Annotated in this window: 110 protein-coding genes, 1 tRNA gene and 1 other RNA gene (2 of these 112 cut by a window edge); 44 read left to right on the plus strand and 68 right to left on the minus strand. The window is 70.4% G+C overall.

Translation table 11 applies throughout. The features are described 5' to 3' along the window. From EDF46_RS03200 to EDF46_RS03235, 8 genes are all read right to left on the minus strand, one after another. Positions 1–312 carry the 5' end (the start) of a zinc-ribbon domain-containing protein gene (locus EDF46_RS03200; protein ID WP_370454042.1) on the minus strand. The gene continues 1,707 nt to the left of window position 1, outside the view, so 312 of the gene's 2,019 nt are visible here — the first part of the coding sequence; its start codon is at positions 310–312; its stop codon lies beyond the left edge, outside the window. A 15-nt stretch (positions 313–327) separates the two neighbouring features. Next, on the minus strand, positions 328–2,700 hold the full coding sequence (locus EDF46_RS03205; protein ID WP_123504813.1) for a transglutaminaseTgpA domain-containing protein: 2,373 nt from the start codon (positions 2,698–2,700) through the stop codon (positions 328–330). Then, positions 2,697–4,199: a DUF58 domain-containing protein gene (locus tag EDF46_RS03210; RefSeq protein ID WP_233579781.1), complete on the minus strand. Its 1,503-nt coding sequence runs from the start codon at positions 4,197–4,199 to the stop codon at positions 2,697–2,699. Before EDF46_RS03210 ends, EDF46_RS03205 begins: the two co-directional genes overlap by 4 nt. Positions 4,200–4,230: 31 nt before the next feature. After that, entirely contained in the window at positions 4,231–5,202 is a 972-nt protein-coding gene (locus tag EDF46_RS03215; RefSeq protein ID WP_123504814.1) for a MoxR family ATPase, read from the minus strand. A 40-nt stretch (positions 5,203–5,242) separates the two neighbouring features. Further along, positions 5,243–11,086, minus strand: coding sequence for an Ig-like domain-containing protein (locus tag EDF46_RS18875; protein ID WP_123504815.1), 5,844 nt, complete (start codon positions 11,084–11,086; stop codon positions 5,243–5,245). Then, complete coding sequence (locus EDF46_RS03225) at positions 11,083–12,519, minus strand: serine/threonine-protein kinase (protein ID WP_123504816.1); 1,437 nt, start codon at positions 12,517–12,519, stop codon at positions 11,083–11,085. Before EDF46_RS03225 ends, EDF46_RS18875 begins: the two co-directional genes overlap by 4 nt. 187 nt (positions 12,520–12,706) lie before the next feature. Next, entirely contained in the window at positions 12,707–13,537 is an 831-nt protein-coding gene (locus tag EDF46_RS03230) for a PP2C family serine/threonine-protein phosphatase (protein ID WP_123504817.1), read from the minus strand. Further along, the gene (locus tag EDF46_RS03235; RefSeq protein WP_233579782.1) at positions 13,534–13,926 is read right to left on the minus strand and encodes an FHA domain-containing protein; all 393 of its coding nucleotides are present in this window, start codon (positions 13,924–13,926) and stop codon (positions 13,534–13,536) included. The genes EDF46_RS03230 and EDF46_RS03235 overlap by 4 nt, the downstream gene beginning before the upstream one ends. 167 nt (positions 13,927–14,093) lie before the next feature. Between EDF46_RS03235 and EDF46_RS03240 the strand changes: the two genes are divergently transcribed. After that, on the plus strand, positions 14,094–14,624 hold the full coding sequence (locus EDF46_RS03240; RefSeq protein ID WP_123504819.1) for a methylated-DNA--[protein]-cysteine S-methyltransferase: 531 nt from the start codon (positions 14,094–14,096) through the stop codon (positions 14,622–14,624). Positions 14,625–14,686: 62 nt separating this feature from the next. Here the strand turns inward: EDF46_RS03240 and EDF46_RS03245 are convergent, their stop codons facing one another. From EDF46_RS03245 to argS, 21 genes are all read right to left on the minus strand, one after another. After that, entirely contained in the window at positions 14,687–15,451 is a 765-nt protein-coding gene (locus tag EDF46_RS03245; RefSeq protein WP_370454043.1) for a YaaA family protein, read from the minus strand. A 90-nt stretch (positions 15,452–15,541) separates the two neighbouring features. Beyond that, positions 15,542–15,802, minus strand: a complete 261-nt coding sequence (locus EDF46_RS03250) for a F0F1 ATP synthase subunit epsilon (RefSeq protein WP_123504820.1) — start codon at positions 15,800–15,802, stop codon at positions 15,542–15,544. A gap of 2 nt (positions 15,803–15,804) precedes the next feature. Continuing rightward, positions 15,805–17,265 (minus strand): F0F1 ATP synthase subunit beta, encoded by a 1,461-nt coding sequence (gene atpD / locus EDF46_RS03255; protein WP_123504821.1) that lies wholly within the window; start codon positions 17,263–17,265, stop codon positions 15,805–15,807. 27 nt (positions 17,266–17,292) lie between these two features. Then, positions 17,293–18,198, minus strand: coding sequence for a F0F1 ATP synthase subunit gamma (locus EDF46_RS03260; protein WP_123504822.1), 906 nt, complete (start codon positions 18,196–18,198; stop codon positions 17,293–17,295). A 42-nt stretch (positions 18,199–18,240) separates the two neighbouring features. Continuing rightward, complete coding sequence (gene atpA, locus EDF46_RS03265; RefSeq protein ID WP_123504823.1) at positions 18,241–19,875, minus strand: F0F1 ATP synthase subunit alpha; 1,635 nt, start codon at positions 19,873–19,875, stop codon at positions 18,241–18,243. Positions 19,876–19,979: 104 nt separating this feature from the next. Further along, a complete protein-coding gene (locus EDF46_RS03270) occupies positions 19,980–20,774 on the minus strand; it encodes a F0F1 ATP synthase subunit delta (protein WP_123504824.1) in 795 nt (264 codons plus the stop codon). A gap of 2 nt (positions 20,775–20,776) precedes the next feature. Beyond that, on the minus strand, positions 20,777–21,334 hold the full coding sequence (locus tag EDF46_RS03275) for a F0F1 ATP synthase subunit B (protein ID WP_123504825.1): 558 nt from the start codon (positions 21,332–21,334) through the stop codon (positions 20,777–20,779). Between the two features lie 13 nt (positions 21,335–21,347). Next, on the minus strand, positions 21,348–21,581 hold the full coding sequence (gene atpE / locus EDF46_RS03280) for an ATP synthase F0 subunit C (protein WP_123504826.1): 234 nt from the start codon (positions 21,579–21,581) through the stop codon (positions 21,348–21,350). Positions 21,582–21,629: 48 nt separating this feature from the next. Continuing rightward, a complete protein-coding gene (atpB, locus tag EDF46_RS03285; RefSeq protein WP_370454044.1) occupies positions 21,630–22,427 on the minus strand; it encodes a F0F1 ATP synthase subunit A in 798 nt (265 codons plus the stop codon). Positions 22,428–22,665: 238 nt separating this feature from the next. After that, a complete protein-coding gene (locus EDF46_RS03290) occupies positions 22,666–23,136 on the minus strand; it encodes a hypothetical protein (RefSeq protein ID WP_123504828.1) in 471 nt (156 codons plus the stop codon). Beyond that, positions 23,133–24,569 (minus strand): MraY family glycosyltransferase, encoded by a 1,437-nt coding sequence (locus EDF46_RS03295; RefSeq protein WP_123504829.1) that lies wholly within the window; start codon positions 24,567–24,569, stop codon positions 23,133–23,135. Before EDF46_RS03295 ends, EDF46_RS03290 begins: the two co-directional genes overlap by 4 nt. 38 nt (positions 24,570–24,607) lie before the next feature. Beyond that, positions 24,608–25,285, minus strand: coding sequence for an L-threonylcarbamoyladenylate synthase (locus EDF46_RS03300; RefSeq protein ID WP_123504830.1), 678 nt, complete (start codon positions 25,283–25,285; stop codon positions 24,608–24,610). 73 nt (positions 25,286–25,358) lie between these two features. Beyond that, positions 25,359–26,216, minus strand: coding sequence for a peptide chain release factor N(5)-glutamine methyltransferase (prmC, locus tag EDF46_RS03305; protein ID WP_123504831.1), 858 nt, complete (start codon positions 26,214–26,216; stop codon positions 25,359–25,361). Then, positions 26,213–27,295 (minus strand): peptide chain release factor 1, encoded by a 1,083-nt coding sequence (prfA, locus tag EDF46_RS03310; protein WP_123504832.1) that lies wholly within the window; start codon positions 27,293–27,295, stop codon positions 26,213–26,215. The genes prmC and prfA overlap by 4 nt, the downstream gene beginning before the upstream one ends. Positions 27,296–27,297: 2 nt before the next feature. Next, entirely contained in the window at positions 27,298–29,655 is a 2,358-nt protein-coding gene (gene rho / locus EDF46_RS03315) for a transcription termination factor Rho (RefSeq protein WP_233579786.1), read from the minus strand. A gap of 198 nt (positions 29,656–29,853) precedes the next feature. Further along, the gene (gene thrB / locus EDF46_RS03320) at positions 29,854–30,816 is read right to left on the minus strand and encodes a homoserine kinase (RefSeq protein WP_123504834.1); all 963 of its coding nucleotides are present in this window, start codon (positions 30,814–30,816) and stop codon (positions 29,854–29,856) included. Then, positions 30,813–31,895 (minus strand): threonine synthase, encoded by a 1,083-nt coding sequence (gene thrC / locus EDF46_RS03325; RefSeq protein WP_123504835.1) that lies wholly within the window; start codon positions 31,893–31,895, stop codon positions 30,813–30,815. Before thrC ends, thrB begins: the two co-directional genes overlap by 4 nt. Next, the gene (locus tag EDF46_RS03330; RefSeq protein WP_123504836.1) at positions 31,895–33,223 is read right to left on the minus strand and encodes a homoserine dehydrogenase; all 1,329 of its coding nucleotides are present in this window, start codon (positions 33,221–33,223) and stop codon (positions 31,895–31,897) included. The genes thrC and EDF46_RS03330 overlap by 1 nt, the downstream gene beginning before the upstream one ends. A gap of 14 nt (positions 33,224–33,237) precedes the next feature. After that, the gene (lysA, locus tag EDF46_RS03335; protein WP_123504837.1) at positions 33,238–34,683 is read right to left on the minus strand and encodes a diaminopimelate decarboxylase; all 1,446 of its coding nucleotides are present in this window, start codon (positions 34,681–34,683) and stop codon (positions 33,238–33,240) included. Beyond that, complete coding sequence (locus EDF46_RS03340; RefSeq protein WP_123504838.1) at positions 34,680–35,483, minus strand: DUF2993 domain-containing protein; 804 nt, start codon at positions 35,481–35,483, stop codon at positions 34,680–34,682. The genes lysA and EDF46_RS03340 overlap by 4 nt, the downstream gene beginning before the upstream one ends. A gap of 3 nt (positions 35,484–35,486) precedes the next feature. Then, positions 35,487–37,163 (minus strand): arginine--tRNA ligase, encoded by a 1,677-nt coding sequence (argS, locus tag EDF46_RS03345; protein WP_123504839.1) that lies wholly within the window; start codon positions 37,161–37,163, stop codon positions 35,487–35,489. A gap of 73 nt (positions 37,164–37,236) precedes the next feature. Between argS and EDF46_RS03350 the strand changes: the two genes are divergently transcribed. Further along, positions 37,237–37,881, plus strand: a complete 645-nt coding sequence (locus tag EDF46_RS03350; protein ID WP_123504840.1) for a hypothetical protein — start codon at positions 37,237–37,239, stop codon at positions 37,879–37,881. Positions 37,882–37,947: 66 nt separating this feature from the next. On the opposite strand, the gene EDF46_RS03355 is transcribed toward EDF46_RS03350, so the two are convergent. The 3 genes from EDF46_RS03355 to EDF46_RS03365 all read right to left on the minus strand — a co-directional run bounded on the left by EDF46_RS03355 (position 37,948) and on the right by EDF46_RS03365 (position 39,627). Then, a complete protein-coding gene (locus tag EDF46_RS03355; protein WP_123504841.1) occupies positions 37,948–38,685 on the minus strand; it encodes a gamma-glutamyl-gamma-aminobutyrate hydrolase family protein in 738 nt (245 codons plus the stop codon). A gap of 71 nt (positions 38,686–38,756) precedes the next feature. After that, complete coding sequence (locus tag EDF46_RS03360) at positions 38,757–39,413, minus strand: pyridoxal 5'-phosphate synthase (protein ID WP_123504842.1); 657 nt, start codon at positions 39,411–39,413, stop codon at positions 38,757–38,759. Between the two features lie 142 nt (positions 39,414–39,555). Beyond that, positions 39,556–39,627, minus strand: a tRNA-Arg gene (locus tag EDF46_RS03365). Between the two features lie 75 nt (positions 39,628–39,702). Here EDF46_RS03365 and EDF46_RS03370 point away from each other — a divergent pair. Further along, positions 39,703–40,023: a hypothetical protein gene (locus tag EDF46_RS03370; RefSeq protein ID WP_148061127.1), complete on the plus strand. Its 321-nt coding sequence runs from the start codon at positions 39,703–39,705 to the stop codon at positions 40,021–40,023. A 9-nt stretch (positions 40,024–40,032) separates the two neighbouring features. On the opposite strand, the gene EDF46_RS03375 is transcribed toward EDF46_RS03370, so the two are convergent. Continuing rightward, a complete protein-coding gene (locus tag EDF46_RS03375; protein WP_123504844.1) occupies positions 40,033–40,491 on the minus strand; it encodes a DUF1990 family protein in 459 nt (152 codons plus the stop codon). A 122-nt stretch (positions 40,492–40,613) separates the two neighbouring features. Next, positions 40,614–42,341 carry a glucose-6-phosphate isomerase gene (gene pgi / locus EDF46_RS03380; protein WP_123504845.1) on the minus strand — a complete coding sequence of 576 codons (1,728 nt, stop codon included), beginning with the start codon at positions 42,339–42,341 and terminating at the stop codon, positions 40,614–40,616. A gap of 220 nt (positions 42,342–42,561) precedes the next feature. Between pgi and EDF46_RS03385 the strand changes: the two genes are divergently transcribed. The 3 genes from EDF46_RS03385 (at position 42,562) to EDF46_RS03400 (ending at position 45,516) form a co-directional block, all read left to right on the plus strand. Then, positions 42,562–42,963: a hypothetical protein gene (locus EDF46_RS03385; protein ID WP_123504846.1), complete on the plus strand. Its 402-nt coding sequence runs from the start codon at positions 42,562–42,564 to the stop codon at positions 42,961–42,963. Positions 42,964–43,087: 124 nt separating this feature from the next. Next, a complete protein-coding gene (locus tag EDF46_RS03395) occupies positions 43,088–44,257 on the plus strand; it encodes a patatin-like phospholipase family protein (protein ID WP_158614139.1) in 1,170 nt (389 codons plus the stop codon). Next, positions 44,257–45,516 carry a DUF3376 domain-containing protein gene (locus EDF46_RS03400; RefSeq protein ID WP_123504849.1) on the plus strand — a complete coding sequence of 420 codons (1,260 nt, stop codon included), beginning with the start codon at positions 44,257–44,259 and terminating at the stop codon, positions 45,514–45,516. Before EDF46_RS03395 ends, EDF46_RS03400 begins: the two co-directional genes overlap by 1 nt. 42 nt (positions 45,517–45,558) lie before the next feature. On the opposite strand, the gene EDF46_RS03405 is transcribed toward EDF46_RS03400, so the two are convergent. Together EDF46_RS03405 and EDF46_RS03410 are read right to left on the minus strand one after the other, a co-directional pair. After that, positions 45,559–45,774 carry a hypothetical protein gene (locus EDF46_RS03405; protein WP_148061128.1) on the minus strand — a complete coding sequence of 72 codons (216 nt, stop codon included), beginning with the start codon at positions 45,772–45,774 and terminating at the stop codon, positions 45,559–45,561. Between the two features lie 163 nt (positions 45,775–45,937). Beyond that, positions 45,938–46,804: a DMT family transporter gene (locus EDF46_RS03410; protein WP_123505177.1), complete on the minus strand. Its 867-nt coding sequence runs from the start codon at positions 46,802–46,804 to the stop codon at positions 45,938–45,940. Between the two features lie 108 nt (positions 46,805–46,912). Here EDF46_RS03410 and EDF46_RS18515 point away from each other — a divergent pair, with 108 nt between their 5' ends. The 4 genes from EDF46_RS18515 (at position 46,913) to EDF46_RS03435 (ending at position 51,557) form a co-directional block, all read left to right on the plus strand. After that, positions 46,913–48,913, plus strand: a complete 2,001-nt coding sequence (locus EDF46_RS18515) for a YgcG family protein (protein WP_199738178.1) — start codon at positions 46,913–46,915, stop codon at positions 48,911–48,913. 48 nt (positions 48,914–48,961) lie between these two features. Next, positions 48,962–49,720, plus strand: coding sequence for a PspA/IM30 family protein (locus EDF46_RS03425; RefSeq protein WP_123504851.1), 759 nt, complete (start codon positions 48,962–48,964; stop codon positions 49,718–49,720). 43 nt (positions 49,721–49,763) lie between these two features. Next, positions 49,764–50,591, plus strand: coding sequence for an arginase family protein (locus EDF46_RS03430; protein WP_370454045.1), 828 nt, complete (start codon positions 49,764–49,766; stop codon positions 50,589–50,591). A 111-nt stretch (positions 50,592–50,702) separates the two neighbouring features. Then, complete coding sequence (locus EDF46_RS03435) at positions 50,703–51,557, plus strand: crotonase/enoyl-CoA hydratase family protein (RefSeq protein WP_123504853.1); 855 nt, start codon at positions 50,703–50,705, stop codon at positions 51,555–51,557. Positions 51,558–51,614: 57 nt separating this feature from the next. Here EDF46_RS03435 and EDF46_RS03440 read toward each other — a convergent pair whose 3' ends face one another. Beyond that, on the minus strand, positions 51,615–51,788 hold the full coding sequence (locus tag EDF46_RS03440; protein ID WP_123504854.1) for a CsbD family protein: 174 nt from the start codon (positions 51,786–51,788) through the stop codon (positions 51,615–51,617). 127 nt (positions 51,789–51,915) lie between these two features. Between EDF46_RS03440 and EDF46_RS03445 the strand changes: the two genes are divergently transcribed. The 9 genes from EDF46_RS03445 (at position 51,916) to EDF46_RS03485 (ending at position 60,683) form a co-directional block, all read left to right on the plus strand. After that, entirely contained in the window at positions 51,916–53,322 is a 1,407-nt protein-coding gene (locus EDF46_RS03445) for an NAD(P)/FAD-dependent oxidoreductase (RefSeq protein WP_123504855.1), read from the plus strand. Then, positions 53,319–53,675, plus strand: coding sequence for a Fe-S oxidoreductase (locus EDF46_RS03450; RefSeq protein ID WP_199738179.1), 357 nt, complete (start codon positions 53,319–53,321; stop codon positions 53,673–53,675). The genes EDF46_RS03445 and EDF46_RS03450 overlap by 4 nt, the downstream gene beginning before the upstream one ends. Then, positions 53,672–54,499 carry an SDR family NAD(P)-dependent oxidoreductase gene (locus EDF46_RS03455; protein WP_123504857.1) on the plus strand — a complete coding sequence of 276 codons (828 nt, stop codon included), beginning with the start codon at positions 53,672–53,674 and terminating at the stop codon, positions 54,497–54,499. Before EDF46_RS03450 ends, EDF46_RS03455 begins: the two co-directional genes overlap by 4 nt. A gap of 208 nt (positions 54,500–54,707) precedes the next feature. Next, entirely contained in the window at positions 54,708–55,625 is a 918-nt protein-coding gene (locus EDF46_RS03460) for a siderophore-interacting protein (protein WP_123504858.1), read from the plus strand. A 14-nt stretch (positions 55,626–55,639) separates the two neighbouring features. Beyond that, positions 55,640–56,662, plus strand: coding sequence for an iron-siderophore ABC transporter substrate-binding protein (locus EDF46_RS03465; protein ID WP_123504859.1), 1,023 nt, complete (start codon positions 55,640–55,642; stop codon positions 56,660–56,662). Between the two features lie 35 nt (positions 56,663–56,697). After that, the gene (locus tag EDF46_RS03470; protein WP_123504860.1) at positions 56,698–57,747 is read left to right on the plus strand and encodes an iron-siderophore ABC transporter substrate-binding protein; all 1,050 of its coding nucleotides are present in this window, start codon (positions 56,698–56,700) and stop codon (positions 57,745–57,747) included. After that, positions 57,740–58,801, plus strand: coding sequence for an iron ABC transporter permease (locus EDF46_RS03475; RefSeq protein WP_123504861.1), 1,062 nt, complete (start codon positions 57,740–57,742; stop codon positions 58,799–58,801). The genes EDF46_RS03470 and EDF46_RS03475 overlap by 8 nt, the downstream gene beginning before the upstream one ends. Continuing rightward, on the plus strand, positions 58,798–59,889 hold the full coding sequence (locus EDF46_RS03480; RefSeq protein WP_123504862.1) for an iron chelate uptake ABC transporter family permease subunit: 1,092 nt from the start codon (positions 58,798–58,800) through the stop codon (positions 59,887–59,889). Before EDF46_RS03475 ends, EDF46_RS03480 begins: the two co-directional genes overlap by 4 nt. Beyond that, a complete protein-coding gene (locus tag EDF46_RS03485) occupies positions 59,889–60,683 on the plus strand; it encodes an ABC transporter ATP-binding protein (protein ID WP_123504863.1) in 795 nt (264 codons plus the stop codon). The genes EDF46_RS03480 and EDF46_RS03485 overlap by 1 nt, the downstream gene beginning before the upstream one ends. 120 nt (positions 60,684–60,803) lie before the next feature. On the opposite strand, the gene EDF46_RS03490 is transcribed toward EDF46_RS03485, so the two are convergent. Beyond that, on the minus strand, positions 60,804–61,226 hold the full coding sequence (locus tag EDF46_RS03490) for an SIP domain-containing protein (RefSeq protein ID WP_123504864.1): 423 nt from the start codon (positions 61,224–61,226) through the stop codon (positions 60,804–60,806). Between the two features lie 241 nt (positions 61,227–61,467). On the opposite strand from EDF46_RS03490, the gene EDF46_RS03495 reads away from it, so the two are divergent. From EDF46_RS03495 to EDF46_RS03515, 5 genes are read left to right on the plus strand one after another with little or no spacing between them, the layout of a single operon-like run. Continuing rightward, on the plus strand, positions 61,468–62,988 hold the full coding sequence (locus EDF46_RS03495) for an ABC transporter substrate-binding protein (protein WP_123504865.1): 1,521 nt from the start codon (positions 61,468–61,470) through the stop codon (positions 62,986–62,988). Further along, the gene (locus EDF46_RS03500; RefSeq protein WP_123504866.1) at positions 62,989–63,942 is read left to right on the plus strand and encodes an ABC transporter permease; all 954 of its coding nucleotides are present in this window, start codon (positions 62,989–62,991) and stop codon (positions 63,940–63,942) included. Continuing rightward, a complete protein-coding gene (locus EDF46_RS03505) occupies positions 63,939–64,802 on the plus strand; it encodes an ABC transporter permease (RefSeq protein ID WP_123504867.1) in 864 nt (287 codons plus the stop codon). The genes EDF46_RS03500 and EDF46_RS03505 overlap by 4 nt, the downstream gene beginning before the upstream one ends. Then, positions 64,799–65,593, plus strand: a complete 795-nt coding sequence (locus tag EDF46_RS03510) for an ABC transporter ATP-binding protein (RefSeq protein WP_123504868.1) — start codon at positions 64,799–64,801, stop codon at positions 65,591–65,593. Before EDF46_RS03505 ends, EDF46_RS03510 begins: the two co-directional genes overlap by 4 nt. Next, a complete protein-coding gene (locus EDF46_RS03515; protein ID WP_123505178.1) occupies positions 65,590–66,372 on the plus strand; it encodes an ABC transporter ATP-binding protein in 783 nt (260 codons plus the stop codon). Before EDF46_RS03510 ends, EDF46_RS03515 begins: the two co-directional genes overlap by 4 nt. 21 nt (positions 66,373–66,393) lie before the next feature. On the opposite strand, the gene EDF46_RS03520 is transcribed toward EDF46_RS03515, so the two are convergent. After that, complete coding sequence (locus EDF46_RS03520; protein WP_123504869.1) at positions 66,394–67,821, minus strand: amidase; 1,428 nt, start codon at positions 67,819–67,821, stop codon at positions 66,394–66,396. Between the two features lie 189 nt (positions 67,822–68,010). On the opposite strand from EDF46_RS03520, the gene EDF46_RS03525 reads away from it, so the two are divergent. Continuing rightward, positions 68,011–68,505: a DinB family protein gene (locus tag EDF46_RS03525; RefSeq protein ID WP_123504870.1), complete on the plus strand. Its 495-nt coding sequence runs from the start codon at positions 68,011–68,013 to the stop codon at positions 68,503–68,505. A gap of 2 nt (positions 68,506–68,507) precedes the next feature. Next, on the plus strand, positions 68,508–68,837 hold the full coding sequence (locus tag EDF46_RS03530) for a multidrug efflux SMR transporter (protein ID WP_123505179.1): 330 nt from the start codon (positions 68,508–68,510) through the stop codon (positions 68,835–68,837). 30 nt (positions 68,838–68,867) lie between these two features. Here the strand turns inward: EDF46_RS03530 and EDF46_RS03535 are convergent, their stop codons facing one another. Then, on the minus strand, positions 68,868–69,164 hold the full coding sequence (locus tag EDF46_RS03535; protein WP_123504871.1) for a DUF4193 family protein: 297 nt from the start codon (positions 69,162–69,164) through the stop codon (positions 68,868–68,870). 197 nt (positions 69,165–69,361) lie between these two features. Between EDF46_RS03535 and EDF46_RS03540 the strand changes: the two genes are divergently transcribed. Then, a complete protein-coding gene (locus tag EDF46_RS03540; RefSeq protein ID WP_123504872.1) occupies positions 69,362–69,739 on the plus strand; it encodes a hypothetical protein in 378 nt (125 codons plus the stop codon). Positions 69,740–69,992: 253 nt separating this feature from the next. Here EDF46_RS03540 and EDF46_RS03545 read toward each other — a convergent pair whose 3' ends face one another. Then, positions 69,993–70,223 (minus strand): hypothetical protein, encoded by a 231-nt coding sequence (locus tag EDF46_RS03545; protein WP_123504873.1) that lies wholly within the window; start codon positions 70,221–70,223, stop codon positions 69,993–69,995. Positions 70,224–70,299: 76 nt separating this feature from the next. Beyond that, positions 70,300–70,455, minus strand: coding sequence for a hypothetical protein (locus EDF46_RS18255; protein WP_158614140.1), 156 nt, complete (start codon positions 70,453–70,455; stop codon positions 70,300–70,302). Between the two features lie 236 nt (positions 70,456–70,691). On the opposite strand from EDF46_RS18255, the gene EDF46_RS03550 reads away from it, so the two are divergent. Beyond that, the gene (locus EDF46_RS03550; RefSeq protein ID WP_123504874.1) at positions 70,692–71,210 is read left to right on the plus strand and encodes a MarR family winged helix-turn-helix transcriptional regulator; all 519 of its coding nucleotides are present in this window, start codon (positions 70,692–70,694) and stop codon (positions 71,208–71,210) included. Between the two features lie 33 nt (positions 71,211–71,243). On the opposite strand, the gene EDF46_RS03555 is transcribed toward EDF46_RS03550, so the two are convergent. The 7 genes from EDF46_RS03555 to EDF46_RS03585 all read right to left on the minus strand — a co-directional run bounded on the left by EDF46_RS03555 (position 71,244) and on the right by EDF46_RS03585 (position 76,835). After that, positions 71,244–71,735, minus strand: coding sequence for a hypothetical protein (locus tag EDF46_RS03555; protein ID WP_123504875.1), 492 nt, complete (start codon positions 71,733–71,735; stop codon positions 71,244–71,246). Positions 71,736–71,744: 9 nt separating this feature from the next. Continuing rightward, positions 71,745–72,338 (minus strand): GNAT family N-acetyltransferase, encoded by a 594-nt coding sequence (locus tag EDF46_RS03560; RefSeq protein WP_123504876.1) that lies wholly within the window; start codon positions 72,336–72,338, stop codon positions 71,745–71,747. 75 nt (positions 72,339–72,413) lie between these two features. Continuing rightward, positions 72,414–73,094: a uracil-DNA glycosylase gene (locus EDF46_RS03565; RefSeq protein ID WP_123504877.1), complete on the minus strand. Its 681-nt coding sequence runs from the start codon at positions 73,092–73,094 to the stop codon at positions 72,414–72,416. A 59-nt stretch (positions 73,095–73,153) separates the two neighbouring features. After that, on the minus strand, positions 73,154–73,900 hold the full coding sequence (locus EDF46_RS03570; protein WP_233579788.1) for a Type 1 glutamine amidotransferase-like domain-containing protein: 747 nt from the start codon (positions 73,898–73,900) through the stop codon (positions 73,154–73,156). Further along, positions 73,897–74,451: a phosphoribosyltransferase gene (locus tag EDF46_RS03575; RefSeq protein WP_123504878.1), complete on the minus strand. Its 555-nt coding sequence runs from the start codon at positions 74,449–74,451 to the stop codon at positions 73,897–73,899. The genes EDF46_RS03570 and EDF46_RS03575 overlap by 4 nt, the downstream gene beginning before the upstream one ends. Positions 74,452–74,546: 95 nt before the next feature. After that, positions 74,547–75,209, minus strand: coding sequence for an alpha-ketoglutarate-dependent dioxygenase AlkB (locus EDF46_RS03580; protein WP_123504879.1), 663 nt, complete (start codon positions 75,207–75,209; stop codon positions 74,547–74,549). 48 nt (positions 75,210–75,257) lie between these two features. After that, positions 75,258–76,835, minus strand: a complete 1,578-nt coding sequence (locus tag EDF46_RS03585; protein ID WP_123504880.1) for an FAD-binding oxidoreductase — start codon at positions 76,833–76,835, stop codon at positions 75,258–75,260. 65 nt (positions 76,836–76,900) lie between these two features. On the opposite strand from EDF46_RS03585, the gene EDF46_RS03590 reads away from it, so the two are divergent. Next, complete coding sequence (locus EDF46_RS03590; protein ID WP_123504881.1) at positions 76,901–77,692, plus strand: transglutaminase family protein; 792 nt, start codon at positions 76,901–76,903, stop codon at positions 77,690–77,692. 22 nt (positions 77,693–77,714) lie between these two features. Here the strand turns inward: EDF46_RS03590 and EDF46_RS03595 are convergent, their stop codons facing one another. Further along, positions 77,715–78,482: an SDR family oxidoreductase gene (locus EDF46_RS03595; RefSeq protein WP_123504882.1), complete on the minus strand. Its 768-nt coding sequence runs from the start codon at positions 78,480–78,482 to the stop codon at positions 77,715–77,717. Positions 78,483–78,773: 291 nt separating this feature from the next. On the opposite strand from EDF46_RS03595, the gene EDF46_RS03600 reads away from it, so the two are divergent. The 5 genes from EDF46_RS03600 (at position 78,774) to EDF46_RS03620 (ending at position 84,811) form a co-directional block, all read left to right on the plus strand. After that, positions 78,774–80,093: a bifunctional o-acetylhomoserine/o-acetylserine sulfhydrylase gene (locus tag EDF46_RS03600; RefSeq protein WP_123504883.1), complete on the plus strand. Its 1,320-nt coding sequence runs from the start codon at positions 78,774–78,776 to the stop codon at positions 80,091–80,093. A 76-nt stretch (positions 80,094–80,169) separates the two neighbouring features. After that, complete coding sequence (locus EDF46_RS03605) at positions 80,170–81,375, plus strand: homoserine O-acetyltransferase (protein ID WP_123504884.1); 1,206 nt, start codon at positions 80,170–80,172, stop codon at positions 81,373–81,375. Positions 81,376–81,556: 181 nt separating this feature from the next. Then, positions 81,557–82,708: a sensor histidine kinase gene (locus tag EDF46_RS03610; protein WP_123504885.1), complete on the plus strand. Its 1,152-nt coding sequence runs from the start codon at positions 81,557–81,559 to the stop codon at positions 82,706–82,708. A 67-nt stretch (positions 82,709–82,775) separates the two neighbouring features. Further along, a complete protein-coding gene (locus EDF46_RS03615) occupies positions 82,776–84,032 on the plus strand; it encodes a hypothetical protein (RefSeq protein ID WP_123504886.1) in 1,257 nt (418 codons plus the stop codon). Positions 84,033–84,133: 101 nt separating this feature from the next. Then, positions 84,134–84,811 carry a response regulator transcription factor gene (locus EDF46_RS03620; protein WP_255410931.1) on the plus strand — a complete coding sequence of 226 codons (678 nt, stop codon included), beginning with the start codon at positions 84,134–84,136 and terminating at the stop codon, positions 84,809–84,811. 265 nt (positions 84,812–85,076) lie between these two features. Here EDF46_RS03620 and EDF46_RS03625 read toward each other — a convergent pair whose 3' ends face one another. The 3 genes from EDF46_RS03625 to EDF46_RS03635 all read right to left on the minus strand — a co-directional run bounded on the left by EDF46_RS03625 (position 85,077) and on the right by EDF46_RS03635 (position 88,086). Next, complete coding sequence (locus EDF46_RS03625) at positions 85,077–86,351, minus strand: MFS transporter (protein WP_233579792.1); 1,275 nt, start codon at positions 86,349–86,351, stop codon at positions 85,077–85,079. Positions 86,352–86,506: 155 nt separating this feature from the next. After that, positions 86,507–86,839 (minus strand): thiamine-binding protein, encoded by a 333-nt coding sequence (locus EDF46_RS03630; protein ID WP_123504887.1) that lies wholly within the window; start codon positions 86,837–86,839, stop codon positions 86,507–86,509. Next, entirely contained in the window at positions 86,836–88,086 is a 1,251-nt protein-coding gene (locus EDF46_RS03635; protein ID WP_123504888.1) for a glycosyltransferase 87 family protein, read from the minus strand. Before EDF46_RS03635 ends, EDF46_RS03630 begins: the two co-directional genes overlap by 4 nt. Before the next feature lie 112 nt (positions 88,087–88,198). Here EDF46_RS03635 and EDF46_RS03640 point away from each other — a divergent pair, with 112 nt between their 5' ends. Next, a complete protein-coding gene (locus EDF46_RS03640) occupies positions 88,199–88,888 on the plus strand; it encodes a YceI family protein (protein WP_123504889.1) in 690 nt (229 codons plus the stop codon). Here the strand turns inward: EDF46_RS03640 and EDF46_RS03645 are convergent. Beyond that, positions 88,885–89,706, minus strand: a complete 822-nt coding sequence (locus EDF46_RS03645) for an ADP/ATP-dependent (S)-NAD(P)H-hydrate dehydratase (protein ID WP_123505183.1) — start codon at positions 89,704–89,706, stop codon at positions 88,885–88,887. The genes EDF46_RS03640 and EDF46_RS03645 overlap by 4 nt on opposite strands. Before the next feature lie 37 nt (positions 89,707–89,743). On the opposite strand from EDF46_RS03645, the gene EDF46_RS03650 reads away from it, so the two are divergent. Together EDF46_RS03650 and EDF46_RS03655 are read left to right on the plus strand one after the other, a co-directional pair. After that, positions 89,744–90,364, plus strand: a complete 621-nt coding sequence (locus EDF46_RS03650) for an HAD family phosphatase (RefSeq protein WP_123504890.1) — start codon at positions 89,744–89,746, stop codon at positions 90,362–90,364. 27 nt (positions 90,365–90,391) lie between these two features. After that, positions 90,392–91,567: an NADH:flavin oxidoreductase/NADH oxidase gene (locus EDF46_RS03655; protein ID WP_123504891.1), complete on the plus strand. Its 1,176-nt coding sequence runs from the start codon at positions 90,392–90,394 to the stop codon at positions 91,565–91,567. A gap of 74 nt (positions 91,568–91,641) precedes the next feature. Here the strand turns inward: EDF46_RS03655 and EDF46_RS03660 are convergent, their stop codons facing one another. The 3 genes from EDF46_RS03660 to EDF46_RS03670 all read right to left on the minus strand — a co-directional run bounded on the left by EDF46_RS03660 (position 91,642) and on the right by EDF46_RS03670 (position 95,673). Beyond that, complete coding sequence (locus tag EDF46_RS03660; protein WP_123504892.1) at positions 91,642–92,679, minus strand: hemolysin family protein; 1,038 nt, start codon at positions 92,677–92,679, stop codon at positions 91,642–91,644. Next, positions 92,676–94,109 (minus strand): hemolysin family protein, encoded by a 1,434-nt coding sequence (locus EDF46_RS03665; protein WP_123504893.1) that lies wholly within the window; start codon positions 94,107–94,109, stop codon positions 92,676–92,678. The genes EDF46_RS03660 and EDF46_RS03665 overlap by 4 nt, the downstream gene beginning before the upstream one ends. Before the next feature lie 124 nt (positions 94,110–94,233). Continuing rightward, positions 94,234–95,673, minus strand: coding sequence for a GuaB1 family IMP dehydrogenase-related protein (locus EDF46_RS03670; protein WP_123504894.1), 1,440 nt, complete (start codon positions 95,671–95,673; stop codon positions 94,234–94,236). Positions 95,674–95,794: 121 nt separating this feature from the next. Between EDF46_RS03670 and EDF46_RS03675 the strand changes: the two genes are divergently transcribed. Beyond that, positions 95,795–99,598 (plus strand): multifunctional oxoglutarate decarboxylase/oxoglutarate dehydrogenase thiamine pyrophosphate-binding subunit/dihydrolipoyllysine-residue succinyltransferase subunit, encoded by a 3,804-nt coding sequence (locus EDF46_RS03675; protein WP_199738181.1) that lies wholly within the window; start codon positions 95,795–95,797, stop codon positions 99,596–99,598. A gap of 122 nt (positions 99,599–99,720) precedes the next feature. Here EDF46_RS03675 and EDF46_RS03680 read toward each other — a convergent pair whose 3' ends face one another. The 3 genes from EDF46_RS03680 to EDF46_RS03690 form a co-directional block, all read right to left on the minus strand. After that, on the minus strand, positions 99,721–100,161 hold the full coding sequence (locus EDF46_RS03680; RefSeq protein WP_123504896.1) for a GNAT family N-acetyltransferase: 441 nt from the start codon (positions 100,159–100,161) through the stop codon (positions 99,721–99,723). A gap of 63 nt (positions 100,162–100,224) precedes the next feature. Beyond that, positions 100,225–100,464, minus strand: coding sequence for a zf-HC2 domain-containing protein (locus tag EDF46_RS03685; protein WP_123504897.1), 240 nt, complete (start codon positions 100,462–100,464; stop codon positions 100,225–100,227). Next, positions 100,461–101,183 (minus strand): sigma-70 family RNA polymerase sigma factor, encoded by a 723-nt coding sequence (locus EDF46_RS03690; protein ID WP_123504898.1) that lies wholly within the window; start codon positions 101,181–101,183, stop codon positions 100,461–100,463. The genes EDF46_RS03685 and EDF46_RS03690 overlap by 4 nt, the downstream gene beginning before the upstream one ends. Positions 101,184–101,234: 51 nt before the next feature. Between EDF46_RS03690 and aroA the strand changes: the two genes are divergently transcribed. The 6 genes from aroA to EDF46_RS03720 all read left to right on the plus strand — a co-directional run bounded on the left by aroA (position 101,235) and on the right by EDF46_RS03720 (position 107,154). Continuing rightward, on the plus strand, positions 101,235–102,662 hold the full coding sequence (aroA, locus tag EDF46_RS03695) for a 3-phosphoshikimate 1-carboxyvinyltransferase (protein ID WP_123504899.1): 1,428 nt from the start codon (positions 101,235–101,237) through the stop codon (positions 102,660–102,662). Positions 102,663–102,693: 31 nt separating this feature from the next. Continuing rightward, the gene (gene rsgA, locus EDF46_RS03700; protein ID WP_123504900.1) at positions 102,694–103,752 is read left to right on the plus strand and encodes a ribosome small subunit-dependent GTPase A; all 1,059 of its coding nucleotides are present in this window, start codon (positions 102,694–102,696) and stop codon (positions 103,750–103,752) included. A 23-nt stretch (positions 103,753–103,775) separates the two neighbouring features. Further along, complete coding sequence (locus EDF46_RS03705) at positions 103,776–104,543, plus strand: inositol monophosphatase family protein (protein ID WP_123504901.1); 768 nt, start codon at positions 103,776–103,778, stop codon at positions 104,541–104,543. 90 nt (positions 104,544–104,633) lie between these two features. After that, a complete protein-coding gene (locus EDF46_RS03710) occupies positions 104,634–105,302 on the plus strand; it encodes a response regulator transcription factor (protein WP_123504902.1) in 669 nt (222 codons plus the stop codon). Beyond that, positions 105,299–106,411, plus strand: coding sequence for a sensor histidine kinase KdpD (locus EDF46_RS03715; protein ID WP_123504903.1), 1,113 nt, complete (start codon positions 105,299–105,301; stop codon positions 106,409–106,411). Before EDF46_RS03710 ends, EDF46_RS03715 begins: the two co-directional genes overlap by 4 nt. Further along, on the plus strand, positions 106,408–107,154 hold the full coding sequence (locus tag EDF46_RS03720; RefSeq protein ID WP_123504904.1) for an ABC transporter permease: 747 nt from the start codon (positions 106,408–106,410) through the stop codon (positions 107,152–107,154). The genes EDF46_RS03715 and EDF46_RS03720 overlap by 4 nt, the downstream gene beginning before the upstream one ends. A gap of 583 nt (positions 107,155–107,737) precedes the next feature. Here the strand turns inward: EDF46_RS03720 and EDF46_RS03725 are convergent. From EDF46_RS03725 to EDF46_RS03760, 8 genes are all read right to left on the minus strand, one after another. Next, positions 107,738–108,388 carry a DedA family protein gene (locus tag EDF46_RS03725; protein WP_123504905.1) on the minus strand — a complete coding sequence of 217 codons (651 nt, stop codon included), beginning with the start codon at positions 108,386–108,388 and terminating at the stop codon, positions 107,738–107,740. Positions 108,389–108,481: 93 nt separating this feature from the next. Next, positions 108,482–108,858: a transfer-messenger RNA gene (gene ssrA / locus EDF46_RS03730) on the minus strand. A gap of 77 nt (positions 108,859–108,935) precedes the next feature. Next, complete coding sequence (gene smpB / locus EDF46_RS03735) at positions 108,936–109,445, minus strand: SsrA-binding protein SmpB (protein ID WP_123504906.1); 510 nt, start codon at positions 109,443–109,445, stop codon at positions 108,936–108,938. 105 nt (positions 109,446–109,550) lie between these two features. Next, complete coding sequence (gene ftsX, locus EDF46_RS03740; protein WP_123504907.1) at positions 109,551–110,465, minus strand: permease-like cell division protein FtsX; 915 nt, start codon at positions 110,463–110,465, stop codon at positions 109,551–109,553. Continuing rightward, positions 110,462–111,304, minus strand: a complete 843-nt coding sequence (gene ftsE, locus EDF46_RS03745; protein WP_123504908.1) for a cell division ATP-binding protein FtsE — start codon at positions 111,302–111,304, stop codon at positions 110,462–110,464. The genes ftsX and ftsE overlap by 4 nt, the downstream gene beginning before the upstream one ends. 74 nt (positions 111,305–111,378) lie before the next feature. Continuing rightward, positions 111,379–112,488 carry a peptide chain release factor 2 gene (prfB, locus tag EDF46_RS03750; protein WP_123504909.1) on the minus strand — a complete coding sequence of 370 codons (1,110 nt, stop codon included), beginning with the start codon at positions 112,486–112,488 and terminating at the stop codon, positions 111,379–111,381. Positions 112,489–112,513: 25 nt separating this feature from the next. Then, a complete protein-coding gene (locus EDF46_RS03755; RefSeq protein ID WP_123504910.1) occupies positions 112,514–113,113 on the minus strand; it encodes a hypothetical protein in 600 nt (199 codons plus the stop codon). A gap of 108 nt (positions 113,114–113,221) precedes the next feature. Beyond that, positions 113,222–113,926: the 3' portion of a cysteine desulfurase family protein gene (locus tag EDF46_RS03760; RefSeq protein ID WP_123504911.1), read on the minus strand. Its footprint extends 459 nt past the window's final position; the window shows 705 of its 1,164 coding nt (coding positions 460–1,164); its start codon lies beyond the right edge, outside the window; its stop codon occupies positions 113,222–113,224.

A 113,926-nucleotide genomic window follows, 5' to 3' on the forward strand; every position in this document is an offset into this window, starting at 1 on the left:
CTGCGAGAGGGGAGCCGGCTGCGACGCAGGTGCGGGCGCGGGGACCGGGTCGTCGACCACGTCGGAGTCGTCGTCTTCGTCACGGGGCTCGTCGCCCTCATTCACCCACCACGGCGTCCCGGCGGGCACGGACGCGACGGGAGGCTCGCGCAGCGCCCACGGACGCACGCCCTCGGGCCGCTCGTCGACGGGCGGCGTCGCGCCCTCGGAGGCGCGGAACGCTGCCCAGTCGGAGGTCGTGATCGCGCGGCCGCACTGGCCGCAGAACATGGCTCCGTCCGGCAGTGGACTCGAGCAGGTGGGGCAACGCATGTGAAGAGAGGATCCCTAACGCTTCGAAGGCTTCCGGCTATGGTATCCGCGCAGCGACCGGGTCGAGACCGCCGCGGCGAAGCGCTGCCAGCGGGTCAGGTTGTCGTCGAGGCCGCCGCGCATCTCGCCGACGGCCTTCCAGACGCGATCGGCCTCCGACTTGCCTGCCGGTTCGGGTGCGAACACTGACCGGTCGACGACCCGCGCGAGCACGCCCGCGCGCGAGCTGCCGACGGTGGTCGCCACCTCGGAGCGCGTCGCGGTCGGCACCGGCTCGATGCCGTGGTCGACGACGGCGTCCTGGTACTCCTGCCAGCCGCTCGTCATTCTCTGCGCAGGATCCCGCAGCCGCCGTCGTCTCGCCCGCCGCCGCGCCTTCAGCGCCACGATGGTGAGGAACGGCGCCATCACGATGCCGGCCCCGAGCGCGACCCAGCCGGCGATGCGGCCGACGAGAAGCAGGATCGCCACCCAGGCGGGCTGGTCGGCGGGGTTGTCCTGCTTGCTCTGGGGCTGCGCCTGGTTGTTCTGCGGGTCGGCCTCCTGCTGCGGAGGCTGGATGACCGACTGCGGCCGCGACACCTGGTCGGGGTCGGTCTGCGTGTCTTTGGGGATCGTGCGCGGTTCGGGGTTCGGGTCGAGCGACACCCAGCCGTACTGCGCGGTGTCGACCTCGATGCGCGCCGTGATGTCGCCGCCCGTGAACGTCGTCGTGCCGCCGGTCGACTCGGTCGAGGAGAATCCGAGCACGACTCGAGCCGGGAATCCCAGCTGGTCGGCCATCAGCGCGGCGGCGGCCGCATACTGCTCGGCGTCGCCGAGCATGATCGGGTCGGTGAACAGCTGGGTGAGGCGGTCCGTCCCGTGGCCGGAGCGGCTCACCGGCTCGTCTGCTCCCACGCCGTGGCTCACGTAGCCGTCGCTCCTCAGGCCCTTGAGGGCCGCCTGCAGCCGCGCGCCCTGGCCGCTGACGCCGTCGACGTAGGACTGCAGGCGCGTCTTGAGCGCCTGCGGCACGTTCGTCGGGCTCGGAACCGACGAGCTGCCCGGAGTGAGGCCCTCGAGATCGCCCGTCGACGGCTGCCGCGGGTCGACGGCGGTCAGCCGGTACGACACCCCCCGCCCGATGTCGCCGACCACGGCCGCCGTGCCGGTCGTGTCGTTGAAGAAGAACGAGTCGCGGAGGGTTCCGGCGTCGCTGCCCGAGAAGTCGATCGACTCGAGCTTGCCGACCGTCGGGAGCCAGACGCCGGAGTACCCGTCGACCGTGACGTCGATGGACTGCTGGGTGCCGCTCACCTTCGACTGGTCGAACGACGTCGGCACCCGGGTGAACGTACCCGATGCCGTCGACACCTGGTCGCTGCCGACGGAGTACTCGACCCCGTCGTACGTGTCGAGAGCGGCGATGCGCAGGAACTGCCCCGACGTCAATCCCGTCACCGTGAGCTGGGGGCGGTCGACCGTCGGCGTCTGCTCGTAGGAGCGGAAGCCGCTGAGCGGGCTCACGTAGTCGCGGGGATCGAACGGCTTCACCACGGCGTCTCGAGCGACCCAGCGTGCGCCCGCCGGCGCGAGCGTCGTCGTGGCCGCGACGGCCGCCGCCGAGGCGATCGCCAGCGTGAGTACCGCTCCCCCGATGGCCCGGCGCGCCACAGCGCTGTTTCCGGTGCGCTGCGACGACACGTTCGCGCCCGGCGTGATCCGCAGCAGGCGCTCGATGGACTGCCGACGGCGCCGCAGCCGCCACCAGACCACCCAGATGATCGACGCGGCCAAGAGCACGAGCCCGGTGACGAGGGGCAGCAGCGCCTCCGTCGGGCCGAACACGATCCCGGCGATGTAGATGACGACGGGAGGGATCAGAGCCAGCTCGCCGCGACGGCTTCGCAGCGCAGTGGACAGCCCGACGGTCGTGCCGACCAGCACCAGCACGAGCGCCGGCACGAGCAGCGCCTGGTAGCTGCCCACCGGCAGGGTGATCGTGAGCAGCTGCTTCCAGCTCGTCGACACGCCGACGACCAGTTCGCGCAGGCCCTCCAGCGACGGGAGCACTCCGTAGATCGCCTGGTTCGGCACGGCCAGGGCGACTCCGAACAGCGCGAAGGCGATCACGACCAGCACGAGGAGCCAGAAGCTCGAGAGGCGCAGGAACGTGCCCGCCAACGCGATCGCGGCGCCGAGCGCGAACGCGGCCGCCACCAGCACGACGAACGCGCCGTCGCGGTACACCGGCCAGAAGGTCGACGACGCCACCGCGACGATGACGAAGAACGCGCCGGTCTGCGCGAGCGCGAAGCCGACCCGCACCCGCGGAGTCCTCGAACGGGGTCGGAGGCCCTGACGGGCATCGGCGACGGGAAGCGGTCGGCCCGCGATCGCGCTCATCCGGTCACCGTCTTCGCGAGGGACTGCTGGAGGTCTTCGAGGTAGCCGACCGTCAGGATCGTGAGGTCGGCGACGCGGCGCATGCCGGGCACGGTCTCGGGATCGCACACGATGGCCACAGCCTCGACACCGGCGGGGAACGCCGACGCGGCCGCACGGAGCTGCGTGATTCCCGTCGTGGAGCCGACCACGAGGAAGGCCACGGAGATGCCGGCGACCTGCTCGCCGGTCACCCGCGCGACGTCGGTGATGCCGAGCGCCGACTCGTCGTAGGTGACCAGGGCCAGCTCGTCGAGCAGGCGGACCCGGGTGAGAGTCGCGAGAGCGCGGACCGCCAGCGTCTTGCGCTTGGCGAACTCGGGGGTGCGCTCGGACACGACGACCGAGACCTCGCGCGCGTCGCGGATGGCGCGGACGCCCAGGGAGGCGGCCACGCTCACGCCGAGCTCGAACTCCTCCTCCGTGGCGAAGTCGGCGTTGGCCAGGCTCAGCGCGATCACGATGTGGCTGCGCCGGGTTTCCTCGAACTGGCGGACCATGTACTGGCCCGCGCGGGCGCTCGACTTCCAGTGGATGTGGCGCCGGTCGTCGCCGGGGACGTACTCGCGCAGGGCGTGGAACGAGATGTCGCTCGCCGACAGGTCGCGGGTCGGGTTGCCCTCGAGGTCGCGGATGAGGCCGGTGCTCGTCGAGGGGATTCCGATCGTCCGCGGGTGGACGAAGAGCTCGGTGACGCCCGTCCACTCCAGCTCGCGCCGCACGACGCCGATCGGGTCGCCGCGCACGGTGCGGACGGGGCCGACCGGGATCACGCCGCGCCGGTACGTCGGCACCTGGAAGGTCTCCTCGACGGAGTCGCCTCCGCGCATGCCGGGGAGCGAGATCTCGGCGAGGCCGGGGCCGATCGGGATCTCGACGGTGACGCCCAGCACGCGGCGCCTGGTCGGGTTGGTGATCGTCACGCGGCCAGACGCCTCGTCGCCGACCGACACGCGGCTGTGCGGGAGGTCGAGCGTGACGGTGAAGGCGTTTCGGCCGACCGCGTAGAGGGCGGCGAGACAGAGGAGCACGACCAGCGCGAAGCCGACGGCGACGAGTTCCAGCCACCCCAGGGTGTAGCCGACGATCAGGGCGATCGGGGTCAGCGCGAGGATCACCCAGCCGAGCGGGGTCACCACTCCCGACGCGACAGCCCCCCAGCGGCGGAGCACGGCGGTGATCCGGCGCCAGATGCGGACGAGGAGGATGACGACGTCGGCCGACACGCCCTGGCGGTCGCCGACGATCCGCGTGCGTGCGTTGGTGAGCCCCTGTGTTCCGGTGCCGTAGTGGGCGTCGGTCGCGGACTGACGCGATCGGTCGCGCGTGCTGGAGTGGACCGTCGAACGCGCTTTCGCCGCGGCCGACGGCTGACGCGTGTTCGCGAGCCGGGGTGCGTCGGAGGGCTGACGCGCGTCCGAGCCGTGCGGCCGCGTTCGCTCCGGGGGCTGGACCGTCACTCGGCCTCCCCGTCGGTCGTCCGGCTCGTCGTCACGCAGAGACCCGTTCGGCCGGGGGCGCGATCTCGATGAGGAGCTGGCTGATGATGCTGGAGGGCGTGACGCCGTCGAACTCGGCCTCGGGGTCGAGGACGATCCGGTGCGCGAGGACCGGCTCCGCCAGCAGCTTCACGTCGTCCGGGGTCACGTAGTGGCGCCCGGTCGAGGCCGCGTACGTCTTCGCGACGCGGACGAGCGCGAGCGCACCGCGGACGCTGACGCCGAGGCGCACCTCGGGTGCGGTCCGGGTGCCCTCCACGATGCGCGCCACGTAGTCGGCGATCACGGGGTCGACGTGCACGGTGCGGGCGAGGCGCGCCATCTCGCTGATGACGCCGGCCTCGACGACCGGCGGCAGCTTGACCTCGTGGACGCGCGTCGCGCTGCCCTCGAGGATCCGGAGCGTCGCGGCGTGGTCGGGGTAGCCGATCGAGGTCTTGAGGAGGAAGCGGTCGAGCTGCGCTTCGGGCAGACGGTAGGTGCCGGCCTGCTCGATGGGGTTCTGAGTCGCGATGACCATGAACGGCGCGCCGACCTCGTGCGAGACGCCGTCGACGGTCACTCGCGACTCCTCCATGACCTCGAGGAGCGCTGACTGCGTCTTCGGGCTGGCGCGGTTGATCTCGTCGGCCAGGACAATGTTCGCGAAGATCGGGCCCGCGTGGAACTCGAACTCGCCGGTCTTCTGGTCGTAGATGCTCACGCCGGTGATGTCGCCGGGAAGCAGGTCGGGCGTGAACTGGATGCGGCTCGACGACGACTGGACAGTCTGCGCGACAGCGCGCGCGAGCGAGGTCTTGCCCGTGCCCGGGAAGTCCTCGAGCAGCAGGTGGCCCTCGCTGAGGAGCGCGGTGAACGAGAGCTTGATCACGAAGGACTTGCCGAGGAGCACCTTGTCGACGTTGGACACCAGGCGCGCGAAGATGTCGGCGAACCAGGTGGCCTGCTCAGGCGTCATGCTCATTGTCTGATGGTCCCATTCGTTGGATCGGGTGCGCGGGCGGTCACGGCGTGTCGCTCGTCCGGTAAGTCTTCTCGTAAGTCTGGCCGCCGTTGGCAGTGACACGGATGTCCAGGGTCGGCAGCAGCAGATCGACGCCCGTGATCTGGCACGAGTTGACCCCGTCGACCGCCGCCGTCCACGTTCCGCCCGAGCACTGGTACTCGAACTGCTCGTAGTCCGGGTTCGACACGACGCTGAAGTTGAACGACCAGGTGCCTTGCGTGCCGTCCGGGTTCTGGTAGTCGAGCCCGGAGACGTTGGTGCTGACCGGCGTGATCGACACCGCATCGGAGGCGGGCCCGCAGAACGAGGTCGTGGCGTCTCGGCAGCCGCGGAACGTGTACGACTGCGCCGTTCCGTAGACCGAGGAGTCGGCGGCGCTCGTGAGCGTGTCGTTCACCGCGACCGAGGTCCAGACGCCGCCTCGCTTGAGCTGGTAGTAGGGCGACGTCCCGCTGGCGACGCCCAGGGAGTCGACGTGCACGTCGAAGTTGCCGTTGCTGCTGTTGCTCAGGCTGAGAGTCGCCGTCGCCTGCCCGGGCGCCGTCAGGCTCTGCACCCCGTCGATGCGGGCCGACGAGCAGAAGTAGCCGTTGTCGGCGTAGACGTAGTAGACGTACGAGCGGCCGTCGACGGCGGTCGCGTCGCGGTAGGTCGTGGCCGACTGCGCTCCCCCGATCGCACCCGGCTTCGAGGACGTCGAGCACGCCGGGGTGCCGGCGGGCGTGTTCGCATCGGCTCGGCCGACGGTGTAGCTAATACCCGAGCCGCCGTTCGAGCCGACTCCCGCCCATGCAAGGGCGATGACGCCTGACTTGTCGCTGGACGCGGTGATGCCGGTCACGCTCGACGGGGTGCCGGCCGGCGAGCCGGTCGCCGTGGCGCTCCGCGCCCAGTCGGCGGTGCTCGACACCTGCGCGGAGTTCTTCGCGTACACCTGCACGCTGTACTGCGCACCCGGCGACAGCCCGGTGATGGTGGTCGACGTGCTGCCGCCCGCGACGTCGACCGAGCCGGGGGCTCCGGATCCTGCGATCTCGACCGTGTAACCCGTGACCGACGTGCCCTTGGCCGGCTTCGGCACGGTGTTCCACGAGACCACGACGGCGCCTGGGGTGACGGTGGAGGGAGAGACCGAGACGCCGGTGGGGGCGGCCGGCACGAAGTCGGCGCTGTACTGGATGCTCTGGGGGCTCGACGCGGAGGCCCCGATGCTGTTGATGGCCTGCACGCTGAAGCGGTAGAGCGCCCCGGGGTCGAGGTCGGTCAGGGTGCAGACGGTCGACGTGCCGCAGTCTTTCGTGTATGACCCGGCCGACGACGTGCCCGTCAGGCGGTACGAGGTGATCGCCGAGTTGTTGGACACCGGGGCCTGATACGTCAGAGTCAGCTGGCCGCCGATGAACGTGCCCGAGCGGATCGGCGCGGCGGGGGCGTCGGGGACGTCCTGGACCGAGATCGTGATGTCGCCGAAGACGTCCCGGTCGGGATCGCCCGTGACGTCGGCGATCTCGTACTGGAGGTGGGCGTTGACCGGCTTCGCCGACTTCGCCACCGTCACGGTCAGCTTGCTGTTGTCGGCGGACGGCTTGACCGCGACGCCGGCCGGGAGCGACGCGCCCTCGAGGCCGCGGATCGCGATCACGCGGAGGGGCTGGCCCGGGAAGGGGTTCGTGGCCTGGTCGTTGGCGAGCACGTCGACAACGGTCGTCGAGCCGCGCCTGGCGACGGCCTCGTCGGACGCCGCTATCGCCAGCGGACGCGTCGAACCCACGACGGTCAGGCCGATGGTGCCCGATTGCGGAGCCGAGGTGGTGTCGCGCACGGTGAGGCCGATCCTAGCCGTGGTGCCCTTGGTCGCCGACGAGCTCGCCGTGACCGTGAGCTGGGTGCCCGAGAGCCGGACGCTGAACCCCGGCACCGACGTAGTCGTGACGGCATACCTCAGCTCGCCGATGTCGTTCGGGTAGTTGTAGGTCGTCAGGCGCGTGAGATCGAGGGTGCGCGACTCGTTCGGCTCGAGGTCGAGAGCGGACGCCTCGAGCACCGGCGGCTGGTTCTGCCGCGCCGTGACCGTGATGGGGAGCACCAGCGTCGCGGTGTGGCCGTCGGGATCGGCCGCGGAAGAGCCGTCGGTCACCTGGAACGAGATCGACGCCTGGCCGAAGAACCCCTTCTCGGAGGTGAAGACGAGGGTCGTCGCGTTCTGAACGAGGTCGGCACCGTCGGCGTGCGTCGCGCGGACCGTCGAGCTGTCGGTGAGACGGACGCCGTTGCTGCCGGTCGAGATCACGTAGCGGTTGAGGTCGATCGTGAGCGCCTTCTCGCTGACCACGGACAGCGCGGGGGCGGTCTCGTTGATCTGCGGGAGAGCGTCGTCGAAGCCGGGCACTCGGATGAAGGCGTAGGCCTTGATGGACGGGTCGTCGGGGTGCGACACCCAGAACGGGATGATCTGGCTGGTGTCGGTGATCGTGACGCGGATCCGGTGGTTCGCCGTCACCTGGGCCGTGTCGCCGTAGCCCGGCACGAGGCCGAGGCCGAGGGTCGAGACGTTGCCGTCGGCGAAGAAGACGTTCGCGAGCACGTTCACGTCGACGGTCTTGCGGTTGAGCACGTCGGTGAGCGACAGGACGCTGTCTTGAGCCTCGGGGTAGTTGAGCTCGGAGTTCGGGTCGACCTTGACCGAGATGAAGGTCGAGCTGGTTCCGCCGGAGTCGTTGGCGACCGTGTAGACGAGCCCGTAGGTCTTGGCCGCACGAGGCGGCGTGACCCGGACCACGCCGCCGGCGAGGATCGTCGCCGTCACGTCGGCGTCGTTGGGCTTCACGCCGGTGACGCGGAGGGAGCCGCCGTCGGGGTCGGAGTCGTTCGCGAGGACCCTCACCAGGATGCTGCCGCCGGGGCGCATCGTGACGGAGTCGGCGACGGCGATCGGGTTGCTCGACCCCTGCGCCTTGGGAGCGATGCCGATCCGGATCGTGCCGGTCGCGCGAGCACCGAGCCCGTCGACGACCGTGTAGGTGAAGGTGTCGGTGCCGGCCGAGTAGCTGCCCGCGTCGTAGTCGATGTAGTCGGAGCCGACCGACGCGACATTGCCCTTCTCGGGGTTCGTGTCGACGCCGAGCAGCTGCACGCTGTCGCCGTCGGGGTCGATGTCGTCGAGCGGCACCTGGACCCGGACGCTCTGTCCCGCGACGACCCGGCCGGTCAGGGTCTCGGGCACGGGGGCCGTGTTGGTCGACGCGTCGGACTCGCGGACCGCGATGCTCACCTGAGCGGTCGCCCGCTGACCGTCGGGTCCTTCGATTGCGTACTCGGCGGTGAAGTTGCCTGGCGTCTTGGGCGCCAGGTAGCGGAGCTTGGTGCCCGACACGAACAGCAGCCCGCCGCCGGAGGTGACGTTCTTCACCAGCTTCGGCTCGAGGGCGATGTCCTCGCCGTCGGGTTGCTCGTCGTTCGCCAGCACGTCGATGTCGACCGCCGCTCCGACTCGCGCCGTGACCTGGTCGTTCGTCGCGATCGGGGGCTGGAGGCGGTCGGGCTTCGGGATCTGCACGACGGTCACCGAGCCGGGTGCCGACGCCAGGCCGTTCGAGACCGTGTACGTGAAGGTGACGGGAGCCTCGAGCACCCTGGTCAGGGTGATCCGGAGGTCGCGCTGCTCGAGCGTCTGCACCTGCACCCCGGAGTCGATCGACGGAGTCGCGGTCTTCGTGACCATGAGGACGTTGCCCGCCGGGTCGAAGTCGCTCGCCGTGATATCGACGGTCTGCGTGCTCAGAGTCTGGACGAAGACCGTCTTCGGGATCGTGATCGGCGCGGTGTTCGGCTCGGGCGGATCGACGACGTCGACGCGGATGGTGCCTGTGGCGGTCTTGTCGCCGTCCGTCACCGTGTACTCGAGCAGGTGCGGCCCGCCGACGGACGACGTGAAGGTGAACGTGCCTGCCGAGTAGCTCGGCGTGATCGTCGCGCCCGACTTGGCCGGGACGCTGTTCAGCTTGAGTGAACCGGTGCCGCCCGACGCGTACGGCATCGGGTTGATGGTCGTGACCTTGTCTTTGTCGGTCTCGACCGAGAACGAGCTCGCCGTGAGGGGGACGTCGCCGCCCGCCGAGACCTTGATCGACAGAGTGCCGCGGCCGACCGCCGTGCCGTCGGACATCGACAGCACGATCTCCTGCGTGGACGGGCCCTCGCCCGAGTCCTGGTAGACGACCTCGCCGGTGGGCTTGAACGTGACCGTGCCCCCGGAGGCACCCGACGCTCCGGTCAGGTAGAACGGATCGCCGTCCGGATCGACCCACGATCCCAGCGTGTTCAGGGTGACGCGTCCGGACGACGAGACGTCGGCGCTCTCGACCCGCACCTGCTGCGGAGGGCTGTTCGTGCCGAGCTGGTGGACCCCCACGGTGACGTGAGCGGAGTCGGAGCCGCCGCGGCCGTCCGAGATCGAGTAGTCGAAGGTGACCGACCCGGCGGCGGTCGCCGGGAGCGTCAGGAGGATCTGCTGCCGGTTCGCGACGATCTCGACCTTGGCCGAGCTCGGCGACGGCGTCGACACGTCCGTGATGACGATCGGGTCGCCGTTCGGGTCGTAGTCGTTCAGCAGCACCGGCAGGAGAGTCGCCCGTGAGGGCCGGGCGCCGAGCAGGTCGTCTTTGGCGACCGGCGGCTTCTGCTGGACCTCGAGCTTGTCGGGGTCGTCGCTCGGCTTCTGATTCGGATCGGTCGTGTCGGTCTCGTCGTTGATGAGGTCGGACCAGTTGTCGATCAGCTGGCCGCCCCGCTGAACCGCCCACGAGTCGCCGCTGGCCTCGTCGTTGAGCACGACCTTCGATCCGTTGACCGCGAAGGCCAGAGACGCCGACGCCGCCATCGACCTGAGCACGGTGTCGGACCCCGCCGCCGAGGAGCAGTCGTTCCAGCCGGTTCCGTCGGCCCAGGCCGCGTACGTGCAGCCGCCCGCGACGACCGGGCGAGCGGGATCGCCGGCGCGGCCGGTGACGACCTTCGACACGCTGCCGCCGAACGAGACGTCGAGGAGGCCCTCCTCCGACGCCACGGTCACCCCCGATCCGATGTCGGACGACTCCTGCAGCGCCACCGTGCCGGTGACCTCCGGCGACAGGTCGACCGGGTCGCCGTCGATGACCAGCCTGTTCGTGTCGGTGTCGAGCACGGCCCAGTGCGACCCGATCGTGGCTACCTGGTAGGCGTCGCGCTTCGGCAGCCGGAGCTTGGCATGGCTCGACACCCCGAATTCGCTGAGGCTGTCGATGCGCGAGACCTCGGCGCTGTCGGGCGAGTAGGCGATCATCGTGCCCGAGGGCGTCATGCCGGTGACGACCGACGACCCGAGGCTGAGATCGGCCTGCGCCGAGGCGTCGAATGCCCCGAGCGCCGACACGGGCGTCGACCAGAACTCGCCCGTCTCGCCCGAGACGATCACCGCCGTCCCACCGGCCAGCAGCACTGCCGGCTTGTCGGGTGGCAACGGCACGGTCTGCGACACCTCCGCCGTGGCGGGGTCGACCGCGCCGACCGTCGCGTTGCTGCGGTCGACCAGCAGCACGTGCGAGGCGTCCTGCACGACGGAGACATCCGTCCCGCTGCTGCGCACGGCCGAGTTCAGCTCGAGCACGGCGGGGTTCGCGCGGCCGATCGCCGACTTCGACTGATTCGCCACCCAGACGGTGCCGTCGTTCAGGTCGAGTCGCTGAGCCTGGTACCCGGGACTCGTGAGCCCGATCGTCGCGGCCACCGCCGCGATGGCGATGGTCGCGACCGCGGTCGCCGTGAACGAGCGACGCGAGCGCAGGAACTGCACGAGCCTCTTCACTGCCCCACTCCCGGGGCGGCGCACTTCTGGGCGCTCACCGGCCCTGCCTTGCCGGCGCGCGTGACGGTCACCGTGATGCACACCTGCTGACCGCTCGTGCCGGTGGCCGTGAACGTCGTCGCCGTCTGCGTGCTGCTGTCGGTGCCGGTCGTGACGACGTAGGTGTCTCCGCTGCGGAGGCCGGGGTCGGCCCACTGGAACTCGACGGAGCTGCCGGTCGTCGTCGCGGAGATGTCGCTCACCCGCGGGATGTCGCTCGACGTCGACCGCACCAGGAACAGCACTGCGATGCCGCCGAGCACGATGACGACGACCGACGCCGCTATCAGCGCCCACGCCAGGTACTGGACCTTCTTCGGAGCTCTGGCCGGACGCGTCCCGGTCGATCGAGGGATCGCGTTCGAGTTGCGGACCGCGGGGTCGAGCGTCGCGACGATGCTCGTCGAGGTCGTCGCGGCCGACCGACGGCGGCGACGGCGGTTCGGGACGCCGACGGCGGAGCCGTCGGAGCCGCGGAGGCGGGTGCGCTCCTCGAGATCCGCGACCGTGGCCAGCGCCCAGTCGTCGACAGCCACCTCGATCGGCGTCTGCGCGACGCCGATCTCGGACTCGACCTGCTGGAACTCGCGGATCAGCTCGAGGATGCTCTCGTGCCGGTTCTCGGGCTTGTGCGACATGGCGCGCGTGAGCGTCGCCTCGAGACCCGCCGGGATGTCGGTGCGCCCGATCGGCTGCAGCTTGCCCTTCTCGATGCGGGCCATGAGGTCGCTCGACGAGTTCGAGCCGCCGAGCACCTCGAACGGGCTGCGGCCGGCGAGCAGGGAGTAGACGGTCGCGCCGAGCGACCAGACCTCGGAGGCGATGGTGCCGGAGGTGTCATCGCGGAGCACCTCCGGGGCCGACCACGGGATCGACAGACCCACGACCTCGTTCGGCTCGCTCTCGCCCAGCGACGACGCGATGCCGAAGTCGGACAGCACGGGGTGCCCGTACGCCGTCATGAGGATGTTCGACGGCTTGATGTCGCGGTGCAGGACGCCCTGGCGGTGCGCCGTCTCGATGGCGCTGCCGATCTTGACGGCGATGCGGAGGACGTCGGCGACCGGGATCCGCTCGCGGCGGTAGCGCTCGCTCAGCGAGGCGGAGCACAGCTCCATGACGAGGTAGGGGCGGCCGTCGGCCGACACGCTCGCCTGGTAGACGGTGAGGATCGACGGGTGGGCGCTGAGCTGCGCCATCAGGTTGGCCTCGGCCTGGAACATCTGCCGCACCTGGTCGTTCACGACCTCGCTGAGCATGACCTTGACGGCCACCTGGCGTCGGGGCATGTTCTGCTCGTACAGGAAGACGTCGGCGAAGCCGCCCGAGCCGAGCACGTGGAGGTGCGAGAAGCCCGGCAGCACAGGGGGCTGCGAAGGAAGGCGCCTGGCCATTTCGCCCCCTTAGAAGCTTGCATGGGAAACGCTTTCGGAGCGCCCCGTCGATTTGCCGATCTTCGCAATTGTAAATGGCCCCCTCGCGCCGACGAGGCGGGGCACGGCGCATCTGTGGATAGTCTCGGCCCCACTTCGGGGGTGGGGAAAATCGACCTCCGCCGTCGTGGGGCGACGGTCCAGCAGCCTAGAGGCGCGGGACCTGGTCGGTCGGAAGAGTCGCGTCGGCCTCGTGAGCGCGCCGCGCGCCGCGCACGTCGACGACCACAGCGGTGACGTTATCGCGGCCGCCCGCGGCCACGGCTGCTGTCACGAGCGCCTGCGCCGCCGCCTCGGAGGACGCGTTCGCACCGAGGAGCGTCGCGATCGCGCGGGGATTGAGCTCCTTCGTGAGGCCGTCTGAGCAGATGAGCAGTCGGAGGCCCGGTCGTGCCGGAACCCGCCAGTAGTCCGGGCTGGGCTCGGCGCCGAAGCCGATGGCCTTGGTGATGACGTTGCTGTCGGGGTGGCTCTCGGCGTCGTCGGGGTGGAGCATGCCCGCCTGGACCATCTCCTGGACGACCGAGTGGTCGACGGTGACCTGGCGCAGCACGTCGGAGTCCAGCATGTAGACACGCGAGTCGCCGACGTTGAAGATCGTGAAGTACGGGGCGTCACCGTCTTTCGTCAGGATCGCCCCGGTCACCGTCGTGCCGACGCCGAGCTCGGTGCCGACGGCCGCCACCTCGATGTCGTCCGTCGCCAGTCGCAGAGCCTTCTCGAGCGAGTCGGTGTCGAAGAAGTCGCCGGATGCCGCGGCGTCGAGGCGCGTCACGACGGCATCGCTCGCCACGTCGCCGGCGCTGTGGCCGCCCATGCCGTCCGCGACCACGAACAGCGGCGACTTCGCGATGAAGCTGTCCTCGTTGTGGGCGCGGCGCTTGCCGACATCGGTGACGCCGGCCCAGTCGAGGAGGACGGAGCCCTCGTCGCCGAGTCGGACGGTGTGTGCGGTCGTCGGACGACCAATCTCTGTCACGGGATGGATTCTTCCTGGGGAATGGAGCGTGTAGTGGGCAGGACCTCGAGTCGGTTCCCGTCGCCGATGTCCACTATGGTGCCCACGAGCACGACGATCGACTCGCCTTGCCGGAGTGCCACGGGAAGCCGGCCCGGAATCGTGACCCTCGTGCCATTCGTCGACTTCAGGTCGGTCACGACGACGGCCGTGCCCTCCTGACGGATCTCGACGTGCGTCGCCGACACCTCGTTGCGCGGGGACCGGACCGTGACCAGGCGAGGATCGCCCCGTCGCTCGATGCGGTGGGAGGAGGGGCGGCGTCCGATGATGAGCGCGGCGTCCAGCGTCTCGGTCGACGAGCCGACCAGGATCCGGTGGTAGCGGTTCGACGGATCGGTCGTGGTCACGCCGCCTCCTCGCTCGATCTCCGGCCGTGCCCTGTCGCCCGGTGGGAACACGCTACCAACAGGTCACCCCGTGGTCCTGCGCAGATGCCTCCTCCACAGACCCCGGGTTCTCCACAGGCGAGGGGCATCCTCGTTCGGCCGGTCACCGCGCTCCTACGGTCGACGCCATGACCACGACATTCCTCACCTCGTCCCTCGTCCACCACGACTCCCCCGTCGGCCGACTGGCCATCCATGTCGCGGCCGATCGCATCACCCGGGTCGACATCCAGACGGCCGCGCTCATCGTGGCGGCCACTGAGACGGCGCTCGGCGACACCGCGCTCGACTGCACGCCCACCCCTCTCCACGATGAGGCCCGGCGGCAGTTCGACGACTACTTCGCCAATCGCCGTGACCGCTTCGACCTTCCCCTGGAGTACTGGGGCACGCCCTTCCAGGAGACCGTGTGGGAGCTCCTCGACGAGGTCCCGTTCGGCACGACGACGACCTACGGCGACCTCGCGGAGCTGTCGGGGCGGCCGACCGGCGCCCGTGCCGTCGGCGGCGCGATCCGGGCCAATCGGCTCGCGATCCTGGTGCCGTGCCACCGGGTCCTCGGTGCGGGGCGGAGAGTCACGGGCTATAGCCCCGGCGACGGGGTGGCGACGAAGAAGTGGCTTCTCGAGCACGAGGGCATCGACTTCGCAGGGAGCTGAGAGCGAGCAGTGTCGACGCCTCGGCGCCGGCGTGACCGGCACGACTGCAGGAACTCGACAGCTCAGCTTCGGAGCACGCTCTCCGCCACGACGACGAGCTCCCCGCCGTGGGGCTCGACGACCATCCCCTCGCCTCGTGCCCATCCCACGAAGTCCTCCACGGTCGCCAGGTCGGGCCGCGCGGCCAGCAGGCGGGCGATCAGCGTGCCCTTCGTCTTCTTGTTGAAGTGGTTGAGCGCGCGTCGGCGGCCTCCCTCGTCGGACACCACGCGCACGTAGGCGCTCCCCAGAGGCGCCGGCCCCAGCTCGGAGTACCCCTCGCTGCGCAGATCGATGACGGTCTGGCCGCTGGAGGCCAGCGCCCGGGCGACCGGACCCGCCCAGAGCGACTTGAGCGACTTCTCGGGCAGCCTCGTGTCATGCGAGAGCCGGTAGGCCGGGATCGGATCCGCGGCGCGGACGAGGCCGAAGAGGGCCGAGTGCACGGCGACGTGCTCCCTCGCCCAGTCGCGAGCCTCGACCGCGAGCGACGGCGCGTCGATCGGATCGAAGGCCACGCCGGTGTAGCGCTCGAGAGCCGGCATCGTGGGCGAGATCTTCAGCGTGCGGTTGCGGGCGACCTCGGTGACGGCCAGCGCCGGGCTGATCTTGAGCAGCCGGGCCGCCTCGTCGGCGTCTCGGCTGAGGCGCACCACCGTCGCCGCGACACTGCGCCGGACTCGCCCCAGCGTCGGGAACGACAGCGCGTCGAAATCGAGCGTCGACTCGGGCTCACCACCCGACCGCTTGGTCTCGGACGGAGGCATGACGAAGAGCAGGGATGTCATCGACTGATTGAGCTCATTGAGGAGGAGGGCGTTAACGGAAGAGGCCCGGGTGGACGGCGCTCGAAGCGCCTTCCACCCGGGCCGGAGAGATCAGACCAGTGCCGCGTTACGGGCGACGATGGTGACCGTGTCGTTCTCGACCGACAGGAACCCGTCTTCGGCCGTGGCCTCGACGACGGCACCGCCAGCCTGACGAACGCGGACCTGCCCGGAGGCGAGAACCGCCAGCAGGGGCTCATGCCCCGGCAGGATTCCGATCTCGCCCTCGACGGTGCGAGCCGTGACCTGCGCCGCCTCGCCCGACCAGACCTGCTGGTCGGCCGACACGACGTTCACAGTGAGAGCAGCCACGATCAGCTGTTCTCCTTCTGGATCTGAGCCCACTTCTCTTCGACGTCGGAGATGCTGCCGACGTTGAAGAACGCCTGCGTGGCGACGTGGTCGAAGTCGCCATTGGCGATCGCGGTGAACGACTCGATGGTGTCCTTCAGCGGAACAGTCGAGCCCTCGACACCGGTGAACTTCTTCGCCATGTAGGTGTTCTGCGAGAGGAACTGCTGAATACGGCGAGCACGCGAGACGGTGATCTTGTCTTCTTCGGAGAGCTCGTCGACACCGAGGATCGCGATGATCTCCTGGAGCTCCTTGTTCTTCTGAAGGATCGCCTTGACGCGGATGGCCGTGTTGTAGTGGTCCTGGCCCAGGTAGCGGGGGTCGAGGATGCGGCTGGTGGACGTCAGCGGGTCGACGGCCGGGTACAGACCCTGCGACGCGATCTCGCGAGAGAGCTCGGTCGTGGCGTCGAGGTGCGCGAAGGTGGTCGCCGGCGCGGGGTCGGTGTAGTCGTCGGCAGGGACGTAGATCGCCTGGAGCGACGTGATCGAGTGACCGCGGGTCGAGGTGATGCGCTCCTGGAGCACACCCATCTCGTCGGCGAGGTTCGGCTGGTATCCCACGGCGGACGGCATGCGGCCGAGCAGCGTGGAGACCTCGGAGCCGGCCTGCGTGAAGCGGAAGATGTTGTCGATGAAGAGCAGGACGTCCTGCTTCTGCACGTCGCGGAAGTACTCCGCCATCGTCAGCGCCGACAGGGCCACGCGGAGGCGCGTTCCCGGCGGCTCGTCCATCTGGCCGAAGACGAGGGCCGTCTTGTCGAAGACACCGGCCTCTTCCATCTCCATGATGAGGTCGTTGCCCTCACGAGTGCGCTCGCCGACACCGGCGAACACCGACACGCCGCCGTGGTCCTGCGCGACGCGCTGGATCATCTCCTGGATGAGGACGGTCTTGCCGACGCCCGCACCGCCGAAGAGACCGATCTTGCCACCCTGGACATACGGGGTGAGCAGGTCGATGACCTTGATGCCGGTCTCGAAGAGCTCGGTCTTCGACTCGAGCTGGTCGAATGCCGGGGGCTTGCGGTGGATGGGCCAGCGCTCGGTGATCTCGATCGTCTCGCCGGGCGCGCCGTTGAGCACGTCGCCGGTGACGTTGAAGACCTTGCCCTTGGTGATGTCGCCGACGGGCACCGAGATGGGCGAACCGGTGTCGGTGACCTCCTGGCCCCGGACGAGGCCGTCGGTGGGCTTGAGGGCGATGGCACGGACGAGGTCGTCGCCGAGGTGCTGAGCGACCTCGAGGACCAGCTCGATCGTCTGGTCGCCGATGACGATGGTCGTCTTCAGCGCGTTGTAGACGCCGGGGATCGCATCGTGCGGGAACTCGATGTCGACGACGGGACCGGTGACGCGCGCGATGCGGCCGACGCCCGGTGCCTTCTCGGTCGCGACTGGCGCGGTGGCGATGTCAGTCATTTCTCTCTCTTCTCTAGCTCTGCGAGCTCAGTGCTTCTTGGCCGAGCTGAGGGCGTCTGCGCCGCCAACGATCTCGGAAATCTGCTGGGTGATCTCACTCTGGCGCGCGTTGTTGGCAAGGCGCGTGTAGTCGCGGATCAGGGTGTCGGCGTTGTCGCTCGCCGCCTTCATGGCCTTCTGACGGGCGGCGTGCTCGGAAGCGGCCGACTGCAGCATGGCGTTGAACAGGCGGCTCTCGATGTAGACGGGGAGCAGCGCGTCGAGGACGTTCTCAGGGTCGGGCTCGAACTCGTAGAGAGGCAGGATCGCGTTCTCCTCGGGCTGCTCGATGCCTTCGACGACCTCCAGCGGCAGGAGACGCACGACCTCGGGGGTCTGCGTGACCATGCTGATGAAGCGGTTGTAGACGACGTGGATCTCGTCGACTCCGCCCTCGGCCGAATCGGTCAGGAACTTCGATACGACCGCATCGCCGATCTCTTTCGCCGTGGCGAACTCGGGCTGGTCGGTGTTGCCCGTCCAGCTCTGCTCGGAACCCCGTTGACGAAAGGTGAAGTAGGCGGCGGCCTTGCGACCGACGAGGTAGTAGACCACCTCCTTGCCCTGGCTGCGCAGAAGCGTCGCCAGCTCTTCGCCCGCCTTCAGCACGTTCGACGAGAAGGCGCCGTTGAGGCCCCGGTCGGACGTGAAGAGGACGATCGCCGCGCGATCGATCGACTCGGGCTCCGTCGTCAGCACGTGGTCGACGTTCGAGAACGTCGCCACGGCCGAGACGGCCCGCGTCACAGCGCGCGAGTACGGACCGGACGCGGCCATGCGCGCCTGGGCCTTCTGGATCCGAGAAGCCGAGATGAGCTCCATGGCCCGGGTGACCTTCTTGGTCGTCTGGGCAGAGCGAATGCGCTGTCGGTAGACCCGAAGTTGCGCTCCCATGTGTCTCCTGTTGGTATCGGTGCGGGCGAAGGTCGGCAGTCGCTATCGCGACTTGACGATCTTCTCCTGGTTGACGTCTTCGGCGTCCGTGGCGGTGAACTCCTCGCGGCCGACGGAAGCCAGCGGCTTGCCCTCGCCCGTCTGGAACTCCTTCTTGAACTCCTCGATCGACGAGTCGAGCTGAGCCACGAGGTCGTCCGAGAGCACGTTGGTCTCGGCGAGCGTCGTGAGGACGTCACCGGTGCGCGAGAGATAGTCGTGCAGCTCGGCCTCGAAGCGCAGGATGTCGGCCACGGGGACCTCGTCGAGCTTGCCGTTGGTGCCGGCCCAGATCGAGACGACCTGCTTCTCGACCGGGAACGGCGAGTACTGCGGCTGCTTGAGCAGCTCGGTCAGGCGGGCGCCACGGGCGAGCTGACGGCGGCTGGCCTGGTCGAGGTCGGACGCGAACATCGCGAAGGCCTCGAGCGAGCGGTACTGGGCGAGCTCGAGCTTCAGCGTGCCCGAGACCTTCTTGATCGACTTCACCTGAGCGTCGCCGCCCACTCGCGAGACCGAGATCCCGACGTCGACCGCAGGACGCTGGTTGGCGTTGAAGAGGTCGGACTGGAGGAAGATCTGGCCGTCGGTGATCGAGATCACGTTGGTCGGGATGTACGCCGAGACGTCGTTCGCCTTGGTCTCGATGATGGGCAGACCCGTCATCGAGCCGGCGCCGAGCTCGTCGGACAGCTTCGCGCAGCGCTCGAGGAGACGCGAGTGCAGGTAGAACACGTCGCCGGGGTAGGCCTCGCGTCCCGGCGGACGACGGAGCAGCAGCGAGACGGCACGGTAGGCCTCGGCCTGCTTCGACAGGTCGTCGAACACGATGAGGACGTGCTTGCCCTCGTACATCCACTGCTGGCCGATGGCCGAGCCGGTGTACGGGGCGAGGTACTTGAAGCCGGCGGGGTCGGACGCGGGCGACGCGACGATGGTGGTGTACTCCATCGCTCCGGCGTCCTCGAGCGCGCCCTTCACCGAGGCGATGGTCGAGCCCTTCTGGCCGATGGCGACGTAGATGCAGCGGACCTGCTTGTTGATGTCGCCCGAGTCCCAGTTGGCCTTCTGGTTGATGATCGTGTCGATCGCGATGGCCGTCTTGCCGGTCTGGCGGTCGCCGATGATGAGCTGACGCTGGCCGCGGCCGATCGGGATCATGGCGTCGATCGCCTTGATGCCCGTCTGCATGGGCTCGTGCACCGACTTGCGCTGCATGACGCCGGGAGCCTGGAGCTCGAGAGCGCGGCGGCCGGAGGTCTCGATGTCGCCGAGGCCGTCGATCGCGTTGCCGAGAGGGTCGACGACGCGGCCGAGGTAGCCCTCGCCGACGGGGACGGAGAGGACCTCGCCGGTGCGGGTGACCTCGAGGCCCTCGTCGATGCCGCTGAACTCACCCAGGACGATGACACCGATCTCGTCTTCGTCGAGGTTCTGGGCGAGGCCCAGGGTGCCGTCGGCGAAGCGGATGAGCTCGTTGGCCATGACGCCGGGGAGACCCTCGACGTGCGCGATGCCGTCAGCGGCATCGATGACGTGACCGACCTCGGTCGTGGACGTCTGCGAGGGCTCGTACGCCGAGACGAAGTCTTTGAGGGCGTCGCGAATCTCATCAGGGCTGATCTTGATGTCTGCCATTGGGATTCCTTTGTCGTTGTGTCTGTGACGATAACCGTGCGAGGCGTATGCCCCGCGTGGTCGGGTGAGCCCGCGTCAGCGAGCCTTGGTGCGTGTGGGTGCGATCAGCCGGCGAGCTGAAGGCGCAGATCGGTGAGTCTCGTCGACACCGTGCCGTCGATGACCTCGTCGCCCACCTGGACCCGGAGCCCGCCCAGGATCGACGGATCGATCACCAGGTTCACTCGCAGGCTACGACCGAACTGCTTCGCGAGGCCGCGCTCGAGACGCGTCACCTGCTCGGCGGCGATCGGCGCGGCGGTCGTGACCACTGCGACGAGCTCGTCGGACTGGTCGGCGACGATGGCGGCGGCATTCCGCAGGAGCTCGCCGATTCGGCGGCCACGGGGCTGCTGCACGAGCTGCGAGACGATGGAGATCGTCTGCTGCGACGCCTTGCCGGCGAGGAGCTTCTCGACGAGGCCGGCTTTCGCTGGCCCGTCGCTGAGCTTCGTGCCGACCGCCAGCTCGAGCGAGGCGTCGGAGGAGACGACCTCGCCGAACGAGAACAGCTCGCCCTCGATCGACAGATCGGCCGGAGCCGACTTCGCGATCGTGCGGATGCCGATCTCTTCCACACCCGCGAGGAGGTCGCTGTGAGACGACCAGCGGCTGCCGACCACGGAGGTCAGCAGGGCACGAGCGGACTCGGTGAATGAGGCGAAGACGCGGTCGATGAACGCCTTCTTGCCGGTGACGTCTTCGGCAGGGTCGGCCAGGTAGGCCAGCAGCTTCGACGACGATCCGATGACTCGACCCGCGTTGAGGAGCTGTTCTCCCGTGGCCAGGTCAGCCGCGTCGCCGAGATCGGCGAGCACGCCCCGCGCGGACGCGAGTGCTTCTCTGGTCATGGATCCCATGGTTACTTGCCTGCCTTCGACGCTTCGTCGGCCTCGAGCTCGGACAGGAAGCGGTCGACGATGGCCGATGCCTTCCTGTCGTCGGTGAGGCTCTCGCCGATGACGCCCGACGCGAGATCGATCGCCAGCGAGCCGACCTCGCCGCGGAGCGAGACGAGGGCGCTCTGGCGCTCCGCCTCGATCTGGGCGGTCGCGTTCGCCGTGATGCGGTCGGCGTCGGCCTGAGCCTGCGCCTTGACGTCGTTGGCGATGCGAGTCGCATCCGTACGAGCCTGCTCGCGAATCTTGGCTGCCTCGGCACGAGCGTCGGCCAGCTGCTTGTTGTACTCCTCGAGCGCGGCAGCCGCTTCGGCCTGAGCGTTCTCGGCCTTCTTGATGCCGCCCTCGATGACCTCGGCGCGCTCGTCGAGCATCGTCTTCATGCGCGGGAGGACCAGGCGCCAGAAGATGAGCAGGATCGCGACGAAGCACACAGCACCCCAAACGAGGTCCGGCGTCGCGGGCAGCAACGGGTTGTGTGACTCACCCGCCGCAACCACGGTGGAAGTAGTGCTGAGCATTCGTCAGCCTCTCTTAGACGAAGATGAAGTACGTGGCGATGCCGATGAAGGCCAGGGCCTCGGTGAAGGCGATACCGATGTACATGAGGACCGTGAGGCGGCCCTGGAGCTCGGGCTGGCGGGCGACGGACTCGATGGTCTTGCCGACCACGATGCCCACGCCGATGGCCGGGCCGATTGCCGCGAGGCCGTAACCGACCGTCGCGATGTTTCCGTCGATTGCAGCGAGAACGGTTGATGCGTCCACGTGTGTTTCCTTCCGTGATGGCGGTTCGGGCAGGCGCCCGGACCGTTGTTAGTGTTCGTCGTTCAGCGCGAGCTGAGCGTAAACAGCAGTGAGCAGCGAGAAGACGTAAGCCTGGAGGACAGCCACCAGAATCTCGAACAGGGTGAACACGAAGCCGAAGGCGATCGTGCCGATTCCGAACAGGGCGAAGAGGTTGCCCGACTCGAAGAGGAAGAACGAGGTCGCCGTGAAGAACAGCACCAGCAGGAGGTGCCCGACGATCATGTTCATGAGGAGTCGCAGGGTCAGCGTGACCGGTCGGAGCACGAACGTCGAGACGAGCTCGATCGGCGTCACGATGATGTACAGCGGCCATGGCACGCCCGGAGGCACGAGGGCGTTCTTGAAGAACGCGCCCGGGTGCTTCCGGATGCCGGCGTAGATGAACACGACGTAGGCGACGGCGGCCAGGATCAACGGGATGCCGATCAGCGAGGTGCCGGCGATGTTGAAGCCCGGGATGATGCCGGTCAGGTTCATGAAGAGGACCATGAAGAAGACGGTCGTCAGGATCGGCAGGAAGCGCTTGCCGTCTTTCTTGCCGAGCAGGTCTTCGGCGATGTTGACGCGGACGAGGTCCAGGCCCATCTCGACGATGCTCTGGAAGCGACCGGGGACGAGCTTCATCTTGCGGGTACCGAGCCAGAAGACCAGGAAGAGCACGATGACGGCGAAGAAGCGCGCCAGCATGATTCGGTTGATCTCGAAGGGGGTGCCGTCGAAGAGGAGGACCGACGGGAAGAACTCGTCGATCGATGGGCCCTGGAAACCGCCGGTGCTGTCGCTCGCTGCGGCGAGAGGATGCACCAGGGTGATGGCGTTAGCTAACAGCGCTATCTCCTGATTCGGGACGCAGCTCTCAGTGATGAAGCCGGGAAGACCAACTGCAACACGTGCGGTTTTTCTAGCCTGGTTTCACCTCCGCGAGATGCGGCGATGATCTGTGGGGAAGCGACCCTTCGGCAGTGAACAGGCCGGGGACACGAACGAGTTCAGCCTATCAACAGATTGGCCCGGAGACGAACCAATCGGGCCGGTGGCGGGCCTATTGGTCTGATATTGCGCCGTCTGCACCCGATGCAGCCGAGTCGAGCACGGACGAGTCGACGTAGGGCACGCGCGAGCGCATCACGACGACGACGTCGACCACGAGCGACCCGAGCACCCCGGCGACGATGCAGACGAACAGGACGACCGTGTTGACCCACGTCTGGTCTTTGAGCAGGACCACCAGCACCAGGAAGATGATGAACTTGAGCAGCCAGCCGCCGAGCACGATGCCGAAGAAGGCGCCGCTGATGAGGCTGCCGCCCGATGCCCTGAGACCGAGCAGGATGCTCACCGCCGTCAGGCCCGTGAAGACGAGCGCGAGGGCCGTGCCGATGAGGGCGCCGGCCACGCCGTGACTGCCCGCGGCGATGCCGCCGATGACCGAGCCGACGACGGCGATGACGAGGGCGAGCAGGGCTCCGTACCGGACGATGGTGACGTAGAGGCGATTGCCGGCGGGGTTCATGCGGATCTTCCTGATTCGGAGCGTGCGGTGGTCGAGCCGGTGGTGCCGGGGCGGCCGGGTTCGGGACGTGACGAGGGAGCCGGACGGCCGGGCTCGGGCCGCGCGGTCGCGGACTCGGCCGCCGACGGGAGCTGCGGGGCAGGGCCCGTGGTGCCGCGGAGGGCCGTGACCGCGACGCGCTCGTCGTCGGCCGTGGGCTTCGGAGTTCCTGCGCCAGGAACGCTCTTGGCACGAGCGGCACCGGCCTGGTCGAGCGCGTCGAACCGGTCGGCCCCGGTCTCGGCGGCCGCGGTCGGCCGTGCGCTCTGCACGGCGATCTCGACGCGCTTGCGGCGGCTCAGCGGCGCGAGGGTGATGGCCGCGCAGACGACCAGGCCGGCGGCGAGGAACATCACCACCCAGTGCACGGGCAGGAAGAAGAACAGGAGACAGCCGACCGAGACCAGGGCGGTCCAGCCGTAGAAGATCAGGACGGCGTGGAAGTGAGAGTGGCCCATGTCGAGCAGCCGGTGGTGGAGGTGCTTGCGGTCGGCGCTGAAGGGCGACTTGCCGGCACTGACGCGGCGCAGCACTGCGAGGCCGAAGTCGAGCAACGGCACGATCAGGACTGCGAAGGGCAGCAGGATCGGGATGAAGACCGGCAGCAGCGTCGTCTTGTCGACCGAGCCCGGGTTGAGGTTGCCGGTGACCGAGACCGCGCTGGTCGCCATGAGGAGGCCGGTCAGCAGCGCGCCCGCGTCGCCCATGAACATGCGCGCCGGGTGCCAGTTGAGGGGCAGGAAGCCGACCGCCGCGCCGATCAGCACGGCGGTGAGCAGGGCGGCGAGGTTGAAGTACTCGACGCCCTGGTTCGCGTTCGTCAGGATGAAGCTGTAGATGAAGAACACGCCGTTCGCGATTATCGTCACGCCGGCGACAAGGCCGTCGAGGCCGTCGATGAAGTTGACCGCGTTCATCACGAGCACCACGACGAGCACCGTCAGGATCAGCGACATGTAGCTCGACCCGATGGTGAGGCCGCCGATCGGCAGCGACAGCAGCTGCACGCCCTGCCAGGCCAGCACGCCGGCCGCGATGATCTGCGCGGCGAGCTTGGTCATCCAGTCGAGGTCGTAGAGGTCGTCGATCACGCCCACCGCGACGATGATCAGCGCGGCGGCGAGGATCGCCAGGATGTGGCCGGGCTCGGCGAAGACCAGGCGGAAGTAGTCGGCCTTCGATATCAGCGGAAAGACGAACCACGCCGACAGCAGGGCGACGACGATGCCGCCGAACATGGCGATTCCGCCGAGCCGCGGCGTCGGGTTGACGTGGACGTCGCGCTCGCGGATCTTCGGGGCGATGCGGTACTTCGTGCCGAGCCGCCAGGCCAGGACCGAGAGGGCGAAGCTGACGATCGCCGAGATCGCCGCCGCGAGGAGGTAGTACCTCACCTCGCGGCCCTCACGACTCGGCCCTCATCGCGTCGGCCTCATACGACGACGTCGCTGCCCGCCACCCGGCGGATGTCGTCGTCGCTGATGACGCCGTGGCGCACGATGCGCAGCACGCCGTCGGCAGCGCCCGTCGCGTCGACGATCGTGGAGCCGGAGTTGGCGCCGGGGCGCTGCTCGTAGCCGGTGCCTGCCTGGCCGCCGTCGAGGTAGATCTCGACGTCGTCGCCGAGCATCGCCATCGCCTCGTGCGCGGTGAGCGCGGCTGGCTTGCCGGTGAGGTTGGCGCTCGACACGGCCAGAGGGCCGGTCTCTTCGAGGAGCTCCAGCAGGAGCTTGTTGTCTGGCTGACGCAGGGCGACGGTGCCCCGGGTCTCGCCGAGGTCCCAGGCAAGCGACGGCTGCGCCGTGAGGATCACGGTCAGCCCACCCGGCCAGAACTCGTCGAGCAGCGGCTGGATCAGCGACGGCACCGACTCGGCCAGAGCGGCGAGGGTGTCCTGCCCCTTGACCAGCACGGGCGGCGGCGACTGGCGGGTACGCCCCTTGGCCGCGAGAAGCCGCTCGACGGCCTCCGGGTCGAAGGCGTCGGCGGCGATGCCGTAGACGGTGTCGGTAGGGACGACGACGAGTTCGCCGCGCCCGATGGCGGCACGCGCGAGGCGCATGCCGGTGAGGAGTTCTGCGTCGACCGCGCAGTCGTAGAGGGAGGCCATGACTCGACGATTGTAGTGCGCTGATCCTGACGTCCCGCCCACGGCTCGCATGAGAGGGCAGGAACTGCCGCCCTCAGCGCACCGCCGTGGTCGCCCGATCGCGCCGCGTCAGGTCTTCGTGGGTGGCCGCGCCGCGCCATCCGTCGCGAGACAGCAGCTCGCGGATCGCGGGGCCCTGCTCTTCGCCGTGCTCGATGACGAGCGTCCCTCCGGGCACCAGGAGCGCGAGCGCGCGCTGCGAGAGCGCGCGGACGAGGTCGAGGCCGTCCACTCCCCCGTACAGCGCCAGCTCGGGGTCGAACAGCCGCACCTCGGGGTCGCGCGGCACCATCCCGAGCGGGATGTACGGCGGGTTCGAGACGACCACCTGCACGGCTCCGTCGAGTTCGGGCAGGGCCGACGCCATGTCGCCCTCGACGAGGGTGACGTCGGCCCCGGTCGACGCGATGTTGCGGCGCGTCCACACGGCGGCCGCGGGCGACAGCTCGACGGCGTACACGCGGGCGCGGGAAACCTCGGTGGCCATCGCCAGCGCGAGGGCGCCGCTCCCGGTGCCGAGGTCGACGGCCACGGGCTGCGGCTCAGCACGCGCCGAGAGCGCGTCGATGGCGATCTGCGCGACCCCCTCGGTCTCGGGGCGCGGGACGAAGACGCCGGGCCCGACATGGAGCACGAGGTGGCGGAACGGTGCCAGACCGGTGATGTGCTGGAGCGGCTCTCGAGTCGCTCGACGGGCGAGGACGGACTCGAAGGCGAGTTCCTGCGCCTCGGTCAGGACCGTGCCGACGATCGCCTTGACCGCAATCTCACCCCGGCCCACCTCGAGGACGTGCGCGAGGAGCAGCTCGGCATCCGCGCCCGCGGACGGGATGCCGACCTGATCGAGGGCGGCGCGCCCCTGCTGGAGCGCGTCGCCGACGCCGAGGGTCACTCGCCCTGGTCGCCGATGTCGGCCAGACGCGCCTCTTCGTCGGCCTGGATGCACGACTCGATGACCGGCTCGAGCGCGCCGTCCATGACGGCGTCGAGGTTGTAGGCCTTGTAGCCGGTGCGGTGGTCGGCGATGCGGTTCTCGGGGAAGTTGTAGGTGCGGATGCGCTCGGAGCGGTCCATCCCCCGGATCTGGCTCTTGCGGGCGATGGAGTCGACAGCCGCCTGCTCCTCCGCCTGACGGGCGAGGATGCGGGCACGGAGCACGCGCATTCCGGCCTCGCGGTTCTGCAGCTGCGACTTCTCGTTCTGCATGGCCACGACGATGCCGGTCGGGAGGTGCGTGATCCGCACAGCGGAGTCGGTCGTGTTGACCGACTGGCCGCCGGGGCCTGACGACCGGTACACGTCGATCTTGAGGTCGTTCTGGTTGATCTCGACCTCTTCGGGCTCGTCGACCTCGGGGAACACCAGCACGCCGGTGGTCGACGTGTGGATGCGCCCCTGCGACTCGGTCGCCGGCACGCGCTGGACGCGGTGCACGCCGCCCTCGTACTTGAGGTGGGCCCAGACGCCCTGCGCGGGATCCGACGAGTTCGACTTGATGGCCACCTGGACGTTCTTGTAGCCGCCCAGGTCGGACTCGTCGCGCTCGAGGAGCTCGGTCTTCCAGCCCTTGGACTCGGCGTAGTGCGAGTACATGCGGAGGAGGTCGGCTGCGAACAGCGCGCTCTCGGCACCGCCCTCGCCGCCCTTGATCTCCATGATGACGTCGCGGCCGTCGTCGGGGTCGCGCGGGATCAGGAGTCGCCGGAGCTTCTCCTGCGTCTCGGCCAGGGTGTCCTCCATCGCGGGCACCTCGGCCGCGAAGGCCTCGTCTTCGCGCGCGAGCTCGCGCGCGGCGTCGAGGTCTTCGCCAGCCTGCAGCCACGCCGTGTGCGCAGCGACGATGCGGCTGAGCTCGGCGTACCGGCGGTTGATCTTCTTGGCTCTGGCCGCATCCGCGTGAACGGCGGGGTCTGACAGCTGGTGCTGGAGATCCTCATGCTCGGCCAGCAGCACTGCTACCGACTCGAACACGCTCAGTCCTCTTTGTGGCCGGCCGCCGCCGGGACCGACTTCTGCACCTGGACCAGGAACTCGACGTTCGACTGAGTCTCTTTTAGGTTGCGGAGGACGATCTCGAGCGCCTGCTGCTGGTCGAGGCCGGCGAGAGCGCGGCGCAGGCGCCACGTGATCGTGACCTCGTCGGGGCTGAGGAGCATCTCTTCGCGGCGGGTTCCCGACGCGTTGACGTCGACGGCCGGGAAGATGCGCTTGTCGGCCAGGTGGCGCGACAGGCGGAGCTCCATGTTGCCGGTGCCCTTGAACTCCTCGAAGATCACTTCGTCCATCTTCGAGCCGGTCTCGACGAGCGCGGTGGCGAGGATGGTCAGCGAGCCGCCGTTCTCGATGTTGCGCGCGGCGCCGAAGAAGCGCTTCGGCGGGTAGAGAGCCGACGAGTCGACGCCGCCGGAGAGGATGCGGCCCGAGGCCGGGGTCGAGAGGTTGTAGGCGCGGCCCAGGCGGGTGATCGAGTCGAGCAGCACGACGACGTCGTGGCCCAGCTCGACGAGGCGCTTGGCGCGCTCGATGGCCAGCTCGGCGACCGTGGTGTGGTCTTCGGCGGGACGGTCGAAGGTCGAGGCGATGACCTCGCCCTTCACCGTGCGCTGCATGTCGGTGACCTCTTCGGGACGCTCGTCGACCAGGACGACCATGAGGTGGACCTCGGGGTTGTTCTTGGCGATCGAGTTCGCGATGGCCTGCAGCACGAGGGTCTTGCCGGCCTTGGGCGGCGAGACGATCAGGCCGCGCTGGCCCTTGCCGATCGGCGACACGAGGTCGATGATGCGCGTCGACAGCTTGCCGGGCTCGGTCTCGAGGCGGAGGCGCTCCTGCGGGTAGAGGGGCGTCAGCTTCGAGAACTCGACGCGCTTGGCGGCGTCGTCGATGTTCTGGCCATTGATCGAGTCGATGCGCACGATCGCGTTGTACTTCTGGCGGCCCTGCTGGTTGTCGCCCTCGCGCGGCTGACGGATCGCGCCGACGACGGCGTCGCCCTTGCGGAGGTGGTACTTCTTCACCTGGCCGAGCGACACGTACACGTCGCTGGCGCCGGGGAGGTAGCCGGTGGTACGGACGAACGCGTAGTTGTCGAGCACGTCGAGGATGCCCGCGACGGGGATGAGCACGTCGTCTTCGGTGATCTCGGGCTCGAAGTCGTCGTTCTGGTTGGAGCGGCCGCGCTTGCGGTCGCGCTGACGGTTGCGGCTGCGGCCGCCCTCGTTCTCGTCGTCGACGGGCCCGTTCTGGCCGCCCTGCTGGTTCTGCTGGCCGTTCTGGGCCGAGCGCTGGTCGTTCTGACCGCCCTGGTTGCCGACGGTCGGAGCGGACTGCGGGGCCTGGCCGTTCTGGCGGTCGTTGTTCTGGCGGTCGTTGTTCTGACGGTCGACATTCTGGTTGCCGCCGTTCTGGCGGTCGCCACCCTGGTTGCCGCCGTTCTGACGGTCGCCGTTCTGGTTGTTCTGGCGGTCGCCGCGGTTGCGGTTGCGGCTGCGACGGCCGCCTCCCTGCTGCGGCTGCTGGTCGGAGTTCGAGTCGGACTTGCCGCCCTGATCAGACGACGCCTGGTCGGCGGCGGGGGCCTGCTGAGAAGCGCCGCCCTGCTCGGCCGTCGAGGTGTCGGCCTCGACCCCGTTCGAGCCGCCCTCGGCAGCGGCCTCGGCTTCGCGCTGCTCGCGCAGGCGGGCCTGCTCGGCACGGGTGCGGTCGGCGCGCGACTGGCGGGGCGGGAGGTCGAGGACGATGTCGTCGGTGGTCTTGGGCTCGGCGGTGGCGGGCGCCTCGGCCGTCTGGCCGGAGTCGCCGGCACGGCGCGAACCGCGACGACGGCGGTTGCCGCCCTCACGAGGCTCGGCCGGAGCCGCCTCGTCAGCGGTCGCGTCGACGACGGGCGCGACGGCGGCCGCGGGCGCCTCGACGGCGACGGGCGTCTCGGTGGGGATCTCGAGAACGCCCGACTCGCCCTGGTTGGCGTGCTCGACGGCCGACTTGGGAGCCGTCGCGGTGGCGGTGGTGGCGCGGCGCGGGGCGCGCTTGGCCTTGGCCGGCGCGGCGGGAGCCTCGACGGCGGTCTCGGCCGCGGAAGCCTCGACGGCGGCTTCGGCTGCGGGAGCCTCGACCTCGGCCGGCGCCTCGAACGTCAGCTCGGGCTGGGCGTCGGCCGACACCGCGGCGGCGGGGGCGACAGCGCCCGCACCGGCCTGAGCGGCCTCGATCGCCGCGATGAGATCGCCCTTGCGGAGCTTGGAGATGCCGGAGATGCCGAGCGACGAGGCGAGAGCCTGGAGCGCCGGCAGACGCTGAGCTGTGAGTTCAGCGGTGGTCGTGTCAGTCACGGAGATGGTTTCCTTTCGCTCCCCGGCACAGATAGGCGGGGGTGAGCTTGCCGTGCCTTGGGCAACGGCCGCGCAGACGACTCACCCGAACGTGTACGGATGCACAGTTCGAGAGATCAGCGCAATGGGTGTGCGGCGCAGGAACACGGGATTTCGTTGTGTTCTGCCCCGGGATTCGCGGCCGCTCAAGAGATGGAACTAGTGAACGGCGCTTTCTACCGGGTGCGGCACCACTGTAGCACCCTTGAGATCGACGGCCAGCATGAGCGCGCGCCATGTCGAGATGGAGTGCTCGTCGACCAGCCGGGCGGCGAAGAGGCGCTGGGCCGGGTCACTTCCGAGCACGAGGAGCGATGGCCCTGCGCCCGAGACGACGGCGGCGAGGCCGGCGTCGCGCAGCATGCGGATGAGAGTGTCCGTCTCGGGCATGGCGCTCGCGCGGTAGCTCTGGTGCAGGCGGTCCTCCGTCGCTGCGAGCAGCAGCTCGGGGCTCTGGATGAGAGCGGCGACCAGCAGGGCCGAACGCGACACGTTGAACGTGGCGTCCTCGTGGGGCACGGACGCCGGCTGCAGGCTGCGCGCCAGCTTCGTCGAGAGCGTGGTCTCGGGCACGAACACGACCGGCGAGACGCCGCGGTGCACGAGCAGCCGCTTGTGCGACGGACCCTCGGAGGTGGTCCACGCGATGGTCAGGCCGCCGAACAGCGCCGGCGCGACGTTGTCGGGGTGCCCCTCGAGCTCGGTGGCGAGAGCCAGCAGGGTGGTGGAGTCGACCTCGACGATCCCCTCGAGGAGGCCCTTCGCGGCCATGATCCCGGAGACGATGGCGGCAGCGCTCGAGCCGAGGCCGCGACCGTGGGGGATCGCGTTGACGGCGTGCAGCTCGAGGCCGGGGAGTTCCTGCCCCAGTGCTCTGAAGGCGTGTGCGATGGACCGCACGACGAGATTCGTGTCGTCGACGGGGACCTCGCCCTCCCCCACCCCGGTCACGTGGACCGAGACGCCGGGCGTCGCGGTGGCCGTGACGACGAGCTCGTCGTACAGCGACAGCGCGATGCCCAGCGTGTCGAAGCCGGGGCCGAGATTCGCCGAGGTGGCGGGCACTCGCACGAGCACCGATCGGCCGACCGGGCTAGTCGCCCCGACGGGAGCGTGGGTCACGCCGACGCTCGCACCAGGCCGAGCACGTCGGCGACCTCGGCGGTGTCGACGGACACGACGGTGGGCGTCACTTCGCCGCCATCGGCCGTCTTCAGAGCCCACTGCGGGTCTTTGAGGCCGTGGCCGGTCACCGTGAGGACGATCGTCGCACCCGCAGGAACGTGCCCGGCCTCGGCGCGCTCGAGCAGGCCGGCGACGCTGATCGCCGAGGCGGGCTCGACGAAGACGCCGACCTCTTGCGACAGGATGCGCTGCGCCTCGAGGATCTTGTCGTCGGTGATCGCGCCGAAGTAGCCGTCGGTGAGCTCGCGCGCCTCGAGGGCGAACTGCCACGACGCCGGATTGCCGATGCGGATGGCGCTGGCGATCGTCTCGGGGTGCTTGACGACCGAGCCGCCCACGATCGGGGCGGAGCCGGCGGCCTGGAAGCCGAACATGCGGGGCATCTTCGTCGTGCGGTTCGCAGCGAGGTCTTCGCGGTAGCCGCGGGTGTACGCCGTGTAGTTGCCCGCGTTGCCGACCGGGAGGTAGTGGAAGTCGGGCGCGTCGCCGAGCACGTCGACGACTTCGAACGCGGCGGTCTTCTGGCCCTCGATGCGGTCGTTGTTGACGGAGTTGACCAGGTGCACGGGGTAGTTCGCAGCGAGGTCGCGAGCGATGTCGAGGCAGTCGTCGAAGTTGCCCTGGATTTGCAGCAGCTGGCCGTTGTGCGCCACGGCCTGGCTGAGCTTGCCCATGGCGATCTTGCCCTCGGGCACGAGCACCGCGGCGGTGATGCCGGCGTGCGCCGCGTAGGCGGCCGCCGAGGCCGACGTGTTGCCGGTCGAGGCGCAGATGACGGCCTTGGCGCCGTGCTCGACGGCCTTCGAGATGGCCATCGTCATGCCGCGGTCTTTGAACGAGCCGGTCGGGTTGATGCCCTCGTACTTGACGTAGACCTTCGCGCCGGTGCGCTCGCTGAGGGCGCGCGCCGGGATGAGCGGAGTGCCGCCCTCGCCCAGCGTGACGATGGGGGTCGCCTCCGTGACGTCGAGACGGTCGGCGTATTCGCGCAGGACACCCTGCCACTGGTGGGCCATCAGGCTCCTTCAACTCGAAGCACGCTCGTGACGGAGTTCACGACGGGTGCGGTGGTGAGGTCGGCGACCGTGGCCGCGAGCGAGGCTTCGCGCGCGCGGTGCGTTCCGATGATCAGCGTAGCGGTGGCCGGGGCCTCGCCCGGCCCCGTGACGCTCTGCGACCCCGAGGTCTGCTGGACCGTCTCGACACTGACGCCGTGGTGCGACAGGATGCCGGCCACCGTCGCGAGGACGCCCGGCTGATCGGTCACGTCGAGCGTGATCTGATAGCGGGTCGTGACGGTGCCGATGGGCAGGATCCGCAGGTCGGCGTGGTTCGACTCGGCGAGGCCCGGGCCGCCGATGACGTGGCGTCGCGCCGCCGACACGAGGTCGCCGAGCACGGCCGAGGCCGTCTCGACGCCGCCCGCGCCCGCGCCGTAGAACATCAGGTCGCCGGCGGCCTGCGCCTCGACGAAGACGGCGTTCTTGGCGCCGTGGACGGCGGCCAGGGGGTGGCCCAGCGGAACCAGTGAGGGATGCACGCGCGCCGAGACGCCCGCCACGCCCTCGTCGTCGACGAGGCGCTCGCAGATCGCGAGGAGCTTGACGACGTAGCCGGCCTTGCGCGCCGCGACGACCTGCTCGTGTGTGACGCCGGTGATGCCCTCGCGGTGGACGGCGACGAGCGGGACGCTCGTGTGGAAGGCCAGGCTCGCGAGGATGGTGGCCTTCTGCGCCGCGTCGTAGCCCTCGATGTCGGCTGTGGGGTCGGCCTCGGCGTAGCCCAGCTCGGTGGCGTAGGCGAGGGCGTCGTCGAGCGACTCTCCCAGGGTGTCCATGCGGTCGAGGATGAAGTTCGTCGTGCCGTTGACGATGCCCATGACGCGCTCGACGGTGTCGCCGGCGAGGCTCTCGCGCAGGGGGCGGATGATCGGGATCGCACCGGCGACGGCGGCCTCGTAGTACAGCTGAGCGCCGACCTGCTCCGCGGCTCGGAACAGCTCGGGGCCGTGGCTGGCCAGGAGCGCCTTGTTGCCCGTGATGACGTCGGCACCCGAGTTGAGGGCCTTGAGCACGAGGCTGCGCGCGGGCTCGATGCCCCCGATCAGCTCGACGACGATGTCGGCTCCCAGGATCAGCGACTCGGCGTCGGTGGTGAGCAGCTCGCGCGGCAGGTCGACGTCGCGCGTGGCGTCGAGGTCGCGGACGGCGATGCCCGTGAGCTCGAGGCCCGCGCCGGCACGGCCCGCGAGCTCGTCGGACTGCTCGAGCAGGAGCCGCGCGACCTGGCTTCCGACGGAGCCGGCGCCGAGGAGGGCGACCCGGACGTTGCGGTATTCGATCATGTGGTGCTTTCCGTTCAGAGTGCGGATCGTGAAGAGGCTGCGGGTCGCGCGACGATGTCGTCGAGCTCGAGGTCGCGCGCCAGCAGGTGGGCCTCGGTCTCCCCGCGGACGATGATGCGGGCGCTGCCGTCCGAGACGGCGACGACCGGGGGTCGCCCCACGTGGTTGTAGTTGCTCGCGAGGCTCCAGCAGTAGGCTCCGGTCACAGGAACTGCCACGAGGTCGTCGGGGGCGACGTCGCCGGGCAGGTAGTCGGCAAGCACCACCAGGTCGCCCGACTCGCAGTGCTTGCCCGCGATGCGGACGAGCGCGGGCGCGGCCGACGAGGTGCGGCTGGCGATGCGCACCGAGTAGTCGGCGCGGTAGAGCGCGGTGCGGGCGTTGTCGCTCATGCCTCCGTCGACGCTGACGTAGCGGCGGACGGCGGTGCCGTCGTCGACCTCCGTGCCTGAGACCTCGACGTCTTTGATGGTGCCCACGGTGTACAGCGTCGTGCCCGCTGGTCCGGCGATCACGCGCCCGGGCTCGACGGCGATCACCGGCACGGGGATTCCGAGCCGCGCGCACTCGGCCGCGACGACCTCGGCGATGCCTCGCGCGAGGTCGGCGATCGGAGCCGCGTCGTCGACGCGCGTGTAGTTGACGCCGAATCCGCCGCCGAGGTTGAGTTCGGGCAGGTCGCCGTCGGCGAGGAGCGCGGCGTGCACCTCGAGAAGGCGGCGTGCGGCCTCGCCGAAGCCGTCGGTGCCGAAGATCTGCGAGCCGATGTGCGAGTGCAGGCCCAGGAACCGCAGCGACGCGTGCGAGCGGATGGCGGCGACGGTGGCCGGGGTGTCGGCGAGGGTGATGCCGAACTTCTGGTCTTCGCGGGCCGTCGCGAGGTACTCGTGCGTGGACGCGTGGACCCCGCTGTTCACGCGCAGCCGCACCGGCTGCACGACGCCGTGGCGCTCGGCCGTAGCCGCGATGCGCTCGATCTCGATCAGGCTGTCGATGACGATGGCGCCGACGCCGGCGGAGACGGCGCGGTCGATCTCGACGGGAGACTTGTTGTTGCCGTGGAACCCGATGCGGGCGGGATCGGCCCCGGCCGCCATCGCGACTGCGAGCTCGCCGCCGGTGCAGACGTCGATGGCGAGGCCGGCCTCGGTGACCCAGCGGACCACGGCGCCCGACAGGAACGCCTTGGCGGCGTAGTAGACCTTCGCCGTCGACCCGATTCGGCCGATCTCGGCGTCGAAGACCTGCTTCGCCTCGGATGCCCGAGCACGGAAGTCGGCCTCGTCGACCACGTACAACGGCGTGCCGAAGGTCTCCGCGAGCTCGGTCGCCGTCACTCCCCCGAGCGACAGCACGCCGTCGTCTCCGCGCACCGCGGACGTCGACCAGACGCCGGCGGCGAGGTCGTTCGGGTCGGCGGGCTCGAGGAGCCAGTCGGGGGCGAGGGGGTTCGCGGTCACGAGCAGCTCCCGGTCGTCTCGAAGGTGGAGTCGGTCAGCGCCAGCGAGTCGGTGTGCACCGAGATCCTCGCCGTCTTCGGCGCGACGACGATCTTCGAGACCGTCGCCCCCTTCGGCAGGTACTGGGCCGCGCAGACGCTCAGGTCGAGCGTCTTGGCGTACTGCAGGATCGCCGACGGCGACAGCTGGATCAGTCCGGACTTCAGGTCGGTCTCGGTCGGCGTGAACGCCACCTTCGTGCCGGAGCCGGAGGGCGCAACCGAGCCGGTGATCGTGTCGGACACCTTCAGGCCGAGCACGGTCAGCGTCTTGTCGAGCGACACCCGGTCGTCGCCGAGGCGCAGGGTGCCGAGGCGCTTCACGGCGTCGAGGTCGTTGATGGCCGACTGGTCGACGGTGATCGTCGCGTCGACGTCTCCGGTCGTGCCGCCCTCGCTCAGAGGGACGTCGGCGATGCGAGCGGTCGCCGAGAGCGGGGTGCCGCCCACGACGAGGTCGTGCGACCGGAGGTCGAGCTCGTCGAACCGACCCTTCGCGAGCTGCGCGATCGCGGAGAATCCCCCGATGGTGGCGTCGACCGAGCCCGTCGAGCCGGCCGGGAGCGACGACTGAATCTGCTTCGATACCTGGCCCTCGGCGTACGAGCGCACGACGAAGTCCGCGGCCACGACGAGAGCGGCGAGAAGGACGACGACGATGACGAGGACGACGAGGGGATGCCCACGTCGCCGCCCTATCGCCGAGGTCGAGCTCTTCGGCGACGAGGTCGAGCCGTTCGGCGCTGGGGTCTGCGAGCTCATGAGCTACATCCTGTCAGGAGCCGACACGCCCAGGAGGCCGAGGCCGTTGCGAATCACCTGCCCCGCGGCGTCGTTGAGCCACAGTCGCGTGCGGTGGAGGTCGGTGACCCCTTCGTCGCCGAGCGGCGTGACGCGGCAGGCGTCGTACCAGCGGTGATAGGTGCCGGCCACCTCTTCGATGTAGCGGGCGATGCGGTGCGGCTCGCGAAGCTCGGCGGCCTGCTGCACCACGCGGGGAAGCTCGGACAGCGCACCGAGCAGCGACGCCTCCGTCGGGTCGGTGAGCAGCGAGGCGTCGAACACGCTGCGGTCGACGCCGGACGCCGCCGCGTTGCGGCCGACGGCCTGCGTGCGAGCGTGGGCGTACTGCACGTAGAAGACCGGGTTGTCGTTGCTGCGCTTGGTCAGCAGATCGAGGTCGATGTCGATCATCGAGTCGGCCGAGAACCGCACGAGCGAATAGCGGCCGGCGTCGACGCCGACGGCCTCGACGAGGTCTTCCATCGAGACGACCGTGCCGTTGCGCTTCGACATGCGCATCGGCTCGCCGTCGCGGACGAGGTTGACCAGCTGGCCGATCAGGATCTCGAGGTTGACGCCGGGAGTGTCGCCGAAGGCGGCGCACATGGCCATCATGCGGCCGATGTAGCCGTGGTGGTCGGCGCCGAGCATGATGATGTTGCGCTCGAAGCCGCGCTCGCGCTTGTCGAGGTAGTAGGCGAGGTCGCCCGCGATGTACGCGGCCTCCCCGTCGCTCTTGATGATGACGCGGTCGCGATCGTCGCCGAAGTCGGTCGTGCGCAGCCAGGTCGCCCCGTCGGCCTCGTAGACGTGGCCGAGCTCGCGCAGGCGCTCGATGGCGCGCTCGACGGCGTGCGACTCGTGCAGCGAGTTCTCGTGGAAGTACACGTCGAAGTCGACGCCGAAGTCGTGCAGAGATTCTTTGATGTCGCCGAACATGAACTCGACGCCCACGGCGCGGAAGAGCTCCTGGGCCTCGTCGCGCGGGATCTGAGTCACGTCGCCGTCGTACGTCTCGATGACGCGGGCGGCGATCTCGCTGATGTAGACCCCGCCGTACCCGTCGTCGGGCGTGGGCTCGCTCAGCGCGCTCGCGAGTAGGCTGCGCGCGAAGCGGTCGATCTGAGCCCCGTGGTCGTTGAAGTAGTACTCGCGAGTGACGATGCCGCCGACCGCCTGGAAAATGCGGGCGAGGCTGTCGCCCACCGCCGCCCAGCGGACGCCGCCGATGTGGATCGGCCCCGTCGGGTTGGCCGAGACGAACTCGAGGTTGATCGTCACGCCGTCGTAGTAGGTGCCGCGGCCGAAGGCCTCGCCCTGCTCGACGATGGTCTTCGCGAGAGCGCCAGCGGCGGCCGCCTCGAGAGTGATGTTGATGAAGCCGGGGCCTGCCACGTCGACGCCCGCGACACCGTCGGTCTCGGCGAGCTCGCCGGCGATGGCCGTGGCCAGCTCGCGCGGGTTCGTGCCGAGGCGCTTCGCGAACCTCATGGCGACGTTGGACGCCCAGTCGCCGTGATCGCGATTCTTCGGCCGCTCGAGAACGGTGTCGGCCACGGTCGCCTGGAGGGCCTCCAGCGACGGGTCGGACTCGCGTCGGCGCTCGGCGATTCCCTGGACGACGGCGAGCAGGGTGGCGGAGAGTTCGGCTGGAGTCACGGTCGTCAATCCTACCGGTCACGATGGTGCGGCGATCTCGTTCTCCACAGGGTCGATCCGCCAAGATTGAGGCATGCCCACGGCTTGTCGAACCCGAACCGTCCGTGCCCTCTCGCTCGCTCTCACCGCGGCGGCCGCGAGCGTGGTGCTCGCCGCCTGCACCTCGGGCGGCACCGGTGCGGGCCCGACGGCGTCGTCCGCCGCGGGGGTCGGCCAGGGCGGCGCGACGTCCCGGTCCTCCGACCCGGCCACGCCCTCGCCGAGCCCGACCGGCGGCGCAGGAGCCCTCACGGCGACGCCCCTGTCGGTGGCCTGCGACACGCTAGCGCCCGACGCCGCGGTCACCGCCGCCTACGCCGGCATGGCGCCCGTGACCGAGCCGGACGTTCCGGCGAAGACCGACGCTGCCGTCATCGGCGCCTACCAGGGCACGGTCTGCCAGTGGAAGAGCGACACCGCCGTCATGACGCTCGCCGTGGGCCGGTTCGACGACGACAGCCTCACGCGTCTCAAGAACAGCCTCATCCGCACCAGCAACGCGGTGCCCACCTACGACGGCGAGGGCTACTTCGACCTCGTCGGCACCACGGGCACCGCCGAGGCGTTCACCGGGTCGTACTGGGTCGTCGCCGTGTCGGACGACCCCGTGTTCGGCGAGCCAGGGGGCGCCGAGCCCCTCGTCGATGCCGCCATCACAGCGCTCCAGGCCGGCGGCTGAGGCGAGGCTGCCTGCTGAGGCGACCGCCTCGAGTTCCTGCGCCCCTCGCCACGGACTCCCGCGGACTCAGGCGGCGAGGGCGACCTGCCCGGCCAGCCCGTCGAGCAGCGACAGCAGCTGCGCCGGCTCGGCCTTCCGGTCTTCGGGGTGCCACTGCACTCCGGTGATCGGGGCGAGGTCGTGCTCCACGGCCTCGATGACGCCGTCTTCGGCCCGCGCCACGACCCGCAGGCCGCTCGCGACCCGGCCGATCGCCTGGTGGTGGGCGCTCTGCACGGACGCGTGGCCGCCTAGGATCGCGGCCAGACGGCTGCCTTCGCTGACGTCGACGGCGTGCCGCTGCATCAGGGCGTCGATCGATGCACCGGCGTTGAGGTGCACCGTGTCGCCCTCGAGGTGCTGGATCAGCCCTCCGCCGAGCGCGACGTTGATCAGCTGGTGGCCGCGGCAGACGCCGAGCAGCGGGGTTCCCCGGTCGAGCGCACGGTGGAGCACGGCGATCTGCGCCGCGTCGGCCTCCTCGTAGTGCCGGCCCTCTCGGGTGTAGCCGGACTCGCCGCCGTACCACTCCGGCGCCAGGTCTTCGCCGCCCATCAGGACGACGGCGTCGGCGGCGTCCGTCAGCTGAAGCAGCGCGGCCTCGCCCAGATCGGCGGCGCCGTAGCGGCTCGCCTCCCAGCCGGTGGCCTCGGCCATGCCCTGCACGCGGCCGTTCAACGTGTCGACGTAGGCGTGGTACTCAGCGGCGTGCGGGCGGAAACGGGTCACCTCGATCACGGCGAGGCTGCGGCGGGTGCGGGACATGCCCCCACTGTGCCTCGCCGCGCGCGCCCCTGTCGCGAAGGTGTCGCCCTGTTACGCCCGCCCGGACCTCGTTACGGCCAGAGGACCGATTTCGCCCAGGAACTCGGGTCGGTCCGGTCGTACCGCAGCCGCACCTGGTCGCGCCCGGTGGTGGCTTGCCAGAACTCGACCTGCATCGGGGCAACCCGGAAGGCGGTCCAGTCATCCGGCGCGAACTCGTCGTCGTCGGCGATCCGCGTCTTCGCCGCGTCGAGTGCGGCGTCGGCCGCGGCCGGGTCGTCGACGGGGCTGCTCTGCGGCATCGCGATCGCCACGGCCCGCGAGTCAGGGTGCCGCGCCGTGAAGTCGGCGGTCGAGACGTCGCGGGGCCCGGGGCTCGCCTCGCCGCAGATGCGGATCTGGCGCCCCTGCTCGCGCCAGAAGAGGGTCAGCGCGACCCGCGGGTTCTCGCGGAGCTGCCGGCCCTTGGGACTGAGCGAGGAGGTCGCGAACCAGAAGGCGTCGTCGACGTCTTTGAGGAGGAGCGTGCGGGCGGTCACCGCGCCGGCTCGGTCGGATGTCGACAGGGTCATGGCGTGGGGCTGGCCCACTCCGCCGTCGATCGCGGCGGTCAGCCACTCGACGAAGAGGGTCATCGGCTCGTCGGGAGCGGCGTCGGTGTCGAAGTCGGGAAGGTCGGGGTGGAAGACTTTGGCGCTGCGCAGCAGCTGTCGGATCTCGGAGGTCACTCCACCACCTTGCACCGGTCCCCCGCATCGCGCCCGTCGCCGTGCGCCCCGCGCGAGGCGGAACGACTCGCGAGCACAGACACGCACCAAATGGGCCGCGGGAAGCCTGGCGAAGCCGACGAACACGCAGAGCCCTAGTCGGTGCCCCCAGTAGGATTCGAACCTACGCCCCTGCCTCCGGAGGGCAGTGCTCTATCCCCTGAGCTATGGGGGCCAGGAGCGGTATCCACGTTAGCAGTCCAGCGGGGCCGCCATGGACACCTCGCTCGCCTCGTGTCACACTCTCGGCATGGAGACCATCGACGGCGTGAAGCCCATGCGCCCGGTGCGCGTCGAGGACGTCCCCGTCGAGAAGGGCCGAACGCTTCGGGAGTTCGTCCAGCAGGCCGTGCCCGGTGCCACGTTCGTCGTCGTGTACCAGTCGCTCGCCGATTCGCTCGGCTTCCTGTGGTCGACGGCCATCGCGCTGGCATCCGCGATCGTCGTCGCCGTCCTCTTCCGCTTCGCCCGCCGCCGGTTCGACCGCTGGCGCGCGGCCCGCACCGCAGCCGACGTCACCGTCCAGGCGAGCGCTGCGAACCCGGCCTACACCGACCGCCCCGCCGACTAGTCCCTCCCGCTAGGGCGTCGACAGAGCGCGCAGGTACCGCCGCCGAGCCACCACCTGCGCCACCCGCAGCACGGGGAACAGCGCCCGCCACGGCTGCGTCCCCGAGGGCCGCGTCAGCGACCGGATCGTCAGCCGCACGACGGCGCCGGACCGGTGCACGACGAACGCCTCCTCACCGTCGACCGGGTGCCCGGCAAGCGTCCGGTAGCTGAAGCCGACCCGGTCGCCGGTCTGCACGACATCGACCACCTCCACCGGCTCGATCACGGTCACTCCCAGCACGCGCGCCGTCACCGTCATCCGCCGACCCGGCACCACGACGGAGTCGTCGTCGACCCGAAAGCCGCTCCGGGTCTTCACCACCCAGCGCAGCACCTCGTCGGCCGCTTGCTCGAATGCGCCATCGCCCGATCCGATCACGGCCGAGATCTCCGAGCGCAGGAACTCCGCACCCGTCGCCGGCCACACCCCCGCCGCGGGAGCCGTCCCGCCACGGCGAAACCCTCCCGTCCGGCCCGAGCCGTCGTCCGAGGACGAGGGTTCTGGCCGAAAGGGAGGGTTCAACACCACGGTGCTATTCGACGACGCTGCTAGTCGCGCAGCTCGAGGTACTTCTGGATGAGCGACTTGGTCGACGCGTCCTGCGCGTCGAGCGCCTCGGCGTCGCCGCCGACGGCGGGCGTCACCTGGAGGGCGAGCTGCTTGCCGAGCTCCACGCCCCACTGGTCGAACGAGTCGATGCCCCAGATGGTGCCCTCGACGAACACGATGTGCTCGTACAGGGCGATCAGCTGGCCGACGACGCTCGGCGTGAGGGCCGGGGCGAGGATCGACGTGGTCGGGCGGTTGCCGCTGAAGACGCGGGCCGGGACGACCGACTCCTTCGTGCCCTCGGCGCGGACCTCGTCGGCGGTCTTGCCGAACGCGAGCGCCTTCGTCTGGGCGAAGTAGTTCGCCATGAAGAGGGTGTGCACGTCGGTGCCGGGGGCCACGCCGGCTCCGTCTCCGGTGGCGTCCTTCAGCGGGTGGCCCGGGTTGGCGACGGCGATGAAGTCGGCGGGGATGATGCGCGTGCCCTGGTGGATCAGCTGGTAGAACGCGTGCTGGCCGTTGGTGCCGGGCTCGCCCCAGAAGACCTCGCCGGTGTCGACGGTGACGGGCGTGCCGTCCCAGCGGACGCTCTTGCCGTTCGACTCCATGGTGAGCTGCTGGAGGTAGGCGGCGAAGCGGTGGAGGTACTGCGCGTAGGGCAGCACGGCGTGGCTCTGCGCGCCGAGGAAGTTCGAGTACCAGACGTTCAGCAGGCCCATCAGCACGGGCACGTTCTGCTCGAGCGGGGTGGTGCGCATGTGCTCGTCGACGGCGTGGAAGCCGGCGAGGAACTCGCGCCAGTTGTCGGGGCCGATCGCGATGACGACCGAGGTGCCGATCGCGGAGTCGACGGAGTAGCGGCCGCCCACCCAGTCCCAGAAGCCGAAGGCGTTCTCGGGGTCGATGCCGAAGGCGGCGACCTTGTCGAGGGCGGTCGACACGGCGACGAAGTGCTTGGCCACGGCGCCGGTGCGGGCCTCGTCAGAGGCGTCGATGGCTCCGGCGGCGGTCAGCGAGTCCCAGAGCCACTCGCGGGCGAGGCGGGCGTTGGTCAGGGTCTCGAGCGTGCCGAAGGTCTTCGAGGCGACGATGAAGAGGGTCGTCTCGGGGTCGAGACCGGCGGTCTTCTCGTAGACGTCGTTAGGGTCGATGTTCGAGACGAAGCGCGCCTCGATGCCCTCCTGCACGTAGGGCTTGAGAGCCTCGTAGACCATTACGGGGCCGAGGTCCGAGCCGCCGATGCCGATGTTGACCACGGTCTCGATGCGCTTGCCGGTGACGCCGGTCCACTCGCCCGAGCGGACCTTCTCCGCGAACGCGTAGACCTTGTCGAGGGTGGCGTGGACGTCGGCGTCGACGTCCTGGCCGTCGACCGTGAAGCCGGCCGGGGGCACGAGGCCCTCGCCGTTCTTCGGGCGGCGGAGCGCGGTATGGAGCACGGCGCGGTCTTCGGTGACGTTGATGTGCTCACCCGAGATCATGGCCTGGTAGCGGCCGGCGACGTCGGCGCTCTTCGCGACCTCGAGGAGGGCGGCGAGGATGTCGTCGGTCAGCAGGTTCTTCGACAGGTCGACGGTGAGGTCGGCGGCCTGGAACGTGTACTTGTCGGCACGGCCGGGTTCGGCGTCGAACCAACCGCGAAGGTCGGGCGTGAAGCCGTCGGCGATGCCGGCGAGGGTCTGCCAGCCAGTCGTCGAAGTGGGGTCTACGGGAGCGGAATCGGTCAAGGGGTCCTCCAGAACGCCTGAACAGTGCGAGGCCCGCGACTCACGCAGCGTTGCCTGGCGGACCGCGTCCAACTCTATTGCCGTCGGCCCGTTCGCGTGTCACCCGTCGCCCGCTGTTCATCCTCTTGCGCCTACCGCGAGAGCTCCCCGCAGTCCTGCCATGGCCCGACAGCGGATACCATCGGCTGACGCGCACGAGGCGCGACGCAGGGGGGACAGCGTGACGGACGTCGACAGCGGCGAGAGGCAGTCGAGCTTCCCGTTCTCGAGCCTCATCGCTCTCCTGCTCGGAGTCTGGAGCGCCGTGCTGATCGCGGCCGGGAGCATCGGCCTCGCGAACGACGGCGAGGTTCTCGCTCACGCAGGCCTGATCGGCTCGGGGCTCTGCGTGGCGCTCTTCGACTTCCTCTTCGTGCACCTGGACGACGAGAACGCGACCATGCCGGGCGACGGCGTCGTCATGACGGCCCTGGCGACGGGCATGTTCGTCGGCGTCGACTACTTCGTCCTGCGCGTGTGGCACGAGCGCAGCATCGGCGACGCGCTCTCCTCCGTCGCCTTCTTCGTCGTGCTCGGCGCCCTGCGCGCCCTGCTCATCCGCCTCCGCCGCAGAGCCGACTGACCCCGGCCGACCACGAGAGACCCTTGACGGGCGACGATCGACGGTGCTTTCATTCACCCGTCTTCGATAGCGCGCCACCCCTCAGTTCCTCCCTCTCACCGATCGCGACACCGACATGGTCCTGATGACACCGACGTCGGAGCAGGAGCCCGAACCCGAGGGCCAGCCGACTCGGGGCGCAGGAACTCCCCCTCCCGTCGACGAGCTCCGCCTCGCCCTGGTCTGCGACGGCGGCGTCTCCCTCGCCATCTACGAGCACGGCATCGCCCGCGAGCTCGACAACGTCGTCATCGCGTCGCGGGGCTTCGATCTCGTCCAGACGAGCGACGACCCCGGTGGCCCGCACGCCGAGCTGGTCGCGAGCCTGACCCCGGTGCAGGCCGCCTACCTCGACGCCCTGCGGCATCCCCGCGACGCCGGCGCCCTGCGCACCGTCGTGGTCGACGTCGTCGCCGGGTCGTCGGCGGGCGGGATCAACGGGGTGTTCCTCGCCAAGGCGCTCAGCGGCAATCACGCCACCGACGCGCTCACGTCGCTGTGGCTCGACAAGGCGAGCATCCTGAGGCTGCTGCTGCCCTCGGGCCCCGCGCGGCGGCGGGGACGCGCCGATGCGGCACGCGCGCCGAAGCCGGCGTGGTCGCCGTTCAACGGCGATGCCATGGGGCGCTGGGTGCTGGAGGCCCTGGAGGCGATGGACGCGACGACAGGGCTGGCGACGCCCGGCTCCGCGGATCCTGCGTCCCTTCTGCGCACCGGGCAGGAGCTCGACCTGTTCGTCACCGCGACGGACCTCCACGGCTACTTCAGACGGGTGCCGTCGCACGACGGCGGCAAGGGAGACGTCGACCGGCAGAACCGCACGGTGTTCCACTTCGCGCCGACGTCGCGCGACTCCGGCTTCGGACCCCGCGCGAACGGCGGGCTCGCGTTCGCCGCCCGTGCGACGTCGTGCTTCCCGGGCGCCTTCGCCCCGGTGAGCGTCGCCCATTTCGAGGAGGCGGTGCGGCGGGTTCCGGCGGCGGTGCCGCTCGTGAGGGCCGACTTCGAGAGGGAGCACCTCGCCCAGTACGGGCTCATCGGCGCCGACGGCGGCACGCGCCTGTTCGTCGACGGCGGCGTGCTCGACAACCGGCCGTTCGACGTCATGATCGGCGCCATCGCGTCGAAGAGCGCGCAGACCCGGGTCGACCGCCGGATCGTGCACATCGACCCGGATCCGGCGACCTGGGAGGAGCCGTCGGCACCATTGCCGACATACGGTTCGTCTCGGCGCTGCAGTCGGCGCTCGGCCTGATGAAGTCGCGGTCGACCCTCGGCGACCTCGCCGACGTCCAAACCATGAACGCCGAGATCGATCGGGTGGGCGCCCTGACCGCGCAGCTCCACGACACGGCCGATGCGTCCCTGGCGGCGTTCGCCGCTCCGAGCGGCCCCGACTACTGGCGCGCCGCGACCGCGTGGGCGCCGCACGTGTACGACAGCGCCTCGGCCGACGGCTGGAACCGCGACACCTACCAGCGCCTCAAGGTCGACGCCATCGGCGCGATGATGAGCTCGGATCTCGCGACGGCACTCGGCTACCCGGCCGGCACGCAGCACCTGGTCTGCGTCGAGCACCTGCTCAGCACGTGGTCGTCTGGCGCGTTCTCATCCGAGGGCGACGACCCGACGCCGTTCCTGCGCCGGGCCGACCTGCCGTTCCAGGAGCGCCGCCTGCGGTTCCTGATCTCCCGGGTCAACGATCTGTACGCGACCGCGACCAGCAGCGACGACCGCCGGCTGCTCGACGACCGCAGGCACCTCGACGACCGCGGGCACCTCGACGACCTGAAGGGCGCGCTCTGGGCGGCGCAGGTCGACCTGGTCCGCGCTCGCGCCGACGTGGCGGAGCGACTCGTCGCGTCGTCGGCGGCGTTCCTCGCGACACCGTCGCTCACGCCCGACGACGTCGCGATGCCGCGGGCGTTCGCCAGCGCGCACGACGCCGACCTGACGACCCTGATCGCCGACTACTCCGACGCGCTCTGGGAGCACTGGGACGGCCTCGCGCACCTTACAGAGTTCTTCGAGCACCGCGAGCCGAACGCGCTGTTCGAGGGCATCATCCGCGACTTCCTCTGGTTTCCGGTGTGGGACGCCGCCGTCTTCCCGACCATCGCCCTCGCCAAGCTGCCGCAGCTGACGCCGATCGGGCTCAGCCGATTCAGCCCGGTCGACGCCGCCCTGCTGGCGCCGATGCCGGGACGCGCGAAGCTGCAGGGCACGGCGGTGCGGAACTTCGGCGGCTTCCTGTCGCGGGCGCGACGCGAGAACGACTACGTGTGGGGGCGGTTCGACGGAGTGGAGCTGATCCTGCGCCTTCTGGGCTCGTCGACCCTCGACGACGTCGCGCCCGCCTTCAGGGCTCTGGCGCAGGAACTCGCCGCGACGCCGACGAACCCCGACTCCTCGCGGCCGCTGCTCCGGACCAGGGCCGCCCGCCGCCTGCTCGCCCACGTGCGGAGTCAGCTCCCGGTCGACGTCGGTCCCCCGCACCCACGCAAAACGGCCTGACACTCGCGTGCCAGGCCGTGGGCGAAGCCCGGTGGTGATCTTTCAGCTGTAGGTCAGAGCGATCACGGCGACGTCGAGCGAGCCGTAGGCACCCTCGGCGCGTGTCGCACTGCGAACGCGGCCTCGGAGGACCTCGAATCGGCCCTCGTTCTCGCGGATGAATCCGATCACGCCCGCCGTGGGCGTCGAGACCCGGCTGTAGCCGTCTCCCAGGGGCACGATCTCCGCTCGGGACGTGCGCTCCAATACTGCTCCCATTGTCTTCTCCGTCAACATCGTTGTCGCCCCGGGACAATCCGAGGTGGTCTATGTCGAAGAGTACCCCGACACCGGGGTACAAAGCACTGGGTCCGCGCGCAAAAACCCCCGTCGTGCCCCGTATTTCCGGGGGACGCTCAGGTGAGCGCTCACGACAACGTGGTCATCCGGCAACGGGGTGGGGTGCCGGCGGCTCTCGACCGCTTCCGAGTGTCACGCCGACGCTCGCCGCTGTCACGAGAGCGAGCGCGACGATCTCCCGGACATCGAGGGCCTGGCCGACGACGAGGAAGCCGGCGAGGGCGGCGACGCCCGGGCCCAGACTCGAGAGCACGCCGAAGACGCGGGTGCTGAGCCGCCGGAGGGCGACCATCTCGAGGGCGTACGGCAGCGCCGAGGTCAGGACCGCCACGACGACGAAGACGAGCACGAGGGACGGCTCGCCGACGATGGCGTCGGCGGCCTGCCCGGCTCCGAAGGGGGCAACGACGACAGCGGCGACCGTCGCCGCCACCGCCAGGCCGTCGATCCCCTCGATGGCCCTGCCGGCCCGCGAGTTCGCGATGATGTACGTCGCCCAGAACGCCGCGGCGCCGAATGCGAGCAGGACTCCCGCGAGAGCGACCTGCCCGGTCGATCCGACGCCGAGCAGCACGACGCCGGCGAAGGCCAGCGCCGCCCAGAGCGCGTCGCGGATTCGCCGCGTCTGCACCAGAGCGAGCACGAGCGGGCCGGTGAACTCGAGCGTCACGGCCACGCCGAGCGGAATGCGGGCGAGCGCGAGGTAGATGAGCGAGTTCATGCCGGCGAGAGCGAGGCCGAGCACGACGGCCGCAAGCCACTGCTGCCGCTTCCACGAGCGCACCTTCGGCCGGACGACGGCCAGCAGGATGACCGCCGCGAACACCAGCCGCAGGGTCGCCGCACCCGTCGGGCCCACGGCATCGAAGTGCGTGCGGGCCCAGGCACTGCCGAACTGGACCGAGAGGATCGCCGCCACGGCGAGGAGCGGGGCGGGGATGCGGAGCACCTGCCAATTAACCCACACCCGCGACACCCCGCGTGGCTAGAATCCGGGGCAAGGGCGGGATCCGGCGGCGACGTCGGCCCGCCGAGCTGTTCGAATCTGGGGAGACACGTGATCGGCAAGGCGCTTCGAGACGACCGGGCGCCTCGCGTCACGACCCGGCTGGCGGTCCTCGCCGCACTGGTCGGCGCGGCCCTCGCCGCGATCGTGCTGCCCGCGTCGGCGGCGCACGCCACCGCTCCGGTCGACTTCCAGGGCGCGTACGTCGTCGACTCCGCCAATGCGCTGAGCGCCTCTGACGAGGCGTCGCTGACCGCGGCGATCAAGAAGACGCAGACCGACACCGGCATCACGGTGCTCGTGGCGTTCGTGCCGACCTTCACGGATCCGAGCGACCGCGCGGCGTGGGGAGCCGAGACCGCGAGCGTCAACTCGCTCGGTCAGGAGGACATCCTCCTTTCGGTCGCGGTTCAGAGCAAGCTCTACGACGTCTCGAAGGACTCCGGCGCCTCCCTGTCGGACTCCCAGCTCGCCTCGATCGAGAAGGACGACCTCGTTCCCCAGCTCCAGGCCGGAGACTGGGCGGCCGCCGCCACGGCCTTCACCAGCGGAATCGACGACGCGAAGGGTCCGGCCGACCTCAGCTGGGTCCCGATCGTCCTCCTGGTCGTCGTCATCGTGGTCGCGTTGATCGTCGTGCTGGTCGTCGTCAGGCGGAGCCGCTCCCGGAGGGCCGCGGCCGCCTCGGCAGCGGAGTCGCAGCAGGGCCTCGACCGCAGGGCCGGCGAGCTGCTCGTCGGCATCGACGACCAGATCACCCAGGCCTCCCAGGAGGTCGGCTTCGCCTCCGCCCAGTTCGGAGACGCCGCCGCGGCTCCGTTCGCCGCGGCCGTCGAGGCGGCTAAGGCAAAGGCGAGGGAGGCCTTCGAGCTTCGCCAGAAGCTCGACGACTCCGTCCCCGAGACGCCGCAGCAGAAGCGGGAGTGGACCGAGCGCATCATCGCGCTCTGCGAGGGGGCGCACGCCGACATCGCCGCCCAGTCCGAGGCCTACGACAAGCTCCGGGCGTCCGAGGCAACGGTCGAGAAGGATGCGGCCGCGCTCCGCACCGACACCGCCGCCCTCCGGCAGCGCGCCGCGGACGCCGACACCGCCGTCGCCTCCCTGACCAGCACGTACTCCGCGAAGGCGGTCAGCAGCATCGCCGGCAATCCCGACCAGGCCGACCGTCTGCTCGACTTCGCCGACCAGGCCGCGGCGCAGGCGGACGGCCAGATCAGCGCGGACAAGCGGGGCGAGGCCGTCGGCTCTGTCGCTCAGGGCCGTCAGGCCCTGACTCAGGTCGAGCAGCTTCTCGGCGCCGTCGACACGGCCGGCGAGTCGCTGCGCACGGCACAGAGCACGATCAGCGCGGCGGTCGCCGACCTGCAGTCCGACCTCCAGACCGCCGGATCGGCTCCGCAGTCAGCCACCGCCGGGACCGACCTGCCGGGAGCCGTCTCGGTCGTCCGCGCCGCTCTCGCATTCGCCGAAGCGACGCCCGACGATCCGCTGACCGTGCTCGACCGCCTGACCACCGCCAACACGAAGATCGACGCCGCGATGACGAAGGTCCGCGACGCCCAGGTCTCGCAGAAGCGCGCGCAGCAGGCACTCGACCAGGCGCTCCTCGCGGCGCGCGGGCAGATCAGCCAGGCGCGCGACTTCATCGAGACGCGCCGCGGCGCGATCAGCGCAGGGCCCCGGACCCGCCTGTCGGAGGCCGAGCGCCACCTCGGCGCGGCCGTCAGCCTCGCGACGACCGATCCGCAGACGGCGGTCGCCGAGGCCCAGCAGGCCGCGGCCATGGCCGATGCCGCCCTGCGCGACGCCGACTCCGAGGTGGGCAGCTATCAGCAGCAGGGCATGTTCGGCGGAGGCGGTGGGCTCCTCGGCGGCGGCGCGGGCCGCGGAACAGGCGGAGCGAACCTGGGCGGCATCCTGACGGGCGTCATCATCGGCGGGCTCCTCAACGGAGGCGGCGGGGGCGGCGGCTTCGGCGGAGGGGGCGGCTTCGGCGGGGGCGGCGGGGGCGGCGGCGGCGGCCGCAGTTCCAGCGGTGGACGCTTCTGACCCGAGATTCACCTACAGATAACCGGACACAGACGAAAGGGAACACCGATGGCAAAGCAGTCGATCTTCGGGCGCATCGCGCAGCTCACGAAGGCCAACATCAACAACCTGATCGATCAGGCGGAAGACCCCCAGCTCATGCTCGACCAGCTGGTCCGCGACTACACGAACAACATCGCCGACGCCAAGAGCGCCGTCGCCGAGACGATCGGCAACCTCCGCCTGCTCGAGCAGGACCACAAGGAGGATGTCGACGCCGCGGCCGACTGGGGCACCAAGGCCCTGGCCGCCAGCAAGAAGGCCGACGAGCTCCGCACCGGCGGCCAGGCTGCGGAGGCCGACAAGTTCGACGCGCTCGCCAAGGTCGCGATCGGCCGCCAGATGTCGTCCGAGAAGGAGGCGAAGGACGCCGAGCCGACCATCGCCCAGCAGAATCAGGTCGTCGACAAGCTCAAGGCCGGCCTGACGAACATGGAGCAGAAGCTCACCGAGCTCAGCAGCAAGCGCAACGAGCTCGTCGCCCGCTCCAAGATGGCCGACGCCCAGTCGAAGGTGAACGACGCCATCGGCAGCATCAACGTGATGGACCCCACGAGCGACCTGGGCCGCTTCGAGGACAAGATCCGACGCGAGGAGGCGAAGGTCATGGGCCAGCAGGAGCTCCAGTCGTCGAGCCTCGACGCGCAGTTCGAGAGCCTCGAGAACCTCGACGCGCAGACCGAGGTCGAGGCGCGGCTGGCTCAGCTAAAACTGGGCGGCGGCGCCGCACCCGTCGAGCACTGGGACTCGAAGCCGCTCGGCTCGTAGAGCCTCTGCCACCGCGGCGCTCCGGCGTGCCAGACTGTCGATCGTGAGGTTCGTCGCAGTTCCGCAGTGGCAGGGGTCGCCCTCGCCGCGTGCCATGAGGCTGTCCGACGGCGCGGGTGCCATCTTCGGCGACCTTCCGTCGAAGGCCAGCGCGATGGTCGAGGTGCCCGTCGGTGCCGGGGACGCCCTCGGCACCACGATCCATCGCCTCTCGGCGGTGGCGTCCGTGGCACATGCTCTCACCGACGAGCTTCAGCGATCGCCCGAGACCGCTTTGGTGGTCGGCGGCGACTGCGGTGTCGAGTTCGCGGCGGTACGCCACGCGCTCCGCGACGACACCTGCGTCGTGTGGTTCGACGCGCACCCCGACCTGCACTCCCCCGACTCGAGCGAGAGCGGGGCGTTCAGCGGCATGGTGGTCGGCGCGCTGCTCGGGCGCGCCGACGCCGAGCTCAGCTCGGGCGGCTTCGAGCCGGCGGCGGTTCCCCTCGCACCAGGACGCGTCGTGCTCGCCGGCACCCGCAGCTACGACGATGCCGAGGACACCTGGGCCGACGAGCAGGGAATCCGCAGCGTCAGCGCCTTCGAGCTCGACCCGGCCGACGTCGTCGACGCCGTCGCCGCGAGCGGCGCCACGTCGGTCTACATCCATATCGATCTCGACGTGCTCGATCCCAGCTCCTTCGGCGGCTTGCTCGACCCGCAGCCGTTCGGGCTGGAGCCGGCGACTCTCGTCGCGACCATCGGAGCCCTGCGCGAGCGCTTCGAGCTCGTGGGGGCCGGCATCTGCTCGTTCGCGCCGGCCACGGCCGAGTCTGCGGCGGACGACCTCGGGACCATCCTGCGGGTCATCGGCGCCCTGGCCCGCTAGGCGCATCTCGTCCTGGCTCGCGTGGCGATCTCGCCCGTCTTCGCCCCGCGGATCCCTGCTCGGGCTGGTTCGGCCCGAGTCCTGCGCGCCGAGCGGCCGTAGCATCGACCCATGAGCCCCGCCCCGCCTCCCGGCGCCCACGCGCCCCGCACCAAGTCCCAGCTCGCCGCGCTCGACGACGACCGTCCCCGCGTGACCGTCGAGGTCGACGGCCACGTCCTGCTGATCGGACTCGACCGCGAGGAGAAACGCAACGCGGCCGACCTCCGGATGCTGCACGAGCTCGCGCTCGCCTACGGTCGCCTCGAGTCCGACCCCGACCTGTGGTGCGGACTTGTGTCTGCGCGGGGCGAGCACTTCACCGCCGGCCTCGACCTCGGCAATGTCGCGGCAGCGATCACCCCCGAGGGCCTCGACGCGGTGCCCGAGGGCGGCATCAACCCGTGGCAGGTCGACGGGGTGCAGCTCACGAAGCCCGTCGTCCTCGCGGTGCAGGGCACCTGCCTCACCCTCGGTGTCGAGCTCGCGCTGGTCAGCGACATCGTGGTCGCCGGCAAGAACGCGAGGTTCGGCCAGATGGAGGTGCGGCGCGGGATCCTGCCCTTCGGCGGAGCCACCACGCGCTTCCCGGCCCGAGTCGGCTGGGGCAACGCCATGCGGTGGATGCTCACCGGAGACCTCTTCGACGCGCGCGAGGCACTGCGGATCGGCCTCGTGCAGGAGGTCGTGCTGAACGATCAGATCTACAACCGCGCCTACGACATCGCCCATCGGATCGCCAGGATGGCCGCGCCGCTGGCCGTCCAGGCCGTGCTCGCGAACGCGCATCTCGCCGAGTCGTCGGGCGAGGCGGCGGCGCACGCGATCCTGCAGTCGGAGCTCGTTCGCCTGCTCGCCACGGAGGACGCCGCCATCGGCATGAAGTCGTTCCAGGCTCGCGGCGACGCGACCTTCATCGGGCGCTGACACGGCGAAGCCCGCCCCAGGACGGGACGGGCTTCGCGGTAGTGCAGTGCGGACGAATCAGGACTTGAATGCGTCCTTGACGTCTTCGCCGGCCTGCTTGACGGATGACTTGGCCTGGTCGGAGTGTCCCTCGGCCTCGAGGTCGGGGTTGTCCGTGGCCTTGCCGACGGCCTCTTTGGCCTTGCCGGCGACGTCCTGGGCTGCGTTCTGGATCTTGTCTCCGAGTGCCATGCGATCCTCCAATTGCGCTGCGGGTGATGACGGTCGTCATCGATGCCGTGGACGTTACCCCGGAGTGTCCCCCTCGCTCTCAGGATTTGGCAGGGCGCCGCAATCACGCGGGCGATACGGTCACTACATGACGACTACCTATGACCTGATCGTGATCGGCGCCGGCGCCGTCGGAGAGAACGTGGCCGACTACGCCACCCGCAGCGGCCTCAAGGTCGCCCTCGTCGAGGCGGAGCTGGTCGGCGGCGAGTGCTCCTACTGGGCCTGCATGCCCTCGAAGGCGCTCCTGATGAGCAGCACCGCGCTCGACGCGGCCAAGGCCGTGGGCGGCGCACGCGAGGCCGTCACCGGCGAGCTCGACGTGCAGGCGGTCCTGAACCGCCGCGACTCGTTCACCAGCAACTGGGACGACTCGTCGCAGGCCGACTGGGTCTCGAGCGCCGGCATCGACCTCATCCGCGGCCACGCGGTCATCACCGGGGTCAAGGAGGTCACCATCGACGGCACCGTCTACACGGCGACCCACGCTGTCGCGGCCGTCACCGGCTCCGCTGCGCTCCTCCCCGACATCCCCGGGCTGCTCGACGCGAAGCCGTGGACCAGCCGCGAGGCCACGAGCGTCAAGGTCGTCCCCTCGAGCATCCTCATCGTCGGCGGCGGCGTCGTCGCGGCCGAGATGGCGACGGCCTACCAGCAGCTCGGCGCCAAGGTCACGCTCGTCGCCCGCAGCGGCCTGCTCGGCGGGCAGGAGCCCTTCGCCGGCGAGCTCGTCGGCGAGTCGCTCGGCGAGCTCGGCGTCGACCTCCGCCTCGGCCAGTCGCCGACCTCCGTGCTCCGCACCGAGCACGGGCTCGTCGAGACGACGCTCGACGACGGCTCCGTGGTCGTCACCGACGAGATCCTCGTCGCGACCGGCCGAGTGCCCCGCACGGGCGACCTCGGCGTGGAGAACGTCGGCCTCACTCCGGGAGAGTGGCTCGAGGTCGACGACACCCTGCTCGTGCACGGCACCGACTGGCTTTACGCCGTCGGCGACGTCAACCACCGCGCCCTCCTGACCCATCAGGGCAAGTACCAGGCGCGCGCCGCCGGCGAGGTCATCGCCGCGAGGGCCCTCGGCAAGCCCGTCCAGGCCGAGCCGTGGGGCGCCCATGTGGCGACCGCCGACCACGCCGCCGTGCCCCAGGTCACCTTCACCAGCCCCGAGGTCGCGAGCATCGGGCTCACCGCCGACGCCGCCGCTAAGCAGGGCATCGACCTCAAGGTCGTCGACTACGACCTCGCCGCGTTGGCCGGGTCGTCGCTGAAGTCCGACACGTACAAGGGCCAGGCGCGCATCGTCGTCGACGAGTCGCGCAAGGTCCTCGTCGGAGCGACGTTCGTCGGCCCCGAGGTGTCCGATCTGCTGCACGCCGCCACCGTCGCCGTCGTCGCCGAAGTCCCGATCGACCGCCTCTGGCACGCTGTTCCCTCGTACCCGACCGTCAGCGAGATCTGGCTCCGCCTGCTCGACGCCTACGGCCGTCCGGAGTGAAGAACCCCCTCCTCGACTCCCCGGTCTCCCGGGCGGGCTGCGCCATCGCCACGGTCATCGGCCTGGCGATCGGCGTGCCCCTGAGCACCGGCCGTGTGCGCTTCGTCGGCGACCTCATCGTCTGCAGCGGCCTGCCGAGGGGGGTGTTCCGGCGCGGCGGCACCTGCGTCGGCCGCGTCTACCTGACTCGAAGCAACTTCGGGCCGGAAGTCCTCGAGCACGAGGCCGTGCACGTGCGCCAGTGGCAGCGCTACGGCCTGCTCATGCCTCTGCTCTACGGCATCGCCGGCCAGGACCCTCTGAACAATCGCTTTGAGATCGAGGCAGGCCTCGAGAAGGGCGGCTACCGATGACCGCACCCCGCACCATCGTCGTGACCGGAGCCTCGAGCGGCATCGGCCGCAAGGCTGCGATCGCCCTCGCCGAAGGCGGTGCCGAGCTCGTCGTGGTCGGCCGCGACCGGCAGCGCACCGAGCAGGTGGCCCGCGACGTGGGCGGCGAGGCGCACGTGTGCGACTTCGACCGGCTCGACGATGTGAGGTCGCTGGCGCAGGAACTCCTGGCGGCCCACCCCCGCATCGACGTGCTCGCCAACAACGCGGGCGGCCTCGTGAGCCAGCGCTCGACGACGGCGGACGGCTTCGAGCGGACACTCCAGTCGAACCACCTCGCGCCGTTCCTGCTCACCCGTCTGCTTCTCGACCGGATCGTCGAATCGGGCGGGCGCGTCGTGTCGACCTCGAGCACGGCGAACTTCTTCGGCCAGGTGCGGCTCGACGACCTGAACTGGGCCAAGCGCCCCTGGCTCGGCGGCTGGGGTGCGTACGGCACCAGCAAGCTGCTCACGAACATGTTCATCTCGCAGCTGGCGCGCCGCTCCCCCGTCAAGGCGTTCGCGTTTCACCCCGGGTTCGTGTCGACGGGGTTCGGTCGCGATTCGCGGTCGATGCGCATGGTCAACCTCCTGACGAACGGCAACTACGGCATCTCGGCCGACGCCGGAGCCGTGCCGCTGATCCAGCTGGCCGGACCCACCACGATCGGCGTCGCGAGCGGCACCTACTTCGATCAGCTCAAGCCCGGGGGCCTTCAGTCGCCGCAGGCGCGCAACGTCGAGCTCGCCGAGGTCGTCTGGAACAAGTCGTCCGAGCTGGTGGGGCTGCCGGCGGCCGTCTGACCTGAGCTTGGCGCCGCTGGAACGGCTCACCCCCTCCGCTCCGGTACGGCGCCCTGCCGAATCGGCACGCGCCCGCCTGCGCGACGGCGGGGACAAGCCGCTTCGGCGGGGCGAGCGGCGACGCGGCCGAGCGCGACACCCTCCGAAGAGCCTCCACATCGAGAGACCCGGGTCGAGGCGGTTAGGTAAGGCATGCCATAGTTAGGGTGTGCTAACTTCCACCCCGACCCGTCCGGCGCACCGCGCCTTCCGAGTCTCGGTCAAGCGAGTCCAGCGACTCAGCCCGAGCTTCGTCCGCATCACCTTCCACGGAGACGACCTCGTCGACTTCGGCGACGAGGGCCTGGATCAACGCATCAAGATCGTCCTGCCCACCGAGGCGACCGGGTACGACTCGTTCCCGACGAGCGACGACTGGTACGGCGAATGGCGCCAGCTGCCCGACCACGAGCGCAACTCGTTCCGCACCTACACGGCCCGCCGTATCCGCCGGGCCGAGCGCGAGGTCGACGTCGACTTCGTCTCGCACGGCGACACCGGGCCCGCCTCGGCCTGGGCGAACCACGCCGGGGTCGGCGACGACATGATGCTGATCGGGCCCGACGGCACGAGCGGGTGGACGGGCAGCGGCATCGAGTGGAAGCCGGCGGGCGCCGCGACGACGCTGCTGGCCGGAGACGAGACAGCAGTTCCTGCGATCTCGGCGATTCTCGAGCAGCTGCCGGACGACGCCCGGGGCTGCGCGTTCCTGGAGGTCCCGACGGCGGCCGACATCCTCGACCTGACGAAGCCGGCGGGTGTCGACGTGCACTGGCTGGCTCGCGACGAGGCGTCGTACGGAGCTCCCCTCATCGACGCCGTCCGCGACTGGACGAGCCGGTACCTGACGGCGACGCACCACGGCAAGCCGATCGACTCCGCCACATTGGCCGACGTCGACGTCGACCACGACATCCTGTGGGAGGTGCCCCAGGGCCGCGACCTGACCGGGGAGTTCTACGCCTGGCTGGCCGGCGAGGCGCAGGCGATCAAGACGCTGCGGCGATTCCTGGTCTCCGAGGTCGGCATCGACCGCTCGCAGGTGGCCTTCATGGGCTACTGGCGCGTCGGAAAGGCGGAGATGTGAGGACGAGCACGGATGTGAGGACGAGCACGGATGTGAAGAAGGGCGCGCTCGTCGCAGGCATCGCGCTGCTGGCCGCCGCCCTGACGGGCTGCGCCCCCGACGACACCACAGAGGGCGCAGGAACTGCCTGCGGCAGCTTCCCCGTCACCATCGAGTCGTCGTTGGGCGACGCCGTCATCCCGGAGAAGCCGAAGCGTGTCGTCACGCTCGGCCAGGGTTCCGCCGACACGGTCTTCGCCCTCGGAACGACACCCGTCGGCGTCGAGATCGACACCTGGGGAGGCGACTCCGACGGCTACCAGCCCTGGTTCCGCACCGCCGTCGAGAAAGCCGGCGACGACCTGCCCGAGCTGATCACGTCGACGCCCGAGATCGACGTCGAGTCGATCGTCGAGCTCGACCCCGACGTGATCCTCGCACCGCAGTCGGGCCTGTCGCAGAAGCAGTTCGACACCCTGAGCGCCCTCGCGCCGACCGTGGCGTACCCGGGCGACGCCTGGAGCACCGCGTGGGACGACCAGATCGAGATCATCGGCCAGGCGCTCGGCCAGAGCGACGACGCCGACGACCTCGTCGACGACATCGACGCACGGCTGGCGGCGGTCGCGACCGAGAATCCCGAGTTCGCCGATCACAGCTTCGCGTACCTCTACACGGGCGAGGTCGGAGCGCTCGGCGTCTTCCAGGAGAACGAGCCGCGCGCGGCGATCCTGTCGAAGATGGGCCTGCGAATCGATCCCGTCGTCGCCGAGCAGCCGGTCACCGAGGGCACGGCCTCGTCCGTGCTGGGCCTCGAGAAGGCCGACCTGTTCGACGACACCGACCTCATCTTCACGTTCTACAGCGACGCGGCGTCGAAGAAGCAGATCGAGGCGCAGCCGCTATACGGGGCGATCCCGGCCGTCGAGCGCGGCTCGCTGGTCTCGACGAGCGACCAGTCGTTCGTGACGGCGTCGAGCCTGATCACCCCGCTGACCGTTCCGTACGTCGTCGACGACTACGTCGGCATGATCCACCGCGCCATCGACGCGCTCTGATTCCCGACCTGCTCCCCACCACCCGAGAGAACAGCATGCACACCTCCCTCCCCCGCCGCCTCGCCGCCGCGGTCGCCGTCGCCGCAGGGCTCGCCCTGGCCCTGGCCGGCTGCAGCACGTCCGCGTCGCCGTCCTCCACCGAGAGCAGCTCGAGCGCCGGGGCCGAGGCCGGAGCCTTCCCGGTCACGCTCGACTCGACTCTCGGCAGCACGACCATCGAGTCCGCACCGAAGCGCGTCGTCACGATCGGCTGGGGCTCGGCCGACACGGTCGTCTCGCTCGGGGTCGTCCCCGTCGGCATCGAGAAGGTGACCTACGGGCAGGACTCCAACGACGACTACCCCTGGGTCTCGAAGGCGATCACGAAGATGGGCGGCACGCAGCCCGAGACCTTCGACGTCTACCCCGACATCGACATGACGAAGCTGGCCGAGCTGAACCCCGGCCTCATCATCGCCGTGCAGTCGGGCATCACCGACAAGCAGTACAAGACGCTCAGCGCCCTCGCGCCGACCGTCGCGTACCCGGGCAAGGCCTGGCTCACCCCGTGGGACACCCAGATCGAGACCATCGGCAAGGCGCTCGGCAAGCCGAAGCTCGCCGCCGAGAAGGTCGACGAGATAACGACCCGCCTGGCCGCCGTCAAGGCCGACCACCCCGACTTCTCGAAGCTGACCTTCACGTACGCGTCGATGGGCGAGCCCGGCCGTCTGGCCGTCTATCTCGACGGCGACCCCCGCGTGGCCCTGATCAAGGCGATGGGACTCACCGAGAGCAGCGTGATGAAGTCGGCGAAGGCCGACTCGGGATCGGGCTCCTATCTCGCGACGCTGGGCCTGGAGAAGTCCGACCTGCTCGACTCGACCGACATCGTCTTCACCTGGTACTACGACAAGGCGAACAAGGCCGAGATCGACGAGCAGCCGCTCATCGCGTCGATCCCCGCGATCAAGCGCGGCTCGGTCGTGTCGTCGACGGACCCGCAGTTCGTCATGGGCACCACCTTCATCACCCCGCTCAGCGTGCCGTATGCGATCGACGAGTACGTGCCGCTGATCACCGAGGCGGCCTCGAAGGTTGGCTGACACCCTCTCGACGACCACCCCGAGGGCCCGGCGCACGTCGCCGGGCCCTCGCCGGGCGTCGGGGCCCGCCGCCCGCACGCTCGTCCCGGCCCTGTTCCTGGCGGCCGGCGTGCTCGCCCTCGCGACGCTTCTCAGCGTCGCGGTCGGCACGCACTACGTGCCCCTGCCGACGGTGTGGAACGCCCTGCTCCACCCCGGCACGACCTACGACGACACCGTCGTTCAGAGCCGCATCCCCCGCACGGTACTCGGCCTGCTGGTCGGCGCGGCCCTCGCCGTCTCCGGGGTGATCGTGCAGGGTCTCACCCGCAACCCGCTCGGCGACCCCGGTCTGCTGGGCGTCAACGTCGGCGCCGCCGCGGCCATCGTCACCGGCCTCGCGTTCTTCGGCATCGGCAACGGGTCGACGCGCATCCTTCTCGCCCTGCCGGGCGCTCTCGTCGCGGTCGTCGCCGTGTACGCCCTGGGCTCCAGCCGCCGCGGGGCGACGCCCGTGAAGCTCGTGCTGGCCGGCGCCGTGATCAGCGCCGTACTCTCCGCCTACATCCAGGCGGTCACCCTCACCCACCCGGCGGCGTTCAACAGCTACCGCTTCTGGGTCCTCGGCTCGCTCGCCGGGCGCGACCCCGGTGTGATCCTCGAGGTGCTCCCCTACCTCGTGGCGGGGTTCCTGCTGACGCTGACCCTGCCCGGCTCCCTGAACGCGCTCGCCCTCGGCGACGACACGGCCACGGCCCTCGGCGCCAAGATCGGCCGCACCCGCATCATCGGCGGGCTCGCCGCCGCACTGCTCTGCGCCGGCTCGACGGCCGCCGTCGGACCCATCGCGTTCATCGGGCTCGCCGTCCCGCACATCATCCGCAGCTTCGCCGGCGGCGACCACCGCTGGCTGCTGCCGTTCAGCGCTCTGCTCGGGCCGGCGCTGCTGCTGCTCGCCGACGTGATCGGCCGCGTCGTGGCGAGCCCGCAAGAGCTGGAGGTGGGGGTGGTGACGGCCTTCCTCGGCGCGCCCGTGCTGCTCTGGGCCGTGCGGCGGATGCGGGGGCGCGAATGAGCGCGCCGAGCTCGCGCTGCACGGGGTCGGGCCAGTTCCTGCGCCAGGGCCCCGTCTCACCGCGACCCGTGCTGCGCATGGGAACGTGGCTCAGCCTGCCGGTGCGCCGCCGCTCGGTGGTCGTCGGTGCGATCCTCGCGCTCGGGCTGCTGGTGCTGACGCTCCTGACGCTGACTCTCGGCACCCTCGGCGTGCCGCTCGCCGAGCTGCCCCGCGCGATCGTCGACCCGGCCCCGGGACGCACCGAGTTCGTGCTGAACGTGCTGCGCGGGCCTCGACTGATCACCGCCATCGCGACGGGTGCCGCCCTCGGAGTCGCCGGCGCCCTGTTCCAGACGGTGACGCGCAACCCGCTCGGCTCCCCCGACGTGATCGGGCTCGGCGCGGGCGCGAGTGCGGGGGCGGCCTGCTTCGGGCTTCTGATCCCCGGACTGATCCCGGTACCGGCCGGCGCGCTCGTCGGCGCGCTCGCCGCCATGGGCCTGGTCTGGCTCGGCACCGGACGCGGGTTCTCGTCGCCCGGGCGGATGATCCTCGTCGGCATCGGGGTGTCGGCGATGGCCGTCGCGTTCGTGCAGTTCGTGCTGACGCGCGCCGGCCAGCAGGAGGCGACGACGCTCGCCACCTACATCAGCGGCACGTTCGCCGACCGGCAGTGGAGCGACGTCGCGATCTCGGGCCTCACGGTCGCGGTGCTGGTGCCGTGCGCGCTGCTGCTGAGCCGCCGCCTCGACCTGGTCGAGATGGGCGACGAGCTGGCCGATTCCCTCGGCGGCCGCACCACGCTCACCCGGTCGCTCGTCGTGCTCGTCGCGATCGGCCTGGCCACGGGCGCCGTCTCGGCCACCGGGCCGATCGCGTTCGTCGCGCTGACCGCCCCGCAGGTCGCTCGCCGTCTCGCCAAGGCTCCCGGCGCCGGGATCCTCCTCTCAGGCCTCATGGGCGCCGTCATCATGACGGCCGCCGACCTCCTCGTGCAGCAGTCGCCGTTCGGCGTGCAGCTGCCGGTCGGCCTGCTCACGGCCCTCGTCGGCGGCGTCTACCTGGGCTACCTGCTCGTTCGCGAATGGAAGAAAGGCACCGTCTGATGGCAATTCTCTCTGCCGCAGGACTCCGACTGGGGTACGACGAGCGCGTCGTCGCGGAGGACCTGTCGTTCGACGTCCCCGACGGCGAGCTCACCGTGATCATCGGGCCCAACGCGTGCGGCAAGTCGACGCTGCTCAAGGCGCTCGCGCGGACGCTGAAGCCGCAGGCCGGCACGGTCACGCTGGACGGCCGGCCGCTGTCGTCGTATCGCAGCAAAGACGTCGCCAAGCGCGTCGGCATGCTGCCGCAGAGCCCGATCGCGCCCGAATCGATCACGGTGCGCGACCTTGTCGGCCGAGGGCGCTTCCCGCACCAGGGCGTGTTCCGGCAGTGGTCGCACGCCGACGAGCAGGCCGTCGAGGCGGCTCTGGTCGCAACCGGCGTGGCCGAGCTCGCCGACCGCCACGTCTCGGAGCTGTCGGGCGGCCAGCGCCAGCGCGCGTGGATCGCCATGGCCCTTGCGCAGGAGACGGAGCTGCTGCTTCTCGACGAGCCGACGACGTTCCTCGACATCGCGCACCAGTACGAGGTGCTCGAGCTGTGCGCGCGCCTCCACCGAGAGGGGCGCACCCTCGTCGCCGTGCTGCACGACCTCAACCAGGCGGCGCGCTACGCCACGCACCTCGTCGTGATGAAGGCCGGCGTGATCGTGGCGTCGGGCACCCCGGGCGAGGTGCTCACAGCACCGCTCGTCGAGGACGTCTTCGGCCTGCCGTGCGAGATCATCGACGACCCGCAGACCCACACGCCGATGGTGGTGCCGCTGGCGGCTCCCACGGCCCAGGCCCGCTGAAACGGCTCAGCCCCGCCGACTCTTCGGCAGGGCTGAGCCGATTGGGCGGGGCCGAGCCGAAAAGACCACGTCGCACACCAGCCAGGGCGCAGGAACTGGCGCGCCCCCGCCCGACCCGACCTAGAGGGCCGGGGCCGCGTCGAAGAGCTCGCCGAGGTCGTGGCGCAGGTCGTAGGCGAACGACGTCGGGCCGCCGAGCCAGAAGACGTAGTCGCTGTCGACGAGGTCGGCCCGCTCGACGAAGAACTCGCCGATCCACGCGCGCACGGCTCGGTCGAGGGCGACGCCGGGGAGGCAGCGCTCGCCCGTGCCGGGACGGCCGGAGCGACGCGACCGATCGAGCCAGGTGATCGACACGCGGCCGGGTGCCGTGACGGGCACGATCTCGCCGGCGTCGGCGACCTCGATGAAGACCTGGCCTCGAGCGCAGATGGGGAGGACCTCGAGCATCGTCTGGATGTCGTCGATGGACGACGTGTCGCCGGCGAAGAAGATGCGGGTGGCCGACGGCTGGAGCTCGGGGGTGCGACTGGCGAGGAACATTGTGCTCCAAGAATAGGTAAGCCTTACCTATTGCGCCAGTCACTGGCCGACTTGTCGGGGCAAACTCACGGACGATCTCTCGACACCGTGGTAATTTCTCCAAGGCCGACGGTTCAGCAGTGATCATCGGCGGGGGCGATCATCCGTTCAGCAGCGACGGAATGGTCCGCAGCGACCCGGTGTTCACAAGCGACACGGGTCTCCCGGCGTCCACACCCGTCCCGAAAGGTCTGCTTCACTGATGAGCTCTGCTCGCTTCCCTCTCCCCAAGCGGCTTCTCGCGGCCGCCTCGCTCGCTGTCGCCACCGCCCTCGTCGTGGCGGGCTGCTCGTCCGGCGGCACGACCGGCGAGACCGGCAAGCCCGACGCCGCCGCCGTCGTGAACGTCGGCCTCGTGCTCGAGCCCACCGACCTCGACATCCGCACCACCGCCGGCATCGCCCTCGACCAGGTCCTGATCGACAACGTCTACCAGGGTCTCGTCGGCCGCACCTCGACCAACGACATCGTCGACGTCCTCGCCACGAAGCACACGGTCTCGAGCGACGGCCTCACCTACACGTTCACCCTCCACCAGGGCGTGAGGTTCCACGACGGCGCCGACCTGACGGCCGCCGACGTGGTCTGGTCGCTCCAGCAGGTCAAGGACACTGCGACGTTCCAGAACACGGCCGACCTCGCCGCCGTCAAGTCGATCAGCTCCCCCGACGCCGACACGGTCGTCCTAAAGCTCTCCGAGCCCGACTCCAACCTGCTGTGGGCACTGAGCGGGCGCGCCGGGCTCGTGCTCGAGGAGGCCGCGACCAACGACCTGAAGACGACGGCCAACGGCACCGGCCCCTACACGCTCGCGAGCTGGAAGCAGGGTGACAACATCCAGCTGAAGCGGTTCTCGGACTACTGGGGCACGAAGGCCAAGGTCGCCGGCGTGACCTTCAGGTACTACACGCAGGCGTCCGCCGCCATCAACGCCGTCATCTCGGGCGACGTCGACGTGCAGACCGCCGTCGACGCGACGCTGAAGTCGCAGCTGACCGGCGTCGACGGCATCTCGCTGAAGTCGGGCAAGACCACCGACAAGTACACGCTCGCCTTCAACAACGCCGAGGCGCCGTTCACCGACATCCGGGTGCGGAAGGCGATCCGCGAGGCCATCGACAGCAAGGCCATCATCACGGCAGTCGGCGGCTCCGGCGTCGAGCAGGGCGGGCCCATCCCCGAGCTCGACCCCGGCTACGACGACCTCACGAGCGTCGACTCGTACGACCCCGACGACGCGAGGAAGCTCCTGAAGGCGGCGGGTGCGACGAACCTGAAGCTCAGCCTCACGTACGCGAACTTCTACCCGGCCTCGCTCGGCGACGTGCTGACGTCGCAGCTCAAGAAGGTCGGCATCACGCTGACCGTCAAGCAGACCGACTTCACGACCTGGATCAACAACGTCCTGGTGAAGCACGACTACCAGCTGAGCATCGTAAACCACGCCGAGTCGCATGACTTCGGCAACTGGGCGAACCCGAAGTACTACTTCGGCTACGACAACACGAAGGTGCAGGAGCTGTACGCAGAGTCGCTCGCGGCCACCGATCAGACCGTCGTCGACGAGAAGCTCGCCGAGGCCGCCAAGATCGTCTCGGACGACGCGGCGGCCGACTGGCTGTACACGGCGACCACCCTGACCGCGATCCACGACGGCGTGACCGGCTTCCCGACGTCATCGACCTCGGCGCGCCTCGACCTGGCCAATCTCGCGAAGTCGTAAGTGTTCCGCTTCGTCCTGTCGCGGCTGGTGCTGCTGGTCATCGGCCTGGTCGTCGCCAGCGCCCTGATCTTCTTCACCCTGCGGCTCCTGACCGGCGATGTCGCCCAGGTGATCGCCGGCACCCAGGGCACCGCCGCGCAGGTCGCCGCGATCCGGACGCAGCTCGGCCTCGACCGCCCGCTGCCGGTGCAGTACCTGGACTGGCTGGCCGGGATGCTGCACGGCGACCTCGGCACGTCGCTCGTCACCGGCTCGTCGGTGTCGTCGCAGCTGCTGCAGAAGCTGACCGTGACGCTGCCGCTCGCGGGGATGTCGCTGGTGATCGGCCTGCTCGTCGGCATTCCGCTCGGCGTGGTGGCGGCGGTGAGGAACCGGCGGCCCGAGGGCACGGCCCTGTCGGTGGTGGCGCAGGCACTGGCCGCAGTTCCTGCCGTCTGGGGTGGCATGATCCTCATCGCGGTGTTCGCCGTCGCACTCAAGCTCCTGCCCACGCAGGGCTACCCGAGCGACGGCTGGGCCGAGCCCGGCAGGGCGCTCCGGAGCCTGCTGCTGCCGGCTCTGACGATCGGGATCATCGAGGGCGCGGTGATCCTGCGCTTCACGCGGTCGGCGACGCTCGGCGCCCTCGACGAGGACTACGTGCGCACCGCGGCCGCCAAGGGCATGACCCGCACCCGCGCGGTCCTGACGCACGGGCTGCCGAACGTGCTGCTGAGCGTCGTGTCGGTGCTGGGCGTGCAGATGGCCGCGCTGCTGGTGGGCGCCGTGCTGGTCGAGCAGCTGTTCGCGCTTCCGGGCGTCGGCCGCATGCTCGTCGCCGACGTCGGCGTCCGCGACCTGACGAAGGTGCAGGGCGAGCTGCTCGCTCTGACCGGCCTCGTGCTGATTCTCGGATTCATCGTCGACCTCGTGCACCGCGCGGTCGACCCGCGACTGAGGGAGCCGGGCGAGTGACCAAGCATTCCTGGGCGCAGGAACTCCTCCGGCGCCCCGCCGGCGTCGCCGCGGCCGCCTGGATCGTGCTCCTCGTCGTCGCGGCCGTCGTGTCGAGCGTGTGGACTCCCCACGACCCGTTCGACACCGACCCGTACTCGGCGTGGCAGACGCCGTCCCTGAACCACCTGTTCGGCACCGACGGCATCGGCCGCGACATCTTCAGCTACGTGTTCGCCGCCACCCGCACCACGGTCGTCGTCGCTGCGCTGGCCGGAGTGCTCGCGTCGCTCGTCGGGATCGGCCTGGCCGCGCTCGGGTCGCTCACGGCACGGTGGGTGCGCGAGTCGACCGCGGTGCTGATCGACATCCTCATCGCGTTCCCGACGATCCTGATCGCGATGCTGCTGTCGTCGATCCTCGGCGGGTCGCTCGGCGTCGTGATCACGGCGGTCGGGATCGGCTACGGCGTGAACATCGCTCGGGTATCGCGCGGCGAGATCCGCCGCGTGGGCCGGACCGACTACGTGCTCGCGGCCCGCGCGAGCGGTGTCGGCTCGGCCGGCGTGCTCGGCCGCCACATCCTGCCGAACGTCGCGCCGGTCTTCGTCGTGCAGCTGTCGCTGGCCATGGCGACGTCGATCCTCGCCGAGGCGGGCCTGTCGTACCTCGGCTACGGAGCCTCCGCGTCGACGGCGTCGTGGGGCCGGCTGCTCAACGACCTGCAGGTCTACATCGCGATCCATCCCGGCAGCGTCGTCTGGCCCGGCGCCGCCATCACGCTCACGGTGCTCGCCTTCAACCTGCTCGGCGACGCGCTGCGCGACGCCACCGATCCGCGGCTGCGCGCCCGGCGAGCGACCTCGGAGGCGATCGCATGAGCCCGGAAGCAGCAGGCCTGGAGGTCTCTGGACTCTCGATCGACATCGGCGGACGCCGCGTCGTCGACGACCTCTCGTTCTCCGTCGCCACCGGCGAGCGACTCGGCCTCATCGGCGAGTCCGGCTCGGGCAAGTCGCTGAGCATCCTGTCGCTCGTCGGCCTGGCCCCCGCCGACGCCGTGGTCGCCGGCAGCGTCCGGCTCGACGGCCGCGAGCTCGTCGGGCTGTCCGAGCGCGAGCTCGCGCGCGTACGGGGCCGCCAGATCGGCATGGTGTTCCAAGACCCGCTCGCCGCGCTGAACCCGCTCCACACGATCGGCCGCCAGATCGGCGAGCCGCTCCGGCTGCACGAGGGCCTGTCGCGGAGGGACGCACTGGAGCGGGCCGTCGACGCGGCGGCCGAGGTCGGGCTGCCCGATCCTGCGCAGATCACGCGCCTCTACCCGCACCAGCTCTCGGGCGGCCAGCGGCAGCGGGTCGGCATCGCCATCGCGCTCGCCTGCCGGCCGGCGCTGATCCTCGCCGACGAGCCCACCACGGCGCTCGACGTCACCACCCAGGCGGCGATCCTCGACCTCTTCCAGCGGCTGGTGGACGAGCGCGGAGCCTCTCTCGTGTTCGTGACGCACGACCTCGCCGTGCTCGCGAGGATCACCTCCGACGTCGTCGTGCTCTCGCACGGGCGCGCCGTCGAGCGCGGAACAGTCGACGGCATCCTGCGTGGTGCCGAGCACCCGGTGACGCAGGGCCTCGTCGCAGCCGCCCGCGCCACCACGTGGAGGGCATCGTGACCCCGCTCCTCGTCGGCATCGGCATCGGCCGCGACTTCGTGCTCCCCCGCCAGACCCTCTTCACCCCCGGCGTCGTGCGGCACGCCGTCGTCGACGCATCGCTGTCGGTCGGGGTCGGCGAGAGCGTCGGGCTGATCGGGGAATCCGGCTCAGGCAAGTCGACGCTCGTGAGGATCCTGCTGGCGCTGGATCGGGCGACTGCCGGCACCGTCGAGTTCGACGGCCGGCCGATCGCGCCCGGCACGGCGTCGTCGCTGCGGTGGTTCCGTCGCCAGACCGGCGTCGTGCTGCAGGACCCGTACGCGTCGCTCGACCCCCGCATGCGCGTGCTCGACATCGTCTCCGAGCCGCTGCGCGCCCTCGACATCCCCGGCAACCACACGGCGACCGTCATCGAGACGCTCGACCGGGTCGGGCTGACGATGGCCGTCCTCGACCGCTACCCGTACGAGTTCAGCGGCGGCCAGCGGCAGCGCATCGCATTGGCCCGGGCGCTCGTGCACGGCCCACGGCTGCTCGTCGGCGACGAGCCGCTCAGCGCGCTCGACGTGACGGTGCGGGCGCAGATCCTGGAGCTGCTCGCCGAGCTCCGCGACGAGATGGGCCTGGCCCTGCTGATCGTCTCGCACGACCTCGGCCTCGTGGACCACCTCGCCGACCGCGTCGCCGTGATGAACGGCGGGCGGATCGTCGAGCAGGGGGCGACGTCGGACGTCCTGCGGTCGCCGCAGGACCCCTACACGCAGAAGCTCATCGCGGCGGTGCCGACGCTCGACTGAACGGCGGTTGCGATCCAGCTGCTACCACTGCGGCGGGTGCCGGCGCTGCCACTTCAGGCGGCGCTCCAGCTGCGCGCCGATCGCGAGCAGGACGTCCTCGCGGCCCGGTCGCCCGACGAGCTGGACGCCTACGGGCACGCCGTCGTGCTCGGCCACCGGCAGCGTGATGGCGGGCAGGCCTGCGACGTTGACGAACGAGGTGAACGGCGCGTAGAGGCACTGCTGCTCGAAGTTGCGCTCCCCATCGACGGCGTCGTACCAGCCGTTCGGGCGCGGCAGGAGCGCGACAGTGGGAGTCAGGACGGCGTCGTACGGCGCGAAGTCGGCGATCACCGTGCGCTCGTAGGCGGTCAGCCCGGCGAGGGCCGTCGCGAGGTCGCGGGCCGAGAGCGCCCGCCCCCGCTCGACGAGCCAGCGCGTCAGGGGCTCGAGCAGGTCGAGATCGTCGCCCTCGGCCGGGATCGTCGCGGCGCCGGCCTGCCAGAGCGTGCGGAAGTGGGTCGCGTACTCCCCGACCGGAACGCGCACGGCGTCCGGCTCGACCTCGTGCCCGACGGCCGCCAGGTGGTCCATCGCGAGGTCGAGGGCGGCGAGCACGGCGGGGTCGACGCGCACGTCGTAGGCGTCGTCCCACGGCGACGTGGTCGTGGTGGCGATCCGGAAGCGTCCCTCGCCGCGCACGGCCGCCGCCAGGAACGAGAACGAGTCGCCGGAGGGCGCCCGGAGCGCGTACTGGTCGCGGGGGGCGGCGGAGTCGGGAGCGACGAGTGCGTCCAGGAGCATGCCCGCGTCAGCGCAGTTCCTGCTGATCGGGCCCCCGACGGCGAGCCCGCCGAGGCTGGTGATGCCCGACTGCGACGGCACCCGCCCGCGCGAGGGCTTGAGGCCGACGAGGCCTGTCGCCGCGGCGGGGATCCGGATCGATCCGCCGCCGTCCGACCCCGGGGCGAACGGCAGGAGACCGGCCGCGACGGCCGCCGCGGCGCCCCCGCTCGAGCCGCCTGCGTTCGCCGCGACGTCGTAGGGGTTCCGCGTCGGCGGGCCGATGAGCGTCTCGGTGTACGAGGTCATGCCGAACTCCGGGGTCGCGGTCTTGCCGAGGCTGATGGCGCCCGCCTCGTCGACCGCCTCGACCACGCCGGCCGAGTGCGCCGGGATGCGGCCGCGCGAGAACCGCGACCCCGACCAGGTCGGGACGCCGGCCCGGTCGGTCAGGTCTTTGTCGGCGAGCGGGAGACCCCACAGAGGCGCCGTCGTCGAACCCGCGGCGCCCAGGGCGTCGGCGCGTTCGCGTGCGGCGTCGGCCGTCACGGTGACGAACGCGCCGACACCGGGATCGATGCGCTCAATGCGCTCGAGGTAGTGGTCGACGAGCTCGCGCGGGGTGACCTCGCGGCGTCGCAGCCAGTCGTACTGCTCCTGTGCGCTCAGGTGGTGGAGTTCGAACATCGGTCCGAGCCTAGCCACGGATCCCGACGAGCATCCGGCAGGCGCCGACAGACGCGCCCGAGCACCCAGGGGAGTTCGTCTCCGGCTACTTTCCCCGTGCGTGAATTCACGCCCAGGGAAAGTGGCCAGAAACGAATACCGGATGCCGGCGGCACCGGCGCTTCACCCGCCGCCGATACCGTGGACGCCATGACTGCACTTCTGCCCCGGCTCGACGCTCCTGAGACAGGTGACGAGCGCGCGATGCTCGAGGGGTTCCTCCAGTTCCAGCGCTCCACCGTCGCCCTGAAGTCCGAGGGGCTCACCGACGCCCTCGCCGCGACCCGCCCCCTGCCGTCGCTCACCACCGTCATCGGGCTGCTGCAGCACCTGGCCGACGTCGAGCGCAGCTGGATCCTCGACGACCTGCTCGGCTTTCCGTTCGAGACGCGCTGGAACTCGGCCGACCCCGACGGCGAGTTCCGCATCGAGCCCGGAACCACGCTTGCGACGGCCCTCGCCGAGTACGAGGCCGCGTGCAACGAGGCCTCCGATGCGATCCGCGACGTGCCGCTCGACACGCTGACCCGCGACGGTCGGTTCACGCTCCGGTGGGTGCTGCTGCACCTGATCGAGGAGACGGCGCGCCACGCGGGTCACGTCGACATCCTGCGCGAGCAGCTCGACGGCGTGACGGGAGAGTGACCGTGGGCTACCTGTTCTTGGCCCTCGCGATCGTCAGCGAGGTCGTCGCGACCACGTTCCTCCGTGTCGTCAGCTTTCCGAACGCCCCGTGGTGGCCGTACATCGTGGTCGTCGTGGGCTACGTGGCGTCGTTCTTCTTCCTGTCGCAGACCCTGCGCGCCGACGTGCCGCTCGGCGTCGCCTACGCCGTCTGGGCGGGGGTCGGGGTCGTGCTCGTCGCAGCCATCAGCTGGCTGGTGTTCCATGAGCCGCTCACCCTGACGCAGATCGGCGGGATCGTGCTCGTCATCGCGGGAGTCGGTCTGCTGGAGCTGGGCGGCACGCACCAGTAGGGCGCGCGCCCGGTGACGAGAGCCGGAAGGCTAGGAGGCGCACTCGATGCAGACCGGGCCCAGCTTCGACTCGTGGTCGAGCTGGATGCGCGGGCGCACCAGGAAGCACTCGACGCAGGTGAACTCGTTCTCCTGCATCGGGAGCACGACGACGTCGAGCGCCTCGTCGACGTCGGTGGCGTCGAGCTGGAACCCGCCCGAGGCGTCGCCGTCGTCGAGGTCGGCGACCAGACCGGTCGCCTGCGGACCACGCGCGGCCAGCGAGCGGACAGTGTCGTCGCTGTCGCCCTCGGGGGCGTTGCGGGGTGCGTCGTAATCGGCTGCCATGCTGTTCTCCTGCGAAGTCGTGCGGGGGGCGGAACGCCCGTCAGGCCTGTTGCCCGCCGCAACTATAAGGGGTAGTCGCCCGTGCTCCGACCATGTTCGCCGACGGCTGTATCGAGTCGTGCTCCAGCACCGGGAAGAGGCTGGTCGATCAGGCTTCCGGGCCCGTAGTCTGGACGGACCGGACGGAAGGGAAGCCCGTGGGAGAACGACTCGACGCTGCCGCACGGATCTCCGCCCGCACCGTGCGCGCGGCCTCCCTCACCCCGATCGGCAAGCAGGTCCGGGAGAATCTCTTGTTCCTCCGCCGGGTCGCTCGGGCTGCCGTCACCGAGGCCGCCGCCAATCCCCCGGTCGTCACCACGGCGAAGTCGACCCCGCCGCACCCGGGAGTCGAACGCCAGCCGGACGACGACTTCTCACCCGGCGACGACGAGCGGTGCACCTGCCGCAGTCCCGCCTGGTGCGGCGTGACCAAGGGCGACGTCGTCCACGATCTGATGTCCCGCGGCATGCGCCTGGATCGCCCCCAGGCCGAGGCGATCTGGCGCGAGGCCCAAGACAGCCGGGTCCGCTGAGCCCGATCGGCCCAGACGAGCATGAGACACCTGGGCGGAGTCCGGACGAGACGAATCAGTCTTCGTCAGTCCAGCTCGTGATCTCGCCGAACTGCTGGGACACGTAGCCGACGAGGTCCTCGTGGACGAGCTGCGACAGGCTGGGGATGGAGTTCTTCGACATGGGAGTTCTTTCTCGTAGTCCTGGTCGTCGTCGATCAGGATGGGCAAGAGGTATTCGATGCACCGCGGCCGGGCCGCGCGGAGGGAGGCCTCAGGCGACCTTGGAGGTGCCGAGCCGGGTCGGCGCCGCGGCTGCCGAGACGAAGAAGTCGGCATAGCAGAGGTCCGGAGCCGAAACGGGTCCGCGCCGAAGCTCCTCCTGGAGCACGTCGCTCTGGGTGATCCGCTGGGCCGTGCGCGGGAACGAGCTGCGTCCATATCGCTTGGGGTAGACGCCGATTCGAGCCGGCGCGATACCCCTCTCGCGGAGGTAGGCGCTCATGCGGCGTCCGCCGCCATGAGGTCCCTCAGCTCGGCGAGGTCGAGCGGCTGGGTCTCGTCGAGGTCGTACTCGGGATTCATGCCAGGACCCCCAGTGCGGTCAGAGCGCCAGCGATGACGAAGCTGCTCGCCGACAGCGTGGCGACCGCGATGACGGCCCAGGTGCGATCCCGATGGATCTGCCGGACCTCGGAGAACGGGGAAGATGCGTTTTCGGCGCGATGAATGGACATTGGTTCAACTCATTTCCGGCCCTGCAGCCTGAGGTAAACGGTGGTGCGGATAGTCCCGCCGTGAATCGGGACGTGCCCCCGCCGTGAACCGGTGGCACATCCTCAGTATGACTCAGTTGCCTAGACGGACTACCTATTTCGTCCGAAGTCTGCGCTATTCGGATAATCCCCGATCCGAAGACCCCCGGAAGCCATCGCAAGGCCTACCTACACCGTCTAGGCAATAGTCTCTAGTCATGGCGGGAACACACCACTCAGCGGCGGCGGCGACATTCGACGAGTCGGGCTACTGGTATGCCCAGGACGGCGCCGAGAGAGGTGCGGCGGTTCTGAATGCGCTCCGGCGCTATCGCCAAGCCGAGAAGGAGATGCGCGCACGCACCCGGCTCTCGATGAAGATGGGCGAGACCGATCTGGCCGCCATCCGCTTCCTCCTCCGCGAGCAGCGAGCCGATCGGAGCGTGACCGCCTCTCGACTCACCGAGCACCTCGGTATCACCTCCGCCTCGACGGCGGTCCTCATCAACCGGCTCGAGGCCTCCGGTCACATCGTCCGGAGCAAGAACCCGTCCGACAAGCGGAGCATCTTCCTCACGGCGACCGGCAACAGCGACGACGAGGTGCGAGCGACCATGGCCGGCATGCACGCGCGCATGATCCTCGCGGCCGAGCGACTGAGCCCCGAGGCCGCCAGAGGCATCGTCGCGTTCCTCGCCGAGATGACGGAAGCGGTCGACGCGTCGGTGACCGACTGAGCCCTCGGGCGGCCGACTGGGTCGAACTCTCGGTCAGGCGCCCAGGACGACCCGCATCGCGTCCGTGAGTGCCGCGTTGTCCCGACGGAGCGCCGCCGCTTCGGCCTCGAGTGCCGTCACGCGGTCGCTCACGGGAGTCGGCTCGCGGGCCGGTTCGATCGACGGCTCGTCCGCGACAGCGTCAGGCCTGGGCGACGTGGCGTCCGCAGGCTCGACCTCTCCGGGAGCTTCCGGTGCTGATCCCGGCGCAGGATCGGGCGCTTCGTCCGCCGAGGCGCGGGCGGCGGGCGCGATCCGAGTCCGCACCACCGGCGAGAACTTGGGCCGGCGCGATGCACGCGCGGGTGCGACCGACTCCGGCGACGCCGCCTCCACCCAGGCCCGCAGCGACGGCTGGTCGACGGTGAACTCGTCGGCCACGACGGTGAACACGTGCCGGTCGCCGGGGTTCGTGGCGAGTCGCTGCAGCACTCGTGCCGTCGCGGCCTCGCGGGTCTCGTCGTCGTACCACTGCTCGAAAGGCATGCCGAAAACCTAGCGCCTCTTGAGCTTCTTGAGGTTCTTCTGCATCGTCACCGTGCCGAGCCAGCGGTCGAACTTGAAGCCGACACGGCCCATGCGGCCGATCTCCTTGAACCCGAACGACGCGTGCAGCCGGATCGATGCATCGGCGCCCTGGTCGCCGATGATGGCGATCACCTGGCGCACCCCGGCCTGCTGGCAGGCGTCCAGCAGCGCGGCCAGAAGCGCCTTGCCGAGGCCCTTCCCGGTCGACGCCGGCCCCAGGTAGATAGAGGTCTCGACGACCGTGCGATTGATGGCGCGGTTGCCCCACGGCACGACGTGCGCGTAGCCGAGGAGCGTGCCGGCGGGAGAGACTGCGACGAGGAAGGGCAGTTCCAGCCGCTCTGATCGGCTGAAGACGGCGCGCCACTCGTGCAGCGACTTCTGCTTCGTGTCGAAGGTCACCGTCGAGTTGGCGACGTACAGGTTGTAGACGTCGCGAACCGCCGGCAGGTCGGCGGCGACGGCCGTGCGGATCTCGTACGAGAACGGAGCCTCGGGCACAGGCTCGGGCCGCAGGTGGCGCGGCAGGACGCGACGCGGCTGGTATTCCTCTTCGAGCACCCGCCAACCCTTGCACGACCGGGCCGCGGGCGCACGCCCCCACGCAGGGGCTCAGGCCCACGGCCGTCGCTCGCGTCAGGCCGGCAGCCGCCAGTCGACGGGCTCGCCACCCGCTTCGCGGATCAGCGCGTTCGCGCGGCTGAACGGCTTCGAGCCGAAGAACCCGCGCGACGCCGACAGCGGCGACGGATGCGCCGACTCGATGCGGGGGGTGTCGCCGAGGAGCGGCTTCAGCGCCTGCGCGTCGCGCCCCCAGAGGATCGCGACGAGCGGCCGATCGCGGGCGACCAGCGCCTCGATGGCCCGGTCGGTGACCTGCTCCCAGCCCTTGCGCCGGTGCGAGGCGGCGAGCCCCGGCTGCACGGTCAGCACCCGGTTGAGCAGCATCACGCCGTTCCGCGCCCACGGCGTCAGGTCGCCGTGCGCGACCGGCGCGATCCCCAGGTCGTCGTCGAGCTCGCGGTAGATGTTGGCCAGACTCCGCGGCACGGGCCGCACGTGCGGGTCGACGGCGAACGACAGCCCGATCGGGTGGCCGGGCGTGGGGTAGGGATCCTGCCCCACGATCAGCACCCGGACGTCGTCGAACGGGTATGTGAACGCGCGCAGCACGTCGTCGCCGTGCGGCAGGTAGCCGCGCCCGGCCTCGGTCTCCTGGCGCAGGAACTGCCCCATCTCGGCCACCCGGCCGGCGACGGGCTCCAGAGCCCGTGCCCATCCGGGTTCCACGAGCTCGTGGAGCGGATGGACGCTCACGGCGTGCCGCTCACTGCTCGCTGCTCACTGCTCACTGAAGGCTGCTCACTGAAGGCCGCTCACTGCTCGACCGCCAGCGTCCCGACCGAGACGCCGACGATCTCGCCGTCGTCGTCGAGCTGAGGCTCGACCCGCCAGACGCTGCCCTGGCCGATGACCGCCAGGGCGCCCTCGCCGACGATCAGCGCGGTGTTCTCGTCGATGGCGACGCCACCCGTGACCATGCCGGCCTCGGTCGCGGCGATGAGCCGGGTGAGGGTTCCCCACTGGGCCGCGTGCACGTCGACGGCGAGGTCGACCAGGCCCAGCCCCTGCACGAGGGTGACCTCGTCGAGGTCTTCGGAGCTGTCCTGCGGGCACACCTCGACGCCGCCGATGCGGTATCCGCCGAGGATGGCCGTGTCGGCCGCGATCATCGCTCCGGCCGAGAAGCCGAGGTAGGGCAGGCCGTCGCTGACGAGCAGCCGCACCTGGTCGACGAGGGGCACGACCGCCTCGAAGTACGCGGGAGTCATGCCGCCGGCGATGAGCAGGCCGTCGATGTCGGAGAGAACGGTCGTATCGAAGACGTCGCTCGAGATCACCTCGGTGACGAGCGGCTCGCACGGCCCGATCGAGGCCAGCATCTCGGGGAACCCGGTGCGGAAGTCGGCCGACGGGACGTCGTCCTCGACGACGACGAGCACCGCGATGCGCGGCACGTCGCGGCCGATCCGGGCGGCGCGGGTCGACGCCTCGGCGACGAAGAGCTCGTAGACCTCCGTGGAGTCCGACGCCCAGCCGCCGCCGACGAGGTGGATGCTCACGTGCTCACCGTCACCGGAGGCAGCGCGCTCCAGGGGAAGGTGATCCAGTCGGCGGTGTGGCGCCAGACGTGGTCGGGCTCGAGGATCGTGCGCGGCTTCGCGTAGAGGCAGACCGTGTGCACGTCGGCGCCGTGGCCGCGGAGGATGTCGCGGACGAGCTCGAGCGTGCGGCCCGAGTCGGAGACGTCGTCGACGAGCAGGACGCGCTTGCCGCTGAGCGCCGGGGCGTCGAGCGCCGGAGGGAGGATGACGGGCTTCTCGAGCACCGAGTTGATGCCCGTGTAGAACTCGACGTTGATCGAGCCGCACATCTTCGTGTCGAGCGCGTACGAGATCGCGCCGGCGAGCAGGAGCCCGCCGCGGGCGATCGCCACCACGACGTCGGGGCGGAAGCCCGATGCGAGAACGTCCTGGGCGAGCTCGCGCGATGCCTCGCCGAACTCGAGCCAGCCAAGGATCTCGCGGCTGGCGTCGCGCGCCGGGCCTGTGGCCGCTTCGGCCGTGTCGACGTCGGGGGACGCGACCGGCGCGTCTTCGGGGAGGGCAACCATGGATCAACCGTAGTGCCGAGCGGCCCCGCGGTGCGACCCGTTCGAGGCGGCTCGACCGGCGTGCCGGCGTGCCGGCCCGGACGGCCGGACGGCCGCTACGCCGACCTCGACCAGTCGGGCCGGAACTGCACGCTGATCCGCGGCCCGACGGCCCGCTTGGTCTTGGCGATCGAGTGCTCGTGCGTGCGCTGCATGCTGCCGCCCATCACGAGCAGGTCGCCGTGCCCGAGGGGGAACCGCCGCACCTCGCCGCCGGACCTCGACCGCACCGCCAGGGTCCGCTCGGCGCCGACGGACACGATCGCGACCATCGTGTCGCGGTCGATGGCCTTGCCGACCTTGTCGCCGTGCCAGGCGATGCTGTCGTCTCCTGTGCGGTAGAAGCACAGGCCAGCCGTCTCGAAGACCTGACCGGGTGGTCGGCGGTAGTGGTCGTTGAGGGCGGACTGGGCCTCCGCGAGGACCGGGTCGGGCAGCACGGCTCGCGGCCCGAACCACGACACGAGGCGCGGCACGTCGACCACGCGGTCGTACATCTCGCGGCGATCGGCCTGCCACGGCACGCGGTCGACGAGCCGCTCGAAGAGGTCGTCGGAGTGGCCGACCCAGCCGGGCCGGAGGTCGAGCCAGGCGCCCTCGCCGAGCTCGATCCGCTGCACGGACGCGCCCAGCGGGCCGAGGACCGGCGTCGCACCCAGGACCGGGTCGTCGAGGAGGGCTGGATCGTCGAAGAGCGACGTCTGGAACGAGAGGGACATAGCCTCAGCCTAGCCGATCACTCGAACATGTGTTCGAATGATGTGCCGTCACGAGAGCAGGTGCGGCTGATCGAAGAGCTTCTTCGGATCGACGGTCGTCTTGATCTTCGTCAGGCGCGCCAGGTTCTCGCCGAAGTAGCTCTGCCCGGGTGAGGTGAGCGAGGGGTCGGCGTAGTTGACGTAGGCCGCGTCACCCCACGGCGTCGAGAGCGAGCGACGGAAGTCTTGCACGTACTCGTCGTAGGCCCGGGGGTCGGCGCCGTCCGCGAAGGTGGCCGTGTACTGGACGCTGAAGAGAGCGGTCCGGTGCGGGAAGGCCGTGTCGGCGGCGGCGACGCGGCCGACTGCGCCGCCCAGGGCGTCGAGCGAGATCCCGCCTTCGGTGAGGCCGACGATGCCGCCCGCGGCCTCGACCTTGGCCACGAGCCGACGGATCGCGTCGCCGTCGAGCGTCACGGTCGGCATGCTGGACGTGCCCGACTCGGAGACGCGCTTCAGGACACCGCCCTCACCGGTCGTGCAGGCCGACGCCGGCTCGCCTGCGCAGCCCGCGTACCGGAGCATCGCGTCGCCGTACTCGTGGGCGACCGCCGTCTGCGACGAGGGCGTCGCCTTGACCGCGGCCAGGAACGGCGCGAGCTCGTCCTCGAGCGGCGTGCTCCCGGTCCAGGTGCCCGAGACGGTCAGCGACGGCGTGCTGCCGTGCGTCGACCCCGCCAGCAGCTTCAGCGTCGACCACAGCTGGTCGGACGCCCCGGGGGCCCAGCCCTGCCACACGTTCAGGACCCGCACCGCCCATCGCCAGTCCCACTCGATCGACCACATGGTCACCGTCGGGGCGGGCCGGGTGGTGAAGGTCATCGACGTGACGATGCCGACGAGGCCGCCGCCGCCGCCGCGGCAGGCCCAGAACAGGTCCGCGTCCTCGGTCGCCGATGCGTGATGGACGACACCGTCGGCGGTCACGATCTCGACGGCGGCGAGCTGGTCGCAGGTCAGGCCGAACGAGCGCGAGAGCACTCCGACTCCCCCGCCGAGCGTCAGGCCGCCGATGGCGACGGTGCCGCACGAGCCCGCGCCGATCGCGCGGCCGGCGGCGGCGAGCTTCTCGTAGACGGCGGCCAGCGGAGCGCCCGGCCCGACGGTGACCGAGGCTCCGTCGCCCGAGAGCTCGACGGTGTCGAGAGCGGCCGTGCTGATGACGAGGGACGGGTCGACGTCCGTTCCTGCGGCACCCCCGGCGGACCAGCCGGCGTAGCTGTGCCCGCCCGATCGGACCGCGAGAGGGGTGGCCGAGTTCCTGCAGAAGGCCAGCCCGGCGATGACGTCGGAGGTCGAGGCCGCCCGGAGGATGCCGAGCGGCGCGGCGTCGTCGAAGCGCGGGTTCTCGGTCTGCTTGGCGGAGCCGTAGCCGACGCTCGACGGGCGCAGGAGCGTTCCCGACACGGCGGCGGCGAGCGCCTGCCACGTCGAGGGGCCGGCGGCGGTCGGCGTCTCGGTGACGGTGGTGGTCGCGGTGGGCGACGGTCTCGGGCTGGTGCAGGCGGCGAGCGCGACGGCGCTGACGGCTGCCACTCCGGCGACGGAGGCTCCCGTCAGGAACGTGCGGCGGTCGATCGAGGTCACCCGACGACCCTACGTCGTCGGGATGGCGGCGACGGGGATCCCCGGGGGCGTGGGATGCTCGTCGGATGAAGCGCAACGCATCGTCCCGGCTCGTCCTGTCAGCGACCGAGCCCGCGGAGCTGGTGCTGTCCGTCGCCGCCGCCGAGGGGCAGTCGGTCGTCGAGTCGCTGTCGGTGCGGCAGGGTGGGGTCGACGTGCCGGTGCGCGAGGTCGTCGACGATCGGGGCACGCGGCTGCAGGTGGCGACGATGCAGCCGGGCGTCCTCGAGATGGAGTACCGCGTCGAGGTGTCGGGGCGCACGGAGCCGATCGAGCTGGGGGCGCTCGACACGATCCAGTACCTGCGGCCGAGCCGGTACTGCGAGTCCGACACGCTCTTTCCGATGGCGAAGAGCGAGTTCGGCGGCCTGCGGGGGCAGCAGCTCGTGTCGGCCATCGGGACGTGGGTCAACGGGCACCTGTCGTACGTGCCGGGGTCAAGCTCGCCGACGGACGGCGCGGTGCAGACGTTCCTCGACCGTCGGGGCGTGTGCCGCGACTACGCGCACCTCGTGGTGGCCCTGCTGCGAGCGCGGGACGTGCCGGCGAGGCTGGTGTCGGTCTACGCGCCGGGGCTGTGGCCGATGGACTTCCACGCGGTCGCGGAGGCCCTGGTCGACGGCGTCTGGTACGCGATCGACGCGACGGGGCTGGCTCCCCGGCAGAGCCTGGTGCGGATCGCCACGGGGCGCGACGCGTCCGACACCGCGTTCCTGTCGTCGTCGGGCGGCTGGGTGAAGCTGCTCGAGATGGAGGTCATGGCGACCGCCGACGTGCTGCCGCGCGACACCGTCTCGGACTTCGTCTCGATCGGCTAGCGGCTCCCTGCGCGGACCCGGCTCAGCGGGTGGAGAGCGGACCGCGCGCGAGCTTGTAGGGCTGCGCCTGCGCGACGGGCTTGACTGTGACGAGGTCGAGGTTGACGTGCGGCGGCAGCTCGACCGCGTGGACGACGGCCTCGGCGATGTCGTCGGCGGTGAGCGGAGCTTCGACGCCGGCGTAGACGGCGTCGGCGCGTTCCTGGTCGCCGGCGAAGCGCACGAGCGAGAAGTCGGTCTTGACCATGCCGGGGGCGATCTCGATGACCCGGAGGGGCTCGCCGTTGAGCTCGAGGCGGAGCGCCGCGACGACGGCGTGCTGGGCGAACTTCGCGGCGTTGTAGCCGCCGCCGTTCTCGTAGGCGATGTGCCCGGCGATCGAGGTGATCGTGACGATGTCGCCCGAGCCCGCCTCGTCGGCGCCGCGGCGGAGCGACGGGAGCAGGGCGCTGAGCGCGCGCTTGGTGCCGAGCACGTTGACGTCGAACATGCGCTGCCAGTCGTCGATCGAGCCCGTCTCGACGCTGTCGAGGCCGAAGGCGCCGCCGGCGTTGTTCACGAGGGCGTGCAGCGGTCCGGTGGACTCGACGTGCGCGCGCAGGGCGGCCATGTCGTCGTCGCTGGTGACGTCGGCGCGGAACCAGGTGGCGCCGGTCTCGTCGGCGAGCGCCGCGAGGCGGTCCTCGCGGCGGGCGACGGCGAGGACGTCCCAGCCGTGAGAGCGGAACAGGCGCACGGTGGCCTCTCCGATGCCCGAGCTCGATCCGGTGACCAGTGCTCTCTTCGCCATGCGTGTGCGCCTTCCCTAGGTTGCGTGCGTTCCCGCAACGCTACTGCTCGCGGCGGGCAGGCAGCCGCCGGCGCTCGCGGCGCACCGCGCGTGCATCGTGCCGCCGGCGTCGACGATGAAGCCGTCGAGGGAGACGATCCCCGCTGCGATGATCGTGCCCGCGGGCCGAGGTTACGCCGCGTGTCCGCTCCGTTGCCGGCCAGAGGCCCGCGCTCCTAGGCTCGGCCTCAACCGGGGTCCGATCACCGTCGACGGGCCCGTCAGACACCCGCACGACTTCAGGAGAGCATCATGAGCGACTGGCAGTTCGAGACCCAGCAGATCCACGCGGGCGCCCAGCCCGACCCCACGACGCACGCTCGCGCGACGCCGATCTACAAGACGACCTCGTACGTGTTCGAGAGCGCCGAGCAGGCGAAGAACCTGTTCGCGCTCGCCGAGTTCGGCAACATCTACTCGCGCATCATGAACCCCACCCACGACGTCGTGGAGCAGCGCATCGCGACGCTCGAGGGCGGCTCCGGCGCGCTGCTCGTCTCGTCGGGCCAGGCGGCCGAGACCCTCGCGATCTTGAACATCGCCCAGGCGGGCGACCACATCGTCTCGTCGTCGTCGATCTACGGCGGCACCTACAACCTGTTCAAGTACACGCTCGCGAAGCTCGGCATCGAGACCACGTTCGTCGAGAACCAGGACGACGCCGACGAGTGGCACCGCGCCGTGCGCCCGAACACGAAGCTGTTCTTCGCCGAGACGATCGGCAACCCGAAGATCAACATCCTCGACATCTCGCTGGTGTCGAGCGTCGCCCACGAGGCCGGCGTGCCGCTGATCGTCGACAACACGATCGCGACGCCCTACCTGATCCGCCCGTTCGAGCACGGCGCCGACATCGTCGTGCACTCGGCGACGAAGTTCCTCGGCGGCCACGGCACGGTCATCGGCGGTCTCATCGTCGACGGCGGAAAGTTCGAGTGGTCGAAGAACGTCGAGAAGTTCCCGGAGCTCACCGTCCCGGATCCCTCGTACCACGGCGCCAGCTACACGACAGCAGTGGGCGACTCGCTCGCGTACATCATCAAGGCGCGCGTGCAGCTGCTCCGCGACCTCGGCTCGTCGAACTCGGCCGACACCGCCTTCGCATTGATCCAGGGCATCGAGACTCTGAGCCTCCGCATCGAGCGCCACGTGCAGAACGCCCAGGAGATCGCCGAGTGGCTCGACGCCCGCGACGACGTCGCCAACGTCTTCTATGCCGGCCTCCCCACCAGCCCCTGGTACGCCGCCGCCAACAAGTACGCTCCCAAGGGCGTCGGAGCCGTGCTGAGCTTCGAGCTCAAGGGCGGCGTCGACGCGGGCAAGGCGCTCGTCGACGGCCTGTCGCTGTTCAGCCACCTGGCCAACATCGGCGACGTGCGCTCGCTCGTGATCCACCCGGCATCGACGACGCACTCGCAGCTCACCCCCGAGCAGCAGCTCACGACCGGAGTCACCCCCGGCCTCGTCAGGCTCTCCATCGGGCTCGAGAACGTCGCCGATCTCAAGGCCGACCTGGCGGCGGGCTTCGCCGCGGCCGCCGACGTGACGGCGGGCCTCCTCAAGAGCAACTGACGTTCCACCCCGAAGCGGCGGCTCCCGGACGTAATGTTCCGGCAGCCGCCGCTCTTTGTTGACATGCTGGAGTCAAATGGACTGGCAGACGACACCCGAAGACACGGTCCCGTCGAGCGTCGTCACCGAGCGCACCCGCCGGACGATGCTGGGCAAGCCTCCGGTCACCGGGGCCTGGCGCGACGGCGACCCGGTCGGCGACCGCCGGTTCGAGTCGATCGACGACCTGCTCCTCGAGACCGGCGAGGTGCTCCCCCGTCCGCGCATCGCGTACGAGACGTTCGGCACGCGCGCCGCCGACGACTCCAACGTCGTGCTCGTGCTGCACGCCCTCACCGGCGACAGCCACCTCACCGGGCCCGCCTCCCTGGGCCACACCACGGCCGGCTGGTGGCCCGGCGTCGTCGGCCCGGGTCTCGCCATCGACACCGACCGCTGGTTCGTCGTCGCGCCCAACATGCTCGGCGGCTGCCAGGGCTCGACCGGCCCCTCGTCGCTCGCCCCCGACGGCGTCGAATGGGGCTCGCGCTTCCCGCGCCTGACCATCCGCGACCAGGTCGCAGCTCAGGTCGCCTTCTCGGATGCCCTCGGGATCGACCGCTGGAAGGCCGTCATCGGCGGCTCCATGGGCGGCATGCACGCCCTCGAGTGGGCCGTGGGCTCGCCCGACCGCGTCGAGCGTCTGGGCGTCCTCTCGACCACGGCGTTCTCGAGCGCCGACCAGATCGCTCTCAACACGGTGCAGGTCGAGGCCATCCACATGGATCCGGGCTTCGCCGGCGGTGACTACTACGAGTCGCCCGAAGGCGAGGGCCCGTATCGGGGTCTGGCCCTGGCCCGCCGCATGGCGCTCCTCAACTACCGCTCGCCCGATGAGCTCAACAAGCGCTTCGGGCGCGGCTGGCAGAGCGACCTCTCCCCCCTGGTCGGGCAGGGTCGGTTCGCCGTGTCCAGCTACCTGGACTTCCACGGCAACAAGTTCACGAGGCGCTTCGACGCGAATAGCTACGTGACGCTCGCGCGCGCCATGAACTCGCACGACCTGGGTCGCGACCGCGGGGGCGTGACGGCCGCCCTCGCCCGGGTCACCGCGACGTCGCTCGTGCTGGGGATCGACACCGACCGCCTCTTCCCGCCGCACGACCAGGAGCTCATCGCGGCGGGCCTGCGGCAGACGGCGGCGACAGACGCCGTGATCCTGCCCAGCGAGTTCGGGCACGACGGATTCCTCATCGAGAACGAGCTCGTCGGGACACACCTTCGAGCCTTGCTTGAAGGATGACGCCGCACAGGCCACAATGAGACTCGCTCGGGAACCATCCGGATCCCGCACGGACACCCGTCTCGCTTGAGCGCAGAGGCCCACAGGACTGCGCGCCGTGCCCCGCCTCGGGGGACAAATTGTGGAACGATGTGTCTAGGCGCCCCCACAGGCCGCTTCCCACCATGACCGTTGGACTCGAATGGATCTCTTCGCCCAGGAGCGTGATCGGCTCCTCCGAACCACGACCCGGTTCCTAGGAATCGCGTGCACCGTGGTGTCGCTCGTGGCGTTGAGCTACCCCGGCGTCATCGACTACCCGCGGCTCGCGCTGATCGCCCTCTGCTCCGCCGCCATGGTCGTCTTCCTCATCATGGTCGGCCGTTCCCGCAATCTGCTGTGGGTCATCCTCGGAATGGCCGCGGGGCTCGCCGCCGGCGGCGTCGCCCTGATCCCCGGCGGCATCGACGGTCCCCTCGCGACGGCGGTCATCCCGCTGGTCGGCGGCGCGGTCGCCTCGTTCGCCCTCCTGCTCTCGTCGTCCACCCGCCGCGTCGTGCTCGGGGCGGTCGCCGCCGTCCTGGTCGTCGCCGAGGTCGTCGTCGGCACCCACTCCGTCCTCTCGGTGCAGGTCGCCGCCGTCCTGCTCGGCTGGGTGCTCTGCTTCGTCGCCGGCTTCTGGATCGGCAACAGCGTCCCCCGGGCCGCCCGCCGCATCTACTCGATCGGCAACGCGCACCGCGCCGAGCGCCAGGCCAGCGAGACCGAGGCCCAGCGACGCCAGGGCGCCCGCCTTCTGCACGACACCGTGCTGGCCACCCTCACCCTCCTCGCGCACTCCGGGTTCGGCGTCACGCCCGCCGCACTGCAGGCCCAGGCCGCCGAGGACGCCCGGCTGCTCCGCCACCTCCGTCTCGGCTCGACGCCCCAGCCGCAGGCCTCCGGCGACTACAACCTCAACACGTCCGAAGAGAGCCCCCTCGGACAGACTCTCGAGTCGGTCAAGCAGCGCTTCGGCCGGATGGGCCTCGAGGTCAGCTGGCACGGCACCGGCCAGGTCCTGCTCCCCACCAACGTGCTCGACGCGTTCCTGCTCGCCCTCGCCGAGTGCCTCGAGAACGTCCGCCGGCACGCCGGGGTCGCCGAGGCGCACGTCACGATCATCCACGACAACGAGATGGTCCGCGCCATGGTCACCGACGCCGGCGTCGGCTTCGACCTCGAGGGCGTGTCGGAAGAGCGCCTTGGCTTCAAGGAGAGCGTGGTCAACCGCCTCCGCGAGGTCGGCGGAACCGCCCGCCTCTTCTCCGCGCCGGGTGCCGGCACCACTGTCGTGCTCGAGGCACCGCGATGAGAACTGAGCTTTCTTCTAACGAATGTCCGGTGACGGACGACAGTCCCTCCCGGAAGGGGGTCACCCGATGAGCATCGACGAGAACACACTCGGCGTCCCCCGACACCGTCGCGCACCGCGGGGCCTCCCCACGTCGTCCACCGGAGCCCGCTCGCTCCGCCAGGCCCAGCAGGCCGGAGCGACCCTCGGCACCGGCTACCTCGGCATGGGCGCTGCCGCCGTCGCCGCCGTCCAGGCGATCTACGGACTCATCTTCTTCCTGGTGCACCTCTCCCAGTACCCGGTCGCCGCCCCCGCGATCGTCGCCTGGCTCATCTACCTCGCCGCCTTCATCGGCAGCGTCACCCTGGTCGCCATCCAGGGCGAGCGCCTCACCGGCCCCGTCATGGTGATCATCTGCGCGGCCCTGCTCGTCGTCGTGATCCTCGATTTCGTCGCCATCTGGAAGCTCCACAACGTGGGCGCGTACGCCACCGCCAGCGTCGCCGTCGGGTTCGGCCTCCTGCCGCTGGTCACGCTCCGTCCGGCTCGCGAGCTCGTCATCGCCACCGCCGCCCTGTTCGTCCTGCTCGTCGCCGCGGTCGTCCTGACGACGCCGATCGACCGCATCACCTTCCCGCAGCAGGTAACGGTCGTCGCGATCGCGATCCTGCCGCCGTCGATCGCCATCTACGCCGTGCAGCGGTTCCGCCGCATGATCCAGATCGAGCTCGACCGCGTCCTCGTCCAGTCGACGGTCACCCAACCCCGCTTCGCCGTCGGCATGCTCGCCAGCGACGAGCTGGCCCGCCTCGACCTCGCCGCCGAGAAGCTCCTCGACGGCGTCGCCATCGGCGAGATCGCTCTGCCGCTCGAGCCGCACGTGGCCTCCACGGCGTCGACGCTCGCCACCGAGCTCTGCCTGCATCTCATCGAGGGCCGCCGCGAGACCTGGCTCTACCACGCCGTCACCGAGTCGGAGTACCTCGGCCGCGCCGTCAAGCTCGCCGACCCGTCGTCGCTCGCGGGCCTCCTCACCCCCGAGCAGCGCGACGGCCTCCTGCAGGCCGTGTGGCTCCTTCTGGGAGATCGCCGCACCCGCGCCGCCGGCACGAGCATCACGCTGACGCTCGGCCCCATCCAGACTCCGACGACCATCGCGTCGATGGCGGGTCGCACCATCGAGGTGCCGATCGACGTCACGTCGACCGGCATCCGACGCAACCGCGTCGTGCCCGCCACCTGGAACGCCCTCGAGCGAGTCGGCGACTTCCAGACCTCCACCCACCAGGGCAGTCTGCGGCTCGCCATCCGCTGTTCGGTCGAGAACCCCGCAGACGCCTAACATAAGCCCCATCTCCGCTGTCGCCGGTCGCCTGAGCTCCTCCCAGCAGCGGCTCATCGAAACCCAGCGGCTCATCGAAGCTCATCGAAAGAGAGAAACCAGTGCCTGACTCCGAAGGACGCATCCGCCTCGCCCTCGTCGACGATCACAAGATGCTCCTCGGCGCGCTCAGCGAGTGGATCCGCAGCGCCGCCGACGACATCAGCATGGTGTGCGCCGTCGCCTCGTGGCCCGAGCTGCTCACGCACCCCGAGTTCCCCGTCGACGTGGTCCTGCTCGACCTCGACCTCAAAGACAACCTGCCGATCTCGCTGAAGATCTCGACGCTGAAGACGGCGGGCGTGAAGACGGTGCTGATGAGCACGTACTCCGAGCCGAACGTCGTGCGCGAGGCGCTGGCCGCCGGCGCGCTCGGCTACCTGGTCAAGAGCGAAGACGCCGAGATGATCGTCGAGGCGATCCGCAATGCGTCCGTCGGCGAGTCGTACATCTCGGCCGAGCTCGATCTGGCCCTCAATGCGGCCGAGGTCGGCGGAGTGCCGAAGCTCTCCGCCCAGGAGCGCCGCGTCATGGCCCTCTACGGCGGTGGCGAGCCCGTCAAGGCCGTCGCCTACCAGCTCGGCATCTCCGAGGAGACCGCCAAGTCGTACCTCAAGCGCATCCGCGAGAAGTACCGCGTCGCCGGCTTCGACGTGGGCACCAAGGTCGCCCTGCGGAAGCGCGCCATCCAGGACGGCATCCTGCTCCAGACCGACGACGCCGCTCCGTCGGGCTTCTAGCCGCGTCGCCGAGAGTGCAGCAGTGGTCGGGTTCGCCCGGCCGCTCCTGCGCTCTCGGCCGTTAACCCCCCGGGCGCAGGAACTGCCCGCCCGCCGCCCGCTCCGCCGACCCGGCGCGCCCTCGCCGCACCGGCACAGCCCCGCCTGACCGGCACGGCTCCGCCTGACCGGCACAGCCCCCCGCCGACTCGGCACGGCCCCGCCGTCGCGCACGAGGGAACGTCCCGATACGGCGGGGCCTAGCCCCGCGCTGGACGCCCCAGGCTCAGAGCCCGCCGATCGGGATCGGCTGCGTCTCCGGCGTCGGGCCCGTCAGCGCCTTGCGCGCCCTGCCGTGCCGCTCGGTCGCGAAGCTCACCGTCACGAGGATCAGGCCCAGCACGGCGAGTCCCAGCCCCACCCACGCCGGAGCCCCGGCCCCGAGCCCGGCGGCGATGACGACGCCACCCAGGTACGCGCCGAGCGAGTTGCCGAGGTTGAACGCGGAGTGGTTGAGCGCCGCCGCGATCACCTGCGAGTCGCCGGCGACCTCCATCAGGCGGGTCTGGATGGCCGGGCTGATCACCGAGCTCGTGAGCCCGAGCGTGAAGGCGAAGACGAAGATGCCGACCAGGTGGTGCGACGTCACGGCGTAGCCGACGAGCGAGAGCATCAGGCCGGCGAAGCCGATGTAGATCGTGCGCCGGAGGTTCTTGTCGGCACCCCAGCCGCCGAGCAGGTTGCCGATCGTCATGCCCACGCCGACCCCGACGAGCACGAGCGGCACGACCGACTCGGGCTGATGGGCGCCCTCGGTCACGGCCGTCGCCACGTAGCTGTAGACGGCGAAGAAGCCGCCGAAGCCGATCGCCCCGACGCCCATGACGAGCCAGAGCTGCGGCTGCCGGAACGCGCTCAGCTCGCGCCTGATCGACGCCCCGTGCGGCGCCGGCGTCTTCGGCAGCGCCAGTGCCACCGCGAGGAAGGTCAAGGCGAACAGCGCCGCGACGACGGCGTAGGCGGCGCGCCACCCGGCTGCCTGGCCGAGCGCCGTGATGAGAGGCACGCCGACGATGTTCGAGATCGTGAGGCCGGCGAGGACGAACGCGACGCCCTTGCCGCGGTTGCCCGGCCCCATCAGCTCGGCGGCCGCCAGCGACGCGATGCCGAAGTAGGCGCCGTGCGGCAACCCGGCGGCGAACCTGGCGAGCACAACCAGCCCGAAGCTCGGCAGCACCGCCGACGCGACCGTGCCGACGACGAACGCCGTGAGCAGGATGAGCAGGAGCTTCTTGCGCGGCATATGCGACGTCGTGGCGGCGATCGTCGGGGCGCCGACGACCACGCCGAGCGCGTAGGCGCTGATCAGGATTCCGGCCTGCGCCGTCGCGTTGTCGACCGACGCCTGGTACACGGTCGGCAGGAGGTCGCGCGCGATGTTCGGCAGCAGCCCCATCGCGACGAACTCCGTCGACCCGATCGAGAACCCGCCCAGCGCCAGAGAGATCAGGGCGATCCGCCGACGGCGCGACGAGATCGTGGGCGTGGTGATCTGGGACACGAGCGACTGCCGTTTCTACGAGAAGAGAGGTGACGGCTCTTCGTCGAGTCGCAGGATGGAGCAGGTGAGGCTCCCCTGCAATCGTAGGGCCGCCCCATGCCGACGCGGGTCACGCCCACGCCGGTCGGGGCAGCCCGCAAGCCTCAGCGGGCACGTCAGAGCGTGTCGAGCGCCGCCTCGAGCCGTTCGACCTTGCCGTCGAGCTCGCCGGTGTGCCCCGGGCGGATGTCGGCCTTCAGCACGAGCGACACCCGGCGCCCGAACGGCGCCACGGCCTCGGTGGCGGCCTTGACCACGGCCATCACTTCGTCCCACTCCCCCTCGATCTCGGTGAACATCGACGACGTGCGGTTGGGCAGCCCCGAGTCGCGCACGACCTTCACGGCGGCGGCCACGGCGCTGTGCACCGAGTCGGGCTGGGAGCCCGACGAGGGCGCGCCAGACGAGGCGGAGCCACCGGACGGGGAGACACTGAATGCGACGATCATGCGTCCATCCTGGCACCGACCCCCGACACCGGCGCTCGACCCGGCACCACGCCCGACGGCACGGCGCGCCCGGCCAGCCAGATCCGCCGCAGGGCATCCGCGAGGAGCACGACGAGCAGCAGGTTCCGCAGCGTGATCACGACCACCATCCACGGCAGCGCGAAGACCAGCGCGTCGTACTGCCACGGGTAGACGACCTGGGTCAGCGCCGCGACGACCACCGTCAGGATCGCCGGCCGCAGGAACTCGCGCCCCACCACCACGAGCCCCAGCAGCACGGGCGCCGCCAGCCACGTCTCGTACTGCGGCGAGCCGACCTTGTTGGTCACGATGAACGCCGTCGCCAGCGCGAGCGAGAGCGGCGCCAGCAGGCGGGCGGGATCGGCGCCACGACGAGCGGCCACGAGACCGAGCCCGGCGACGCCGGCCAGCACGACGACCATCAGCGGCGTCATGAGGGCGGCCGCGAGGGAGGTGCCCGTTCCTGCGACCTGGTAGGTGATGATCTCGTGGTCGAAGTAGGTGCGCACGCCGGGCACCCCCGAGGCCTCGAGCCACAGCCAGATCGTCGTGACGGGCGCCTCGAGCTGCAGGCCGCGGCCGGTCTGCTTGCCGACGAAGCCGAGGATTCCGGTGGCGGTCCCGCCGGCGAGGAGGGCCGCGAGCACCACGACGACGCTGGTGGCGGCCGCCGAGATGAGCACGACGAGACGGCGGCGACCGGCGATCAGGACGGCTGCGACGAGGCCGAACGGCCAGACCTTGATCCAGGTGGCGAGGGCGAGCAGGGCGCTCGCCACGGCCGGACGCCGGGCCGCGATCAGGAGCGCGACGATGGCGAGCGGAACGGTGATGCTGTCGATGCGGCCGACGGCGATCGGGCCGAGCGCGACCAGGAACACGAGCCACCATGCGCCGGCTGCCGGCGAGCGCCGGGCGACGACCGCGAGAGCGACCGCATCGAGCGCCGCCACGAGGACGAGCCAGGTGCCCGAGTAGTGAGCGAAGCCGAATGAGGCCGACAGCAGCATCGGCGCCAGCGCGGCAGGCGGATAGACCCAGGCGACGTCGAGCCCCACCCAGCCGAGGCCGCGCGCGCCGTCGAGCGTCCAGTCGCGGTAGACGGTGGTCACGTCGTTGAGTGGCGTGTGCGGACCGTTCAGGACGGTGTACGAGAGCCAGAGGTGGACGGCGACGAAGCCGATCCACAGGGCCGCGAGGCCGAGGGGAGAGCGGTGTCGGGCCATGCCCCGAGGGTAGCGAACCGGGTCGTGCCAGCGGGCGCCCGGGAGTTTCTCAGGCCATGCCTAGGGTGACACGTCATCGTTCAGGGACACCCGACCCCCCAGAGGAGATCCCGTGAGAACTCGAAGCAAAGTCCTGATCGGCGTCGGCGCGGCTGTCGTCGTCGTCGCCACCGTCGCCGCGATCGCCGGCCCCGCGTTCTACCGAGACGTGATCGTGGGCGAGCCGGAGGCCGCGCCGACCGTGTCGGTGACGCCGGGGAGCTCCGACCTCGCGGGCTCCGACCTCACCGGCGCCTGGACGATCGGCTCGGGCAGCACTGCCGGCTACCGCGTCAAGGAGGTCCTCAGGGGCACGGACGTGACGGTCGTCGGCAAGACGAGCGACGTGAGCGGCACCGTCACCTTCGACTCCGACTCGATCACGAGGGCGCAGATCACCGTCGAGGCCGGCACGATCGCCACCGACTCCGGGAGCCGCGACGAGTACTTCCGCACGTCGGCGCTCGAGACCGACATCCACCCCGACGCCACGTTCGCGCTGACCACGCCGGTCGACACCGGCGACCTGTCGTCGGGCGAGGTCGCCACGTTCACGGCGACCGGGGCGCTCACACTGCATGGCGTCACGAAGACCGTGTCGGTGCCGATGGAGGCCGCCCTGTCGGGCTCCGGCGCCGAGGTGAGCGGGTCGGTGCCGATCACGTTCTCGGACTACGACGTCACGGCACCGAGCCTCGGGTTCGTCACCGTCGAGAAGACCGGGTCGGTGGAGTTCCTGCTGAAGGCGGCGCCTGCCAGCTAGCGGCGGAGCAGCTCCGCGATCGTCGCCGGCAGCGCGTCCACCAGCCCGAGAACGGTGAGGGGTCCGCCGCCCGATGCACGCGACGCCGCCAGCCCGTGCACGACGCTGGCGGTGGCAGCCAGCCGCGCCAGCGCCGACTCGTCGGCGGCGATCTCGTCGTGGTGCGTCGCCACGAGCGCGCCGAGGATTCCGCCGAGCGCGTCGCCCGCCCCGGCCGTCGCCAGCCACGCGGGCGCGCTCGAGGCGACGAGGCGCACTCCCCCGGGCGCGGCCACGTAGGTGCGGTGCCCCTTGAGCAGGACGGTCGCGCCCCACTCGTCGGCGGTGCGCGCGGCGGCGGTCGCGGGATCGTCGCGGACCGCGTGGAGGTCCATGCCCGACGCCTTCGAGAGCTCGCGGAAGTGCGGCGTCACCACCATCGGCCCCGTGGCCTCGGCCCGGACCGCCAGCGCGCCGGCGTCGAGCACGAGCGGCAGCCCTGACGCGGTGGCCTCGGCGAATCGCGACCGGGTCAGGCCGTCGGCGGTCGACGGGTCGATGCCCGACCCGAGCAGCCACGCCTGCACGCGCCCGGCGCTGGTCACCGACTCCGGCCGGCGATGCAGGACGAAGTCCGACGCTCGCGACGGCCCGAGGTAGCGCAGCATGCCGACACCCGTGTGCAGCGCCGCCTCGACGCCGAGCACTGCGGCGCCCGGATACTGGTCCGAGCCGGTCACGACTCCGAGCACCCCCCGGCTGTACTTGTCGTCGTCGGCCTGCGGCACGGCGATCCAGTCGGCGGCGTCGGCGGGGGTCCAGTCCTGATACGGGGTCACCCGCCCACGATAGGCGCGCCCCGCTAGCGTGGACTGCATGAGCATCTCCCTCCCCGGCCGCACCGTCGTCTTCGACTACGGCGAGGTGATCTCGAAGACGCCTCACGCGTCCGTCCGCGAGGCCATCGTCGCACTCGCCGACGTCGAGCCGGAGCCGTTCTGGGCCGCCTACGACGCCAACCGCGACTCCCTCGACTCGGGCGAGATGTCCGTCGTCGAGTACTGGCGGGCACTCGCCCGCGCGACCGGCACGGAGTGGAGCCTGTCGCGCATCCACGAGCTCTGGGCCCTCGACTTCCCCGCCTGGATCAGCCCCGAGCCCGGCACCATCGACATCATCGAAGAGCTCCGCGACGGCGGCACGCCTGTCTGCGTGCTCTCGAACGCCGGCTTCGACTTCGGCTCGCCCCTGCGGTTCTCGCCCGTCGGCACGCTCTTCGACCGCGTCTTCGTCAGCGCCGAGATGCACGACCTCAAGCCGAGCGCGTCGATCTACCGGACCGTCCTCGACGAGCTCGGCATCACGCCCGAGCAGATGGTCTTCATCGACAACAAGGCGGTCAACATCGACGGGGCGCAGGAACTCGGCATCACCGGCCACGTGTTCACCACCCCGCCGGCCCTGCGCGAGTTCCTGGTGGCCCTCCAGGCGGAATGATCCCGCGGGCGGGCGGTTGACTTCCGTATGGCATCCGAACTCTTCGCCCCCATCACCCTCCGTGGCACCACCTTCCGCAACCGTCTCTGGGTACCGGCGATGTGCCAGTACTCGGCCGAGAACTTCGACGGCATGCCGTCGACCTGGCACCTCGTCCACCTGGGCTCCTTCGCGCGCGGCGGTGCCGGCGCGATCGTCACCGAGGCCGCCGCCGTCGTCCCGGAGGGCCGCATCTCGCCGCAGGACCTGGGTATCTGGAACGACGAGCAGCGCGAGGCCTACCGCCCCATCGTCGACTTCGTGCACTCGCAGGGCTCCGCCATCGGCGTGCAGCTCGCCCACGCCGGCCGCAAGGCGTCGACTCCGCGCACCTGGGAGCCGCAGAACGGCACCCTCTCGGAGGCCGAGCACGGCTGGCCCGTCGTCGGGCCGTCCGCCATCGCGTTCGACGGCTACGACGTGCCCCGCGAGCTCAGTGCCGACGAGGTGCAGGGCGTCGTCGACGCCTTCGTCGCCGCCGCCGTCCGCTCGCAGCAGGCCGGGTTCGACTTCGTCGAGCTGCATGCCGCCCACGGCTACCTCATGCACCAGTTCCTGTCGCCGCTCAGCAACACGCGCACCGACCAGTACGGCGGATCGCTCGAGAACCGCGCCCGCATCGTGATCGACGCCGTCCGCGGCATCCGGGCCGCCACCGGCGAGGCCTTCCCGATCCTCGTCCGCTTCTCAGCCACCGACTGGGTCGAGGGCGGCTGGAACGAGCACGAGACCGCGACCGTCGCCGACTGGGCCCGCGCCGCCGGCGCCGACCTCTTCGACATCTCGTCAGGCGGAATCGCGGCGAACGCCGTCATCCCGGTCGGCCTCGGCTACCAGGTGCCGCTGGCCGCGTCGGTCAAGGCCGACGGGGGCGTCGAGACCGGGGCCGTCGGGCTCATCCTCACGGCCGAGCAGGCCGAGCAGATCGTCGCCTCGGGCCAGTCGGATGTCGTCTTCGTCGGGCGCGAGTTCCTGCGCGATCCGCACTTCGCGCTTCGCGCCGCGTCGGAGCTCGGCGAGGAGCTGCCGTACTACCCGCAGCAGTACCACCGCGCGCCTTTTCATCCCCAGCAGCGTCCCGCCGCCGCGCCGGCCCCTTCGACAGGCTCCGGGGCGTCCGGCGTGACGGAGGAACGCAGCCCTCTCGTCGAGGCCCGCGCCTGAGACCTCGCCCGCCGAGTGCGTGAAGATGCCCCCACGGAAGACTCCGCGGGGGCATTCTGTCTGCACTCGGCCGACTAGCTCCTCCGGGTGGCGTCCTGGACCTCGCCGATCAGCTCCTCGATGATGTCCTCCAAGAAGAGCACGCCCCGCGTGGTCCCCTCGGCATCGAACGAGCGGGCCACGTGCACGCCGACGCGACGCATGGTCGCCAGGGCGTCCTCGAGCTCGGTTCCCTCGTAGATCGAGATGAGCTGGCGGATCCGCTTCGGCGGCACCGGCTCGGAGAACTCGCCGTCGTCGAGGTCGATCACGTCTTTGAGGTGGAGGTAGCCGGTGGGCTGCCCCAGGTCGTCGACGAGCACGTAGCGCGAGAAGCCGCGCTGGGCGACCGCGCGCTCGACGTCGGCCGGAGTGGCGGCCTCGCTCAGCGTGACGAGGTCGACCATCGACACGGCCACGTCGGAAACCTTTTTCTCGGTGAACTCGAACGCGGCGGTCAGAGCTCCGGTCGTGTCACGGAGGACGCCCTCCCGCTGCGACTGCGCGACGATCGTCTGGACCTCCTCGACGGTGAACGCGCTCGTCGCCTCGTCTTTCGGCTCGACGCCGAACGCCCGGATGATGTGGTTGGTCAGCCAGTTCAGGGTGCGGATCACCACGCCGAAGATGCGGCCGACGAACACCAGCGGCGGCGCGAGCAGCAGGGCGGCGCGGTCGGGCACCGAGAACGAGAGGTTCTTCGGCACCATCTCGCCGAAGACCACGTGCAGGAACGACACCAGCACCAGCGTGATGATGAAGCCGACGGTGTCGACGGCGCCGTCCGAGATGCCGGTCAGATGCAGCGGCCCCTCGAGCAGGTGGTGGATCGACGGCTCGGAGACGTTCAGGATCAGCAGCGAGCAGACCGTGATGCCGAGCTGGCTGGTCGCGAGCATGAGAGTCGCGTGCTCCATGGCCCAGAGAGTGGTCTTGGCCGCGCGATTGCCCGCCTCGGCCTTCGGCTCGATCGACGAGCGGCGCGCCGAGATGACGGCGAACTCGGCGCCGACGAAGAAGGCGTTGCCGAGCAGCAGCACGACGAGCCAGACGATGCCCCACCAGTCGCTCATCGGCGGGCCTCCTTCGGGGCGTCGGCTCTCGTCGAGTCGGCATTGGGCGAGTCGGCGTGACGGCGGCGCTCCAGCGTGCGCTCGGCCATCGCGGCCTGCACGTCTTCGGCGGCGACCGAGTCGGTCACGACCTCGGGCTCGGACGTCGGGGTGAAGCGGATGCGGTCGATCCGGCGGCCTTCCAGGCGCTCGACCCGGAACTGGCCGTCCTCCGTCTCGACGGCGTCGCCGATGGACGGAAGCCGGCCGAGCTCGCTCATCACCCAGCCGCCGACGGTCTCGTAGGGGCCCTCCTCGGGCACCCTGACACCGGCGCGCTCGAGCAGCTCGTCGGGGCGGAGCAGGCCGGGGAAGGTCAGCCAGTCCCGCGAGCGCACGACGTCGACCCGCGAACGGTCGTGCTCGTCCGAGACCTCCCCGACGAGCTCCTCGATCAGGTCTTCGAGCGTGACGACGCCGGCCGTGCCGCCGTACTCGTCGACGACCACGGCCATCTGGTAGCCCTTGCCGCGGACCTCGGACAGCAGGCTGTCGAGCTTCATCGTCTCGGGAACCCGGATCGCCTCGGTCTGCAGGGCGCTGACCGGCACGTCGGCGCGCTTCTCACGCGGCACGGAGACGGCCTGCTTGACGTGGACGAGGCCGACGATGTCGTCGATGTCGTCGTCGGTGACAGGGAAGCGCGAGTAGCCGGTGCTGCGGGCACGCGCCAGCACCGTCTCGGCGCTGTCGGTGCGCGAGACGCTGCTGAGGCGCGGGCGCGGAGTCATGACGTCGGACGCCGTGTGCTCGCTGAAGACGAGCGTGCGGGCGAGCAGGGTCGCCGTGTCGAGGTCGAGGCTGCCCTCGAACGCCGAACGCCGGACCAGCGACGACAGCTCCTCGGCCGTGCGGGCGCCCGAGAGCTCCTCCTTGGGCTCGATGCCGATGCCGCGCAGGATCGCGTTCGCCGTGCCGTTGAGGAGCGCGACCGCGGGGCGGAAGACCATCGTGAAGCCGACCTGGAAGGGCATGACCAGCTGGGCCGTCTTGAGCGGCAGGGCCAGCGCGAAGTTCTTCGGGACCAGTTCGCCGATCAGCATCGAGATGAGCGTCGCGATGACGATCGACACGATGGGCGCGATGACGTCCACGATCTCGACGGGCCCGCCGAACTGGTGGAACGGGTCTTCGAGAAGCGTCGAGATCGCCGGCTCCATCGTGAAGCCGGTGAGCAGCGTCGTCAGCGTGATGCCGAGCTGCGCGCTCGAGAGGTGCGTCGACGTGACCTTGAGAGCGCCGATCGTCGTGCCCAGCCGCTTCTCGCCGCGGGCCTCGCGTGCCTCGAGGTCAGCGCGGTCGAGGTTGACCAGCGAGAACTCGCTGGCCACGAAGAGGCCGGTGCCGACGGTGAGCACGAGGCCGATGGCGAGCAGGATCCACTCGTTCACGAGTGCGACCTCCGCTCGGTGCCGGTCGAGAGGGGAAGGAAGGGCGGCTGTCTATGATCGTCGTCCATTGTCCGAGCAGTTTACCGGCCTCGTGCCCCGGCGCCAGGACCCGAGAGCCGAGAGTTCACCACGAGACGGGCAGCGCCTTTCCTTCTTCGTACCCCGCGGCCGACTGGATTCCGACGAGAGCCCTCTCGGCGAACTCCGGCAGCGTGCGCGCACCCGCGTAGGTGAACGACGACCGGACGCCCGACGTGATCATGTCGAGGAGGTCCTCCACCGACGGGCGCAGCGGATCGAGGTAGATGCGCGACGACGAGATGCCTTCGGCGAACAGGGTCTTGCGAGCCAGCTCGTAGGGGTCGAGCCTCTCGAAGCGCCCCTGGACGGCCTTGGTCGATGCCATCCCCCAGCTCTCCTTGAAGACCTTTCCCTCGGCGTCGGTCACGAGCTCGCCCGGCGCCTCGATGGTGCCGGCGAACCACGAGCCGATCATCACGCTGGAGGCGCCTGCTGCCAGGGCGAGCGCGACGTCGCGCGGATACCGCACGCCGCCGTCGGCCCAGACGTGGGCGCCCAGCGCCCGCGCGGCCTCGGCCGTCTCGAGCACGGCCGAGAACTGGGGCCGGCCGACCGCGGTCATCATGCGCGTCGTGCACATCGCACCCGGCCCGACGCCGACCTTGATGATCGAGGCACCGGCCGCGACCAGGTGCCGCACGGCCTCGGAGGTCACGACGTTGCCGGCCACGATGGGCAGGCCGAGGTCGAGCGCCGACACGGCCTTCAGGGCCGCGATCATCGCCTCCTGATGGCCGTGGGCGGTGTCGAGCACGAGCACGTCTACTCCGGCCGCGGCCAGGGCCCTGGCCTTCGTCGCGACGTCGCCGTTGACGCCGACGGCAGCCGCGACGCGGAGGCGTCCCGACGCATCGAGCGCGGGCTTGTAGAGCGTCGAGCGGAGCGCGCTGCGGCGGCTGAGCGTGCCGATCACGTGCCCCTGGTGGAGCACCGGCGCGAAGTCGAGGTCGGCCGCCACCAGCAGGTCGAAGGCCGCGCGCGGCCCGTCGATGTCGTCGGCGTCGAGCGAGGTGAGCGAGCCGTGCAGCAGGTCGCCGAGGACGGCGTCGCTGGACGCCTTCGCGAGGCTGGAAGCCGCGATGCACCCGACGTAGCCGCCGTCGGCCTCATGCAGCACGATGCCCTGGCCCTCGACCGACGGCAGCTTGCGCAGCGCGGCCTCGACCGTGTCGCCCGGCGCCATCGCGTACGGGGTGTCGAACACGACGGGCTGCGCCTTGACCCAGCGGATGGCGGCGTCGAGATCCTGCAGGTGCATGTCCTGCGGCAGCACGCCCAGGCCACCCCGGCGGGCCAGCGTCGCTGCCAGCCGCGGGCCGGTCACCGAGTTCATGTTGGCCGACACGATGGGGATCGTCTGACCCGTCCCGTCGCCGGTCTCGAGCGACACGTCGAGACGGCTGGTCACGCCGGATCGGCTCGGGACGAGGAACACGTCGGAGTACGTCAGGTCGTGCGTCGGAGTCGTCTCGTAGTACCTCATGACACTCAACCTATTCCCTGCACTTCCCTCCCACTCTCCCGAGGTCGAGCGATTAGTCTTGACAGGCACCGGTCGCAAGACCGTGACGGATCAACAATCAACGGAGAGTGGGCGATCGGCTGTGTCTAGCCACGTGACCGGAACGACCGACGAGGGTACTTCCGCAGGCAGTGCCGACGAGGTGTGGGGAGCCAACGAGTGGCTCGTGGACGAGCTCTACGAGCAGTGGGTGGCCGACAAGAACTCGGTCGACAAGTCGTGGTGGCCGGTCCTGGAGAGCTACAAGCAGGGCCAGGTCGCCCAGCCGAGCGCTCCCGGGGAGGCAGCGGCGGCCGCACCGGCGGCGGCGGCCGCACCCGCTTCGTCGGCCGCACCCGCACCCGCATCGGCACCCGTGTCCGCGGCCGCACCGGCGCCGGCCACGGGAACCTCGCCGGTCGTCTCGGCCCGCACCACCTCGGTCGCCCCGCGTCAGAAGCCGGTTCCCGCCGACGCGCCCGCTCCGTCGTCCGCTAAGAAGCCGCAGGGCGAGGAGCCCGCCGCCGAACCCGAGAACGTGGTCCAGCCCCTCCGCGGCATGTCGAAGAGCCTCGCGACCAACATGGACGCCAGCCTCACCGTGCCGACCGCGACGAGCGTCCGCACGATCCCGGCGAAGCTGATGATCGACAACCGCATCGTCATCAACAACCACCTCAAGCGCGCCCGCGGCGGCAAGATCTCGTTCACCCACCTCATCGGCTGGGCGCTGGTGCAGGCGCTCAAGGAGTTCCCGAGCCAGAACGTCTTCTACGACGTCGTCGACGGCAAGCCGTCGGTCGTGACGCCGGCGCACATCAACCTCGGGCTCGCCATCGACATCCCGAAGCCCGACGGCACGCGCGCACTGCTGGTGCCGGGCATCAAGAAGGCCGAGACGCTCACGTTCGCCCAGTTCCTGAGCGCCTATGAAGACATCGTCAAGAAGGCGCGGGCCAACAAGCTCACGGCCGACGACTTCGCCGGCAACACGATCTCGCTGACCAACCCGGGCGGCATCGGCACCGTGCACAGCGTGCCCCGCCTGATGAAGGGCGCAGGCGCGATCATCGGCGCCGGCGCGCTCGAGTACCCCGCCGAGTTCCAGGGCTCGTCGCCGAAGACGCTCGTCGAGCTCGGCATCGGCAAGACGATCACCCTCACGTCGACCTACGACCACCGCGTCATCCAGGGCGCCGGATCGGGCGAGTTCCTCAAGATCGTGCACGAGATGCTCATCGGCCAGCGGGACTTCTACGACGAGATCTTCCGCGCCCTGCGCATCCCCTACGCGCCGATCAAGTGGAACCCCGACATCAACGTCAACCTCGCCGAGCGCGTCGGCAAGACGGCGCGCGTGCAGGAGCTCATCAACAGCTTCCGCGTGCGCGGACACCTGATGGCCGACATCGACCCGCTCGAGTACCGCCAGCGCACCCACCCCGACCTCGAGATCGAGAGCCACGGGCTCACCTTCTGGGACCTCGACCGCGAGTTCGTCACGGGCGGCTTCGGCGGTCGCGCGTCGATGCTGCTCCGCGACGTGCTCGGCGTCCTGCGCGACTCGTACTGCCGCACGATCGGCATCGAGTACATGCACATCCAGGACCCCGAGCAGCGCCGCTGGGTCCAGCAGCACGTCGAGGTGCCCTACACGAAGCCGACCCACGACGAGCAGATGCGCATCATGGGCAAGCTCAACGAGGCCGAGGCGTTCGAGACCTTCCTGCAGACGAAGTACGTCGGGCAGAAGCGCTTCAGCCTCGAGGGCGGCGAGTCGGCGATCTCGCTGCTCGACACCGTCATCCAGGAGGCGGCGTCGGCCGGCCTCCAGGAGGTCGCGATCGGGATGGCGCACCGCGGCCGCCTCAACGTCCTGACCAACATCGCCGGAAAGACCTACGGCCAGATCTTCCGAGAGTTCGAGGGCACGCAAGACCCCAGGACCGTGCAGGGCTCGGGCGACGTCAAGTACCACCTCGGCACCGAGGGCGAGTTCACGAGCGCGTCGGGCAAGACGATCCCCGTGTACATCGCCGCCAACCCGTCGCACCTGGAGGCCGGCGACGGCGTCCTCGAAGGCATCGTGCGGGCGAAGCAGGATCGCGGCGCCCCGCTCGCCTTCGCCGTGCTCCCGATCCTGGTCCACGGCGACGCGGCCATGGCCGGCCAGGGAATCGTCGTCGAGACGATGCAGATGTCGCAGCTGCGCGGCTACCGCGTCGGCGGCACGATCCACATCGTCATCAACAACCAGGTGGGCTTCACGACGTCGCCGTCCGAGGGGCGCTCGTCGATCTACTCGACCGACGTCGCCAAGACCATACAGGCGCCGATCTTCCACGTGAACGGCGACGACCCCGAGGCCGTCGCCCGTGTCGCCGAGCTCGCGTTCGCCTACCGCCAGGAGTTCAAGCGCGACGTCGTGATCGACCTGATCTGCTACCGCCGCCGCGGGCACAACGAGGGCGACGACCCCTCGATGACCCAGCCGCTCATGTACAGCCTCATCGAGGCGAAGCGGTCCGTCCGAACCCTCTACACCGAGGCCCTCGTCGGTCGCGGCGACATCACGCAGGAGGAGTACGAGGGCGCGCACCGCGACTTCCAGGACCGCCTCGAGCGCGCGTTCGGCGAGACCCACGCCGCCCAGACCGGCTCCATCCCGGTCATCACCGACGGCAGCGCCGTGGCCGACCTCGAGCGCCCCAAGGCCCAGCAGGACGACACCGGCGTCACCGGCGAGTCGTTCGCGACGGCCATCCCCGACGACCTGGTGCGGGCCATCGGCGACGCGTTCGACAACCCTCCGGCCGGATTCACCGTGCACCCGAAGCTCACGCAGCTGCTGAAGAAGCGCGTCGAGATGACCCGCTCGGGCCAGATCGACTGGGCGTTCGGCGAGCTCCTCGCCCTGGGCTCCGTGCTGACCGAGGGAACGCCCGTCCGCATGGCCGGCCAGGACACCCGTCGCGGCACCTTCGTCCAGCGCCACGCCGTGCTGCACGACCGTGAGAACGACCAGGAGTGGATCCCGCTCCAGAACATCGCCGACAACCAGGCGAAGCTCTGGATCTACGACTCCCTGCTCTCGGAGTACGCCGCCATGGGATTCGAGTACGGCTACTCGGTCGAGCGCGCCGACGCCCTCGTGCTCTGGGAGGCCCAGTTCGGCGACTTCGCGAACGGCGCCCAGACGATCATCGACGAGTTCATCTCGAGCGCCGAGCAGAAGTGGGGGCAGCGCTCCAGCGTCGTGCTCCTGCTGCCGCACGGCTACGAGGGCCAGGGCCCCGACCACTCGTCGGCCCGCATCGAGCGGTACCTGCAGCTCTGCGCCGAGGACAACATGACGATCGCGCGCCCGTCGACGCCGGCGTCGCACTTCCACCTGCTGCGCCGCCAGGCCTACGCGCGCCCCCGCCGCCCCCTGGTCGTCTTCACCCCGAAGGCGATGCTGCGACTGCGCGGGGCGACCAGCGACGTCGAGGCGTTCACGAGCGGCCGGTTCGAACCCGTGCTCGACTGCACCCGCGTCGGCGACAGGTCGGCCACCAAGCGGGTCGTGCTGCATTCGGGCAAGGTGCACTACGACCTGCTCGCCGAGCTCGACAAGCGCGAGATCGGCGACGAGATCGCCCTGGTGCGCCTCGAGCAGCTCTACCCGCTCCCCCTCGATGAGATGCGCGGTGTGCTGGACGCCTATCCGAACGCCGAGCTCGTCTGGGCTCAGGAGGAGCCCGAGAACCAGGGCGCGTGGCCGTTCATCGCGCTGGAGCTCGCTCCGAAGCTCGGCCGTACGATCACGGTCGCGTCGCGCCCTGCGTCCGCGGCGCCGGCGACGGGCTCGCCCAAGCGCAGCGCCGCGGAGCTCGCCGATCTGGTGAACCGCGCACTCACGCTGTAGTCGACGAAGACCACACCGCGGCGCAGACGGCAGGGAGCCTGACGAGCGGCAACGACGCGGGAGCGCGGCGGCGGTGCGACGGCTGCGGCCCCTGGTATTCGAGGGGGCCGCCGCCGAGCCGGCTAGCCGAGCTTGGTGTAGCGGGTGCCGCTCTCGTGGTACCCGCGCTTCTGGTAGAAGCGGTGCGCGCTGTCGGTCGCCGCGGCTGAGACGGCGGAGAGCGCGAGGGCGCCGTGTCCGTGCGCCCACTCCTCGAAGTGGGTGAGGAGCTGCGACCCGAGCCCATCGCGGCGGACGTCGGTGCGGACCACGAGCAGCAGGAGCTGCGCGGTCGGCCGGTCGGCGTTGTAGGCCCACATGACATGGGCGCCGGCGACGGCGCTGACGCGACCGGCGGAGTCGCGGACCACCCAGGTCTCGTGGCCGGCCTCGGGGGTCAGCCGGGCCAGCCGGGACGACAGATCGTCTCGATCGAGCGAGTAGCCCAGGGTGCGGATGAGGTCGACTACGTCGTCGAGGTCGTCAGGGGTGGGTGCGCCCAGGGGCTCCACGGTGGCGGTCATGAAGCGAAGCTACAGGACACGCGCACGGTGTGACGAACGGTCGCTTCGCAACCCGCAGGAGCGTCAGTGCGCCTGGAGATCCCTGATCTTCGTCAGCACCTGCAGACGCAGGTCTTCGGGTGCCGTCTCGCGGCAGGCGCGCTGGACGGCCTCCGTCATGACGACGTTGACGTGGAACTCGCTCGAGCAGTCGGCGCAGCCGTCCATGTGCTCGCGTATGTCCTTCGCGTCGTCACGGGCCAGCTCGTTGTGCAGGTACTCTTCGAGCTCGGCCTTGGCTTTGTCGCAGCCGCAGTCGGTCATTTCTTCTTCCCCTTCGTGGATGATGCACGGGTCGTCTTCTCGGGCACGACGATGCCGCGGTCGCGGGCGTAGTCGCCCAGCAGATCGCGAAGCAGTCGGCGCCCGCGGTGCAGTCGGCTCATCACGGTGCCGACCGGCGTCTTCATGATGTCGGCGATCTCCTGGTACGAGAATCCCTCGACGTCGGCCAGGTACACGGCCAGTCGGAAGTCCTCCGGCACCTTCTGGAGAGCCTCTTTGACGGCGCTGTCGGGCAGGTGGTCGATGGCCTCGGCCTCGGCCGAGCGCGACGTCGTGGTCAGAGTCGCCGAGGTGGCGCCGCCCATCTGCCAGTCCTCGAGCTCGTCGATGGTGCCCTGGTAGGGGTCGCGCTGCTTCTTGCGGTACGTGTTGATGAACGTGTTCGTCAGGATCCGGTACAGCCAGGCCTTCAGGTTGGTGCCCTGGGTGAACTGGCCGAACGCCGCGAACGCCTTGACGTAGGTCTCCTGGACCAGGTCGGCGGCATCGGCGGGATTGCGCGTCATGCGCATGCCGGCGGCGTACAGCTGGTCCATGAACGGCAGAGCCTGCTCCTCGAAGAGAGCGCGCGTCTCGTCGACGCTGCGCTCGGCAGGAGCGGTGGGGGTGGAATTCGCGGCTGCGCCGTCGGAGGTGCTCATCAGGGCCAATTCTAGGTCGACCATGACGGGGGCGTCAGCGAAAGTGGTCGTTGCCATGCCGCGACCTCCCGGGGTGCGTGTCGATGCTTGCATTACCCTTGACAACCGATGCAGGTATTCAGGTATTCCGGTCCCGAGTTCAACCCCTACGGCGATGGCGCACGCGAGTCCGAAGACGGCTCGACCGTCGACGAGGGGTTCTGGGTCGCGCCCACGGTCACCGGCCCGGTGCGGGCGACGCTCTCGCTCCCCGGCTCGAAGTCGCTGACCAACCGCGAGCTGGTGCTGTCGGCTCTCGCGTCCGAGCCGTCGCGGCTGCGCCTGCCGCTGCATTCGCGCGACACCTCCCTCATGGTCGAGGCCCTGCGCGCCCTGGGCACCTCGATCACCGAGGTCGAGAACGGCGAGCCGTTCGGCCCCGACCTCGAGATCGTCCCCGCCGCGTTCACCGGCGGCGTCTCCGTCGACTGCGGCCTCGCTGGCACCGTCATGCGCTTCCTGCCCCCTCTCTCGGGCCTCGCGACCGGCCCGGTCACGTTCGACGGCGACGAGGCGGCCCGGCGCCGCCCGATGCGCACGACGATCGACTCGCTCCGCGGCCTCGGCGTCGAGGTCAGCGACGAGGGCCGCGGCACCCTGCCCTTCGTGGTCCAGGGCACCGGCGAGGTCGCAGCGGCCACAGTCGCCATCGACGCCTCCTCCTCGAGCCAGTTCGTGTCCGGTCTCCTGCTCTCCGCCCCGCGGTTCGCCGACGGGCTGACCCTCCACCACACCGGGGAGACACTCCCGAGCCTCCCCCACATCGAGATGACCATCGACGCCCTGGCCGAGCGCGGCGTGACCGTCGAGACTCCCGAGGTCGGCACGTGGGTCGTGCCCGCGCGGCCGATCGCCGGGCGCGACGTCACGATCGAGCCCGACCTGTCGAACGCGGCGCCCTTCCTGATCGCGGCACTCGTCGCCGGCGGCAGCGTCTCGATCCGCCACTGGCCGACCGAGACGACCCAGGTCGGCGCCGACCTCGAGACGCTGCTCCCGCTCTGGGGTGCCACCGTCACGCGCGACGGCGACGTGCTCACCGTCGACGGCGGCGACGGCCTCGTCGGCGGCAGCGCGCTCCCCGGCGTCGACATCGACCTCTCGCGCGGCGGCGAGCTGGCCCCGGCGCTCGTCGCCCTCGCGGCACTCGCCTCCGGCCCCAGCACCCTCATCGGCATCGGCCACCTCCGCGGTCACGAGACCGACCGTCTCGCGGCCCTCGTCGCCGAGATCAACGGGCTCGGCGGCCGCGCGACCGAGCTGCCCGACGGCATCCACCTCGAGCCCGCACCGCTCCACGCCGGCAAGTGGAAGACGTACGGCGACCACCGCATGGCGCACGCCGCCGCGGTGATCGGCCTCGCCGTGCCCGACATCGAGCTCGACGACGTCCGCGTCGTGTCGAAGACGCTCCCCCAGTTCGTCAAGCTGTGGAACGACCTCCTCGGCCGCAGCGTGTCGGTGTCTCCGGCCTCCGATCTGCTGGGCTTCCTGTGATCTGTCGCGGCACGGCCGGAGCGGGTCTCCGATGAGCTGGTGGTCGGACGGCGACGAGGCCGACGACGAGGAGTACTCCGAGTACGACGAGTCGTCCGTCCGGGTGCGCCCCAACCCCAAGGCCAACCGGCCCCGCACCAAGCAGCGCCCCGCCTACGCCGAGGCCGAGGAGGGCGTCGTCTGGACGGTCGACCGAGGCCGTTACGGCGTGCTGATGGACGCCGGAACGCCCGAGGAGCGCGAGATCACGACGGCGCGCGCCCGAGAGCTCGGCAAGAAGTCGGTCGTGACCGGCGACCGCGTCGACGTCGTCGGCGACACGACCGGCGCCGAGGGCTCGCTGGCCCGCATCGTCCGCGTGCACGAGCGCACCACCCTCCTCCGCCGCAGCGCGGACGACACCGATGCCGTGGAGCGCGTGATCGTCGCCAACGCCGACCAGATGCTCATCGTGGTGGCGGCTGCTGATCCGGAACCACGGCCGCGCCTGGTCGACCGCTACCTCGTGGCGGCGTTCGACGCCGGAGTGCAGCCGATCCTCTGCATCACGAAGACCGACCTCGCCGACCCCGAGCCCTTTGCCGCCCACTTCTCCTGCCTCGACCTCCGCGTCGTGACGACCTCCTCCACGAAGTTCACCGAGCAGGAACTCGCCGAGCTGCGTTCGATCCTCGACGGCCACGTCACCGTGACCGTCGGTCACTCCGGCGTCGGCAAGTCGACCCTCGTCAACGCGCTCACCGGCTCGAACCGCGCCGTCGGCGTCGTGAACACGGTCACCGGCCGTGGCCGCCACACCTCGTCGTCCACCGTGTCGTTCAAGGTGCCGTCGGGCGGCTGGATCATCGACACGCCGGGCGTCCGGTCGTTCGGCCTCGGCCACGTGAACCCCGAGAACATCCTCCAGTCGTTCGCGTCGCACGCCGTCTTCCCCGACGGCTACCGGCCCCGCGACGGCATCCCCCTCGATCAGGCGCACGACTGGGAGATCGTCGACCGCGTGGCGGCGGGCGAGCTCGGCCAGGTCGGGCGCGAGCGCATGGAGTCGCTGCAGACGCTGCTCGGAAACCGGGGCTCGTCGGTCGGCTGACCCCCCGCCGATACGCTGGGGAGGTGACCGACTACGCAGCCGACCTCGACCTCGCCCGCCGGCTCGCCGACGCCGCCGACGCCATCAGCCTCGCCCGCTACCGGGCCGCCGACCTCGACGTGTCGCTCAAGGCCGACCACACGCACGTCACCGACGCCGACCGGGCCGTCGAGGCGACCCTCCGCGATCGACTCGCGAAGGAGCGCCCCGGCGATTCGTTCTACGGCGAGGAGGGCGGCACGACCGGCGAGAGCTCCCGCCAGTGGATCGTCGACCCGATCGACGGCACCGCCAACTTCCTGCGCGGGGTTCCCGTCTGGGCGACGCTGATCTCGCTCGTCGTCGACGGCACGCCGGTCGTCGGCGTCGTGAGCGCTCCCGCGCTCGGACGGCGCTGGTGGGCGTCCCAGGGGCGGGGCGCATTCAGCGACGCCGGGCCCGTGCGGGTCTCGGACGTCGCGACGCTCGACAAGGCGTCGCTCAGCTACAACGGCCTGCAGTACTGGATGAAGGCCGGCCGGGTCGAGCAGCTCCTCGTCCTCGCCGAGCAGGTCTGGCGCACGCGCGCGTACGGCGACTTCTGGTCGTACATGCTCGTCGCCGAAGGAGCCGTCGACATCTCGGGCGAGTTCGACCTGCAGCCGTACGACATGGCGGCGCTCTATCCGATCGTGACCGAGGCCGGCGGGCGCTTCGGCGGGATCGACGGCGGCGACGGTATCTGGCACGGAAGCGCGCTGGCGACGAACGGGCTGCTGCACGACGCCGCGGTGCGGGCCGTCGCGCCGTAGGCCCCGGCTGGCAGTTCCTGCGCCCTGCGCCTCTCAGGCTCTCGTCCCTCCTGGGGACTTTCTGGGAGACCCGCGCAGTACCCTCGACGCATGGATCGCACCGCGCGCCTCCGGGTGCTCCTCATCGAGGACGACCCGGCCCTCGGCCCGCTCATCGAGGAGGTGCTGGCCGAGGTCTACGACGTCGTGCGGCACGCAGACGGCCGTGCCGGGCTGATCGCCGGGCTCGACGGCGACTTCGACGCGATGGTCGTCGACCGCCGGCTGCCGTCGATCGAGGGCGCCGACATCGTCACGGCGCTGCGCCGCAGCCGTGTCACGACGCCCGTGCTGATGCTGACCGCCCTCGGCACCGTCGCCGACAGGGTCGACGGTCTCGACGCCGGCGCCGACGACTACCTGGTGAAGCCGTTCGAGTTCGACGAGCTGCTCGCGCGGCTGCGGGCGCTGACCCGGACGTTCGCGTCGTCCGGGCCCCGGCTGCCGGTCGGCGAGTGGGAGTTCCTGCCCGACGATCGCCTGCTCTCGTCGCCGTACGGCGACCGTGTCGTGCTGTCGGAGCGCGAGTCCGGGCTGCTGCGGGTTCTCGCGGCCGCACCCGATACGACGTTCTCGCGCGAGCACCTGCTGCGGGTCGTGTTCCCGTCCGGCGAGATGCCCGGCACCGTCGACACCTACGTGCACTACCTGCGCCGAAAGACCGAGCGCGACGTCGTGCTCACCGTACGCGGCCGCGGCTACCGCCTGGGCGCACTGTGACCGCGCAGGATCAATCCACCGGACGGGCGGCCTATTCGATCGGCTGGCAGATCATGCTGGCCAGCGCCGTCATCGTGATCGGGATCATCCTGGTCGCCATCGTCTCCCTCACGCACCAGGCGCGGCCCAGCGAGCAGCTCGAGCAGTCGTCGTCGGCGACGCCCCACGTCTACGTCGATCTCACCGACACGGTGCAGGGCATCGCGCTGATCGGCGCCGGCGCCATCGTCTTCGCCGGACTCGTCAGCCTCGTCATCGCCCGGCGCGCCGTCAAGCCGCTCGGCGAGGCTCTGCGCCTGCAGCGGCAGTTCGTCGCCGACGCCGGGCACGAGCTCCGCACGCCGCTGGCCGTCCTCGACGCGCGGCTCCAGGTCGTGGAGCGGCGGCTCGGCGCAGGGACTCCGGTCAGCCACGAAGCGCTGGCCGAGCTGAGGGCCGACTCCCGCTCGCTCATCGAGATCGTCGACGACCTGCTCTTGGCGGCCGGCGGCGAGGGCACGCCTCGATCCGGCCCGCCGATCGACGCCGCAGCAGTGGCCGCCGAGGCCGTGGACTCCCTCCGGATCCTGGCGACCGAGCGCGATGTGACCCTCTCGCTGCACGCGTCGACGCCCCGGGCGCAGGAACTCCTGGCGGTCAGAATCCCGCCCACCAGCTTCCGCCGCTCCGTGGTCGCCCTCGTCGACAACGCCGTCGCGCACTCCCCCGCGGGCGGCACGGTCCGCGTCGCCCTCGCCCCCCGCGGAAAGCGTGTCGAGCTCACCGTCTCAGACGACGGGCCGGGCATCGTCGGCATCGACCCGTCGCGCGTGTTCGAGCGGTTCGCACACTCGGGGCCGGTGGCTGCGGCGGCGGCGGATGGGCACGGGGTGGCGGCGCCGGGTGGCGCTGGCTCGGCTGCGCTGGGTGCTGGGGCGGCGGCGCCGGGCTCTGCAGCGGCGGCGCCGGTGCGCGCGAGCTTCGGCCTCGGGCTCGCCCTGGTGCGCGACATCGCTACCCGGTACGGCGGCTCCGTCGAGGTGGTCGACACCTCGAGCGCAGGGACGACGTTCCGGCTGCTGCTGCCGGCTGCGCCCACCTCCCCGGCGGGGCGCGAGACCGTCGAGTGACGCTCGCCACCACCGCGATCGCGGTCGCCGTGCTGACTGCGGTCACCGCCGCCGTCGTCTTCGGGCTCCGGCTCGAGAAGCCGTGGCTGCAGCCGTGGGCGATTCTGCGGGCGGTCGTTCAGCTCGGAGTCCTCAGCCTGATCCTGCACGGGATCATCGATGATGTTCGGCTCGTCGCCGCGTTCCTGACGGTGATGGTGATCGCGGCGGCCTGGACGGTGCAGAGCCGCCTTCGCCTTCTCCGGCGGCACGCCTGGTTCGTGCTGGCGAGCGTGGCCGTCGCGGCGGCGGTTCCCGTGACGCTCGTCTTCGCCGTCGGAGCCGTCGATGCCACGCCCCGCTACCTCCTGGCCGTGGGCGGGATCATCGTCGGCGGAGTCATGGGCGTGCTGACGCTGATGGGCCGCCTGCTCGCATCGGGCCTCCTGGCGGCGCGCGACGAGGTGGAGGGCTGGCTCGCCCTCGGTGCCACCCCGCGCCAGGCGGCAGCGCACGTGACCCGGACGGCCGCGTCGTCGGCCATCATCCCGGCGACGGACCAGACCCGCACCACCGGGCTGGTGACGCTCCCCGGGGCGTTCGTCGGCGCCGTGTTCGGCGGGGCGTCGCCGCTCGCCGCCGCGCAGTTCCAGGTCGTCGTGCTCGCCGCGCTCCTGGCGGCCGGCGCCCTCGCCGTCGCCCTCATGACCTGGCGGTTCGGTGCGCCCCGCCGGCTGCCCGTCGAGCCCGCGCCGCTCGCGTGACCCGTGCGGCCGACCCGCCCCGGCGGATCGGCCCCGCCCCGCCGGATCGGCCCCACCCTGCCGGATCGGCTCCGCCCCGCCACATCGGCGACGGCGCCCCTCCGAAGCGGCACGACCCCGCCGACGCGCAGGCGGGTTCGCGCCGAATCGGCGGGTGCGGCAGACCCGATCGACCCAGCCCCGCCAGAACGGCCGCACCCCGCCACATCGGCCCAGCCCCGCCACGTCGGCCGCGGCGCCCCTCCGAAGCGGCACGACCCCGCCGACGCGCAGGCGGGTTCGCGCCGAATCGGCGGGTGCGGCTGACCCGATCGACCCAGCCCCGCCAGAACGGCCGCACCCCACCACATCGGCCCAGCCCCGCCACATCGGCCACGGCGCCCCTCCGAAGCGGCACGACCCCGCCGACGCGCAGGCGGGTTCGCGCCGAATCGGCGGGTGCGGCAGAGCACCACAACCACGGAGCCCCGTTCACACACGGACTCGGGGTCAGCCCCGCCGAAACGGCCCCAGCGCCAGCCCGCGGGCCGGCACCCAGGCCGAACGCGGGGGTCCAGCCCCGACGCTGGCCGGCCGAACGCCCCTACTTTCCCGTCGGCGCAGCGGCGGTGGCGGCGGCAGCGTCAGCAGCGGCCGCGCGCTTCGCCTTGCGCCGCTCGAGCAGGCCGTGCACGACGATCGGCCCGACCGAGATGAGCACGATGACGATGGCCAGCACGTCGATGTGCTCGGTGATGAACGGGAAGCCGCTCAGCAGCGACCCGATCACCGTGAGCCCGCCGGCCCAGAGCGCGGCTCCCGTGACGTTCCACAGCAGGAACTTGCGGTACGTGTACCCGCTCGCCCCCGCCGCGAGCGGCACGTACGTCCGGACGATCGGGACGAAGCGTCCGAGGATGAGCGCGGGGCCGCCGTACCGGGCGAAGAACGCCTCGGCGCGTTCGAGGTACTCGGTCTTCAGGATGCGCGCGTCGGGCTTGAAGAGGCGTCGTCCGAAGCGGTTGCCGAGGAAGTAGCCGACCTGGTCGCCCAGGAAGGCCGCGACGAACGCGCAGATGGCGATGGTGGCGACGGCGAGGCCGAGCTTGTCGTGCAGGAGCCCCGCCGTGACGAGCAGGGAGTCGCCCGGCAGGAAGGGGAAGAGCACGCCGGATTCGATGAAGATGATGATCGAGAGGCCGACGAGTCCCCAGGGGCCGAGGTTTTCGAGCAGGGCCTGAGGGTCGAGAAGCATGCGACGAGTGTGACAGCGAACTCTCGGAAACCCCGTAGAACGTGCGCAGAGCGCAGGTATCACGGGGAGAACACGGAGCACGACAGAGACCAGTGGTGGAGATGGGGGGAATTGAACCCCCGTCCATCGCTGAAGTTGAACGCCTTCTACGGGTGTAGCCGGATGAGTCGTTCTACTCGGCCCCCACCTTTGCTACCGGCATCTAGGTGGACGAGCCCAGTCACAGTGAAAGTCCCAGACGACCCTGTGGCGCAGTCGTCCAGCAAGCCCTCTAGATGACGTCAGGCTCCGGATAGAGAGCAGTCTCCGGTCTGACGGACTTATGTGGCTCTACTGCTTACGCAGCGAGAGCGAAGTCAGTGCGCGATTTATTGGCACTTATTGTTTTCCAGAGATCGTTTACGAGATAACCCTGGATCCTCGACCCGCTTCTCGTTCGCAAACAGGCGATGTCGAAACCGATCATCCCCTCGAGTGGGTCTCTGTCGTGCTCTGTGGAGTTGTCAACCTGGTGCTGCTGCCGCTTGCGCGGTCTTCTACTGTACCGCTAGTCGCCGAGGTTGCGTCGCGCGCTCATCGCACGGTCGGCCTCGCGGCGGTCGGTGCGCTCGCGCAGGGTCTGGCGCTTGTCGTACTCGCGCTTGCCCTTCGCTACGGCGATCTCGACCTTGGCCCGGCCGTCCGAGAAGTAGATCCGCAGAGGGACGAGCGTGTATCCGCCCTCCTTGGTCTTGTGGCTGATCTTGATGATCTGCTGCTTGTGGAGAAGCAGCTTGCGCTTGCGCCGGGGTGCGTGGTTGTTCCAGGTGCCCTCGGTGTACTCGGGGATGTGCACCGCATCGAGCCAGATCTCGCCGCCGTCGACGAACGCGTACCCGTCGACGAGCGACGCGCGGCCCTGGCGGAGAGCCTTGACCTCGGTACCCCAGAGCACGATGCCCGCCTCGTAGGTGTCGTCGATGAGGTAGTCGTGGCGCGCACGACGATTCGTGGCGACGACCTTCTCGCCCTTGTCGCGGTCGGAGACCTTGCGCTTTTCCGATGTCACGGTTGCCATGGTGTCTCCTTCGTGACGAGGCCGAGGGGGTGCGTACCCGGTCGAGCACAGCCCTGCAGTCTATGCCACGTACGCCTGGCACTCCAAATGCGACGACCGGCCGGGCTAGACCTTGAGGTAGCGGCGGATCGCGACGTTCGCCGACAGGGCGGCGAGCACGGCGCCGATCACGATCAGGAGCGGCACGACGAAGTACGTCTCGGACATCCCGACGAACGGCGTCGACGCGAAGTTCTCGGCGAGGTAGCCGCGCACGAAGACCTTGACGATCAGCACGATCGCGCCGCCGGCCAGCACCGACCCGACGAGCGCGGCGATCACGCCCTCGAGGATGAACGGCGTCTGGATGAACCGGTTCGACGCACCGACGAGTCTCATGATGCCGAGCTCTCTTCGGCGGCTGAAGGCAGAGAGCCGGATGGTCGTGGCGATCAGCAGGACGGCGGCGATCAGCATGAGCACGGCGATGCCGATCGCCGTGTACGACGCGGCGTTCAACACCGAGAAGATGGGCTGCAGGTAGCCTCGCTGGTCGACCACGCTCTGGACGCCGGCCTGGTTCGACAGGCTCTCCTTCAGCACGTCGGCCTGAGACGGGTCTTTCAGGTTCACCCAGAACGTCTCGTTGAGGTACGACGGCTGCACAAACTCGGTGGCGGGGCTGTCGGCGAACTGCTTCTTGAAGCGCTCGTAGGCCTGCTGCTGCGTCTCGAAGTACGAGCGCTGGATGTAGGGCTTGAGGGTCGAGGACTGCAGCTGAGCCTCGATCTGGTCTTTCTGACCGGTAGTCGCCTTCGCGCCCGTGCAGTTGCCGGTCGTGTCGGTGTCGGTGCAGAGGTAGACCGCGACCTGGGCCCGGTCGTACCAGTAGCCCTTCATCTGGTTGATCTGCATCTGGAGCAGCACCGCGGTGCCGACGAAGGTCAGCGAGATGAAGGTGACCAGCACGACGGAGACGACCATCGAGAGGTTGCGCTTGAGGCCGGAGCCGACCTCGCTGAAGACGAGCCCGAGCCTCATTTGTCGGCTCCCCAGGTGGGCACGCTGTGCGTGGCGACGGAGTCGGGATCGAGGCGGGGCTCGGGCGGCGTGGGGATGCCGGAGGGAGTTCCTGCGCCCGGGGAGTCGGCGTCGACCCCGAGACGGTCGATGCCGACAGCCTGGATCGGGACCGCCTGCGTCTGGTACCCGCCGGAGCGCTCGTCGCGGATCACGTTGCCACCCGAGAGCTCGATGACGCGGCGCTGCATCTGGTCGACGATGCCGGCGTCGTGCGTGGCCATGAGAACGGTGGTGCCGGAGGCGTTGATCCGGTCGAGGAGAGTCATGATGCCTGCGCTGGTGCTGGGGTCGAGGTTGCCGGTGGGCTCGTCGGCGAGGAGGATCGCCGGGCGGTTGACGATGGCGCGGGCGATCGCGACGCGCTGCTGCTCGCCGCCGGAGAGCTCGTGAGGAAGCCGCTGGGCCTTGCCTGCCAGGCCGACCATCTTGAGCACGTCGGGCACGGCCTCCTGGATGTAGCCGCGGCTCTTGCCGATCACCTGGAGCGTGAAGGCGACGTTGTCGAACACCGACTTCTGCGGCAGGAGCCGGAAGTCCTGGAAGACGACGCCGAGGTTGCGGCGGAAGTACGGCACCTTGCGGCTCGACAGCGTGCCCAGCCGCTGCCCGAGCACGTGGATCTGGCCCTTCGACGGCTTCTCCTCTTTCAGCACGAGGCGGAGGAAGCTGGACTTGCCGGAACCGGAAGCACCCACGAGGAAGACGAACTCGCCCTTGAGAATCTCAAGGGAGATGCCGTTGAGCGCCGGGCGGGGGTTGCCGGCGTAGAACTTGGAGACCTCATCAAAGCGAATCATGACGGGGGCAAGACTAGGCACGACGGCCGACAATTCGAGGCAGGCGCGCCTCTAATACGAAGGCTGTGAAAACCCTATTCGTCGTCCGAGCGCTTGCGCCAGCGGATGCCCGCCGAGAGGAAGCCGTCGAGGTCGCCGTCGAAGACGTTCGACGGGTTGTTGACCTCGAACTCGCTCCGGAGGTCTTTGACCATCTGGTAGGGGGCCAGCACGTACGAGCGGATCTGGTCGCCCCAGCTCGCGGTGATGTTGCCCGCGAGCTCCTTCTTCTTGGCGTTCTCCTCTTCGCGCTTGAGGATCAGCAGTCGCGACTGGAGCACGCGCATGGCGGCCGCGCGGTTCTGGATCTGGCTCTTCTCGTTCTGCATCGAGACGACGACGCCGGTCGGGATGTGGGTGATGCGCACCGCCGAGTCGGTGGTGTTGACCGACTGGCCGCCGGGGCCCGACGAGCGGAACACGTCGACGCGGATGTCGTTCTCGGGGATCTCGATGGCCTCGGTCTCTTCCATCAGCGGGATGACCTCGACGGCCGCGAAGCTCGTCTGGCGCTTGCCCGCCGCGCCGAACGGCGACATGCGGACGAGCCGGTGCGTGCCGGCCTCGACGCTGAGCGTGCCGAAGGCGTAGGGCGCGTCGACCTCGAAGGTGGCCGACTTGATGCCCGCTTCTTCGGCGTAGCTGGTGTCCATCACGCTGACCTTGAAGCCGTGCTTCTCGGCGTACCGGAGGTACATGCGCAGGAGCATCTCGGCGAAGTCGGCGGCGTCGACGCCGCCGGCCCCGGCGCGGATGGTGATGACGGCCGGGCGCGGGTCGTACTCGCCGTCGAGGAGGGTCTGGATCTCGAGGGTGTCCATCATCGACTGGATGGCCTTCAGCTCGACCTGGGCCTCGTCGGCGCTCTCCTGGTCGTCGCCCTCGTTGGCCATCTCGACGAGCACCTCGAGGTCGTCGAGCCGCTGGCCGGTCGTCGTGATCTTGTCGAGCTCCGACTTGCGGTGGCTGAGGTCGCTGGTGACGCGCTGGGCGTTCTCGGTGTCGTTCCAGAGGTCGGGGTCGGACGCCTGCTGCTCGAGTTCGGCGATCTCGGTCTCGAGCCGCTCGACGCCGATGACGGCGGAGATGTCGGCGAAGGTGGATCGCAGGGCGGCGATCCGGTCGGAGAAGTCGAGCTCGATCATGGTGGTCCAGCCTACCGGGCGCGGCTCAGCGGACCACGCCCGCCTCGTGCAGAGCGAGCTCGGCGAGCTGCCGCTGCTCGAGCGCGTCGCCCGCGCTCCAGGCGGCCACGGGATTCGGGTTGATGCGCAGGAGCGCGTCGACGTCGCCGGAAGCCAGCGCCCGGAAGGCGAGGAGCTCCAGGCCGCCGTCGGTCTGCGCGAGCTTCCGGGTGACGCGCGCCCGGCGGACGAAGGCGAGGCGGGGTCGGAGCCACGCGAGCAGGATGATGCCGATCGGCACGAGTGCGACGACCAGCCCGGCGATCAGGCTGAGCTGCCCGACGATCTCCTGCTGGCGCTGACCCGCGTCGACCAGCGTCGAGCCGGCGTCGCTCGCCCGCTGCAGGGGTGCGCTCGCGGTCGGCCCGATCAGGGGCACTCCCCCGAGCGTGTCCGCGGCGTCGGCCAGCCGGCTGCGGAAGTCCGACCCCGCCGTCTCGATGCTGCGGCCGACCTGCGCGAGAGTGGCGACGAGACCCGCGACCACGGCGCCCAGAACGGCGAAGGCGACGATCCCTGCGAGAGCGGTCACGTCGGCGAGCGTCTGGCGGGCGCGGTGGGCGGCGTCGCCCGAGTAGATCTGCATGGGCCGATTCTGCGCCTGTGCGGCCGCGCCCGTCGAGACGCCCGGATCGGGTCCAGTCGACGGCGAGAACCCCGGATCGGGGCGAGCCACCCGAGCGGCTGCGCGCGACTAGCGCCCCAGGAGCGGCGCCCGGTCGGCGTAGCCGGCCCGGGTCGCCCGCGCGACGGCGTCGGGCAGCGCCGCGAGCAGCGCATCGACGTCGGCCTCGGTCGTGGTGTGGCCGACGGTGATCCGCAGCGCCCCGCGCGCCTCGTCGTCGCTGAGCCCCATGGCGAGCAGCACGTGCGACGCCTCGGGGATCCCCGCCTGGCAGGCCGACCCGGTCGACACCGACACCCCGGCCGCATCGAGCAGGAAGAGCAGCGAGTCGCCCTCGCACCCCGGGAACGTGAAGTGCGCGTTGCCGGGCAGCCGGTCGACGGGGTCGCCTTGGAGGACGGCCGACGGCACGGCCGCGCGGACGCCGGCGATGACGCGGTCGCGCAGGGCGTCGTAGGGCTGATGGGGCGCACGCGCGGCGACGGCGAAGGCGACGGCGGCCGGGGCATCCTGCGTTCCGCTCCTCACCTGACGCTGCTGCCCGCCGCCGTGGATCAGGGGCACGACCGTCGCCGTGCGCGACAGCACGAGCGCGCCGATGCCGATCGGCCCGCCGATCTTGTGCGCCGAGACGCTGAGAGCATCGAGGCCCGAGGCCCGGAAGTCGATGGGCACCTGCCCGTACGCGGCCACGGCGTCGGAGTGCACGGGCACGCCGTACTCGGCCGCGAGCGCGACCACCTGGTCGACGGGCTGCAGGGTGCCGACCTCGTT

It is taken from the genome of Frondihabitans sp. PhB188 (genome assembly GCF_003752365.1).
Classification (GTDB): domain Bacteria; phylum Actinomycetota; class Actinomycetes; order Actinomycetales; family Microbacteriaceae; genus Frondihabitans.

Excerpts from the sequence above, each read along its gene's own strand:
- EDF46_RS03205 (WP_123504813.1), bottom strand. The coding sequence starts at position 2,700 with ATGAGCGCGATCGCGGGCCGACCGCTTCCCGTCGCCGATGCCCGTCAG.
- EDF46_RS03215 (WP_123504814.1), bottom strand. The coding sequence starts at position 5,202 with ATGAGCATGACGCCTGAGCAGGCCACCTGGTTCGCCGACATCTTCGCG.
- EDF46_RS03225 (WP_123504816.1), bottom strand. The coding sequence starts at position 12,519 with ATGGCCAGGCGCCTTCCTTCGCAGCCCCCTGTGCTGCCGGGCTTCTCG.
- EDF46_RS03240 (WP_123504819.1), top strand. The coding sequence starts at position 14,094 with ATGACCACGACATTCCTCACCTCGTCCCTCGTCCACCACGACTCCCCC.
- EDF46_RS03245 (WP_370454043.1), bottom strand. The coding sequence starts at position 15,451 with ATGACATCCCTGCTCTTCGTCATGCCTCCGTCCGAGACCAAGCGGTCG.
- atpD (WP_123504821.1), bottom strand. The coding sequence starts at position 17,265 with ATGACTGACATCGCCACCGCGCCAGTCGCGACCGAGAAGGCACCGGGC.
- EDF46_RS03260 (WP_123504822.1), bottom strand. The coding sequence starts at position 18,198 with ATGGGAGCGCAACTTCGGGTCTACCGACAGCGCATTCGCTCTGCCCAG.
- atpA (WP_123504823.1), bottom strand. The coding sequence starts at position 19,875 with ATGGCAGACATCAAGATCAGCCCTGATGAGATTCGCGACGCCCTCAAA.
- EDF46_RS03270 (WP_123504824.1), bottom strand. The coding sequence starts at position 20,774 with ATGGGATCCATGACCAGAGAAGCACTCGCGTCCGCGCGGGGCGTGCTC.
- EDF46_RS03275 (WP_123504825.1), bottom strand. The coding sequence starts at position 21,334 with ATGCTCAGCACTACTTCCACCGTGGTTGCGGCGGGTGAGTCACACAAC.
- EDF46_RS03290 (WP_123504828.1), bottom strand. The coding sequence starts at position 23,136 with ATGAACCCCGCCGGCAATCGCCTCTACGTCACCATCGTCCGGTACGGA.
- EDF46_RS03300 (WP_123504830.1), bottom strand. The coding sequence starts at position 25,285 with ATGGCCTCCCTCTACGACTGCGCGGTCGACGCAGAACTCCTCACCGGC.
- thrC (WP_123504835.1), bottom strand. The coding sequence starts at position 31,895 with ATGGCCCACCAGTGGCAGGGTGTCCTGCGCGAATACGCCGACCGTCTC.
- EDF46_RS03330 (WP_123504836.1), bottom strand. The coding sequence starts at position 33,223 with ATGATCGAATACCGCAACGTCCGGGTCGCCCTCCTCGGCGCCGGCTCC.
- EDF46_RS03340 (WP_123504838.1), bottom strand. The coding sequence starts at position 35,483 with ATGAGCTCGCAGACCCCAGCGCCGAACGGCTCGACCTCGTCGCCGAAG.
- EDF46_RS03350 (WP_123504840.1), top strand. The coding sequence starts at position 37,237 with ATGCCCACGGCTTGTCGAACCCGAACCGTCCGTGCCCTCTCGCTCGCT.
- EDF46_RS03355 (WP_123504841.1), bottom strand. The coding sequence starts at position 38,685 with ATGTCCCGCACCCGCCGCAGCCTCGCCGTGATCGAGGTGACCCGTTTC.
- EDF46_RS03370 (WP_148061127.1), top strand. The coding sequence starts at position 39,703 with ATGGAGACCATCGACGGCGTGAAGCCCATGCGCCCGGTGCGCGTCGAG.
- EDF46_RS03395 (WP_158614139.1), top strand. The coding sequence starts at position 43,088 with ATGACACCGACGTCGGAGCAGGAGCCCGAACCCGAGGGCCAGCCGACT.
- EDF46_RS03400 (WP_123504849.1), top strand. The coding sequence starts at position 44,257 with ATGAAGTCGCGGTCGACCCTCGGCGACCTCGCCGACGTCCAAACCATG.
- EDF46_RS03405 (WP_148061128.1), bottom strand. The coding sequence starts at position 45,774 with ATGGGAGCAGTATTGGAGCGCACGTCCCGAGCGGAGATCGTGCCCCTG.
- EDF46_RS03425 (WP_123504851.1), top strand. The coding sequence starts at position 48,962 with ATGGCAAAGCAGTCGATCTTCGGGCGCATCGCGCAGCTCACGAAGGCC.
- EDF46_RS03435 (WP_123504853.1), top strand. The coding sequence starts at position 50,703 with ATGAGCCCCGCCCCGCCTCCCGGCGCCCACGCGCCCCGCACCAAGTCC.
- EDF46_RS03440 (WP_123504854.1), bottom strand. The coding sequence starts at position 51,788 with ATGGCACTCGGAGACAAGATCCAGAACGCAGCCCAGGACGTCGCCGGC.
- EDF46_RS03445 (WP_123504855.1), top strand. The coding sequence starts at position 51,916 with ATGACGACTACCTATGACCTGATCGTGATCGGCGCCGGCGCCGTCGGA.
- EDF46_RS03455 (WP_123504857.1), top strand. The coding sequence starts at position 53,672 with ATGACCGCACCCCGCACCATCGTCGTGACCGGAGCCTCGAGCGGCATC.
- EDF46_RS03470 (WP_123504860.1), top strand. The coding sequence starts at position 56,698 with ATGCACACCTCCCTCCCCCGCCGCCTCGCCGCCGCGGTCGCCGTCGCC.
- EDF46_RS03480 (WP_123504862.1), top strand. The coding sequence starts at position 58,798 with ATGAGCGCGCCGAGCTCGCGCTGCACGGGGTCGGGCCAGTTCCTGCGC.
- EDF46_RS03485 (WP_123504863.1), top strand. The coding sequence starts at position 59,889 with ATGGCAATTCTCTCTGCCGCAGGACTCCGACTGGGGTACGACGAGCGC.
- EDF46_RS03490 (WP_123504864.1), bottom strand. The coding sequence starts at position 61,226 with ATGTTCCTCGCCAGTCGCACCCCCGAGCTCCAGCCGTCGGCCACCCGC.
- EDF46_RS03495 (WP_123504865.1), top strand. The coding sequence starts at position 61,468 with ATGAGCTCTGCTCGCTTCCCTCTCCCCAAGCGGCTTCTCGCGGCCGCC.
- EDF46_RS03510 (WP_123504868.1), top strand. The coding sequence starts at position 64,799 with ATGAGCCCGGAAGCAGCAGGCCTGGAGGTCTCTGGACTCTCGATCGAC.
- EDF46_RS03520 (WP_123504869.1), bottom strand. The coding sequence starts at position 67,821 with ATGTTCGAACTCCACCACCTGAGCGCACAGGAGCAGTACGACTGGCTG.
- EDF46_RS03525 (WP_123504870.1), top strand. The coding sequence starts at position 68,011 with ATGACTGCACTTCTGCCCCGGCTCGACGCTCCTGAGACAGGTGACGAG.
- EDF46_RS03535 (WP_123504871.1), bottom strand. The coding sequence starts at position 69,164 with ATGGCAGCCGATTACGACGCACCCCGCAACGCCCCCGAGGGCGACAGC.
- EDF46_RS03545 (WP_123504873.1), bottom strand. The coding sequence starts at position 70,223 with ATGAGCGCCTACCTCCGCGAGAGGGGTATCGCGCCGGCTCGAATCGGC.
- EDF46_RS18255 (WP_158614140.1), bottom strand. The coding sequence starts at position 70,455 with ATGTCCATTCATCGCGCCGAAAACGCATCTTCCCCGTTCTCCGAGGTC.
- EDF46_RS03550 (WP_123504874.1), top strand. The coding sequence starts at position 70,692 with ATGGCGGGAACACACCACTCAGCGGCGGCGGCGACATTCGACGAGTCG.
- EDF46_RS03555 (WP_123504875.1), bottom strand. The coding sequence starts at position 71,735 with ATGCCTTTCGAGCAGTGGTACGACGACGAGACCCGCGAGGCCGCGACG.
- EDF46_RS03575 (WP_123504878.1), bottom strand. The coding sequence starts at position 74,451 with ATGGTTGCCCTCCCCGAAGACGCGCCGGTCGCGTCCCCCGACGTCGAC.
- EDF46_RS03580 (WP_123504879.1), bottom strand. The coding sequence starts at position 75,209 with ATGTCCCTCTCGTTCCAGACGTCGCTCTTCGACGATCCAGCCCTCCTC.
- EDF46_RS03590 (WP_123504881.1), top strand. The coding sequence starts at position 76,901 with ATGAAGCGCAACGCATCGTCCCGGCTCGTCCTGTCAGCGACCGAGCCC.
- EDF46_RS03595 (WP_123504882.1), bottom strand. The coding sequence starts at position 78,482 with ATGGCGAAGAGAGCACTGGTCACCGGATCGAGCTCGGGCATCGGAGAG.
- EDF46_RS03600 (WP_123504883.1), top strand. The coding sequence starts at position 78,774 with ATGAGCGACTGGCAGTTCGAGACCCAGCAGATCCACGCGGGCGCCCAG.
- EDF46_RS03605 (WP_123504884.1), top strand. The coding sequence starts at position 80,170 with ATGGACTGGCAGACGACACCCGAAGACACGGTCCCGTCGAGCGTCGTC.
- EDF46_RS03610 (WP_123504885.1), top strand. The coding sequence starts at position 81,557 with ATGGATCTCTTCGCCCAGGAGCGTGATCGGCTCCTCCGAACCACGACC.
- EDF46_RS03615 (WP_123504886.1), top strand. The coding sequence starts at position 82,776 with ATGAGCATCGACGAGAACACACTCGGCGTCCCCCGACACCGTCGCGCA.
- EDF46_RS03630 (WP_123504887.1), bottom strand. The coding sequence starts at position 86,839 with ATGATCGTCGCATTCAGTGTCTCCCCGTCCGGTGGCTCCGCCTCGTCT.
- EDF46_RS03635 (WP_123504888.1), bottom strand. The coding sequence starts at position 88,086 with ATGGCCCGACACCGCTCTCCCCTCGGCCTCGCGGCCCTGTGGATCGGC.
- EDF46_RS03650 (WP_123504890.1), top strand. The coding sequence starts at position 89,744 with ATGAGCATCTCCCTCCCCGGCCGCACCGTCGTCTTCGACTACGGCGAG.
- EDF46_RS03655 (WP_123504891.1), top strand. The coding sequence starts at position 90,392 with ATGGCATCCGAACTCTTCGCCCCCATCACCCTCCGTGGCACCACCTTC.
- EDF46_RS03660 (WP_123504892.1), bottom strand. The coding sequence starts at position 92,679 with ATGAGCGACTGGTGGGGCATCGTCTGGCTCGTCGTGCTGCTGCTCGGC.
- EDF46_RS03670 (WP_123504894.1), bottom strand. The coding sequence starts at position 95,673 with ATGAGGTACTACGAGACGACTCCGACGCACGACCTGACGTACTCCGAC.
- EDF46_RS03680 (WP_123504896.1), bottom strand. The coding sequence starts at position 100,161 with ATGACCGCCACCGTGGAGCCCCTGGGCGCACCCACCCCTGACGACCTC.
- EDF46_RS03685 (WP_123504897.1), bottom strand. The coding sequence starts at position 100,464 with ATGACCGACTGCGGCTGCGACAAAGCCAAGGCCGAGCTCGAAGAGTAC.
- EDF46_RS03690 (WP_123504898.1), bottom strand. The coding sequence starts at position 101,183 with ATGGCAACGACCACTTTCGCTGACGCCCCCGTCATGGTCGACCTAGAA.
- aroA (WP_123504899.1), top strand. The coding sequence starts at position 101,235 with ATGCAGGTATTCAGGTATTCCGGTCCCGAGTTCAACCCCTACGGCGAT.
- rsgA (WP_123504900.1), top strand. The coding sequence starts at position 102,694 with ATGAGCTGGTGGTCGGACGGCGACGAGGCCGACGACGAGGAGTACTCC.
- EDF46_RS03710 (WP_123504902.1), top strand. The coding sequence starts at position 104,634 with ATGGATCGCACCGCGCGCCTCCGGGTGCTCCTCATCGAGGACGACCCG.
- EDF46_RS03725 (WP_123504905.1), bottom strand. The coding sequence starts at position 108,388 with ATGCTTCTCGACCCTCAGGCCCTGCTCGAAAACCTCGGCCCCTGGGGA.
- smpB (WP_123504906.1), bottom strand. The coding sequence starts at position 109,445 with ATGGCAACCGTGACATCGGAAAAGCGCAAGGTCTCCGACCGCGACAAG.
- ftsX (WP_123504907.1), bottom strand. The coding sequence starts at position 110,465 with ATGAGGCTCGGGCTCGTCTTCAGCGAGGTCGGCTCCGGCCTCAAGCGC.
- ftsE (WP_123504908.1), bottom strand. The coding sequence starts at position 111,304 with ATGATTCGCTTTGATGAGGTCTCCAAGTTCTACGCCGGCAACCCCCGC.
- prfB (WP_123504909.1), bottom strand. The coding sequence starts at position 112,488 with ATGATCGAGCTCGACTTCTCCGACCGGATCGCCGCCCTGCGATCCACC.
- EDF46_RS03755 (WP_123504910.1), bottom strand. The coding sequence starts at position 113,113 with ATGCAGATCTACTCGGGCGACGCCGCCCACCGCGCCCGCCAGACGCTC.